We start from the raw sequence: 114,353 nt of genomic DNA on the forward strand, positions 1-114,353 counted from the left end.
TACCCGGTGGAGCGGATGATGCGCGACGCGAAGATCACGCAGATCTACGAGGGCACCAACCAGGTCCAGCGCATCGTCATGGCCCGCAACCTGCCGTGACGGCGGGTTGCGCCCCTCCTGTGGTGCTCATGGGGCGGCGGGCTCTGGAATCGCCGAGGCAGGTGTGCGCAACAGCCTGGACACACTCGTGCCCTACCTGCTCGCCGCCGTCCGTATGGTCGAGTCCGGAACGGCACGCGCGGAGGACATCGACCGCGGCATGGAGCTCGGCTGCGCCCACCCGATGGGACCGCTGCGACTGCTCGACCTCATCGGCCTGGACACCGCCCAGGCCGTCGCCGAGTCGATGTACGAGGAGTTCAAGGAGCCGCTGTACGCCGCTCCGCCACTGCTGCAGCGCATGGTCGCCGCCGGCCATCTGGGCCGCAAGAGCGGTCGTGGCTTTTACTCCTACAGCACCTGAATTCCTGTCGGTCATGGCGTCGAGCATGGGCGGCGCCGACCGCCCGCATCCCGTACAGGACTGCGACGGCTTCGTGCGCCGTGAGGCGCTGTTTGATCGTGAGGAGGTGGGAGGTCTTCTCCTCCGCTCTGTCGCAGCAGGGTGGTGAAGCTGAGGACAGCCTGATCAGGGAGTCGCTGGCGAAGGCGGACAGCGGTCCTGACAACGCCGGGACGTCCCCGCACCGTCAGATGGGGCGGGTCCGGTAAGCAGGACGGAAAGGTGTACGCACAGGGACCGGCCTTACTACGTCTCTCAAGCCTGCACTGGCGCAAACCTGATGGACACGGGCCGGGGGCGGCGGGCCCTGGCCCTGGGCTGCAGGGAGGACGGGAACTTTCGGGCTGGTTGAAGGAGCTGGTCCGGGAGGCCGTGGTGAAGTGCTGCGGGGTGACCACGGAGAGCCGCTGGGACAGGGCCGGGCACCTCCTTCGTCAAACGACCAACAGTGAACACGGGAACCGTTCGGGTCCTGCCTTGGGGTGCGGCATCCAGTCGTGAGCCGGGGCTGAGTCCGTCGTCGGCCGATCGGTCCGGGACGGGGCGGAGCTGCCGTAGTGATCCGAGGCCGGGAAAGCCGGTCAGCCTGAGCGTGTACCTTCCCGTACAGCCCGAGGGCAGAGGCTGGGGAGCTGGTCAGCCGGTGAAGTCCTGGGCGCTCAAGGCTTCCTCTATGCGGGCGCGGTGGTTTGCCTCCCAGGTGTCGAGGGAATCCTCGGCCTCCTTGGCGAGCCTGGACCGGGCGGCCGTGAGGATCTCCTCCTCGCGTGCGGTGGGGACGACGACGATGCCCTCCTCGTCGGCGACCACGATGTCCCCGGGGTGCACCAGGACACCGCCTACCCGGGCCGGCTCACCGAGCGCGCCGATCTTCTCCTTGGTGCCGGGGATCGGGATGACGCCGCGTGAGAAGACCGGGAAGCCGGCCTCGCGCACCTCGCCGAGGTCGCGGATGACGCCGTCGACCACGAAGGCCGCGACGCCCCGGCGTTGGGCGACGGCACAGACGTTGCCGCCGGCGAGGGCGTGGTCCACGTCGCCCGACTCCACCACGATGACCGAGCCCGGCTCGGCGCGGTAGATCGCGGCGTGCAGCATCAGGTTGTCGCCGGGCTCGCACCGCACCGTGTACGCGGGGCCCGCGACGCGCGGTGCGTTCCACAGCGGGCGGATGCCGATGTCCATGACCTGCGCGCGGCCCAGCAGGTCGGCGAGGGTGGTGGAGGGGACGTGTGTGAATGCCTGGTTCATCGCTTCCTCTGTTTCAAGGACGTGTTTCGAAGACGCCGCGGGCGGGGGTTGGAGCGTACGGGAACCGGCTACGGCGTCAGGAGAGGATGACGAGTTGCCGGGTCGCCCTGGTCATCGCGACGTAGCGGTCGACGGCTCCCTCGATGCCCTCGCCGAACGAGTCCGGGTCGACGAGGACCACCAGGTCGAACTCCAGGCCCTTGGACAGTTCCGGGGGCAGTGACCGGACGCGGGGCGTGGACCGGAACGTGGGGTGGCCGATGACGCAGGCGGTTCCGTCGTCGTGGGCGGCGAGCCAGGTGTCGAGGATCGAGTCCAGGTCGCAGAGCGGTCCGTGGACGACGGGGATGCCGTTGCTGCGGATGGAGGTCGGGACGTTGGCGTCCGGGAGGGCGGCGCGGATGACCGGCTCGGCCTCCGTCATGACCTCTTCCGGCGTGCGGTAGTTGATGCTCAGGGTGGCCACGTCGACGCGGTCGAGGCCGACTCGGCGGAGTCGTTCCTGCCAGGACTCCGTGAAGCCGTGCCTGGCCTGGGCGCGGTCGCCGACGACGGTGAAGCTGCGGGACGGGCAGCGCAGGAGCAGCATCTGCCATTGGGCGTCGGTCAGTTCCTGGGCCTCGTCGACGACGACGTGCGCGAACGGGCCGGCGAGCGCGTCCGGTTCGGGGGCGGGCAGGGCGGTCCCGTCGATCAGGGTGTCCTGGAGGTCCCGTCCGTGCAGCATGGTCACCGCGCCCTCGCCGTCGTCGTCGGAGGCGATGACGTTGTCGATGACGGCGGCCATCCGCTCGCGTTGGGCGGCGACCGAGGCGTCGTGGCGGCGCTTGCGCAGGGACGCCTTCGGGTCGCCGAGCCGTTGCCGGGCCGCGTCCAGGAGCGGCAGGTCGGACACCGTCCAGGCCTGGGCGTCCTCGCGTTGGAGGGCACGCACCTCGTCGGGGGCGAGCCAGGGGGCGCACAGGCGCAGGTAGGCGGGGACCGACCAGAGGTCGGAGACGAGGTCGGTGGGTTCGAGGAGCGGCCAGGCGTTGTTGAGGGCGGTGAGCAGCTCCTTGTTCTGGGACAGGGCCTTGCGGAACAGGACGGGGGAGACGTCGTCGCCGCTCTGCCTGTCCAGCAGCATCGTGACCAGCTCGTCCCAGATCTGGTCGCGTGCCTCGTTGTGCGGGGTGCCCGGTTCCGCCGCCTCGAAGGCCTCGGCCCAGTCGTCGGCGGTCAGGCGGACGTCCGACCAGGGGGTGATGACCGTCATGGCCCGGGTGGGCGGCTCCTCGTAGAAGCGGACGGCGGTCTCGATCGCCTTCACCATGTCCGCGGACGACTTCAGGCGGGCCACCTCGGGGTCGGTCTCGGCCGTTGCCGCGGCTCCCTCGGGGACGAGGTCCCGCAGGGTGCAGGTCCGCACGCCCTCCTCGCCGAGGCTGGGGAGGACGTCGGCGACGTAGGCCAGGTAGGGCTGGTGCGGACCGACGAACAGCACGCCGCCCCTGCGGTGGCCGAGGCGCGGGTCGGAGTGGAGGAGGTACGCGGAGCGGTGCAGGGCGACGACGGTCTTGCCCGTACCCGGGCCGCCGTCGACGACGAGCGCGCCGCGCGAGCCCGCGCGGATGACGGCGTCCTGGTCGGCCTGGATGGTGCCGAGCACGTCCCGCATCCGAGCCGACCGGTTGCCGCCCAGGCTGGCGATGAAGGCGGAGTGGTCGTCGAGTGCGGCGTGCCCTTCCAGCCCGTCGGCGGTGAACACCTCGTCCCAGTAGTCGCTGATGCGGCCACCGGTCCAGCGGTACCTGCGGCGGCTCGCGAGCCCCATCGGGTGGGCGTGGGTCGCCGCGAAGAACGGCTCGGCGGCGGGGGAACGCCAGTCGAGCAGCAGGCGACGGCCCGTGCTGTCGGTGAGGCCGAGCCGTCCGATGTACACGGGCTCGCCGTCGTCCGCGCCGACGATGTGCCCGAGGCACAGGTCCAGGCCGAAGCGGCGCAGAGCGCGCAGGCGGGCGGTCAGCCGGTGCACCTCGATGTCCCGGTCCATCGCCTCCCGGCCGGCCCCGCCGGGTGCCCTGAGCGTGGCGTCGCGGCGGTCGGACAGCTCGGCGATCGTCTGCTCGAGGCTCTCCGCGAGGGCCGCGAAGTGCTGTTCGTCCCTGGCGATCAGGTGCGGGTCGGCCTTGGCGGAGAGGCGTTCGGGGAGGGCGAACACGCTGGTCATCGGTTGGTTTGTCGGAGTCACGGTCAGCGATTCTGCGCCCTGGAGGGGGCCTTGCCGCAAGCCCCCCGGCGCGCTATACGTTGAGAGTGGCGAGGAGTGGGTTCGCCCCCTCGCCTTCTTGCAGCCCTCGCGTGGTGCTCCCCCGCCGGCCCTCGTCGCCGCCTCGATCGTCACCGCGAGTGGGCAAGCCCCCCTCTTCAGCATGACGCGGTGCCTCGGACGAGCCTCCCGTGCTCACGTCCTTCACCCCCTGCGCCCTGTCGGTCCCGTTACCCACTTTCGGGCGAAGGGCGGGGTGGCGCGTGTGGTGGTGTGCCGGGGCGCGACCCTGGCTGAACGGTGACGGACCCGGACGGGCCACGGGTCGATGTGCGATGCATCGATTCGGGCCCCGTATTCGAACGGTATCCGTGCATCCGGCAACCGACTGTTGCGGACATATCCGTATTACGTCATCCGTAGGCGGACTTCCCGCGAAAGGGCCCGTCACGGCGGCAGGGTGGGAGACCTCGGCAGCCAGCCGGGACGTACCACTCGGAGAGCGCCGCCCGTCCCTGTGCGGGGCGGGCCGGCGCACGAACGCGAAGGGGACCACGTGTCTGCTTCTTCCGCCGCTCGCCGTCTGACCGTTGTCGCCCTGGTGACCGGTTCCGTCGTGGCGGCCGCCGCCCTGCCGGCGTCCGCCGTCCAGGACAGGGGTCCCGACCGCCGGCAGGTCGTCATCAGCGACGTCCAGTACAACGCTCCCGGCCCGGACACCCGCAGCAACCGTTCGCTGAACGGGGAGTGGGTGAACATCACCAACCGGTCCCGCCACAGCGTCGACCTGAAGGGCTGGACCCTGCGCAACAGCAAGGGCGACAAGTACACCTTCCGCCACCTGCGGTTGAACGGCCGCTCGACGGTCACGGTGCACACGGGATCCGGTCGTGACACCCGCCGTGACGTCTACCAGGACCGCAGCAGGCACATCTGGGACAACCACTCCGACCGGGCCACCCTGTCGGACCGCCGTGGTTCGGTCGTCGACACCGAGAGCTGGGGTCGTGGTCGCGACCACGACCGTGACCGGGGCCACGACCGTGACCGTGGCCGTGACCACGACCGGGGTCATGGCCGCGACCGCGACCGCGACCACGGTCGTGACCGTGACCGCGGCCACGACCGCAGCGACAACCGGGCCGACGAGCGTGGTGGCGACCACGGGCGCCACCAGCGTTGACCCACCGTCCCGAGGGCGTGTCACGGCCGACTGCCGTGACACGCCCTCGGGCGTTTCCCGGGCCCACGGCCGGCAGTGTGGCTAGGCCACCGTGCGGATCAGCTTCTTGTTGACGAACTCCTCGGTGCCCGGGCGGCCGAGTTCGCGGCCGAAGCCGGAGCGCTTGATGCCGCCGAAGGGGAGCTCCGCGCCCTCGGCGCCGACGCCGTTGACGAAGACCATGCCGGCCTCGATGCGGTCGGCGACGCGTTCGGCCTGGGCGGGGTCGGTGGTGAAGACGTAGGAGCCGAGGCCGTAGGGGGTGTCGTTGGCGATGCGCACGGCGTCGTCCTCGTCGGTGGCCGGGAAGACCATGGCGACCGGGCCGAAGAGTTCCTGGCGGGCGGCGGTGTGGTCGGTGGTGAGGCCCGTGAGGACTCCGGCGGGGAAGTACGCGCCGTGCCGCTCGCCCTCGGTGTGCAGGGTGGCGCCCTGGGCGACGGCCTCGTCGACCTGGCGGCCCAGGTTCTCGGCGGCGGCGGCCGACGACAGGGGAGCGCCCGTCGCGCCGGCGAGCAGGCGGGCGGTGAACTTCTCGACGAACGCGTCGTAGAGGTCCTGGACGACGACGAACCGCTTGGCGGCGTTGCAGGCCTGGCCGGTGTTGTCCAGGCGGGCGGCGACGGCGGCGTCGACGACCGCGTCGAGGTCGTCGGTGGACAGCACGACGAACGGGTCCGAGCCGCCCAGCTCCAGCACGACCTTCTTCAGGTGGCGCCCGGCGATCTCGGCGACGGCGGAACCGGCCCGCTCCGAGCCGGTGAGCGAGACGCCCTGGACGCGCGGGTCGGCGATCACCTCGGCGATCTGCTCGTTGGTGGCGTAGACGTTGACGTAGGCGCCGGAGGGGAAGCCCGCCTTGGTGAACAGCCGCTCCAGCAGCGCCGCGGTGGCCGGGCACTGCGGGGCGTGCTTGAGGACGATGGTGTTGCCGAGGGCGAGGTTCGGGGCGGCGAAGCGGGCCACCTGGTAGGCCGGGAAGTTCCACGGCATGATCCCGAGCAGGACGCCCAGCGGGCTGCGCCGGATGACGGCGCTGCCCGGGCCGGAGGTGACGTCGAGCGGTTCGTCGGCGAGGAACTCCCCGGCGTGGTCGGCGTAGTAGCGGTAGATGTCGACGCAGAAGTCGACCTCGCCCTCGGCCTCCGCGAGCGGCTTGCCCATCTCGCGCACGATGCTCGCCGCCAGCTCGGCCCGGTGCTCCGCGTGGAGGTCGCCGAGCCGGCGCAGCAGGGTGGAGCGTTCGGCGGCGGTGCTCGTGCGGCCCCACGCGGTGGCGGCGTGGGCGGCGGTGACGGCCGCCTCGACCTCGGCGTCACTGGCGGTCGGGTAGAGCTCGGCGACTTCGCCGGTGGTGGGGTCGGTGACGGCGTACATCAGTGCTCCAGTGCTCCGGGGGAGGGTGGGTGTGGGTGGGCTCCGGGGCGGCTGAGGCAGCGCACGATGGTCGCACACAGCGGGTGTGTACCCCAGTGCCACATTGCCCGATTGTCTTATTGGTCGCTCACTCAATAACATCCCCGGCATGACGTCAAGGGGTCCGGAAAAGCGTGTCCGCAAGGCGCCGGCCGAGCGCCGCAGCGAGATGGTCACCGCCGCCGCGCGGATCGGGCTCACCGAAGGGCTGGAGTGCGTCACCCTGCGCCGGGTCGCCGACGAGCTCGGCGTCCGGCCCGGACTCGTCGGCCACTACTTCCCCGCGGCCGACAGACTCGTCGCCGAGGCCTTCACCAGCGCCACCATGGCGGAGCTCGACAGCCTGCTGCCGGAGCTGCCGGAGCTGCCGGAGCTGCCCGCCGACCCCGGCCCCGGCGGTGCGGTGCGTGCGCTGCGGCGGCTCTTCTCGCTCACCTCGAGCGCCGACTTCGACGACGTCAGCAGGCTCTGGCTCAACGCCCGGCATCTGGCGCGCTACCGGCCCGTGCTCCGCGAGCACGTCGTCGAGCAGGACCTGCTCTGGTGCCGGCGTATCGAGCGGGTCGTCGCCGCCGGGGTGGCGGCGGGGGACTTCCGCTGCGCCGACCCCTGGGCGGCAGCCGTCCGCATCCACGTCGCGATCGACGGGACCAGCGCCTACGTCAACACCGGCGTGGGACACCGTGCCGCCCCGATCGCCGACATGGCCCGCACCTTCGCGGAAGCCGAGCTGGGGCTGGCGTCCGGAGCCCTCGCACCGCGCTGACGGCGAGCCGGCCCGACTCGGCGTCGGTAAAGGCACGGGGCGGGCGGGCGTAGCGTGGGAGGTATGACGACGTACGGATCTTTTCCCGGCACCCGGCCCCGGCGTCTGCGGACCACCCCCGCCATGCGTCGGATGGTCGCCGAGACGCGGTTGCACCCCGCCGACCTCATCCTCCCGGCCTTCGTCCGCGAGGGGGTCGGCGAGCCGGTGCCGATCGAGGCGATGCCGGGCGTGGTGCAGCACACGCGCGACACCCTGAAGAAGGCGGCGGCCGAGGCCGTGGCGGCCGGAGTCTCCGGGATCATGCTGTTCGGGGTCCCGGAGGAGTCGAAGAAGGACGCCCTGGGCACGGCGGGCACCGACCCGGACGGGATTCTCCAGGTCGCCCTGCGGGACGTGCGGGCCGAGGTGGGCGACGACCTGCTCGTCATGTCCGACCTGTGCCTCGACGAGACGACGGACCACGGGCACTGCGGGGTACTGGACGAGCAGGGGCGGGTCGACAACGACGCGACCCTTGAGCGGTACGCCGAGATGGCGCAGGTGCAGGCCGACGCGGGCGCCCATGTCGTGGGGCCCAGCGGGATGATGGACGGGCAGATCGGCGTCATCCGTGACGCCCTCGACCAGATCGGCCGCGAGGACGTCGCGATCCTCGCCTACACCGCCAAGTACGCCTCCGCCTTCTACGGGCCGTTCCGCGAGGCCGTCGGCTCGTCGCTCCGGGGCGACCGCAAGACGTACCAGCAGGACCCGGCCAACGTCCGTGAATCGATGCGGGAGTTGGCGCTGGACCTGGCGGAGGGCGCCGACCTGGTGATGGTCAAGCCGGCGGGTCCGTATCTGGACATCCTCGCCCGGGTCGCCGACGCCGTGGACGTGCCGGTGGCCGCGTACCAGATCTCCGGGGAGTACTCGATGATCGAGGCCGCCGCGGAGAAGGGCTGGATCGACCGCGACCGGGCGATCCTGGAGACCCTGACCGGCATCAAGCGGGCCGGCGCGCAGAACATCCTCACCTACTGGGCCACCGAAGTCGCCCGGAAGCTGGGGGAGTAGCCCAGCCCACGGTGGCCTCGAGGCAGGACCGGCTCCGCCGCGTCCGGCCGGACGCGGCGGAGCCGGTCGATCGCGTGAACGGCCGCGGCCCGTCCTCTCCTCCCGAGGAGAGGACGGGCCGCGTGCGTCGTGCCTTCCGGGCGCTCAGAGCCGCTCGGGCGTCCGGATGCCCAGCAGGGCCATGCCCCGGTGCAGGGTGCGGGCCGTGATGTCGCACAGGAACAGGCGGTTGGCCACCTGCTCGGGCGACTCGGCCTTCAGCACCGGGCACTTGTCGTAGAACGACGTGTACAGGGACGCCAGTTGGTACAGGTAGGCGGCCAGCTTGTGCGGGGCGTACTCCCGCGCCGCGTCCGCCACCGTCTCCGCGAACGCGTCCAGGTGCAGGCCCAGTGCCCGCTCGGCCTCGTGCAGGGCCAGCTCCGGGTGCGCCGAGGGGCGTACGCCGTCGGGGGCCTTGCGCAGGATCGACTGGATACGGGCGTAGGCGTACTGGAGGTAGACCGACGTGTCGCCGTTCAGGGAGACCATCTGGTCGAGGTCGAACTTGTAGTCCCGGTTCGGCGACGTCGACAGGTCCGCGTACTTCACGGCTCCGATGCCGACCTGCGCGGCCCGCTCCCGGATCTCGTCCTCGGTGAGGTCCTGCGCCTTCTCCCGCACGACCTCCGCGGCCCGCTGCACCGCCTCGTCCAGCAGGTCCTCCAGCCGCACGGTCTCGCCCTCACGCGTCTTGAACGGCTTGCCGTCCGCGCCGAGCACCGTGCCGTAGCCCATGTTGTGCGCGGTGACGTCGTCGTTCAGCCAGCCGGCCCGGCGGGCCGTCTCGAAGACCATCCTGAAGTGCAGCGACTGGCGCACGTCGACGACGTACAGCAGCGTGGTCGCGTGCAGGTCGACGACGCGGTTGCGGATCGCCGTCAGGTCCGAGGCCGCGTAGCCGAAACCGCCGTCGGCCTTCTGCACGATCAGCGGGACCGGCTGGTCGTCCTTGCCGCGGATCTCGTCGAAGAACACCACGAGCGCGCCCTCGGAGCGCACCGCGACGCCCATCTCCTCCAGGAGCCGGGCGGTCTCGGGCATGCCCTCGTTGTACGCGGACTCCCCGACGATCTCCTCGTCGCGGATCTCCATGTCGAGCTTCTCGAAGACGGAGTAGAAGTAGACCTTCGACTCGTCCACGAACTGCTGCCACAGCTCGAGCGTCTCCTTGTCGCCGGACTGGAGGGCGACGACCCGCTTGCGGGCCCGCTCCTTGAACTCCTCGTCCGAGTCGAAGAGCGCGCGCGACGCCTTGTACACGCGGTTCAGGTTGCTCATGGCCTGCTCGCCGTCGACCTCGCCCGGGGGGGCCAGCTCGCCCGGGTGCTCGAACAGGTACTGGATGAGCATGCCGAACTGGGTGCCCCAGTCGCCGATGTGGTGTCGGCCGATCGTCTTCTCGCCGGTGAAGTCGAGCAGGGCGCGCAGGGCGTCGCCGATGACCGCCGACCGCAGGTGACCGACGTGCATCTCCTTCGCCACGTTCGGCTGGGCGTAGTCGACGACCGTGACGCCCGCGTTCTCGTTCAGCGGCACGCCGAGGCGCTCGCCGTCCGCGTGCCGCGCGGCGAGGTTCCCGGTGATCGCCCGGTCGGCGACGGTGATGTTGAGGAAGCCGGGTCCGGAGACCTCGACGTCCTTGATCAGCTCGTCGCCGGTGACGACCTGCGCGACGACCTCGGCGGCCAGCTCCCGCGGGTTCGCCTTCGCCTTCTTGGCCAGCGCCAGGATGCCGTTGGCCTGGTAGTCCGCCCGGTCGCTTCGTCGCAGCAGCGGGTCCGCGGACGCCTCCGGCCGGACGGCGGAGAGGGCGGACGCGAGCTGCTGGTTGACGAGATCGGTGAGCGATGTGACCGAGGCCATAGGAGTGGGTGCCGTTCTCCTCGTGGGTTCAGATAGACCTGGTCAGTATCCCACGGGTGGCACAGCGTTTTCCTGGTCGCGGGCCGGCGGGGGCTCGTCGCGCCCGTGCGGCGGAGCCGCAAGTCGACACGGCCCGCGCCCCGGGGCGCGGGTGAAAAGCGGTTTTCGCGGATGCGGTCCGGGCTGGGAGAATGGAGGGGTCAGCCGTGCGACCGTACCGGCTGCCCGAGCAGAAAGAAGGACGTGCCGATCGTGGCTCAGAGCACCGAGACCACCGACTGGGTCTCCCGTTTCGCGGATGACGTCATCGAGGAGTCGGAGCGTCGGGCCCCGGGCAAACCGGTCGTCGTCGCGTCCGGGCTGTCGCCGTCCGGCCCCATCCACCTGGGCAACCTCCGCGAGGTCATGACCCCGCACCTGGTCGCCGACGAGATCCGCCGCCGCGGCCACCAGGTGCGGCACCTGATCTCCTGGGACGACTACGACCGGTACCGCAAGGTCCCCAAGGGCATCGACGGCGTCGACGAGGAGGAGTGGGCCGGGCACATCGGCAAGCCGCTCACCTCGGTCCCGGCCCCCAAGGGCTCGGCGTACCCGAACTGGGCGGAGCACTTCAAGGCCGCCATGATCGAGTCGCTCGCCGAACTGGGCGTGGAGTTCGACGGGATCAGCCAGACGGAGCAGTACACCTCCGGTGCCTACCGCGAGCAGATCCTGCACGCCATGAAGCACCGCGGCGACATCGACGCGATCCTCGCCCAGTACCGCACCAAGAAGGCCCCGGCGAAGAAGCAGCAGCAGAAGCCGGTCGACGAGGCCGAGCTGGAGGCCGCCGAGGGCTCCGGCGCCGCCGCCGAGGACGACGGCAGCCTCGGCTCCGCCGGCTACTTCCCGTACAAGCCGTTCTGCGGCAACTGCGAGAAGGACCTCACCACCGTCACCGCCTACGACGACGACTCCACCGAGCTGACCTACGCCTGCACCGCGTGCGGCTTCTCGGAGACGGTCCGGCTGAGCGAGTTCAACCGCGGCAAGCTGGTCTGGAAGGTCGACTGGCCGATGCGCTGGGCGTACGAGGGCGTGGTCTTCGAGCCGTCCGGCGTCGACCACTCGTCCCCGGGTTCGTCGTTCCAGGTCGGCGGGCAGATCGTCGGGATCTTCGGCGGCAAGCAGCCGATCGGCCCGATGTACGCATTCGTCGGGATCAGCGGCATGGCGAAGATGTCGTCCTCGCGCGGTGGCGTGCCGACCCCCGCCGACGCGCTGAAGATCATGGAGCCGCAGCTGCTGCGCTGGCTGTACGCCCGGCGCCGGCCCAACCAGTCCTTCAAGATCGCCTTCGACCAGGAGATCCAGCGCCTCTACGACGAGTGGGACCGGCTCGACGCCAAGGTCGCCGAGGGCACCGGGCTGCCCGCCGACGTCGCCGCGCACTCCCGCGCGGTGGGCACGGCGAGCGGCGCGCTGCCGAGGACGCCCCGGCCGCTGCCGTACCGCACCCTTGCCTCCGTCGCCGACATCACCGGCGGGCACCCGGACCAGGCGCTGCGCATCCTCAGCGACTTCGACCCCGCGAACCCGCTGGGTTCCCTGGACGAGGCGCGGCCGCGTTACGACAAGGCCGAGGCGTGGATCAACACCCACGTTCCCGCCGACCAGCGCACCATCGTCCGTACGGAGCCCGACGAGGAGCTGCTGAAGTCGCTCGACGAGCAGGGGCGCGAGTCCCTGCGGCTGCTGGTCGACGGGCTCGCCGACCACTGGTCGCTGGACGGGCTCACGCACCACGTCTACGGCGTTCCCAAGGTGCAGGCCGGCTTCCCCGCCGACGCCACGCCGAAGGAGCTGCCGCCGGAGATCAAGACCGCGCAGCGGTCGTTCTTCGCGCTGCTGTACCACCTGCTCGTCGGCCGTGACACCGGTCCGCGTCTGCCCACCCTGCTGCTCGCGGTGGGCCAGGAGCGGGTGCGGAGGCTGCTCGGGCACTGACCGGCACATCGACGCACACGACGGCGGGGGCGCCCGGTGTTTCACCGGGCGCCCCCGCCGTCGTACACGTCGATGTGCCGCGTGCGGATCACGCGATGTGGTCTTCCTCCAGCTCGACGGAGTGGCGGTTCTGGAACTCCAGGACCATGCGCTTGGCGTCGGCGTCCGGCAGGGAGCGGCTGTACGTCGCCTCGACGTATTCGCCGAACTCTCGCGGAGTCGGGTAGCCGCTGTCGCCTATCGACTGCTTGAACAGCCGGTAGTACTCCTCCTCGTCCGGGGCCGGGGGCTCCGGAGGGCCGCCGCCCTCGCCCAGTTCACGGGTGCGGCCCGGGCCGACCGGGATGGGGAAGGTGCCGGTGTCCTCCGGGGACGGCTCCTGCAGCGGGGGCGCCTCCTCGAACTGCCGGCGGTACTGCTCGGCCTGCTCCTGCTCCGCGATCCACTGGGCGTACTGCGGGTCGTACGTGGGGTCGTAGCCGCCGTGGTACTCGACGGTCTGCGGGTCCCGGGCGTGCAGCCACAGGTTCTGGTCCGGGGCGGGCTGCTGGTCGTACGGGGGCTGCGCCGTGGGTTCCTCCGCGTCCGGGGACTCGCGGGGGCCCCGGGGGTCCTGGGAGCCCTGGGAATTCCGGGGGTCCGCGGTGCCGGGGTCGCCCGTCAGCTCGGGGCGCCGCTCCGCGGAAGGGGCCGCCTGCCGCAGGGCGGGCGCCGACGACGCCATGGCCGGGCCGTCCACGGCCGTCCGCTGCTCGGGGGCCGGCGGGAGCACAGCCGGTTCGATGCCGGCCGCCGCCAGGCCCGCCGGGGCCGTCTCGGCGAGGGGGACGCCGTACTTGGCCAGGCGCAGCGGCATCAGGGACTCCACCGGGGCCTTGCGCCGCCAGCTCCGGCCGAAGCGGGAGCGCATCCGGGCCTGGTAGACGAGACGTTCCTGCTCCAGCTTGATGACCTGCTCGTAGGAGCGCAGCTCCCACAGCTTCATCCGCCGCCACAGCAGGAACGTGGGGATCGGCGACAACACCCACCGGGTGAGGCGGACGCCCTCCATGTGCTTGTCCGCGGTGATGTCGGCGATCCGGCCGACCGCGTGCCGGGCGGCCTCCACCGCCACCACGAACAGGACGGGGATCACGCTGTGCATCCCCACACCGAGCGGATCCGGCCAGGCCGCCGCGCCGTTGAAGGCGATCGTGGCCGCCGTCAGCAGCCACGCCGTCTGACGCAGCAGCGGGAAGGGGATGCGGATCCAGGTCAGCAGCAGATCCAGGGCCAGCAGGACGCAGATGCCGGCGTCGATGCCGATCGGGAACACGTAACTGAAGTTCCCGAAGCCCTTCTGCAGGGCCAGTTCACGGACGGCCGCGTACGAACCCGCGAAGCCGATTCCGGCGATGATCACGGCTCCGGCGACGACCACGCCGATGAGAACCCGGTGTGTCCGTGTCAGCTGAATGGGCGCGGCCACCCGTACTCCCCTCCTCTTGCGTGTTGTTGCGCGCAACAGAGTGGCACATGTGTGCGGAGGGCGGGTGGCCGGTTCCGTGCCAGAGCCTCACCGCACGTCTCCGGGTACGCCTTCGGGTGCGTCTCCGTGCACGCTTCTGCGCCTGTTCGTCAGCCCTTCGACTCCAACGGCGCGCCGCTCCCGGGGGCCCCGCCGTCGCCCTTGTCGTCCTTGTCGTCCTTGCTGCTCTTGCCGTCCTTGGTCCCGGTCACGGACGCCACCGCTTCCTCGGCCGCCTTCTTCGCGTCCTTCATCAGCTCGTCGGCGCTCGGCGTCTTGTCCCCGGCGAGGCCCGCCCCGTTGTAGTCGAGGGTGACGACCACGTTCTCGACGCGCGCCACCACCGTCTGCTGCTTGAAGGCGCCTTCCTTCTTCTTCAGGTCGTAGCGCACGGCCGTCGCCTCGTCGCCGGTGCCGGAGATCGGCTCCGCCTCGGTGCCCTTGGCGCCGTCGGTGGCCTGGGCGTCCTTGACCTGCTTGTCGTAGTACTCCTTGGCCAGTTCGTCGCCCGCGCCGCGTGCGACGTCCGAGTCGAAGCGCAGCATCGACACGTTCAGCCAGCGGAACTGAGAGCCGTCCACGCCGTTGTTGGCGAGACTGCTCCAGGAGCAGCTGGCACGCTTGGCGATGTCGTCGGACTGGCCCTCCTTGCCCGACTTCGCCTTGGGCACGAGGTCGCCCAGGGTCTTCTCCGACAGGACGTCGCAGGCTTCCGGGAGGTCCGTGTACACCGCCGCCCGCACCGTCGGGGACGGGCTCGGGGACGCCGATGCGGAGGTGTCGGCCGCCTTGTCCTCGCCGCCGTCGGAGCCGGAGTCCGAGGAGCAGCCGGCGGCGATCAGCATCGCGGGGACGGCCGCCGCACAGACAAGAACGCGGTTGAGGCGCTTCGCTCTCCCCCACTGCCCGGACGGCGTGGGCGGTACCCCCATGTCACACTCTGCTCGTCGCTGCATGGTTCCTTCACTCATGACGCTCGTGTTCCCTGCGGTCGAACCCGTGGTCGAACCTGCGGTCGAAAAGGGGTCCGAGGGGTCACCGTACGCGGTGTGCCGTTCGTGTGGTCGTCCTTCGGGTGCTTCGCGCAGGGCGGTGGAGGGAGTGTGAGCGAGGCTCAGCCACTCAGCGAATCGGCCAGCAGGGACGCCAGTTTCCTTGCCCTGTCCTGCATTTCCCCGCTGTCCGGGACGGCGCCGACGGTCGCCGGCTGTTCCGTGTACTCGATCGTCACGATCACGTTGGACGTGCGGAACGCCACAGTCACCGTGCGCTGCTCCGCGGTCGAACCGGAGCTGCTCAGCTCGTCGTCGATGAAGGCCTCGTCGCCGAACTCCTCCAGGACGCGGGGCTGGAGGCCGGAGGGCGAAGGGGAGGGCGACACGGGGAAGGTGCCGCCGGTGGACGGTGAGCCGGAAGCCGAGGACGCGGCGTCGGACGGTGCGGAGGGATCGGAGGAACCAGAAGAACCGGAAGGGTTGGGGGAGTCGGGTGAATCGGAGGAAGTGGGCGAGGGCGATGTGCCCGGGGCGGTGGAACCGGACTCCGTGGCCGTCGGCTTCGGAAGGCCGGCCGCCTCCTGCTTCGTCGCGAAGAGTTGCTGGGCCTGGTTGTCGTCGCTGACGGCGTTGTCGTAGGAGACGACCCGCTCGAGGTCGATCACCAGGCGATCGGTGGCCTGGGACGACTCCACCTTCCAACGGCAGCCCACCTTGCGGTCGGTGTCGTACGTGAGGGCCGCCTCGCCCGCGTACGCCTTCTCGCGCTGCGCATGGTCGGCCATCTCCCTGATGCCGGGCAGGAGTTCGTCGAGCGTCTTGGCGCCGACCGTGCCGCAGGGCTCGGGAAGCGTGGCGTACCTGCCCGGCTGGGCCGCCGGGGAGGCCGTGCCGGCACCGCCCGGGTTGGAGTTGCCCGACTGGCTTCCGCTGCCCGAACTGCCGGTGCATCCGGCCAGCAGGGCCGCGAGGAGCGCGGCGACGCCGGGTACGTATGCCCTTCGCTGCACGGCCGGGCTCCTCTCGACGGGCGGGTGCGGGCCACAGCCCGCCGGGTCTCTCAGTGTCCCCGCTGGTTAATCGCTTGCCGCACGGGGGCGCCCCCGGCAGACAATGTGTATCGCACGCACTGCCGTGAACGCCGGTCCGAAGTCCTTTTCGTCGACCTGAGCGACGGTTTTTGCTCTTTCATGCTTATGTTGCCGTTCGGGGGAATGAGGAAGACATGTCGTACGTGGAAATGCCGGGTGCGAGGGTGCCGATCCGTATGTGGACGGATCCGGCGACGGTGGAGGAGGGGGCCCTCCAGCAGCTGCGGAACGTGGCGACCCTGCCCTGGATCGAGGGCCTGGCCGTGATGCCGGACGTGCACTACGGGAAGGGCGCGACGGTCGGCTCGGTCATCGCGATGCGGGGCGCGGTGTGTCCGGCGGCGGTGGGGGTCGACATCGGCTGCGGGATGTCGGCGGTGAGGACGTCCCTGAGGGCCGACGACCTGCCGGGCGACCTGTCCCGGCTGCGCTCGAAGATCGAGCAGGCGATCCCGGTCGGGCGCGGGATGCACGACTCCCCCGTGGACCCGACCCGGCTGCACGGCTTCGCGACCGGCGGTTGGGACGACTTCTGGGGACGCTTCGACGGCGTGGCGGAAGCGGTCAGGTTCCGTCAGGAGCGTGCCACGAAGCAGATGGGAACGCTCGGGTCGGGCAACCACTTCGTCGAGGTCTGCACGGACACGACCGGTGCGGTCTGGCTGATGCTGCACTCCGGTTCCCGGAACATCGGCAAGGAACTGGCCGAGCACCACATCGGGGTGGCGCAGGAACTCCCGCACAACCAGGGCCTGGTCGACCGTGACCTCGCCGTCTTCGTCGCGGACACCCCGCAGATGGCGGCGTACCGGAACGACCTGTTCTGGGCGCAGGAGTACGCGAGGCGAAACCGTTCGATCATGATGGCGCTGCTGAAGGACGTGATCCGCAAGGAGTTCAAGAAGGCGAGGCCGGCCTTCGAGGCGGAGATCAGCGCGCACCACAACTACGTGGCCGAGGAGCGCTACGGCGGCATGGACCTGCTCGTCACCCGCAAGGGGGCGATCCGCGCGGGCTCCGGCGAGTTCGGGATCATCCCGGGCTCCATGGGCACGGGCTCGTACATCGTCAAGGGCCTCGGGAACGCCGATTCGTTCAACTCGGCGTCGCACGGCGCCGGCCGGCGCATGAGCCGCAACGCGGCGAAGCGGCGCTTCTCGACGAAGGACCTGGAGGAGCAGACGCGCGGCGTGGAGTGCCGTAAGGACTCCGGTGTCGTGGACGAGATCCCGGGCGCGTACAAGCCGATCGAGCAGGTCATCGACCAGCAGCGGGACCTCGTGGAGGTCGTGGCGAAGCTGAAGCAGGTCGTCTGTGTGAAGGGCTGACCGGAAAGACCGACCTGAAGGGCCGCCGCGTCGCGTGCGGCGCGGCCGTCACGGCTCCCGGTGGACCTTCGTGTTCGACGCCTGGGCCCGGGGGCGTACGACCAGCAGGTCGATGTTGACATGGCTCGGCCGGGTCACCGCCCAGGTGATGGTGTCGGCGACGTCGTCCGCGGTGAGCGGCTCGGCGACGCCCTCGTACACCTCGGCGGCCTTCGCCGCGTCGCCGCCGAAGCGGGTGAGGGCGAACTCCTCGGTCTTCACCATGCCCGGCGCGATCTCGATGACGCGCACGGGCCGGCCGACGATCTCCAGGCGGAGGGTCTCGGCGAGGACGTGCTCGGCGTGCTTGGCGGCGACGTAGCCCGCGCCGCCCTCGTAGGTGGCGTGGCCGGCCGTCGAGGAGACGATGACGACCGTGCCGTCGCCGCTCGCCTCCAGCCGGGGCAGCAGGGCCTGGGTGAGGTGGAGGGTGCCGATGACGTTCGTCTCGTACATCCGGCGCCAGTCGTCCGGGTCGCCGGTCGCGACCGGGTCGGCGCCCAGCGCGCCGCCCGCGTTGTTGACCAGGACGCCGATGGTCCTGAACGCGGTGGCGAACTCGTCGACGGCCGCGCGGTCGGTGACGTCGAGCGGGTACGCGGTCGCCGCGTGGCCGGCCGCGTTGATCTCCTCGGCGAGCGCCTCGATACGGTCCTTGCGGCGGGCGGTGAGGACGACGCGGTAACCGGCCTCGGCGAGCCCGCGGGCCGTGGCGGCGCCGATGCCGCTGCTCGCGCCGGTGACGACGGCGATACGAGACGCTGCGGACGGTGCGGCGGTGGCCATGGGCTGCTCCTCCGGGTGGATCCATGGGGGCGGTGCCGTGCCAGCATATGCGGGCCACCAGGGCATGCCCGGGCCCGCCCGGGCGCGCGGTCAGCCGTTGCGCGGCGCCCACATGATCACGGCCATTCCGGCCAGGCAGATCAGGGCGCCGGTGATGTCCCAGCGGTCCGGGCGGTAGCCGTCCGCGAGCGCGCCCCACAGGATCGACCCGGCGACGAAGATGCCCCCGTACGCGGCGAGCACGCGGCCGAAGTGCGCGTCGGGCTGGAAGGTGGCGACGAACCCGTACGCGCCGAGGGCGAGGACGCCGCCGGTCGCCCACATCCAGCCGCGTTGTTCCCGCACGCCCTGCCAGACCAGCCAGGCGCCCCCGATCTCCAGGATCGCGGCGAGGACGAACAGGGCGGCGGAACGGGCGATCAGCATGCGGGCAGCTTCGCAGACCGGATGCGGGATACCGGAATAAGGGGGGAGGGGGAGCGGTTGAGCCGGTTATAGTTGAACCGTCAACCAATTTGGAGGGTGAACGGCCATGCAGTTCGGGATCTTCAGCGTCGGCGACGTCACGCCCGACCCCACGACGGGGCGTACCCCCACCGAGCGCGAGCGGATCAAGGCCATGGTCGCCATCGCGCTGAAGGCCGAGGAGGTCGGCCTGGACGTGTTCGCCACCGGCGAGCACCACAACCCGCCGTTCGTGCCGTCCTCGCCCACGACCATGCTCGGCTACATCGCCGCGCGCACGGAGCGGCTGATCCTCTCCACCTCCACCACCCTCATCACCACCAACGACCCGGTGAAGATCGCCGAGGACTTCGCCATGCTCCAGCACCTGGCCGACGGCCGGATGGACGTGATGATGGGGCGCGGCAACACCGGACCGGTCTACCCCTGGTTCGGCCAGGACATCCGCCAGGGCATCAACCTCGCCATCGAGAACTACGCCCTGCTGCACCGGCTGTGGCGCGAGGACGTCGTCAACTGGGAGGGCAAGTTCCGCACCCCGCTGCAGGGCTTCACCTCCACGCCCCGCCCGCTGGACAACGTACCGCCGTTCGTCTGGCACGGGTCGATCCGCTCGCCCGAGATCGCCGAGCAGGCCGCCTACTACGGTGACGGTTTCTTCCACAACAACATCTTCTGGCCGGCCGACCACACCAAGCGGATGATCGAGCTCTACCGCACCCGGTACGCGCACTACGGGCACGGCACGGCCGAGCAGGCGATCGTCGGCCTCGGAGGGCAGGTGTTCATGCGGAAGAACTCGCAGGACGCCGTGCGCGAGTTCCGTCCGTACTTCGACGTCGCCCCCGTCTACGGGCACGGGCCCTCGCTGGAGGAGTTCACCCGGCAGACCCCGCTGACCGTGGGGTCCCCGCAGCAGGTCATCGAGAAGACGCTGTCCTTCCGTGACTACGCGGGCGACTACCAGCGCCAGCTGTTCCTCATGGACCACGCGGGGCTGCCGCTGAAGACGGTGCTCGAGCAGCTCGACCTGCTCGGCGAGGAAGTGGTGCCGGTGCTGCGCAAGGAGTTCGCCAAGGACCGCCCGGCCGACGTGCCGGCCGCGCCGACGCACTCCTCGCGGCTGGCCGGCCGGGAAGTGAGCAAGGCGTGAGCGCCATGAACGGCAGGAAAGGTATGAACGCCATGAACATCGTCGTCGTGTCGGCCGGGCTGAGCGTGCCGTCGTCCACCCGCCTGCTCGGGGAGCGGCTGGCCGCCGCGGCCACCGGGCAGGCCCCGTCCGACGTGCCGGTGATCGAACTGCGGGACCTCGCGGTGGACATCGCGCACAACTTCACCAGCGGTTTCCCGGCTCCGGCGCTCGCCGAGGCGATGGACGCGGTGACCGGGGCGGACGGGGTGATCGTGGTCACGCCGGTGTTCTCGGCGTCGTACAGCGGGCTGTTCAAGTCGTTCTTCGACGTGCTCGGCGCACGGGACCGGGAGGCCCTGGCCGGCAAGCCGGTGCTGATCGCCGCGACCGGGGGCACGCCCCGGCACTCGCTGGTGCTGGAGCACTCCCTGCGGCCCCTCTTCGCCCACCTGCGCGCGGTCGTCGTCCCCACGGGGGTCTACGCCGCGTCCCAGGACTGGGGCGACAAGGGCCTGGACGCCCGGATCGACCGGGCGGCGGCCGAGCTGGCCGCCCTGGCGGGCGCCCTGCCGGCCACCGGCAACGGGACGGTCGACGGCAACGGCAGCGAGGCGGGCGGCGACACGATCCGTGTCACACGCGGGGGCGCCGTCGACGACAAGTTCGACGCGCGCAACGTGGTGCCGTTCGAGGAGCAGCTGGCCGCCCTGCGGTCGGCCGGCTGAGGGCGCCCCACAGCCCCACGACTCCCGGCGGTCTTCCAGGGACAGCGGCCGCCGGGTGAGACGACCGTCCGGGACGGCCGGTCGTTCGCGAGGATCCGGTCGCGGGAAGGGACGCCCGCGACCGGACCGCGGCGAGGTGAGAGCGAGGTAAGAAGGAGCCCCTTCGGTCACTGCTCCGTCCGCCGGATGGCGGTGCTTGGCACACTGGCACCGTGTCCCCTACCGCGCCCCGCACCCACACCGTGCTGCTCGCCGAAGACGACCGCGCCATCCGCAACGCCCTGGAGCGCGCCCTGACCCTGGAGGGCTACCGGGTAACGGCGGTCGCCGACGGCGTCGAGGCGCTGGCACAGGCCCACCGCAGCCGGCCCGACGTCCTCCTGCTGGACGTGATGATGCCCGGCATCGACGGGCTCCAGGTGTGCCGGGCGCTGCGCGCCGAGGGCGACCGCACCCCCGTGCTGATGCTGACGGCGCTGGTCGAGACCGCCGACCGGATCGCCGGACTGGACGCGGGCGCCGACGACTACGTCGTCAAGCCGTTCGACGTGGAGGAGGTCTTCGCCCGGCTGCGAGCCCTGCTCCGCCGGGCAGCACCCGTGCCCGCGCCGGCCTCCGCGCCCGACGGGACGCCGACGTCGCAGGAGCGGCCGAACACACGGAGAACACAGAAAACGCGGGAGGCGGGGGGCTCGGAGGAGTCGCGGGAGCCGGCGGAGACCCCGCACGCCGCTCCGGGGCGGCACATCGCCGCGGCCGGGGTGCGCATGGACCCGCAGGCGCGCCGGGCCTGGCGCGGGCAGCGGGAGCTGGAGCTGACCCGCACCGAGTTTGAACTGCTGGAGCTGCTGATCCGCAACGCGGGCATCGTCCTCGAGCACTCCACCATCTACGACCGTATCTGGGGCTACGACTTCGGCCCCGGTTCCAAGAACCTCGCCGTGTACGTCGGTTACCTGCGCCGCAAACTCGACGGGCCCGGCGCGCCGCAGCTGATCCACACGGTGCGCGGGGTGGGTTACGTGCTGCGGGAGGACTGAGTGGCATCGGGCACTTCGGATACCTCGAGCACCTCTGACACCTCGGACTCCTTTGACGCCTCGGGTACTTCGGGCGTGCGGAACGCCTCACGCGTCCCGGACCGTGCGTACCGGCCCTCACCGCGGGCCCGGCGGTTCCGGCTGTCGCTGCTGTCGTTGGGCACCAGGTTCGCGGTGGCGTTCGCCGCCGTGACGGCCACGATCACCGTCCTGGTCGGCATCCTGTCGTACAGCGCCGCCGCGAGACTCGTACGGGTGGACCAGCAGAGCGTGTTCGACGAGGTCGTGGAGGACCTGCGCGGCGAGGTCAGGTCGAACCGGATGACACCGCTCGACTTCTCCTCCGCCGCCCCCGGTCACGATCTGGTGCGGCCCGCCCGGACGGACGTCCAGGTGCTCGGGCCGGACGGCCGGATCGTCGACCCGGGCGACCCGGGGCTGCCGGTGGTCGACGCCGACCGCGTGGTCGCGGGGGCCGCCACGGCCGGACGGGTGGTCGAGCACGCGGACGTCGACGTCGGCGACGACATCTACCGCGTCGCGACCGTCGCGCTGGGCGACGGCCGGGGCGCGGTCCAGATCGCGCAGGAGTTCAGCGACACCGAGGACCTGCTGCGGGCCCTCCAGCGGCGCACCCTCGTCCTGATGGCGGCGGTGGTGGTCGGGGCCGGTCTCTTCGGCTGGTGGCTGGCCCGGCGCATCACCCGCCGCCTGGTCGTCCTCACCGACGCCGCCGAGGACGTCGCCCGCACCCGCAGGCTCGGCATCCAGGTGCCCGTCGCCGGCCGGGACGAGGTGGGGCGGCTCGGCCGCGCCTTCGACCGGATGCTGGGCCGGCTCGCCCAGTCCGAGGACGACCAGCGCCGGCTCGTCCAGGACGCGGGGCACGAACTGCGCACCCCGCTCACCTCGTTGCGGACCAACATCTCCCTGCTGCGCCGCATCGACGAACTCCCGCCGGACACCCGTGAGGAACTCGTCGCCGACCTCTCCCAGGAGGCCCGTGAGCTGACCGACCTGGTCAACGAGCTCGTCGAACTGGCGGCCGGTCAGTCCGACACCGAGCCGCCGCGGCGCGTCGACCTCGCCGACATCGCCGAGGACGTGGCGGGGCTGGCCCGGCGCCGCAACGGACGGAAGATCATCGTCCGTGCGAGCGGCGACACCACGACCGACGGACGGCCCGGGATGCTCACCCGGGCGGTGTCCAACCTGGTCGAGAACGCGGTCAAGTTCGACCGGGACGGCACGGCGCCCATCGACATCACCGTCGCGGGACCCGCGCGACCGGGCACGGTGCGGGTGGAGGTCCGCGACCGGGGACCCGGTATCGCGGCCGCCGACCTGATCCACGTCTTCGACCGCTTCTACCGCGCCGCCGACGCCCGCTCCCTGCCCGGTTCGGGCCTCGGCCTGTCCATCGTCCGCGAGGTGGCCCTGGCCCACGGGGGCGCACCGTACGCGGTACGCCGGGCTGGCGGCGGCACGGTGATCGGCTTCACGGTGGGCGGCGTCCCCCTGGCGCACCATGACGCGGAACCGGGCTCCTGACGGGAGACGGGGCAAGGGGTGACGGGTGACGGGTGACGGGTGATCGAGATCGCCCCTCGCCGCCGCGTACCGAAGGCCGGGGACGAGCATGTATGCGGTCGGGGGCGCGCCGCACGCGCTCCCGGGAGGGGAGGAGCGGCAACGTGCTGACCGACGAGGAGGCCGCCGCGCTGGCGGCGATCGACGAGGCGGCCCTGGGGCGGACCCTGATGGAGCTGATCGCGGTGCCGAGCGTGACCGGGAGCGCCGCCGAGTCCGAACTCCAGCACCAGCTGGCCGGCCGGCTGGAATGGCTGGGACTGGAGGTCGACCTGTGGTCCATGGACCTGCCCGCGCTGCGGGCCCACCCCGGTTTCCCGGGCATGGAGGTGCCCCGTGAGGAGGCGTGGGGACTGGTCGGGACCACGCAGGACGGCGGCGACGGGCCCACCCTGATCCTCCAGGGCCACGTCGACGTCGTACCGCCCGGCGACCCCGAGGCGTGGGGGGACGGCGACCCGTTCGTACCGCGGGTGACCGGGGACGTGGTGCACGGGCGCGGCGCCTGCGACATGAAGGCGGGGCTCGCCGCGCACCTCGCCGCGCTCACCGCGATACGGACGGCCGGGATACGGCTGCGCGGCCGGGTCGCGGCCCACTTCGTGGTCGGTGAGGAGGACGGCGGCATCGGCGCGTTCGGCACCCTGGAGCGCGGACACCGGGGCGACGCCTGCGTCATCGCCGAGCCCACCGGGTCCACCCTGATCACCGCGAACGCGGGCGCGCTGACGTTCCGTCTCGCCGTGCCCGGCAGGGCGGCGCACGGCAGCGCGCGGGAGCAGGGAGTCAGCGCCGTCGACGCCTACCTGCCCCTGCACCGGGCGCTGGCCGCCCTGGAGACCGAGCGGAACCGGAACCCGTCCCCGCTGCTCGCCGAGTACCCGATCCCGTACGCCCTGTCGGTGGGCACCGTGCGCGCCGGGGACTGGGCGAGCAGCGTGCCGGACCTGCTGGTCGCCGAGGGCCGGCTCGGCGTACGCCTGGACGAGGACCCGGCCGAGGCACGGGCCGACCTGGAACGGTGCGTGGCCGAGGCCTGCGCCGCCGACCCGTGGCTGCGCGACCACCCGGCGACGGTGACCTGGCCGGGCGGCCGGTTCGCGAGCGGCCGCCTGCCGGAGGGCCACCCCCTGCCGGACGTCGTCGGCGCCGCCCACACCGACGCGACGGGCGCCCCGCCGCCCCGACGGCGGGGCGCGACCTACGGCAGCGACCTGCGCCACTACACCGGCGCGGGCATTCCGACGCTGCAATTCGGGCCGGGGGACATCGAGGTGGCCCACAGCCCCCGCGAACAGGTCTCCCTGCGGGAGACGGTGGCGGTGGCCCGGACCATGGTCCTCACGGTGCTGCGCACGGTGGGCACGAAGTGAGGCGGCGTCACGTGACGTGAATCACCGGGACAGTGCTGAGTGCCGGGCCGGGGAAGTTTCCGTACCGTTCCTGGTCAGTGAGCAGGAGTGAGTCTTGGACCCCTATCTGGTCACCGCGGACACCCCGAACGGTGGTGGATGTCCTGGTCGCCCGCGTACTCGCCGCGTCCGGCGGCACGGATCGGGTCCGTGGTCCGGGAATGCGGGGGCGGGGTCCCTCACCCCCAGGGACACGCCGGTCGGCCTGGACGGTCCGATGCCCGTGCACATCGCTCCGGTGTGCACGGGGCGGTGTCGTCCTCCCCCAGTGCCTTGAGGGCCTGGGAGGTGCCCCCAGCCGGATCGGGTGCCCCTGGGCGCGTCGTCCGATCGCGATGCTCGCCGCATCGTGCCGGGTGGTCTTACGGGCGGGGCCGGCCAGCGGCTTCTGCCAGTGCTGGGCGCCCCACCTGCTGGTGTGGGCCGGGTCCACGGCGATGACCGCGATACCTGTGGCGTCGGCCATGGAGGCCGGCCGGGCGCGGAGCCTGCCGGTCGGCATGCCGGAGATCAGCTGCCGGAATCGGCGCCTGCACCCGTGCTTCTCTCTGGTTTTCTCGGCCTGGAAGTCGAGGTCCTCGACTGCGACGGCCTGGACGCCGCAGCTCTTGGCCCAGTGCAGCAGCCGCGTGAGGGCGTGCCGTACCTGGGCGTCGCGGTGCCGGGCGTTGCCGGACAGGTCGTAGAAGAACCGGCGTGGCCGGCCGGTCGGGTTGCCGTGGGTGTCCAGGCGCCAGGCGGCGAGGCGGTCGGCGTTGGTGTCCACGCCGATCACGCCGCCGGCGAGGGCGGCCTTGAGGGCGATGCTCTTGGCGGGTGGGATCTGCCAGGAGGCGTCCGTGTACCAGCGTCCGCGCCCCGTGTCGTAGTGGATGCGGCAGGCCACCGCCCGGTCGGCCTCCACCCGGTCGGCCCACTCCTGCCCCCGGTGCGCAAACCCCACTCGCGCAGCCAGTACGTACCGGCCGTGCCCGGCGTTCGCCAGGCCGGCGAGCGGGGCCGGGAGCTTGATCGACACTTCTCCCTCGGACGTGATGCGGATCGTCTCGCTGCCGAACCTCTTGCTCGACTCGCCGTCCGCCTGGAGGAACCAGCGCCCGGCTTCCCACCGCGCACGCCACTGCTCACCCATACACGCCAGAACGCACTCACACTCAGCCGAACCCCAGCAGTTCCCGACCCCCGTCGGAGGCAGAGTCCAGGTTCGCCTCGAGGATGAACTGCTCTCCCCTTCCTGGCGGCTGACTGCCGAGCGGGGGGGCGGACCGGGCTCACGGGCTCAGGGTGATTAGGTTCGGCCTTCGGCCATGGCACGCGAGAGCCGAGGAACAAGACCTCGGTCCAAGGGGGCAGTTGTGAACGTCGGTGTGCAACGCGGAGCGATCGCTGCCGTGCAAGTGCTCGGTCTCGCCGTGTGGTTCTCCATGTCGGCGGTGGTGCCCAGCCTGCGGAACGACTGGGGACTCACCCCCGGCGGCGCGGTGTGGCTGACGGCCTCCGTGCAGTTCGGCTTCGTCGCCGGGGCCGTGGCCTCGACCGCCCTGAACCTGGCGGACCGCGTTCCGCCCCAGCGCCTGCTCGCCGTCAGTGCCGCGGCGGCCGCCGCCTGCACCGTGGTGCTGGCCCTCTTCGCCGACCGGCCGGCCGTCGCCGTCCCGCTGCGACTCATGACCGGGATGTTCCTGGCCGGGGTCTACCCCACCGGCATGAAGCTCATGGCCTCCTGGTCCGGCAGCGCCGGACGGGGCAGGACCATGGGCGTCCTCATCGCCGCCCTCACCCTCGGCTCCACCCTTCCCCATCTCATAGCCGGCGTGGGCTCACTGCCCTGGCGCGGTGTTCTGCTCGCCGCAGCGGCAGCCGGGCTCCTGGGCTCCGTCATCTCACTGGCCCTCATCCGGCTCGGCCCCCACGCGGCACCGACCGCACCCGCCCGCAACCCCCGGTACGCGCTGACCATGTTCACCGAACGCGGGCCGCGCCTGGCCAATCTCGGCTACTTCGGACACATGTGGGAGCTCTACGCCCTGTGGACCTGGATCCCGTCCTTCCTGCTGGCGGCCTCCGCCGCGAGAGGACTCCCGGGCTCGGTGGGGATCACGGTGTTCCTCACCATGGGAATCGGCGGGGCAGCCGGTTGCCTGCTCGGCGGCTGGGGCGCGGACCGCTTCGGCCGCTCTCCCGCCGCCCTGGCAGCGCTTCTCCTCAGCGGCCTGTGCTGCCTGGTCTCCCCGCTCTTCCTCCACGCTCCGCCGCTGCTTCTGTTCGCCTTCTGCGCGCTGTGGGGTGCTGCCGTGATCGCGGACTCGGGGGTGTTCTCGACATCGCTGAGCGAGGTCGCCGACCACCGCTACATCGGGACGGCGCTCACCGGCCAGACCGCGATCGGCTTCGCCCTCACCGTCGTCAGCATCCAGCTCACCCCCCTCCTGGCCGAGGCCGTCGGCTGGGAGTACGCCTTCCTCCTTCTCGCGCCCGGGCCCCTCGCCGGCGCCCTCGCCATGCGTGCCTTCGGCAAGGCCACCGCCTCCGCCCCCTCCCCGCAGGGCACCTGACGACCTGACGACCTGACGGCCTTTTCCCGGCACTGGAGAGGGCAGGGCCCGAAAGCCCCGCCCGACCCCTGCGGGATGCCAGGTTCACGTGCCCCGGATGTGCCTCCCGGACACGTGCCCGGGAGGCAGGACAGCCGACCGGAGCCAGGTCCGACGAGCGGGCGGGGACGGCTTCACGCTGGAGGGCTTTCGGAGGGGGCGGCGCCGGCGACGATCGCCCGCAGTGCCGCGATGTGACCGTCGAAGGCACCCCGGCCGGCGCTGGTGAGCCGGGCGCGTACCTTCCGGCGGTTGCCGCTGAGGCGGCGTTCCGTGGCGACGTACCCGGCTTCTTCGAGCGTCGTGAGCTGCTTGGACAGCGCCGAGTCGGACAGTCCCAACCGGTCCTTGAGGAAGGCGAACTCGGCCCAGTCGGCCGCTGCCAGTGTCGCCACCAGGGACAGGCGGGTGCTGGGATGGATCAGCTCGTCGAAACGCGCTTTCGTCATGCCCGCACCCAACGACGCAGAACGCGCAGGATCTCCGGCCCACCGAACCCGACAACGACCGCGACCAGCACCGCAGCCCAGACGCCGGCGTGGTCGGCGCCGTCGGCGTCGAGCGCGAGCGCCGCAAGGACGGTGACCCCGATGAGCCCGAGCAGCATGCCGACCACGACCAGTGGGGTGCGGCGGCCGGCGACCGCCGCGCTCACCCGCAGCCGATCCGTGCGCCGGCGTCCGTCGAGCAGACGTGACGCGAGCACCGCGTGGCCCATGCCGAAGCCCACGGTCGCGGTCCCGGCCAGCCACGGTGGTGCCACGCTGCTGAGCACGCCCAACAGGAGCCAGCCGACCGCCATCGCCCACCAGTAACCGCGGGGCAGGCCGACTTCCTCGGCCACCTGGCGTCGAGCACGGTCAGCCGCGTCGAGGGCGGTGCGAGCCTGCTCCGGAGCGATGTCGTCCACAGCGACACCTCGCTTTCCTGGTGGGAAAGTGAGAGTCCCACTTTCCTGTCAGGAAAGTCAAGAGTCGAGGGGGCGACGGAATTTCTCGGGTTCTGCTCACCTTCTGTGGCGCTGTCATGCCGGGTGATCCGGATGGTTTCCCTCCGGGTGGTGCAAGGGATCTGAAGGCGGTGTCGCGGGCCGGGGCCGGTCGCGCTGCCCGGCGGGGCGTGAGATCGGGTGACGGCGCATCGGGTTCTGTCGGGGCGGTCAGCCGCTCGTGCGGGCGGTGTTCCGCGACCGCCCGGTGGGGCGCGGCGGTCTCGACATGGGCGATGTCCGGACACTCGCCCCCGCCCCGGGGAGGACACACCGCCCCAAAACCGTGAGCACTTCGGCTGCCACTGTCCTGATGTCGCTCGTTTGAGCGCTTGAGTGACACATGCCCGCCGACTGCTCACGGTTTTCCGCAAGGCGTCCGCCTCCGGCCCGGCAGCCCCGGGATCGCGGGGGATCCCCCACCCCATGGCGGAATATGACCCATTGGTGCCCCTGGACGGTTGGGAAAACCGACGTGACAGGCGGTGCCCGCTGAGGAGGACTCGCGTCGTGCGCGAGCGTGCGGACGCCCCCTCCGGCCTGGTGCTGCGGATACGGAGCCCGTGCCGTGGTGAGGCCGGTTCGGGGTGAGTCGGCGTTCTCCTCGCCGTTCGGGCGACGCATCGTGCAGGTCAGCGCCGCATCAGGCAGCGTTCGCCCCGTGAGGCGTGTGGCGGCTCCGACGGGGGTGCCGTTCCGTCGCCGGAGCCGTCCGTGGAACCGCGGGAACCGCGCGGGTTCGCGGGAGACTGGCCGCATGGAGTCGATCGATCAGGAAACGGCCCGTGCCTGGCTCGCCACCGCCCTCACGGAGGCCCGCGCGGGGCTCGCCGAGGGTGGTGTCCCCGTCGGCGCCGCGCTGTACGGCGCCGACGGGGCCCTGCTCGGCCGGGGCCGCAACCGCCGTGTGCAGGACGGTGACCCGTCCGCGCACGCGGAGACGGACGCCTTCCGGGCGGCGGGACGGCAGCGCTCGTACCGCGGTACGACGATGGTGACGACCCTGTCGCCCTGCTGGTACTGCTCCGGGCTGGTCCGGCAGTTCGGCATCTCCCGGGTGGTGATCGGCGAGGCGGTCACCTTCCACGGCGGTCACGACTGGCTGGCCGAGCACGGCGTGGAGATCGTGCTGCTGGACGATCCGGAGTGCGCCGCGATGACGCGGGACTTCGTCGAACGGCATCCGCGGCTTTGGCACGAGGACATCGGAGACGGCGGAGACATCGGAGACGTCGGGAAGTGACGACGGCCGGTCGCCGTGGCCCGGGGACCGGGGCACGGCGACCGGCCGTCGCGGGCGGTGCGTCGGGGGCGCTCAGAAACCGACGGAGGCCAGGACACCCAGGCCGACGTCGGCGTAGGAGTGCTTGCCGGAGACGAAGATGTTCACGCCGTAGTAGTTGAACAGCCAGCAGGCGAAGGCGGCCAGCGCCAGGTAGGCCGCCTTGCGGCCCTTCCAGCCGGCGGTGGCGCGGGCGTGCAGGTAGCCGGCGTAGGCGACCCAGGTGATGAAGGACCAGGTCTCCTTGGGGTCCCAGCCCCAGTAGCGGCCCCAGGCGTCGCCGGCCCAGATGGCGCCCGCGATGATCGTGAACGTCCACAGCGGGAAGACGGCCGCGTTGACGCGGTAGGCGAACTTGTCGAGCGAGGCGGAGGCGGGCAGCCGCTCCATGACGGAGGTGGCGAAGGCGCCGGGCTTGCCGCCGCGCGCGAGCTTGCCCTCGTAGGAGTCCTTGAACAGGTACAGGATCGTGCCGACCGCGCCGACGTAGAAGACCGCGCCGCACAGGATCGCGGTGGAGACGTGGATGTACATCCAGTACGAGTCGAGCGCGGGAACCAACTGGTCGCTCTCGGTGTACAGGACGGTGACGGCGAGACCGAGGTCGAGGAGCACGGTCGTGGTCAGGAACAGCCCGAGCCAGCGCACGTTCTTCTTCAACGCCAGCAGCAGGAGGTACACGCCGACGGCGGTGGTGGTGAAGGTGATGTTGAACTCGTACATGTTGCCCCAGGGCGCCCGCTGCACGGACAGCGCCCGGGTGAGCACACCACCGAACTCGATCACGAAGGCGAGCACCGTGAAGGAGACGGCGATCCGCCCGAAGAGGTCGCCCTGCTCGTCCCCGCCGTGCGCCCCGGGCCCGTCGGGGACGTCACGGGTGCCGGCCCCGGCCCGTACGACGACCTTCGGCCGCTCCAGTACGGCGGTGCCGCCCGCCTTGTCGACGGTGACGGCCGGGGCCTTCCCGGCCGCCTTCCCGACCGCCCCCGCCCGGGGGGTGAGCGCGGCGGCGGTGCGGGCGACCTTGCTGCGGCTGCCGAAGATCCATTCGGCGATGTACGCCAGGAAGGCCAGGGTGTAGACCGCCATCGCGGAGTAGATCAGCACGTTGCTGATCTCCGCGAGGTTCTCGTTGTTCGCGGCGGCCAGGCTCGTGGCGGTGGCCAGATCGGTTGCGGCGGCGAGAGTCAAGGCTTCTCAGCCCCTTCGGCAGACGTGGCTTGGGGGTCGGGGGAATCGGCGGATGCCGCGGGGGCGGCGTCGTCGGCGGAGGCGTCATCGGCATCGGGGGCCCCGGGAGCCCGGTCGTAGAGGATTCCGGCCAGGTCGCCGAGTTCCTCGGGCACCTTGGCGGACTCGCTGCGGCCGAGCCCGGCCATCTCGACGACGGTGACGCCGTCGGGGCCCTCGACCGCGCGCACCCACACGCGGCGCCGCTGGACGAACAGGGAGCAGGCGAGGCCGCCGATCGCGAAGAGGGAACCGGCGAGGGCCCAGCCGCCGCCCGGCTCCTGGACGACCTGGAAGCCGGCCCACTCCCTGATCTCCTTCTCGAAGGTGACCGAGCCGGCACCGTCCGGGAGGGTCATGGTCTCGCCGGGCATCAGCAGCTTCTTGAACAGCTCGCCCTCGGAGTCCTTGAACTCCTTCATCTTGGTCTTGTCCATCTGGTAGACGCTCTGCGGAATGCCGGCGTCGGCCTTCAGGTCGCCGTGGTAGGCGGAGAGGGCGAGCACCGGGTAGTTCAGCGCCGGGAACTGGGAGAGCATCGTGCCGGTGGCCGAGCCGCCGAAGGTGGGCACGAAGAAGGCGTTGAAGCCGAGCTGTTCCTTCTCGCCCGCGGGGTTGCGGTAGCCGTCGAGGACCTTGACCACGCCGGAGGAGGTGACGTTGGCGTCGAGCGGCAGCAGCGGCACGGCGTCCTTGAAGACGACCTCGCCCTCGCCGTCGCGGACGGTGACGACGGGCGCGTAGCCGTGGCTGACGAGGTAGACCTTGGCGTCGCCGACCTTCAGCGGCTTGTTCACCTCGACCTTGGTCGTCTTCTCCTCGCCGTAGGCGCCCTCGCTGTAGATCAGCTCGGTCTCGTACGTGCGCGGGGTGCCCTTGTTGGGGCCGGCGGGCTCGTACGTGCCGGTGAAGGACTTCACGGTGAAGCTGAACGGCTCCAGGTCGGCGACGTCGAAGAGGTTTCCGGACTTGAAGTCGTCGTACTGCGTGAGCGTGTTGGCGAAGCCCTGCCCCTCGACGATCAGCTTGTTGCCCTCGTACTTGAACAGCTGGCCCCAGGCGAAGGCGATCAGCATCACGATCAGGGCGATGTGGAAGGTGAGGTTGCCGACTTCCCGCAGATAGCCCTTCTCGGCGGCGACGGCGTCACCGGCGAGGTGGGCGCGGAAGCGGCGCTTCTTCAACAGGGCGAGGGCCGCCTCACGCACCTGCTCGGGCTCGGCCTCGGTGCGCCAGGTGGTGTAGGCGGGCAGCCGGGTCAGCCGCCGGGGGGCGCCCGGCGGACGGCCGCGCAGCTGGCCGACGAACTGCCAGGTGCGGGGGACGATGCAGCCGATGAGGGAGACGAACAGCAGGATGTAGATCGCCGAGAACCACACCGAGCTGTAGACGTTGAACAGGCCGAGCTGGTCGTAGATCGGTGCGAGGACGTCGTGCTGCTCGCGGAAGTCGTCGACCCGGGTCTTGTCGATGCCGGTCTGCGGGATGAGCGAGCCGGGGATCGCGGCGAGCGACAGCAGGAGCAGCAGCAGCAGCGCGACCCGCATGGACGTGAGCTGCCGCCAGAACCAGCGGGCCCAGCCGATGACGCCCAGGGCGGGCAGGTTCGGCGGCTCCTCCGTGGGCGCGGTGGACAGCTGGGAACCGGCGGCGCCCAGCTCCTGGTCGCCGGTGCCGGCCGCGGCCTCTTCGGGGCCCGCCGGGGTTTCTTCGGACCCGGTTGTGGAAGTCGTGCTCATCGCCGTCAGATCCCTACAGTGAAGCCGTTGGACCAGGTCTGCATCTGCGTCACGAGGTCGTCCCACACGCCGGTGAGCAGCAGCACTCCGGTCACGATCATCATCGTGCCGCCGATCCGCATGACCCAGACGTAGTGCCGCTTGACCCAGCCGAAGGCGCCGAGCGCCTTGCGGAAGGCGACGGCCGCGAGGACGAAGGGCAGACCCAGCCCCAGACAGTACGCGACGGTCAGGACGGCCCCGCGTCCGGCGCTCTCCTGTTGCGCGGAGAGCGTCAGTACGGAGGCGAGGGTGGGGCCGATGCAGGGGGTCCAGCCGATGCCGAACAGGGCGCCGAGGACGGGTGCGCCGGCCAGGCCGGCCGCCGGCCGCTTGTGGAAGCGGAACTCGCGCTGGGTGAGCCAGGGCATCATCCCCATGAAGAAGACGCCCATGAGGATCATGAAGACGCCGAGCACCTTGGTCAGGATGCCGGACTGTTCCTGCAGCGTCTGGCCGAAGTAACCGAAGAAGGCGCCGCCGGAGACGAAGACGACGGTGAAGCCGAGGACGAACAGCGAGGCGCCGGTGACCATCCGGCCGCGCCGGGCCTCGGCCAGATCGGTGCCGGACACGCCGGTGACGTAGGAGAGGTAACCGGGGACCAGCGGCAGCACGCAGGGCGAGAAGAAGGAGACGAGCCCGCCGAGCAGGGCGATGGGCAGCGCCACCAGCAGGGCGCCGTCGAGCACCGTGCCGTTGTAGGCCGGGTCGGCGGCGAGGGGGGCGGTGCCGGCGGCGAGCGTGGTGAGGGTGGTCACGTCACTTCTCCGCGAGGACCGGCTTGAGCATCTTCAGCAGCCGTTCCTCGCTGAGCGCGGTCAGCGAGCGGGACGCGATCTTCCCGTCACGGTCCAGGATCAGGGTGGAGGGGATCGCCTGCGGGTTGAGGGTGCCCTTCTCGAAGCGGAGCATCAGCTTGCCCGTGGGGTCGTACAGGCTCGGGTAGGTGATGCCGAAGTCCTTCTCGAAGGCGAGCGCCGCCCCGGCGCTGCCGTCGCGGGTGTTGATGCCGACGAACTGCACGCCCTGGTCGGCGTAGTCCTCGGACACCTTGGCGAAGTGCTTGGCCTCCGCGCGGCACGGGTTGCACCAGGAGCCCCAGACGTTGAGGACGACGACCTTGCCCTGGAAGTCGGCGACGTCCAGGGGCTCGCCCTCGAGCGTCTCGCCGGACAGGTCGGGCGCGGCGGTGCGCTCGCCCTTGGCGACGGTGGAGATGCCGTCGGTGCCGGTGACGAAGTTGGTGTTGCCGCCCCCGCCGGAGGTTCCGCCGGAACCGCACGCGGAGACCAGCAGGGCGGCCACGGCGGTGCCGACGGTCAGGACGGCACGGCGGCGGACGCGGGCGGCGCGATTCGAGCGCTGGGGGGCACGGCTGGCGGCACTCATGTGAAAAGTTTCGCATGCCCGTTCTGAGGATCTTGCCCGCCCCCCTCGCGGACGGAAACCCGCATATCGGCGCGGCTCGGATGCCCCGTCAGGCGCCGCTCGGCTCTCCGGTCCCGGCGCCGGTCGGCTCTCCGGTCCCGGCGGTGCTGCCGGCGTCCTTCAGGAAGCCCTGCCAGCCGCCGGCCGGTTCCTGCCCGACGTCCAGGGTGCGCAGCCGCTCCAGCACCTCGGGCCGCTGGGCGTCCAGCCAGTCGGTGAACTGCCGGAAGGAGACGATGCGCACGTCGCCGCCCTTCTCCTTCGCCCGCGCGATGTGCTTGAGGGCCTCCTCCACCGCGTCCATGTAGATGCCGCCGTTCCACTGCTCGAAGTGGTTGCCGACGAAGAAGGGCGCCCGGTTCGTCCCGTATGCCCGCTCGAAGCCGGATATGTACGCCTGGGTCGCCTGCTTGCGCCAGCCCGGGTGGTGGTGGGCGGGTGCGTTGGTGGAGTTGACGGACTGGTTGGCGAGGATGTTGTAGTCCATCGACAGGACCTCGAAGGAGCGTCCGGGAAAAGGTATCTGCTGCAGCGGGAGGTCCCACATGCCGTCCCGCTTCGACGGCCAGACCTGACGGCCGCCGGGCGAGGAGGCGTCGTAGCGCCAGCCGAGCTCGCGGGCGGTGGTCAGCAGGTTGTCCTGGCCGAGCAGACAGGGCGTACGGCCGCCGACGAGTTCCTTGTCGTAGTCGAACGGCAGCGACGGCAGGTCGGTCCAGCCGGAGTTGGTCCGCCACTCCTTCACGAACGACTTCGCCTGGTCTATCTCGCTGCGCCACTGCTGCGGCGTCCAGTTGCCGACGCTGCCGGAGCCGGCGCAGAAGTGGCCGTTGAAGTGGGTGCCGATCTCATGGCCCTCGAGCCAGGCGCGGCGGACGTTCTTCAGCGTGTCCTTGATGTGGTCGTCGGTGAGGTAGCCGATGTCGGAGGCGCCGCGCGGGTTGTTCGGCGGGTCGTACAGCCGCTTCTTCGACTCGGGCAGCAGATACAGCCCGGAGAGGAAGAACGTCATGTGCGCCTCGTGCTCCTTGGCGAGGTCCAGGAAGCGCGGGAAGAGCCCGTTGCCGACCTCGCCGGCCCCGTCCCAGGAGAAGACGACGAACTGCGGCGGGGTCTGACCCGGCTCCAGCGGCACCGGCCTCGCGGGCTGGTGGGGCTGCTTGCCGGTGAAGGCGGTGGAGCCGTCGCCGATCGGCCGGGCGGTCTTCGTCGGCTTCGGCGTGCCCGTACGGCCGCCGTCGCCGGAACCGCCGCTCCCCTCGGAACCGCCTGAACCGTCGGCACGGCTCGTACCGCTCGGGCCGGTGGCGCCGCCGCAGCCGGCCAGCGACACCGCTGCGGCGGCCCCCGCGCCGAGCCCGAGCATTCCCCTGCGGGTGAGAGTGCGCATGGCATCCCCGTTCGTCACGTCCTCTGGTGGTCACTCCTTCAGAGGACGTGACGCGAACGGGGGTTCCCGCGTGGTGCGGAGGTTTGGCAACGATCGTCACGGGGGTGCCATGCGGCCGCCGGGCGCCCGCCTGCTGGGGCCTGTCCGGCGGATCCTGCCGCAGACGCGGGACCGGCACGCCCTCCCCCAAGCTCTTCGAGCAGGGGGGACCCCCAGCGGCGTTGTCGTCGGTCGCCATGGCTCCGCCATGGCTCCCTCCTCCGCCTTGCAGCTGCACGCACCAGACCCCGCTCACCCGCGCTGACAAGGCACCGCCGATTTCCTGCGACCCGATCCGCCGGACAGGCCCTAGGCCCCGAAGGCCTTCCCCTTCCCCTTCACCGGCTTGGCGCCGGCGAGGAGATGGGCGGGGACGAGATCGCGGGCCGGCTCGCTGTAGCCGACGGAGACGATCCTGTCCCCCCGGTAGGTGAAGGTGGTCAGCGAGGCGAGCGTGCACTCCCGCTTGCGCGGGTCGTGCCACAGCCGCCGCTTCTCGACGTAGGACCGCACGATCCAGATCGGCAGCTGATGGCTGACCAGCACCGCCTCGTGACCGCGCGCCGCGTCCTTGGCCGCGTCCAGCGCGCCCATCATGCGGACGACCTGCTCGATGTACGGCTCGCCCCAGGACGGCTTGAACGGGTTGACGAGGTGCTTCCAGTTCTCGGGCCGGCGCAGCGCGCCGTCGCCGACGCCGAAGGTCTTGCCCTGGAAGACGTTCTCGGCCTCGATCAGCCGCTCGTCGGTGGCGATGTCCAGGCCGTGCGCCTTGGCGATCGGCTGGGCCGTCTCCTGCGCCCGCTCCAGCGGGGAGGCGCCGACATGGACGACGTCCCGGGAGGCGAGGTGCTCGCCGACCCGCTCGGCCATCCGCCGGCCCAGCTCGGAGAGCTGGTAGCCGGGAAGCCGGCCGTAGAGGACGCCGTCCGGGTTGGCGACCTCGCCGTGCCGCATCAGGTGGACGACGGTGAGGTCGTTCTTGCCCCCGGTGCTCACGCCGTCGCCTCCGCCGCCGCTCGGGCCGCCGCCGGGAGGGCGTCGGCGATCCGCTGGACGGCCCGGTCGTCGTGCGCGGTGGACACGAACCAGGCCTCGAAGGACGAGGGCGGCAGGTGGACGCCGTTCGCGAGGAGGGAGTGGAAGAAGGCGGTGTAGCGGAAGGACTCCTGCGCCTTGGCGTCCTCGTAGGTGCGCACCGGCCGGTCGGTGAAGAACACGGAGAACATGTTGGAGGCGTTCTGCAGCGTGTGCGCCACGCCCTCCTTGGTCAGCGCCTCGGTGACGAGGGACTGGATCCGCGCGGAGACGGCGTCGACCTTGGCGTAGGCGGCGTCGTCGAGCAGCCGGAGCTGGGCGAGCCCGGCGGCGGTGGCGACGGGGTTGCCGGAGAGGGTGCCGGCCTGGTAGACGGGCCCGGCGGGGGCGAGGTGCGCCATGACGTCGGCCCGCCCGCCGAAGGCCGCGGCCGGGAAGCCGCCGCCCATCACCTTGCCGAAGGTCATCAGGTCGGGCCGCACACCGTCGACGCCGTACCACCCGGCGCGGCTGGTGCGGAACCCGGTCATCACCTCGTCGGAGATGTACAGCGCGCCGTTCGCGGCGCAGGCGTCCTTGAGCCCCTGGTTGAATCCGGGCAGCGGCGGTACGACGCCCATGTTGCCCGGGGACGCCTCGGTGATCACACAGGCGATCTCGCCGGGGTGCGCGGCGAAGGCGGCGTGCACGGCGTCGAGGTCGTTGTACGGCAGGACGATCGTGTCGCCGGCCTGGGCCCCCGTGACACCGGGGGTGTCCGGCAGCGCGAACGTGGCCAGACCCGACCCCGCCGCGGCCAGCAGCGCGTCGACGTGGCCGTGGTAGCACCCGGCGAACTTGATCACCTTGGCGCGCTGCGTGAAGCCGCGGGCGAGCCGGATCGCCGACATGGTGGCCTCGGTGCCGCTGGACACCAGCCGGACCTGCTCCAGCGGCTCGACCCGGGCGACCATCTCCTCGGCGAGCGCGACCTCGCCCTCACCGGGTGTGCCGAAGGAGGTCCCGCGCGTGACGGCCTCCTGCACGGCGGCGACCACCTCGGGGTGCGCGTGCCCGAGGATCATCGGCCCCCAGGAGCAGACCAGGTCGACGTACTCCCGTCCGTCGGCGTCGGTCAGGTACGGGCCGGTGCCGGACACCATGAACCGGGGCGTGCCGCCGACGGCACGGAAGGCACGCACCGGCGAATTCACGCCACCGGGGGTGACGGCCGCGGCACGGTCGAACAGCGCCTGCGAGGCTTGGGCTTCGTATGGGTATGGCAGTTCGCTCATGACCTGCGACTTCTCCGACCTCTCCGACATCTCGGACTCGGGGTGCGAGTGACCTGTTCAGGGTAGGCCAGGCGGGGACGGGGGGCCGGAGGCCGGGGCATGGAGCGGGTCCGGGCGGGTCCGGGCGGGTCCGGGAAGGTCGGGGCTACCACCGGCCGAGTGGCCGGCCGGGCCGTCGGCGGACCCGTCGGCTGAGTCATCCGCCTCGCCCGTTCGTACAACCATTTCGTACGCCTGTTTCATACGGTCGCTCCACACGGCCGGTCACGGGCTCGGGTATCCAGCCACCTGCGGGGACATCCGGTCCCGGATCGCCCGTGATCTGCGAAACTGGCGTCCGAGTAGACACAGCTCACCCGGCCCGGAGCGGCCGGACGCTGGGAGGGTCCCGCGGGCAGATGCAACACCGCACGTTTCGGCGGGCGGCCGTGGGGGAGGTCACTGACACGATGATCGGGTTGCGCGGCGGCGCCACGCGGCCTAGAAAAGCAGTCGGGTGGAGATATGCATCGCGGTGGCGGACTGGGCGAGGGGACTGACGACCTCGGTCCTCGACGTTCCCGGCGGGGAAGGCACCGGCGCGAGGCGGAAGAGGTGGACAAGGCCCGTCGGGCACACGGTGCTCCGGGCGAGGCCGAGTCGATCGACCCGTCGAGCGCGGGGAGCAGGAATGGTGGGCGAGTGGGGGTGACCTACAAGTATTTCGGCGCGCCGGACGGTGCCACCGCCGCCCGCGTCCCGATCTCGATGCGCCCCGAGGAACTCGGCGGCGACGAGCTCGGCATGGGTGGCATGTTCACCAAGATCAAGCCGGAGACGATGGCCGCCATGGTCCTCACCGGCATCGAAGGCGTCCCCCTGCACAGGGTGCCGCCCCTGGAACTGGTCGTCCTGCACCCCGACTACGCGGTCGTGAAACTCCCCATGACGGTCGTCGACCCGCTCCGCGGCATAGGCGAGGAGGCGGTGGGCGCGGCCGCCTTCATCTGGTCCACGGTCCCCGACCGCGGCGGCCCCAACGACGCCTTCAACGTCTACCGGCTGCTGCACGAGTGGCAGGACTTCAGCCACCGGCTGCACGAGGCGGGGCACCAGGCGTACTGCCTGGTGTGGCCCTGACCTGGGGTTTCACTGGTAGTGGGCGAGGTCTTCGGGCCTCGCCCTTTTCAGCGCCGGAGAGGGGCCGTCAGGCGGCCAGGGCACATTGAGGGCACATTGGTTTCGCTGGTGGTGCTGGTGTGCCCTGGACGGCGGGCGGAGCGCCGTCGTCCTCGGCTTCTTCGGCTTCGGTGAAGGCGTCGTCGATCGCCTTGCGGGTGCGGGTCTCGCTGGACGGCAGAAGGTGCGTGTACGTCCGGAGCGTGAAGCCGGGATCCGAGTGGCCGAGGTACTCGGAGAGCGCCTTGATGCTCTCCCCCGCGTCCAGGAGGACAGAGGCGTACGCGTGCCGGAGGGCATGCATGCCGTCGTCCGGGGCCGCCTGGAGGTACCTCGCCCCGCGCTCACGGGGAGGAATCACGCCGGCGGCGGCCAGGGCGAGCTTCCAGGCGCCCATGTTGAAGACGCTGCGGTTGTAGGCCCGGTCCTTCTCGTCGACGAAGAGGAGGCGTACGGTCGTCGACTCGCCGTCCGGTTTGGCCCAGGGCAGGGTGACCTCGACCGGTGGGAATTCCTTCATGTGGGCCTTGAGGGCAGCCGCCAGCTGAGCCGGCAGCGGCACTGACCGGATCTTGTTGCCCTTGGGCAGGGCGAAGACGGGCTTCGTGCCGACGAGCCGCACTTGCCGGTTGACGTGGATCCATCCGCCCTTGAAGTCGATGTCCTCGACGGCGAAGCCGAAGACCTCGCCCTGGCGCAGACCGCAGCCGAAGGCGAGCCGGCCGCCGGCCTGGAAGCGTTTGGGCAGTCCGGCGATGACGGCGCGTACGCGCTCCAGGGACCAGGGGACGATCTTCTTCTTGGTCGCGGTCGGCAGCTTGACCGACTTCGACTTGCACGGGTTCTTCGGCAGCAGCCCGTCCTCCACGGCCATGCCGAGGATGCTGGAGAGGATGTCGAAGATGCCCTCGATCGTCGACACCTCGAAGCCACCGTCCTGAAGCATGCGGATCCAGCCCTGAATGGTCGAGGGCTTGTTCAAGGACCGCAGCTCGCGCCGGCCGAGGTGGGCGACGATGTGGTTGCGGACGGTGGCCTCGTAGCGAAGGGCCGTGGTCGGGCCCACCGAGTTCGAGTCGAGCCACTTCCGGGCGTAGGCGTCGAGCGTCTGCTTCGTCTCGGCGGGGACGACGTAACTGCCGCTCCGGATCTCGACGTCGACCTCGGCCGCCCGCTTGTCGGCTTCGGCCCTCGTGTGGAAGTTCTCCTTGCGCTGGTGGCCGTCCAGGTCGCGATACCGGACCTGCCAGCGCTTGCCGATCCCATGATCCGATGTCGGCACCATTCGCCGGGTGCGGCTCTTGTGCTCGCCGCACTGGGTCTCGTCCGGCTTGGGGTGGGACTTGTGCCAGCGGTCGTACACGTCAGCCAAGAAGGGCCTCCTGAGCTCGGCCGCGGGCATCTGCGCCGACGTGGCGAGGATGGGCGTCGGTGCGGGCCCCAAGTGGCAACAGAGCCGTCGGAGGAACACCGAGGGCTGCGGCGATCACGACGAGGTCGTCGATGTCGCAGCGACGATGGGCGCGTTCGGTACGGCTGAGTGCGGTGTTGGTCCTTGGGCGTCCCATCGCGGTGCAACGGGCGGCCAGTTGATGCTGGGTGAGGCCGAGCGCCAGTCGTATGTGTTCGATGGCGCGGGAGGCGTGGAGGCCGGCTGGGCCTATTTCAAGAGGTCGAGTTGCCATGACAGGTAGCTGTAGCTCGAAATCGACTGCCATGGCAAGAGTTGGTTCACGAACTCTATAGAAGTCTCCGCCCGCCGGGTCGCGAATTGGTCCGGAGGTTACCCGACGCAAGACGCCCGAAAGCCTCACTGCGTTTTTGGCGCGATGCGGAAAGCGAGCGCAGTGTAGCTTGCAGCAGCATCCGATGAGGGGCCACCACCTGCGATTACGAGCCGCCCATCACACCGGCACTAACTTTTTGGTTGACCGGCGATTCACCCTTACGGTTATGGCTCCCCGGCCACCCAATGGGAACTGCTGGAGAGTTCTAGAACCAACTCTGGACTTCTTCTCCCGGGGTGTGGCTGTGTCGTCCACGCTGTTTTCCGAAACCGAAAATGGAGCCCTATGCCGAGCCTTTCCCCCCGTCCTGCCCACACCGCCGCCGACGCCTCCCGACGCGGCCCCCTGGCCACCCCGGCGGAAGTCGCCGAGTACCTCGGGGTACCGGTGAAGACGCTCTACCAGTGGAAGTACCGGGGCATCGGCCCCAACGTGCACAAGGTCGGCCGCCACCTGCGCTACCGCTGGCACGAGGTCGACGCCTGGCTCGACCGGCAGACCTCGTACGACCTCACGGCATGACTCACGGGGGGACAGAGCGACCCCCGGCGCGCCAACGCCGAGGGCCGGAGATTCCCCTACGCATCGCCCATACCTGAACGAACGAACCGGTGAGGGGCGGGACCTTGCCCGTCCTGTCCCTCACCAGAGAGGAACGTCTATGGAGGACCCTACGTCCTCGGACGCCGCGAGTGCGTCCGCCGGCGCGGAGGCCGGGCCCAAGGTCGTCTGGCCGCCCGTAGCAGTCCCCGGGCAGGGGACGGCCCCGCGCAACGGGGACCGTCGCAATGGGGACCGGGCCGAGTCACGGTCCCCACGTCAGGGGACCGGGGACGGCCCCCGCGTCGAATCCGAAGACGGTCCCCACAGTGGGGCCCGTCCCTTGGGACCGACCCCCGGGGACCGGTCCTCTCATACGGGGACCGGGGACCGACCGCACCATGATGTTGCTCCGTGGCCGCCGGAGGGCGCGGTCCCGTCCCACGACCGGGCACGGGCCGGAGACCGGATATCCGTCGGTGTAGGAGAGATGCAGGCCGGCGGCGTGGGGACCGGACCGCAGGCTGGGGATCGTGCCGGTCCGGGCAGACCGGTCCCGTCCCCGGAGCGGGACCAAGAGCCCGGTCCCGGCCACCTGGTCCCCGACGTGGGGGCCGGTTCCCAGGATGCGGGCATCGCCCGGGGGGACCGTACGGCAGGGGACCGTGGCCCCCGAGGGACCGCGGGGACCGGGACCGGGCAGGCGGAGGACGGGACCGTGGTCCCGGACGACGGTTCGAGGGCCGGGGACCATGGAAGCGCCGGCAGCGGGGCGGCGGAGGACGGAGCCGTGTTGCTGGACGAGGTGCGGGCGACGATCGGCCGGTACGTGGTGCTGCCGAGCGAGGAGGCGCTGACCGCGGTCACGCTGTGGGTGGCGGCCTCCCACATCCAGCCCGCCCTGCAGCACGCGCCGCGTCTGGCGGTGGTCGGTCCGACGAAGGGGTGCGGCAAGTCCCGCGTCCTGGACGTGCTCCATGAGACGGTGCACCAGCCGATGATGACGGTGAACACCTCCCCCGCGGTGGTCTTCCGCGTCATCGGCAAGAACCCGCCGACGCTGCTGGTCGACGAGGCCGACACCATCTTCGGCCCCAAGGCGGGCGAGAAGGAAGACCTGCGCGGCCTGCTGAACGCCGGGCACCAGCGCAACCGGCCCGCCTGGCGGATCTCCGGGCCGGAGCACAAGCCGACCGCGTTTCCCACCTTCGCCATGGCCGCGCTGGCCGGGATCGGTGACCTGCCCGACACGATCATGGACCGGGCGGTCGTGCTCCGCATGCAGAAGCGCAAGCCCGGCGAGCGGATCACCCCGTTCCGCTCGCGGTACTCCGTGCCCGAACTGAACGCACTGCGCGACCGGCTGGCCGCATGGCTGACCCCGCTGCGTGGCACGGCTGCCGCTCTGGTGCCGGCGATGCCGGTCGAGGACCGGGCCGCGGACACCTGGGAGCCGCTGGTCATCGTCGCCGACCTGGCCGGCGGCCACTGGCCCACCAGCGCCCGTACCGCCTGCCTGGCGATGACCCGGCACGAAGCCGTCCAGGACGAGCAGACGACCCTGAAGACGCGACTGCTGCGCGACATCCGCCGCATCTTCGAACAGGAGGGCAACAAGGAGGCCCTGCGCTCGCAGGACCTGCTCGCCGCGCTGCTGACGGACGCCGAGTCCCCATGGCCGGACTACGGCGCCAAGGGGCTGAACGCCTACCACTTGTCGGCACTGCTCAGGGACTTCGGTATCCGTCCGGCCAACTACCGCTTCGAACAGGGCCGTCAGGCCAAGGCGTACGCCCGCAACCAGTTCCTCGACGCCTGGGCCCGCTACTGCCCCGACCCCACCACCACTCCCGCGCAGCCGGCCCACGCAGGTGGGCACGAGTTCATGCCCGCACGTCCGGCCCGGGGCAAACCGCCCACTCCTCCGGCCGGGGTGCTGCCCATCGGCCTACCCGGTGCCACCGGCCCCAAGCACGCCCGCTGACCCGCCTCCCTCTGGGACCGTCTCAGTCCGTCCCATCCGTCCCCGCGCAGGTCAGCGCGGGGACGGACTTCCGCGCCGCAACGGATCGATCCGTACCTGCGTGCCGGTCCGTACCTGTCCTGACCAGCCACGGGACGGATGCGACGGACGTGACGAAGCCCTGCCCACACACCACTGGAGCACGACTATGCACGATGACCCCGCAGACGACGCCCCCTTCCGCCCCCGCGGGGAGTTCCTCGGGCCCGCCCACCGAGCAGCAGCAAGGTATGCCGTTGGACCGTCCAAGGGTCGGTCCAACGGGGACTCCGCCCCGGGGGTGGCGGAGATCCTCGGGCGCCAGGGGGCGCCCGAGGATGAACAGCTCGCCGAGGCCGCGACCGTCGTCCTGCCGCGCGCCGCCGAAGCCGCCGCCCTGCACCGCATCGCCCGTCGCCGCAAGCGCAAAAACACCCAGCGCAAGGAACGCGTCGACGTGCGCTACAGCGTCGAAGAGAAGACCGCCATCCTCGCCAGGGCCCGGTCACTCAACATCGCCGGCGCCCACTACGTGGGCGCCGTCGTCATGGCCCACATCCACGGCGACCTCGCCCTGCCAGGCCAGCGCACCCCGCTGGACGACTACATCGACGAGCTGACCGCCCTGCGTGAGCAGGTCGCCAAGATCGGCAACAACGCCAATCAGATCGCCCGGAAGCTCAACTCCGGCGGCCATCCACATCCTGGGGACACCGCCACCCTGGACCAGACCGAACGCACCCTGGGCGCGGTCCGCGCTGCCATCAGCGCGATTGCGGCAGCCGCGAACCAGACCGTCACCAAGAAGGCAGCCTTGTGATCGCCAAGATCAGCAGCGGCAAGGACACTGCGGGCCTGATCCGCTACCTGTTCGACACCACGAAGGCCAAAGACCACACCGACCCCCACCTCGTCGCCTCCTGGGACGGCTTCGCCCCCGACCCCGGCCGCACCGACGACTTCACCGCCACAAAGAGGCTCCTGGTGGCCGACCTCGACCTCCGTGTCAAGCAAGCCCGCCGACTCGGCCGAGCGCCCGAGCGGCACGTGTGGCACTGCTCCCTCCGCGCCGCCACAACCGACCGCCACCTCAGTGATGAGGAGTGGGCCGACATAGCCCGCCGCGTTGTGGCCGCCACCGGCATCGCGCCACAGGATGACCCCGACGGCTGCCGCTGGGTCGCCGTCCGCCACGCGCCCGACCACATCCACATCGCCGCCACCAAGGTCCGCGGTGACCTGCGCACCGCTCGCCACTGGAACGACTACCTCACCGCCGACCGCGAACTCGCCACCATCGAGAAGGAATACGGCCTCTTCCAGGTCGTCCGCGGAGACCGCACCGCCGCCAAGCGCCCCACCCGCGCCGAACAGGAGAAGGCCCGCCGCCAAGGCCAGGACAAGCCGGCGCGTGAACGCCTGCGCGCCATCGTCCGCACCGCAGTGGCCGCCGCCTCCAACATGGAGGAGTTCGTCCGCCTGCTCAGCCACCTCGACGGCGTGCTGGTCGAAGTCGTGCACTTTCCCTCCGGCGACGTGCGCGGCTACAAGGTCGCCAGCGAAGACACCACCACCGCCGGCAAGGAACCCGTCTGGTTCTCCGGCTCCGAACTCGCGCCGGACCTGTCCTTCCCCAAGATCCGAGCACGCCTGGAGGCCGTCGGCCCGCAGCCGACCAGCCAGCCGGGCAGGCGCAGGCCCAACCCTTGGCACCAGGCCACCGCCGCCGCCGAACGCATCCCCCAGCACCTCATCGGAAGCGACGACCGAGCCTCCCAGGCCCACCTTGCCGCCTTCGGTGAAGCCCTCGACGCCCTGCCCCTCCTCGCCGCCGCAGCCATCCGCGCCCAGCTCCGCGAGGCGGCCTCCGCGTTCGAGCGTGCCACCCGCTCCCGTATCCGGGCCGAACACCACCACGCCCACGCCCTGCGCGGCGCCGTACGGGCGATGCTCCGCGAGCCCGCGCCCAGGGACGGAACGGCTCTGGCGATGTTCCTCGATGCCGCGATCCTCGTCGTCATCGCCGCCGCCCGCTGGCACCAGCTCCGCCACCACGACCAGCAGGTCGCCGCCGCCCACCGGACTCTGTTCCACCTACAGGCCGCCTACGACCAAGCTGCAGCTGTTCCCCTGGCGGTCCTCGCCCAGCGCCGACCGCCCCAGCAGGCCGTGGACCGGCACGTCCGCTACGTGCGTCAGGCCGTACCGGACCAGGCCCAGCAGATCACCGAAGACCCGGACTTCGACGCGCTCATCACCGTCCTCGCTGAGGCCGAAGCAGCAGGCCACGACCCGGAACAGCTCCTCCGGCAGGCCGCCGACCAGCGTGCCCTGGATGACGCCCGCTCCCCGGCAAGGACCTTGGCCTGGCGTATGCGGCGCCTCAGCGCAAGGCCGGTGCCCAGTGCACGAGCCCGCGCAGCACAGGTCCGCAGCGCAGCACGGCCTGACGGGGCACCACAGCGCCCCAGCGCTCCGGCCCACGCGGCAGCCACCGTCTCGCCCCCGTCACCGCCGCAAGCACGGCGGCGCTGATCACGACCGCGCGGACAGCCTGGGGGCAAGCAGCTCCAGCACTTCCTCCCAGCGGTAGCGGTCGGCCCCGCCGCCGGCCTTCGGCCGGTGAGGCTCGTACGAGCCGATCAGGACGCCCATCTCGCGCAACCGGTCCAGGCTCTGGCGGTACGCGGGGTGCGCGGCCTGGGCGGAGTTCAGGTACGGCAGCACGGCGACCGGGACGCCCATAGCGGGCGCTTCGCACAGGATGCCCAGCGCGAGGTTGTCGGAGATCCCGGCGGCCCACTTGTTGACCGTGTTGAAGGTGGCCGGGGCGACCGCGATCGCATCCGCGGGTCGAGTCGAGCGGGGTTCGCCCGGTGATCGCCAGGCCGAGCGGATGGGGCGGCCGGTCTGGGCCTCGACCGCCTCCGCGTCCAGGAAGTCGAGTCCTTGGGGGGTGGCGATGACGCCGACGTCCCAGTGCCGCTCCTGTGCCGCGGTGATCAGTCGACCGACGTCGGCGGCGACACCGGCCGCGCAGACCACGATCTGGAGGAACGGCTTGTCGTGCTGATCACTCACGCGGGCACTCCCAGTTGGCGGCTGAAGTGGTGCAGTTCGGGCAGTGCCCGGCGGCGGTCGCGGGCTGCCATGTCGGCGACCAGTTCGCGTACGGCCGGGCGGCGAACGTCCTGTGCCGCGCAGCTCTCGGCGATGCGCAGGGCCTGGTAGCCATCGGCGAGTCTGCCCTGCTGACTGTAGGCGCGGGCAGCCTCCACCCACAGCGCGGCCCGGCGCTCGGGGACGGGAATGTGCCGCCGCATGAGCGGGCGCGCGGTGTGCAGGGCGATGCCGGCGTCGCCGAAGGAGACGGCCGCGCTGACCTCGTGCAGGGCGACGTTGGTGGGGCTGAAGTTCGCCCAGGCGTCCGGCCGGTCGAAGGCGACGTAGCGGGCTACTTCCTTGGCCTCGGTGAGGAAGTCCTGGGTGGTGTCGCGGTCGCCGTTTCGGCTGGCGGCGGTCGCCCCGCGGAGCAACAGCAGACCGACCGCTGCCAGGTACCGGGGCGAGCGCTGGTCGTAGGAGCCGGTGAGCTGGTCGGCCGTGTGGCGCACCATGTTCACGGCCTGGGCGGTGTGCTTCTCCCGCACGAGCACATGGGCGTGAACGCGAACGCTGGCGGCGAGAACGACAGGGTCCCCGGACCGCTCCGCCTCGGCCATGGCCCGACCGGCCGCGAGCCAGGCATTGCCCTGGTCGGCTCGCTTCAGCAACAGGCTCACCGATGTCTGGTAGGCGGTCGCGAGCAACCCGGACGCCTCCGCCGAGCCGGATGAGCCGCCAGCGGCCTGGCGCAGGTCGGTGATCAAGTCCGGCAGGGTCTGCTCCAGCTCCGCGTAGTCGCACGTGCAGAACATCCGGCGTACGGATCGTGTCCGCTCCCGCAGCTCGTCGATGCCCAGGGCTTGACCGGTAGCGGCGGGGCTCGTGCCCGGCAGCAGGACCTGGATCAGGTTGTGGTGCGCTGCGGCCGGCGTCGGTGGAGCCGCGAGCGCGGCGACGCTCGCGGCAAGGAAGGTACGGCGGTGCATGTCCTCGGTTCCAAGGTCGGCGGGGCTGGCGTCGGGGGCGGCGGCGAGGCCGAGACGTTGCGGCGGAATCTCCAGTACCTGCGCGATCTCGCGCAGCACGCGCACGTCCTCCGTGCCTCTGCCGCTCTCCAGGCGGCTCACCTTCGACTGGTGGTAACCCAGTGCGGCGGCAACGTCCTTCTGCGAGCGCCGCTGTAACACGCGGGCCTGACGGATCACTTCGCCGATCCGTCTCGCTTCACTCTGTACCTCGGCCATCTGTGCCACGGCCCCTTCTGCCGTCGCCGATCCTGCCTGCCCAACCGAGCGTAGCCGAGCGGCGATTGACCGTGATGCAGCTCTTGCATAAGCGATGCAGCCCCGGCACACGGCGTAGTCCCGACTGCCTCCGGAGCGGTTGCGTAGAGCAGCCACACCGATCCAGGAGGCAGCTCGTGACAGCGCACCGGTTCACTCTCTCCGTACCCGCCACGCCGACCGCGGTCACCGCCGCCCGGCATCAGGCCGTGGACGCGATAGGGGGCTGGGACGCGGGACTCAGCACCGGTGTGGTGCACACCGCCGAGCTCGTGATCAGCGAGTTCGTCACCAATGCGGTCCGGCACGCCGCCGCCGACCCGGTCTCCCTGTGTGTCCGCCTCGACGAGGACGCATTGCGGATCGAGGTCTGCGACGCCTGCCCGGAGATGCCCCAGCCAGGTCTCCCGGATCCGTACAGCGAGAGCGGCCGGGGCCTGTTCCTCGTCGCCGTCCTCACAGACCGGTACGGCGCCGAACCGACGGCGATCGGCAAGCGCTGCTGGGCCGAGATCGACCTGCCCACCAGCCCGGACCAGCAGATCGCCTTCTCCCTTCTTTCCCAGAGGAGTTGCTGATGACGACCACTCGCGCCCCCGGCGTGGCCGCCGAGGTGATCGCCGTACGCCCCGGCGCACCGCTCACCGGCAGCGTGACCGTCGACGGCTCCAAGAACGCCGCCCTCCCGCTGCTGGCTGCCGCGGCCACCCTCGGTTGTCCGGTGAGGCTGAGCAACATCCCGGCCAACACGGACGTCCAGACCATGCTCGCGCTGCTGCAGCAGTCGGGCTGGCACGTCGCACAGCCCGTCGGGAAGCCGGCCACTGCGGTGATCCTGCCGACCGAGAGCCGGCACACGCACCCCGACCTGCCGCAGGCCGCCCGTATCCGCGCCTCGTACTACCTGGTGCCCGCCCTGCTCGCCCGGTACGGCGAAGCCCGGCTGCCGTGGCCGGGAGGCTGCCGGATCGGCGCGCGCGGGATGGATCTGCACTTCAGGGTGTACGAGGCGTTCGGCGACCGGAGCGTCGTGGACGACACCGGATACCGCGTCGAGGCCACCGCGTCCCGCACCGGCACCGCCTCCCTGGCCCTGCCGTTCCGCTCGCGCGGGGCGACTCTGGCCGCCATGCTCCGGGCCGTCACCACCGGGCGGTCTCTTCGGCTGGGCGAGCCCAATCTCTCACCGGAAGTGCTGTGCGTGCTGGACGCCCTCCATACGGCGGGCTGGGAGACCTGGGTCGGCGAACGCCTGCTCACCCTCTCGCCGCCATCCTCGGCACCGAGCGACGCCGCATGGGCGGTGCCGGGAGACAAGGTGGAGGCAGGGACGCTGGCCTGCGCGGTCGCCGTCAGTGGCGGAAGTGCGCGCATCGAAGGCGCGCGTGCCGACGGCCTCGGCCCCCTCGTGGCCGCCCTGCGTCAACTGGGAATCTCCGTCGGCAGCGAAGCGAACACTCTCACCGTGAACGCCCAGGACGGCCCCGTGGCCAGCCGCCCCCTACGGGCCATCGCCTCGCTCAGCCCCGGCGGCCTGGACGCCGACTTCGAACCGCCGCTCATGGCACTGGCCCTCGGCCTGCCCGGCACCCACCTGTTCGCCGACGCCATCAACCCCGGCCGCCACGGCAATCTGCTGTCCCAGCTGGCCCGCCTTGGCGCGGTCATCGAGGAGATCTCCCCCACAGAGTGCCGCCTGACCGGCCCCCAGCAACTGACCGGGACGGGTGTGGAGGCCACCGACATCCGCACCGGATCCGCTCTCATGGTCGCCGGCCTCACCGCCCAGGGCGTGACCACCCTTGGCGGCCTCGACCAGCTCCGCCGCGGACACGCAGACCTGCCCGGCAAGCTCCACGCCCTGGGCGCCGACGTCTGCGAGGTCACCCCATGACCGGCATCCGCGCCCTGCGCCAGATCGTGGCCACCACCGACGTCCACTCCACCCTGGACAACGCCGCGCCCTTCCTGACCCACCTCCACGGCCTCCGCCCCACCTCTCTCGTCGTGGACTGCGGCGACTTCTTCGAAGGCTCCGGCTACTACCGCCTCGCCTACGGCGCGATCGAACGCGAGATCCTGCTCAAGCTGTACGACGTGCTGGCCCCCGGCAACCACGGCTGGCCCCACCACTTCGAACCCGAGCTCCACCGGGTCACCGTCTGTGCCAACGCAGTCGACGCCGAGACCGGCGACGCTCTCTTCCGCCGCCTGCACATCGCCGAAATCGGTGACCGGCGCATCGGTGTAACGGCCGTGATCGGACAGCAGGCTTTCCACTCGATCCCCGCGATGCAGCGAGTCGGCCACCGCGTCACCGATCCCGTTCAATCCCTGCGCGAGCTGATGCTCGCCCACCACCACGAGGTGGACGGCTGGGTGCTGCTCAGCCATTCCGGATTCGAGGAGGACCTCGAACTGGCGGCGGCCTGCCTGTTCCTCGACGTGATCTTCGCCGGGCACTGCCACAGCAACCGATACGGCCCCCTCCGCGTGGGGGACACCCTTGTCGTCAAGGGCCGCGAACTCGCCGACGGCTACGCGATCGCCACGCCTGTCGGCGCAGGCTGGGGCGCCAGCACCACCCGCTTCCCGGACCGCACCCCAGGCTCCGTACCCACCGAACTCGCAGACGTGACAACCCGTATCGGCGAAGTCAGGAAGCAACTGCACGAGGTGCTCGGACAGGTCCGAACGACCTACCACCACCAGCCCCTCGACCGGCGCGGCCTGCTCCTCGACCTCACCGCCCGCTTGCGCACAGCACTCGGCGTAGACGCGGTCATCCTCAACGAGACCGCACTGCGCACCGTCCCACTCGGCGACACCCTCACCCTGGGCGACCTGCTCTCCATCGAGCCGTTCGCCAACCAGCTGGTCCACGCCCACCTTCCGGAACCGGATCGCCGCGACCTTCGTGGTCTGCTCGCCCGTCTGACCGCCCAGGACGGCCCCCTCGTCACTTCCCCCGATCCCCTGCCGGACGCCGTCACCACCGTTCTGACCACCGGCTACCTCGCCGACAACCACTTCGGCGGACGCACCTACGAAGCCGGCCTGCGCCTGGACCAGGTCCTCCAGCACGTCCTCACCGCTCCCGTCACCGCGGATGGAGACAAGCAGTGATCCTCACCGGCCCCGAGATCGAGGCAGCCGCCCACGACGGCCGCCTCCGCATCGCCCCCTTCACCGCCGACCAGGTAAACCCCAACAGCTACAACATCCGCCTCGGCCCCACCCTGATCACCTACACGAGCGAGGTCCTGGACGCCCACCGCCCCAACCCCACCCGCGAAACCACCATCGGTCCAGACGGACATGTCCTCCAGCCCGACGAGCTCTACCTCGGCCACACCCTCGAGGAGGTCGGCTCCGACATCTTCGTCCCGCTGCTCTTCGGCCGCTCCTCCGTCGGGCGACTCGGCCTGTTCGTCGAGATCACCGCCCCCATCGGCGACATCGGCTTCCACGGCCAGTGGACCCTCATGCTCACCCCGACCCGCCCGCTGCGGGTGTACGCGGGCATGAAGATCGGGCAGATCATGTTCTTCGTCTCCACCGGCGCCATCGACCTCTACCGCGGCAAATACCAGGCTGCCACGGGCCCGCAGCCATCGGCCTACTGGCGCGACGTCGCCGGACTTCGGGCGGTGGCTTCGTGATCCTCACGGGACCCGGCATCGCCGCCGCCGTCCAGGCCGGCGAGATCACCATCGATCCGTACGATCCCGCCCGCCTCTCCCCGAACGCCTACGACTGGCGCCTCGGCGACACGATCCGCATCTGCGACGGCGACCTCGACGCCGCCACCCCCACCGCCTTCACCGAGCAGTCCATTCCCACCACCGGCCTGCTGTTGCAACCCGGGATGCTCTACCTCGGCGTCACATTGGAGAGGACCGGCTCGGAGACGTATGCCCAGATGCTCAACGGCGACCGCACCATCGGCGCCCTCGGCATCTGGGTCCACGTCTCGGCCCCGCTCGGCCACCAGGGCCACGCCATCCGCTGGACCCTGGAAATCCGCGCCGCCCGACCCGTGCACGTCTACCCGGGGATGACCTTCGGCAAGCTCGTGTTCCTCACCGCCGTCGGCGCTCCGGCCAGCTACCAGCAGCAGCCCGCCAAGTACGCGGCCACGGACGGCATCGGCATCTCCCGCCTCTACGAAGAGATCCATGGAGGAGTCCTGTGAGCCCCCGTTCGGCCGGCGGGCCGCTTGCAGCCACCTTCCTCGACCTGCCCGTTGGAAGCCCCGGCGGCAGCGTCGAACTCTTCCTCGACCTCTACACCGGCGACCGCCCGCTCATCCCTGCCCGCGCGTTCATGCTGGGTCGGTCCAGCCCCACGCACCGCGTCCCCGCCGGACTCGACCTGCTGCCCGTTGCCGGAAAATGCCTGGAGGGCCCGGCTTTCGGCCGCTACGTCGCAGCGTTGCGAAGGGCTCTCGCCGCAGCGATCGACCCAGCCCAGATCGGGGTCCTGCATCTCCAGCACCTCGCTTTCGGCGCCACCCCCGCCCTGATCCGGGCCCTGCCCCTGCACCCCCGCATCGCCCTGGTCCACGGCACGGACCTGATCTTCGCCGAGGCCCACCGCGACCAGCTCCAGGTCCTGCGCGAGACCGCGGGGGCGGCCGATGCGATCGTCGTGCCCACAGGAGCGATGGCCGACCACCTCCTCAAGCTCGCCCCTCAGATCGACCGGCGCAAGATCACTCACATCCCCTGGGGGATCCCCGATCACCTGCTCAGTGCCCCGCCGACCCGGCCCACCTGCACCTCCAGCAGCCACCTACGTCTGCTGTACGCGGGACGCCTGACTGCCGAGAAGGGCGTCGGGTTTTTGATCAAAAATCTGGCCCCTGTACCAGGTGTCGAGCTGAGCGTCGCCGCGCCCAGAGCCCAGTTCCACTCCATGGCCCCGCTCCTGCAACGGGCCGGCGTGAGGGCCCGCTATCTCGGCTGGCTCCGCCGCCCGCAACTGTGGAAGGCATTCGCCGAACACGACGTACTGGTCATGCCGTCCACCACGCTGGAGGCCATGGGTCTGGTCGCCTTGGAGGCTCAAGCCTGTGGACTGCCGGTCCTTTACCAACCCGTATCCGGGCTCAGCGAGGCCCTCGCCGCCTCCGGCGTCGCCACCGACTTCACCCACTCTTCCGCCCTGGCCCGTGACCTCGACCGACTGTGCACCGTCCCCGGCCTGTTGTCCTCCCTACGACAGGCGGGCTACGCGAACGCGGCACGCTATCCACTCTCGGCGACCGCACGGTCTCTGACCGACCTGGGCCGCCAACTCACCTGAACTGCCTTCCTGGCAGCCCGCCACGTCGCTGCCCGGCCCGCCCCGTGAACGTCACTACGCTGACCGGCGGGATGCCCCGGCGAAGAGGGAGACCATGACGTACGACAGCGACCGCATCGAAGCCCTGTTGAGCGAGGGCGTCCGCGACAAGGTGTACCCCGGAGCCGTATGGGCCGTCGGTGACGCCACCGGCATCCGTGTCCGAGGCGCCACCGGCGTCCTTGACCCCGATGAGCCAGATGTGCCGATGCGCTCCGACACCGTTTTCGACGCCGCCAGCCTTACCAAGATCCTGGCCGTGTGGTCGTCCATCGGCGCTCTGTGGGAAGACGGCGCCCTCGACCTCGACCAGCCACTCGGCGACTTCTGGCCCGAGGTCACCGGCCATCCGCTCGGCGCCGTGACCGCCCGGCAGCTGCTGACGCACACAGCCGGCCTTCCCCTGCGCGCCCAGCTGAAGAACCTCTACGGCACCGACCAGGACGACATCCGCCGAGGCGTCCTGCACGAGCAACTCCACCGGCCACCAGGCGAGGCCGTCGAGTACACCGACCGGGCCGCCCTCATCCTCGGCTACCTTGCCGAACACCTGTCCGGCCGACCTCTCGACCAGCTCTGCGAGACGAGGACCTGGCACCCGCTGGGCATGGACTCCACCCGCTTCGGTCCACTGCCCGCCGACATTGCGCCCCGATGCGCCCCCACCGAACTGGACCAGGACACCGGCACCCACCTCAAGGGCACCGCCCACGACTTCTCCGCCCGGCTCCTCGGCGGAGTCTGCGGCATCGCCGGCACCTTCACCGTCCTCAACGACCTGACCGCCTTCCTGCGCTACATGCTTGACCACACCACAGCCCCCGGCGAGGCCGGCTTCGGCGCCGAGTGGTGCACCTACTCCCTCACCGTGCAGACCGGTGGGCTCCAGCCCGAGCGCGGCCTGTTCTGGCACCCGGCCCCCGGCACCACCGACGAGGAGGACGTCTGGGTCCACTACGGCTTCACCGGCACCGGCATGTGGGTCTCCCCCACCCAGGACCGGTGGGCAGTGCTGCTAACCAACAAGCTCTACTACACCCGCGACCGCCAGCCGCTGACCGACATCCGCAACGCCTTCCGCCAGGAGGCGTTCGCCTGACCTATCCATGCGGCCCAGAGCAGAACGCCAATGCCACTGACCACGAACGGCTTCAAGGACGAGGACCCGTGGCTCTGCTCGACACGCCTGGCGCAAAGAAAGCGTCGACGACTCCTGCCGAATATCAAGGCGTTGAGGCCCTGTTCCCACATGCTTCGCCCACGCCTATTCTCGCGATCAAGCGGCGAGGAGGAGGGCGCGTGGCAGGCGAAGCGACAAGCTGGCAGAAGGAACAGATCAGTCGCGCGTACGTACACGCTCTCGCTTCCCAAGGCGGTTACACCGTGGGCGAGTGGAACGTCGACAAGGACGGTGTGGACGTCACGCTCCGGGATCGCGGTTTGATGGTCGACTTTCAGCTCAAGTGCACCCAGAGCCCTCGCGTCATCCGAGGCGGGTACAGCTTCGACCTGGATATCGAGACCTACGACAAGCTGCGCAGCACGGAACGCTCAGCGCCTGGGCACTTGGTGCTCTTGGTGGTCCCGCCCAACCTCGAACTCTGGGTCACCCAGCACTCCGCTTCCGTCGTGCTCGCCTGCCACGGATACTGGGCCTGCTTGCACGGCCGCGACTCGGTGGCCAGCCGTGCCACGACCGCGATCAGTCTCCCGGAGGAGCGACAACTCTCCGTGAAATCCATGCGCGGCATGTTCGACATGGCACGCAGCATTCTCCTGTCCGGCAGCGCGGGGGTGCACTGACATGGCTACCGACACGCTTCCCTTCGGACCCGACGAGATCCGGAGCTATCTCAAGGTCACAGGCTGGTCCACAGTGTCCGGCAGCGACGTGGCCGAGCTCTGGCGTCTGCCGGGACCGACCGAGGAAGTCGTGCTCGTCCCCATGAAGCAAGGAGCACCGGACTTCGGCAAGCGCGCACGCATGCTCGTCGAAGATTTGGCGCGTGTCAGCGCGGAGGACACACGGACCGTGCAGGCCGCCATCGCGTCCGTGTTCCACGACGTCACGGACCTCAGGGCCTCCCACCCCACCATCCGCGACGGATCGATTCCCCTGGACGCCGGATTCGAGCTGTTCCAGTCCGCCAAGCGCCTCCGCGTGGCATCGGCCGCGGCCACCATCCGCCGCCAGGGACACTTTCGAAATTTCCCCACCCGCGCTCGGGAGCAGGCCCGCGATGTCCGCCTCGGGCAGACCCGCAAGGGCTCCTACATCGTGCCCATCATCAGCCAGGCTCGGTCGCCACTGGACGTGTACGAGCGGGGACAGGAGCAGATCGACATCGAGGTCGAGGAGACCCTCTTCGATCGACGCGTCACCGCGACCATGTCACGTGCCCTGGGCGTTCTGGAGGAAATGGCCGGTGCCGAGCGGGTGCCTACTCCCAGCGAGATCTCGGACTCCATCGGAGAAGGCGTCTCGTACGAGCTGTGCCAAGCCCTGTCCAAGGTCGTGAACAGCGACGCGGTAGACACCCTAGACGTCACCTTCAACTGGTCCCGCGTGGCTGCAGCTCCCCCCGGCACACCACGCGAGGTGGAGTTCAACCACGATGCCATCGCCATCGTGGAGCGAGTGTCAAACCAGCTGAAAACGAGTGTATACAGCCGCGAAAACGTGATCTTCGGCCTGGTCACTCACCTGAACCGGCATCCAGACGACGAGACAGGCAGGGTGGGCGTCCAAGCCCTCATCCAGCGACGCAGCCGCACGGTGTGGATGGACCTACCCGACGCCGGCTACCACGAAGCAGTCCGCTGCCATGACTCCGGCATCCCCGTGCGCGTCCGCGGGGTACTCAACAGCCCGCCCGGAGGATCAGCCACCATGCAGGTCGCCGACTTCGGACCGGATCCGTCCCTGGGGCGGTAGCTACTCGCCCCCGCTGACGCGAGACGTGCCCGATCAGTGCCCTCCCGGGCGAGCCGTCATGTCGACGGTCAGGCCCAGGATCTGGCCTGGCGCCGATATCGAGACAAGTAGGCTGCTTGCCGGACCTCACGGGAAGAGGACAATGCAGTACTGCGAACGCCACGAAATGCACAATTGTGCGGACTGCGCTCCGCGCACACCCCGCAGCGGCGCGCCCGGCAGCGAATGGGGCGAGTGGCCGACGGCTGCGATCATCATCCACGCCAGCGGCAAGGCCCACCTCCCCGGCTGCGGGCACATCGATCCGGCCGACATTCGACCACCCCTCTACGGATGGGTGCTCACCCCCTCACCGGGGGCATGGCGCCGTCTCGCACCTTCCCACCCGCTACATGCCACGCAGGGCAACACCGAGCGAGCGGCCGTGAGCCGCTGCATGACCTGCGACGCAACGCAGTAGGGAAAACCGAGAGCACTGTACGCATGACCTACCAGCCGGACCGACCTGCGGACGCCTACCCGTTCCGGCAACCTCTTCCGCATCTCCCTGGAGTAGTTGTGCCCGACAGCCGGTAGCCATCCGCTGGCAGTGCCCCTCTCGTCGGGGCCGTCGGTATTGTCGACCCCCTGTACAAGAAATGCTGCGGGAAAGGGAGGAGCTGCCCAAGGCGGTAGCGATGCCCTAGGCGTTTCTCGGGTGGACGTGCAGAACGACTTCTGCGAGGGCGGCAGTGTCGCTGTGGCAGGTGGAGCCGAAATCGCCGTAAAGGTGCGCGACCTGGTCGGACGCGCCGCGGAGGCCGGGTACCAGCACGTCGTCGTGGCCACCCGCGACCACCACATCGACCCCGGGGACCCTTTCTCCGAGACTCCCGACCGCAAGACCTCCTGGCCAAAGCACTGCGTGGCCGGCGCGCGGCTCCGACTTCCACCCAGAGTTCCTCCCCGCCGTCACCATCGGCGCCGTCCTCGCCCAGGAGCCGCCGCTGAACTGGTACGTCCAGAAAGAGGAACAGCCGGTTCCGACGCCTTGACGGAGACCGTCATATACGTCCGTAGGCCCTCGTTCTGACGGGCTGTGGACGGATTCCGGGGGAAGTTCGGTGCGGCCGCGCCGCTCGGGCACAATGTGGCGCATGCCCGACCACATCGAAGTCGAACTCGCCGGTGCCGCGATCCGCGTGGAACTCGCCGGCGTCGGAGAACCGGTCTCCGCACTCGCGCCCGCCGCCCCCTCCGCAGACGCCGCCGACCTACCGGAAGGCTTCGGCGCCGTCATCCCGGTCGCCCGCGGTCGAGGGGCCGCCGTGCTCGCCCAGGACGTGCTCCAGTCCGCTCTGCGGCCGCTCGGCCCGCTGCTCGAAGAGGTCCACACCGCGGTCACCGCCACCGCGCACCCGCCCCAGGAGCTGACGGTCGAGTTCGGTATCCAGATCGGCCAAGACCTCAAGCTCGGGATCGTCGGCGCCAACGGCCAGGCGACCATGACCGTCAGCGCCACCTGGCAGAACCAGGGCACCGGCGACGCCTCCCCGGCGTAGCCGATGGGCTGGTTCAGGCGGCCGGCAGCGCCGGTCTCCTACGCCGCGCTGCTGCGCGAGGGCGACAAAAAGGCGGCCGGAGCAGCCGCGCTGCTCTCGCCGAACCACCTGCTGACCTGCGCACACGTCGTCAACGACGCGGTGGGGCGGGATCTGCTCTGCGCCGAACGCCCCACCGGCGAGAAGTTTTTGAGAATTGCCTTCCACGGCTCCGGCAGGACCTCTCGGTACGGCTGGGCCCGGCTGTCGGTCTGGGTGGCGCCCGAGCCACGGTCGGGCGACGTCGTGTGGGACGGCGATCTGGCGGTGCTCGAGCTGAAGGAGACGGCCCCCGAGTGGGCCACCCCCGTGGTCTGGCGGGACATGACCGAGGGGCTGGAACTCCGCGCCTGGCACGGCGGCGGTGTCGGCATCACCTACGCCGACGCCGTGGCCGGCTTCCGGGACGGCCCCGGCTGCTACCTCGACGGCTCCCTGGCTGGCGCCGCCATCGGACCCGGCTACAGCGGCGGCCCCCTGCGGGTGAAGTCCGACCGCACCGTCGCCGGACTCGTCATCGCCCAGGTGATGTCCGGCCAGGATCCCTTGCGGGCGCAGGAGACCGTCCGGCGTAGCTGGGCCGTGCCCTGGCAGACGGTACGGGAGCGCCTGACCCGCGCGGGCGCACACGACATCCTCGCCGGATGCCAGGTTGTCGCACCGGATCACCTCGCCTGTATGGGACCGGCCGAGGACTCCGTACGCCAGATGGTCCCGCTGCTGCGGGCCCTGCTGGACGACACGGCGCGCCGTGCCGACCACTGCAGGCACCTCGCCGCCGGCCTCGGCCTGGAGGCACCCTTGGCTGACGAGCAGTCGGCGCCCACCCTGGACGAGCTGGCCACGCTGCTGCTCACCGAGGAACGGGCACTGGCCACCCTGACGGAGTCGCTGGCTCCCGTGGTCGGCGGCCACGGCGGCGACCGCACAACGCTGAACGGCCTGCTGGCGCTCGGCCGCGTCGAGCCCGCCGCCAGGCTGCTCTCCGTCACCGAACACGAGCAGCTGCACACCGCCCTGCTCAGGGTCGCCGTGGACGAGCCGGAGCTGATCCCGCGCGCGGCACAGGAGGCCCTGCGGCTCCTGGAGCTCCCGGAAGCGCTGAAGCGCTCTTCCCGCCTGGCGGTGGAGGACCTCGACGCCGTCGTACGGGCGCTGGAGGAGTACCCGGACGGGCGCGGCGCCACGACCGGCTCCCTGCCCGTCCCCGCGCTGCTCCGGCTCGCGGAGTTCGTGGCTGCCGCCGTCGCCGACCCGGACCGACGGTGGTGGTTACGCGCCTGGTGCGAACGTGTCGCCGGACGCCTGGGCATCAGCGTCGCCGCGCTCGCGGAACGCCGCGCGGACGCCGAGGCCTGGGCCGCCCGCGTCCCCGCGCCCGTCACGCAGATCATCGTGCGGCTCGACCGGGCGGGAGCAGCCGATCCGGACCGCTTCCTGTGCGAGATCTGGCTCGGCCACAAGGACGGCGGGCGCACGGCGGTGGCCACCCCGGAAGACTCCCTGGAGCCGGGGGAGATCGGGCGGCTGATACGTCAGACGGCGGACGGCAGCGAGGCAGCGAGCGGCCACGCTCCGACGCGCGTCGACGTAGTGGTGAAGGCCGACGGACTGGACATCCCCGTCGACGAGTGGGACGTGGGCAGCGTACTGGGGGACCTCTTCCCCGACCTCGCCGAACTGAGCACGCCGCTGGGAGGTCGCTACCAGGTCACGCTGCGCTGCCCCGACTTGACCGGCAGCGTCCCCACGGCGGCGAGCGAGATGCGCAGACGCTGGGCGGTCGGGGGCGACGGGACACTCGTTGTCGACGAGTCGTGCCACGACATCATGAGCCTGCACAAACTCCTGGACGAGCCCCACCGCGACACCGCGCGGGTCGTCCTCCACGGGCCGCCGGAGCGACGGCAGCAGCTCCTCCACGTGTGCCTGGCCATGGGAGTGCCCGTCGTGCTGTGGGACCGAGACGCCGGGTCGCACGAGGACGCGCCCCGGATGGACGCCCTCGACCCCACTGGCCCCCTCGACAAGCTCCCTCGACGACTTCAGGAGTTCCGAATGTCGCAGGACGCCGCCTCGGACGGGGCGGCGCGACCGGCTCTCATCTGGGAGGAAGGCGAACTGGCGCTGCCAGGACCGCTGCGGCTGGCCGACCCGTCATGACGCACCACACCCACCGAACCCCCGCACCATGGAGAAGGACGGACACCCGATGACGGCCCACGAACCCCACGGGCAGCAGGACACGGTCGACGACGGGCAGGACGCCGACTGGCGGCTGTTCAAGGGCGACGGCCGCGCCAAGACCATCACCTTCCCCGAGGCCCCGCCCTGGCGGCGGTTCGGCGGCGACGCGGACGGGGAGACGAACACCTCCCACCGCAACCGGCCCTATCTGATCGGCCCTCAGGAAGCGGACGTCGTCAACGCCGCACTGCTGCTCCGCCGGCCGCTCCTCGTCACCGGACACCCCGGGACGGGCAAGTCGTCCCTGGCGTACGCCGTGGCCCACGAGCTGTCCCTCGGTCCCGTCCTGCACTGGCCGGTCAACAGCCGCACCACACTCCAGGACGCGCTGTACCGCTACGACGCCATCGGCAGGCTCCGCGAGACCAACATGAGCCGTGAACCCCACGGCGGTGACGTCTCCACGCTGCAGGACCCGGGCATCGGCTCGTACTTGCGGCTCGGCCCGCTCGGCACCGCCCTGGTGACATCGGAGTCGCCGCGCGTCCTCCTCGTTGACGAACTCGACAAGGGCGACGTCGACCTGCCGAACGACCTCCTGAACGTCTTCGAGGAAGGCGAGTTCGAGATCCCCGAGCTCGCCCGGCTCCCTGAGGAACAGTCCTCGGTACGCGTGATGACCGCCGACTCCGGCGAGTGGACCGAGGTCGTCCGTGGCCGCGTCCGCTGCTCAGAGTTCCCCGTCGTCATCATCACCAGCAACGGCGAACGGGACTTCCCGCCGGCCTTCCTGCGCCGCTGCGTCCGCCTCGACCTCCCGGAACCGGACGAAAACCGACTGCGCGCCATCATCTCCGCCCACCTCGACCCGAAAGACGGCTCCGAAGCCCACGGCACGCCCGAGATCGACGACCTGATGCGTGCCTTCCTCGCCCGCAGGGCGCGCGGTGAGCTCGCGACGGACCAGCTCCTCAACGCCGTGTTCCTCCGGCGTGGCGGCGTCGAACTCGACGCGGACGGACTGCTGGACGCCGTCCTGCACCGGCTCGCGCGCACCCTGTGACCGGGCTCATGCTGCACCGGGTGCGCGACGCCCTGTCCGGCGACGGCGAGCTCCTCGACGCCGAGGAGCTCCGCGACGTGCTGTGGCTCGCGGCACGGTTGCCCCCGGCGGCGGCCACGGCGCTGGCACGGCTGGCCCGGGCCGCGGAGCCCGCCGCCGAGGCAGCGTCTCCGGCCCCGGCCGAGCCCGCCGCCGCGCCGCCCTTCGAGGGCGGGGACGAGCATCGGGATGGGACGGCCCTCGGAGCCACGGCGACCAGCGGAGCGCGTACCTCGCAGGAGGACGGGCTGCACGCAGCCCCCGTGCCGCCGAGTCAGGCCGTCTCCTCCGACCGGTCCGCGATGGCCGTACGCGCCCCGGGAATGAAGGCGCTCGACGGTACGGAGCTCCGGATCGGGCGCGCCCTGCGTCCCCTGCGGCAGCTCCGTCCCGACGCGCTGCGCACCGAACTCGACGTCGACGCGACAGTCTCCGCCATGGCCGAGACCGGCCTCCCCGACGCCGTGCTCCGTCCCACACGGACCCGCTGGCTCGACCTGGCGGTCCTCGTCGACGACGGCGTCTCGATGCTCCTGTGGCAGCGGCTCGCGGGCGAGGTCCGTGCCCTGATGGAGCGGTGCGGCGCCTTCCGGGACGTACGCCTCCACGGCCTCGACAGCCGCACGCCCGGCGGTCCCCGGCTGACCGGCCGCCCGTACGGCGGGCGCGACCGGGCGCGACCGATGTCCACGGTCCTCGACCCCTCCGGCAACACCCTGCTTCTCGTCGTGAGCGACGGCGTCGGACGGGCCTGGCGGGACGGGACGATGCATCGAGAGCTCGACCGCGCCGCGTCGACGGGGCCCGTGGCCGTCCTCCACGCGCTCCCGCCGCGGCTCTGGGCGGGCTCGGGCATCGACGCGCGGCCCTGGCGCGTGACGACCCGCCGCAGGGGAGCGGCCAACCGGTCCTGGCACGTCGAGGACCCCGTCCTGCCGCCGGAACTGGCCCCCTACGACGGCGTCCCGGTCCCGGTGCTCTCCGCGGAGCGAAGCGACATCGGCACCTGGGCCCAGCTCATCGGCTCCCCCGGAGAGACCGTGGTGCTCCCGCTCCTGACCGGTCCGGACACGCCTGTCCTCGCCGTCGGCGCACGGGCGTTCACCCGGCCCGCCGGGTCCGTCGCGGCGGAGGAGACCGTGCTGCGGTTCAAGACCTCGGCGTCCTCGGAGGCGTACCGCCTCGCGGCACACCTGGCGGCCGTGGCACCACTCCCCGTCCCGGCGATGCGGCTCGTCCAGCACGCCCTGCAGCCGTCCGTCGACACGGCCCACCTGGCGGAGGTCTTCCTCGGCGGCCTCATGCACGGCGTCGACGGCTCCGCCGACCTCCCGCACCAGAGGACCTTCGACTTCACCGAGGACATCCGCACGGTTCTGCTGGGCACGGTGCCGCCCTCCGAACTGGTCAGGACGGCACGGGAGGTCACGGCCCATCTCAGCGGACTCCCGAACGCGTCGACGGGATTCCCGGCCTGGCTTCCCCACTCCGAGGGACCGGAGCAGGTCAGATCGGGCAGCCGCAGGCCCTTCGGCTGGGTCGACGAGACCCTCCGGCGCAGGCTCGGCATCGCCCCGCCCGCCCCGCCGGAACCGGAATCCGCACCCGAACCGCTCAGCCCGCACGTCGAGCTGCGGGAGCTCCCGGACGGTTTCGTCCTCGACGAGGAGCTGACGGGATGGTGCCGGCTGTCCGTCGCCGACCGCCGCTTCGAAGGCCCGGACGGCCTGCCGTACGAGGTGTTCGCCGAGCACGAGGGGGGCTGGGCGGACATCGGACTGCTCCTGGCTCACGACGGCGAGGGCCGCGTGCTCGTCATCCGCACACCCGAGGTGCACAACCCCCGGCACGCCGCCGACCTCGTGACGACCGAGGTGACGGCGCTGAAGCGGCTGGACGGCTTCTTCGCGCCGCGACTCCTGGCCTGGGACGCCCACCGCCTCCGGCCTTGGCTCGCCGTCGAATGCGCGCTGGACAGCGCCTCGGAACCGGCACCGAACCTGCATGATTTCGTAGGGCAGGAGGGCACCCTGCACCGGGCGGGCCTGCTGGAGGTCGCCCGCCAGCTCGCGGCGAGCCTCGCCAACGCCCACGAGAACGGCCTGGTCCATGGCTCGCTCACCCCCCGTCGCGTGCTGGTGGCGGGGCGGAAGATGCAGATCACCGGGTGGATGACCGCTTCCGTGGACGGCAGGACCAGTCCGCATTTGGGCGCGTACGCGCCACACCCCCGGTACCGTGCCCCGGAGCAGGAAGTGCCCGGCGGCGAACCGACCTGCGAGTCCGACGTGTACGCGCTCGGTGCCATCCTCATGGACGCGGCGACGGGCGAGGGACAGGGGGAGTATCTCTCCGAAGCCCCATTGGCACTGCCCGCTGGCCTGCTCTCCCCCGACTGGACGGCGATTCTGGAGGCATGCACCCGGAGGGACCCCGCCCACCGGCCGTCTGCGGCCAGGCTGCGGCGTGCCCTCGACTCCCTCGCGCTCCAGAGGCCCGGGGGCAACCAGCCCATGCGGGTCTCCCTCGGGCTTGATCCCGGCCTGGATCCGGTGGGACTGGACCTGGAGAGCGAACACCGTGGCGGCCAAGGCCCCCACCTCCTGCTCCGCGGGCTTCCGGCCGCAATCCGCAGGAGCGTCCTGCTCCGCGTGCTGGACCAGCTGACGCGGCAGAACCCGACAGGTCTCGAACTGGTCCGCGCTGACTACAGCGGACGCAGCGGGCTCACCCGCTTCGAGGACGTCGTGCGCGGTGCCTCGTTCCTCCACCTGAGAGACCACCAGGCGCACGTCCTCTCGTTCTGCGAGAAGCTCCGACAGGAAGTCACAAAGCGCGGGAACATGCTGGGGAGCAGCATCGACGACTCAGACTTTGGGGCGCTCGCATACGACGCGGCCGAGTACGGCATCCCACACATTCTGCGGCGCCTCGTCGTCGTTGTGGACGACTTCCAGAAGGTGCTGCTGCTGGCGCCGGAAGTGTTCACGGTGCTGAGACAGGTTGCGGTGGAAGGGCCACGGCTCGGCATACATCTCATCGCCAGCACCGACGACACGAACGAAGCCACAATCGCGCGGGTATTCGGGGGACGGAAGCCGGCGCGCATCGATCTGCGGGGCCAGGGATGGCGGGACGACGACCTGACCGCACCCCTGACGGCGGAGGCGACCCTGCAGGTTCCGTCGACGGACGGTCTGGTGTCCTTCCCCGCGGGAGTGGAAGACACCTTCAAACCGCTGCCAGGGAACTGATGCCGAACACAAGCTGATCGATCAACGCGATACTCCGAAGGTTCCTCATGCGGCAGCCAGTCGCCATCGTCACGGGCGGCAGCAGGGGCATCGGTACTGCGGTCTACGCACGTCTCGCGGCCGACGGCCATGACATCGTCGTGGGGTACCGCTCGCATGACGAGGTCGCCGAGAAGGTCGCCACCGCTGTCCTCGCCGCCGGGCGCAGATGCCTGACCGTCCGTGTCGACACCGTGGACGAGAACGATGTCGACCAGCTGTTCGACGTGGCCGGGCAGGAGCTCGGTTTCGTTACGGGCCTGGCCAACAACGCCGGGCAGCGCCCCCAACGAGCTGCTGGTCGACGCAGACGCCGAATGGACGATGCCGAGGCTCTGTGCGAAACCCTCGTCAACGTGCTGCGGTAGGCGCCCTAGAGGGCACATCCAGGGCACATGAGCCCGGAAAACAGCGGCGACCAGTGAGAACTACCGAGAGTAGTTCCCGCAGGTCAACGCGCGTGCGGCAGAGAACTCCCAGGTCAGGGCTCCGCCTCACCCAATCGCTGCACGAGTGGCAGGACTTCTCGCACCGGCTGCACGAGGCGGGGCATCAGGCTTACTGCCTTGTGTGGCCCTGAGCCGGGGCTCCTCGGTCTTCGGGCGGGGTCTTCGGACCCCGCCCTCCGCATGTCCCGGAGGGACCCGTCGGGCGACCGGGGCGCAGCGAGGGCACGACTGAGGGCGCGTGGGCCCGGCGGGGGTGCCGATATGCCCCGGCTTGTGAGGCCGGGGCACGCCGGACGGGCGCCTTGAGGCTCCCTCCCGCGTCCAGGAGAGCACGGAGGCGTAGCCTGCTGGCTCGATCATCGCCGCGTGAGCGGCAGTCGGGCCCGGGTGGGAGGAACGTCATGGGTGCTGCTCCGGCGTTGGAGGAGCTGCGGGAGGTCTGCCAGCCGCAGGCCAAGCTGGCGAGCCGCAACGGCGAACACTGGGCGGGCCGCCTCTACATGCGCAAGATATCCCTGCGCGCGACCCGCCAACTGGTGCGCACCCCGGTCACCCCGGACCAGCTGACCTGGACCATGGTCGTGTGCGGGGTCGCCGCCGGCGCCGCGCTGATGATCCCCGGCCTGACCGGTGCGGTCCTCGCCGTGGTCCTCATGCAGCTGTTCCTGCTCTTCGACTGCGTGGACGGCGAGGTCGCCCGCTGGAAGGGCCAGAACAGCGCGACCGGCATCTACGTCGACCGGCTCGGCGCGTACCTCGCCGACGCGGCACTGCTGGCGGGCGCGGGCTACCGGGCCGCCGAGTCCGGCTTCGGCGGCTGGCTGTCGGTGGGCATCGCCACCGCCCTCGGAGTCGTCCTGCTCAAGGCCTCCACCGACCTGGTGGACGTCGCCCGCGCCCGGCGCGGACTGGCCGTCGCCGACGACGAGTCGACCCGCCCGCGCTCGCAGGGCGTGGCCACCGTGCGCCGCGTCGCCGCCGCCTTCAAGATCCACCGGGTGACCAACGGCATCGAGGCCTCCCTGGTCCTGCTGGTCGCGGCGGTGGCCGACGCGGTGACCGGCGGCATCGAGCCGACCCGCTGGGCGCTGGGCGCGCTGGCCGTGATCACCTGGCTGATGGTCCCGGCCCACCTGCTGTCGATCCTGTCCTCGTCGCGCCTGCGCTGAGCCGACGCACTCCGACTCGTCGAGATCCGGGAGGCCCGGGCCGTCCGTGCCCTAGCCCTTGCCGCCGCCCTTGTCGCCCTGGCTGTCGTCCGGGTCCCGGTCCTTCTCCTCGTTCAGCGACTTGAGGAACTCGGGGTTGTCGTCCGGGGCGACCCACTGCTGCCGGCCGCCGCCCCGGCTCCAGGCGGAACCGACCTGACCGCCCGCGCCCATCGGATGCCGCTTCTTGCCGGCGATGATCCAGGAGATGGAGCCGACGAGCGGGAACAGCAGCACGAGGATCGCCCACAGCGGTTTGGGCATGTGACGAATGTCCTCGTCCTTCGTGCTGATGCAGTCGATGAACGCGTAGACGCTCAGCGCGAGGGGGACGAGGAACATCAGCACCCGGAGCATGGGCCTCTCCAGAGAAGGGGTCGTCGGGGACGTCGGCACAGCCCCCAGGTACAGGCCCAGGGTAACCGTTCGGGGATACTTGGCCCCATGGCTTACGACGATCTTCGCTCCCTGCTCAGGGCCCTGGAGCGCGAGGGCGACCTCAAGCGCGTCAAGGCAGAGGTCGACCCGCATCTCGAGGTCGGTGAGATCGTCGACCGGGTGCAGAAGGCCGGCGGTCCCGCACTGCTCTTCGAGAACGTGCGCGGCTCGAGCATGCCCCTCGCCATGAACGTGTACGGCACCGACCGCCGGCTGCTGAAGGCGCTCGGACTGAAGTCGTACGGCGAGATCAGCGAGAAGATCGGCGGTCTGCTCAAGCCCGAGCTGCCCCAGGGCTTCATCGGTGTGCGGGAGGCGTTCGGCAAGCTCGGCGCGATGACCCACGTACCGCCGAAGAAGGTGAAGGACGCCCCGGTGCACGAGGTCGTCCTGCACGGCGACGACGTGGACCTCGACCGGCTTCCCGCGCTGTTCACCTGGCCCAAGGACGGCGGCTCCTTCTTCAACCTGGGCCTCACCCACACCAAGGACCCCGAGACGGGCGTCCGCAACCTCGGCCTGTACCGGCTCCAGCGCCACGACAAGCGCACCATCGGCATGCACTGGCAGATCCACAAGGACAGCCGCAACCACTACCAGGTGGCGGCCCGGCGCGGTGAGCGGCTCCCGGTCGCCATCGCCTTCGGCTGCCCGCCCGCCGTGACGTACGCCTCCACGGCGCCGCTCCCCGGCGACATCGACGAGTACCTGTTCGCCGGGTTCGTGCAGGGCAAGCGGATCGAGATGGTCGACTGCAAGACGGTCCCGCTCCAGGTCCCGGCACAGGCCGAGGTCGTCATCGAGGGTTGGCTGGAGCCGGGGGAGATGCTCCCCGAGGGCCCGTTCGGCGACCACACCGGCTTCTACACGCCGCAGGAACCGTTCCCCGCCCTGAAGATCGACTGCGTCACGATGCGCAAGCGCCCGCTGCTCCAGTCGATCGTGGTCGGCCGGCCGCCGACGGAGGACGGCCCGCTGGGCCGCGCCACCGAGCGCTTCTTCCTCCCCCTCCTCAAGATCATCATCCCGGACATCGTGGACTACCACCTCCCCGAGGCCGGCGGCTTCCACAACTGCGCGATCATCTCGATCGACAAGAAGTACCCCAAGCACGCCCAGAAGGTGATGCACGCGGTCTGGGGCGCCCACATGATGTCGCTGACCAAGCTGATCGTGGTCGTCGACTCCGACTGCGACGTGCACGACCTGCACGAGGTCGCCTGGCGCGCGCTCGGCAACACCGACTACGCCCGCGACCTCAGCGTGGTCGAGGGCCCCGTGGACCATCTCGACCACGCCTCCTACCAGCAGTTCTGGGGCGGCAAGGCGGGCATCGACGCGACGAAGAAGTGGCCCGAGGAGGGGTACACGCGCGACGGCGGCTGGCCCGACATGGTCGAGTCCGACCCGGCCACGGCGGCGCTGGTCGACCGCCGCTGGAAGGAGTACGGACTGTGACGTCGGCCTCCGCCGCACTCCCGCGACAGCCGGGGCGCACCAGGGCGTTCCTGCGCCTGGTGATGATCGAGCACTCGGTCTTCGCCCTCCCCTTCGCCTACATCGCGGCCCTCACCGCGATGTACGAGTGGGACGGGAACATCCACTGGGGCCGGCTGTTCCTGGTCACGATCGCCATGGTCGGCCTGCGCACCTTCGCGATGGCCGCCAACCGGATCATCGACCGCGAGATCGACGCCCGTAACCCGCGCACCGCGCACCGCGAGCTGGTCACCGGCGCGGTGTCGGTGAGGCACGCGTGGACCGGCGCGCTGATCGCCCTCGTGGTGTTCCTGGTCGCGGCGGCCCTGCTCAACCCGCTCTGCCTGGCCCTCGCGCCGATCGCGGTGATCCCGATGGTGGTCTATCCGTACGGCAAGCGGTTCACCAACTTCCCGCAGGCCATACTGGGCCTCGCCCAGGCCATGGGGCCGGTCGGCGGCTGGCTGGCGATCACCGGCGCCTGGTCCTGGGAAGCGGTCGTCCTCGGCCTCGCGGTCGGCATCTGGATCGGCGGCTTCGACCTGATCTACGCCTGCCAGGACGTCGACACCGACCGCGAGGTCGGCGTGAAGTCGGTCCCGGCCCGCTTCGGCATCCCGGCCGCCGTCTGGGGCGCCCGCGCCTGCCACGCCGTGACGACGGCCCTGTTCGTCTGGTACGCGGTCCTCACCGACGCCGGAGCCTTCTTCTGGCTCGGCCTCCTGATCGTCGCGGGCGCCTTCGTCTACGAACACACCATCGTCCGCCCGACCGACCTGACCCGCCTGAACCGGGCGTTCTTCAGCGTCAACGGCTTCATCGGCATCGCGTTGTTCGTCTGCGCGCTGCTGGACCTGCTGGTGCGGGGGCTCACCTTGTAGCCCTTCCAGGCGGTCTGCTTGATCTTCGGCTGCGGGAGAGCGAGCGGGCCGTGGGCCCCCCTCGTGCTCCCCGCGCATGCGGGGACGACCGTTCGGAGCCGCCGGCCCGGGCAGGGCGCACACCGGGCCCCGGCCTCACACGGTGAGTGCGTCCCGGCGTTCGGGTCTGCGGCGGAACAGGAAGGCCGCGGCCACGCCGGCCAGCAGGCCGATGAGGTGGCCCTGCCAGCTGACGCCGGTCTGGCCGGGGGCGATGCCCGCGAGGATCGAGCCGCCCCAGACCGCGCCGACCAGCACCCCGACGACGACGCCCATCGGCCGGCGCTCCACGAAGCCACTGCACAGCAGGAAGCCGAAGAGGCCGAAGATCAGGCCGGAGGCGCCCGCCGTGTTGGTGTGCGCCGGGGCTATGAGCCACACACCCAGCCCGTCGGCGACGATGACCAGCGCGCACACGGCGGCGAACCGGCGCAGGCCGCCGAGGGCGGCGAGGAAGCCGAGCACCAGCAGCGGCACGCTGTTCGCCGCGACATGGGCGAAGCCGAAGTGGACGAAGGCGGAGGGGACGACGTCGGCCAGCTCCGAGGTCGTGCGCGGTACGACGCCGAAGTCGTCCAGGGCGTGGCCGGAGACCGTGTCGGCCACTTCCAGCAGCCACAGCAGCGCCACCCAGGCCACCATCACCACGGCCGCCGTCTTCGCCCGCTCGCGTCCCGACCACGGTGAACCGGTATTGGACACGGCACCCCCTCCGTCTGGATCGTCCGCCTGGGGAACGGACCGGCCCCCTTGCCCGGTTCCCACTCCACCATGCCGGATAGGCTCGGTGCCGTGAACCATCTCAAGCCAGGAGAGACGACCCGGACGCCTTGGATCCTGGGGGTGTCCGGCGCTTCCGGCACGCCGTATGCGGCTGCCGTGCTCCGTGCGCTCCTCCAGGCGGGAGAGAGCGTCGACCTCGTCGTCAGCCGTGCCTCGCGGCTCACCCTGCTGGACGAGACCGGCCTCTCCTTCAGGGACGCCCACTGGCGCGACGACCTGCGGGAATGGCTGTCCCGGGGGGCGGACGGCAAGCCCGGCACCTTCACCGTGGACCTCGACGGCGTACGGCACTGGGCCGCCGGCGACCTCGCGGCGGGCCCCTCCTCCGGCTCGTACCCGAGCAAGGGCATGCTGATCGTGCCCGCCTCCACGGCCTGTGTGGCCGGGGTGGCGCTCGGGCTGTCCAAGGACCTGTTGCAGCGGGCGGCGAGCGTGACCCTGAAGGAGGGGCGCAAGCTGGTCGTGGCCGTCCGGGAGACCCCGCTGAACGGCCAGACCCTGCGGCACCTGGTGACCCTCGACGACGCGGGCGCGGCCGTGGTGCCCGCCTCGCCGGGCTTCTACGCGGGCGCGACGCACATCCAGGACCTGGTGGACTTCGTCGCCGGACGCGTGCTCGACGCGGCGGGCGTCGAGCACCGGCTCTACCGCCGGTGGAAGGGCGAACTCGGCGGCGGGTCCACCCGCACCGAGTGAGCCCGAGGAGGCCGGGGCCCCAGAGCCCTCCGAGTCCGTGGAGCCCGTCGCGGCACCAGCACCCGCAGCAACACCAAGAGCACCAGCAGTAGCACCACCACCCGAACCACCTCTCAGCAAACTCCAGACTCTTCAGCGGAAGGCTTCGATCGCATGGACGCGGTGGACAGGCAGCTCATCCAGGCCCTGAGGGAGAACGGCCGGGCCTCCTACGCCGAGCTGGGGCGCCTCGTCGGACTGTCGGGCCCCAGCGTCACCGACCGCATCAACCGGCTGGAGGCGGCCGGCGTCATCACCGGCTACCGCGCCACCGTGGACGCCGCCTCGCTCGGCCTCGGGGTGACGGCCCTGATCGGCATCTCGCTCTCCGACGCCGCCGACCACGAGGACGTGGCGCAGCGGCTGAAGGACCTGAGGGAGATCGAGGACTGCTGGTTCATCGCCGGCGAGGACTCCTACATGCTCAAGGTGCGTGCGGCCGACGTGGACGGGCTGGAGCGGACCATCCGCCGGCTGTCCGGCACCAAGGGCGTCTCCCGGACCCGTACCACCATCGTGCTCTCCACGAAGTGGGAGAACCGCGTCGGTGAGCTGCCCGAAGAGGTCCGGTAGCCGGGGCGTTACGGTGGGCGGAGTCTGTCTCAGGGTCCGTCTCAGGGTCTCGCAGGAAAACTCGGAAAAGGGGTATCGGCATGGACGTCGGGCTCAAGCGCGAGCTGGAGGAGAAGGTCCGCTCCGGCGAGCGGCTGTCCCGCGAGGACGGCATCGCGCTGTACGAGTCGGACGACCTGGCCTGGCTGGGCGGGCTGGCGCACGAGGTGCGGACGCGGAAGAACGGCGACGTCGTCCACTTCAACGTCAACCGCCACCTCAACATGACCAACGTGTGCACCGCCTCCTGCGCGTACTGCTCCTTCCAGCGCAAGCCGGGGGAGAAGGACGCGTACACGATGCGCATCGAGGAGGCGGTGAAGCTCGCGAAGGAGATGGAGGCGGAGAACCTCACCGAGCTGCACATCGTCAACGGGCTCCACCCGAACCTGCCGTGGCGCTACTACCCGCGTTCCCTGCGCGAGTTGAAGGCCGCCCTGCCGGACGTGTCCCTGAAGGCGTTCACCGCCACCGAGATCCACCACTTCGAGACCATCTCCGGGCTGTCCGCCTCCGAGATCCTCGACGAACTGATCGACGCCGGGCTCGAGTCCCTCACCGGCGGCGGCGCGGAGATCTTCGACTGGGAGGTCCGCCAGCACATCGTCGACCACCGCACCCACTGGGAGGACTGGTCGCGGATCCACCGGCTGGCGCACGAGAAGGGGCTGAAGACGCCCTGCACCATGCTCTACGGCCACATCGAGGAGCCCCGCCACCGCGTCGACCACGTGCTGCGGCTGCGTGAACTCCAGGACGAGACCGGCGGTTTCCAGGTCTTCATCCCGCTGCGCTACCAGCACGACTTCGTGGACATGAAGGACGGCAAGATCCGCAACCGCCTCCAGGCCGGGACGCAGATGGCGACCGGCGCCGAGGCGCTGAAGACGTTCGCCGTCTCCCGCCTCCTCTTCGACAACGTCCCGCACGTCAAGGTCTTCTGGGTGATGCACGGCGTCAACACCGCCCAACTCGCCCTCCAGTACGGCGCGGACGACATGGACGGCTCCGTCGTCGAGTACAAGATCACCCATGACGCGGACGACTTCGGCACGCCGGACAAGCTCACCCGCGAGGACCTGCTGGACCTGATCCGGGACGCCGGCTTCCGTCCGGTGGAGCGCAACACGCGGTACGAGATCATCCGCGAGTACGACGCCGCCGACCCCGCCCGCCGCGATTCGCCGCAGCCGATGCGGGTCTGAGGGAGAATCCCCACCGTGCCTCTCGTCTTCACCCTGGATCCGCCCGTCACGCCGGAACTCCGGGACGGCATCCTGGAGTTGTGGGTCGACGTCACCGACGCGGGCGGTGCCGTCGGCTTCGTGCCGCCGGTGACGCGGGACGACGTCCGCCCGGAGCTGGTGCGGCAGTTCGTGGCGATGGCCGAGGAGCGGTCCCGGCTGCTCGTCGGGTACGACGAGGAGGGGCGGGTGGCCGCGACGGCGTTCCTCACCCTCAACACCCACCGGCTGATGACCCACTGGCTCTGGCTGTACACGGTGATGGTCCACCCCCGCCACCAGGGCAAGGGGTACGGCCGTGACCTGCTCGCCGCCGCGGAACGGGCCGCCCGCACCCTCCCCGGCATCGAGGGGATACGGCTCACCTGCCGCGGCGGGCTCGGCCTGGAGCGCTTCTACGGCTCCTGCGGCTACAAGGAGGTCGGCCGGATCCCCGGCGCGATCCGGGTGGCCCCGGGCGACGAGCGGGACGACGTCGTCATGCTGCTGCCGCTGGCCTGACCCCCGCCCGGGGGTTCCGGGAGCGGACGTGCTTCACTGGAGGATGTCCCATTGGGATACGTTCTGACCCTTCGTCCGGGAGAGTGGATGAGATGCTCCGCTACACGTTGATGCGCTTCGGGATCTTCGTGGGCTGCCTCCTGGTCGTCTGGGGCCTCGTCTACACCGGCCTCGCCCCGCGCGGCCTCGGCGACTCCAACGGTCTGTGGATCATCCTGCTCGCCCTGGTGTTCTCGGCCCCGATCAGCCTCGTCGTGCTGCGCAAGGAACGGGACCGGGCCTCGGAGCGGATCGTGCGGCGGGTCGACCGGGTGAAGGCCAACCTGGAGGCCAACCGCAACCAGGAGGACGTGGCCGACGACGCCGCCCGGACGCAGACCCAGGCCCAGGCCCAGCAGGGGCAGGCGCAGACCTCGTAGGCGGTGTGAGTTCCCCCACCCGTGCGCCGCTCCATCCCTCGTCGTCCGACACCCCGGTTTCCGTAAAACCCATGGAAACCGGGGTGCTTTGTGTTGTGCGGGTGCTTTTCGATCTCCGCCTCTCAAAGTAAGGCTATGAGAGCCTCAAAGGGCAGGTGTTAAGGTCGTGGGGTGAAGTCAGCAGCCGTGTTCCCCGCACCCCGGAGGGCCCCCCTCGTGGCACGCCTGCACGTGGACCTCTGCCGGGTCACCACCGCGAACTGTCGCCCCTGACGTTCCCGACGCCCTGACGTCCTGACGCCCGCGGAGGCCCGGCCCTCCCGCGTGCGGCGCTTCCCACGTCCTCGGCGTCCCGCTCTGCCCTGGCGCCACGTCCCGTCCTCACGCACTCCCCCCTCCCCACAACGGAGCATGTCCGTGTCCACGAACACGAAGTCCTTCAAGCTGCCCATGAGGGCCCCCTTCTGGGCCCAGATACTCGCCGGCCTCGTCCTGGGCGTCCTGCTCGGCTGGCTCGGCCGCAGCCAGGACGTCACCTGGCTGGTCACGGCCCTGGAGAAGACCGGCGGCATCTTCATCGGTCTGCTCAAGCTGGCCGTGGCGCCGCTCGTCTTCTTCGCGATCCTGGTCTCCATCACCAACCTGCGGAAGGTCAACAACGCGGCCCGGCTGGCCTCGCGCACCCTCCTCTGGTTCCTGGTCACCTCGCTGATCGCGGTGACCATCGGCCTCGTGATCGGCCTGGTCACCAACCCCGGCGCGGGCACCGGACTCACCCCCGCGGACGGCGGGGAGCCCGAGAAGACCGGCTCCTGGCTCGACTTCCTGACCGGCATCGTGCCGACCGACGTGATCACACCGTTCACCGAGCTGAACGTCCTGCAGATCGTCTTCCTGGCCGCCGTCGCCGGTGTCGCCGCCCTCCAGCTCGGCGAGAAGGCCCAGCCGGTCCTCACCCTGAGCGAGTCCGTCCTCGAACTCCTCCAGAAGGCCCTGTGGTGGGTCATCCGCCTCGCCCCGCTCGGCACCCTCGGCCTCATCGGAAACGCCATCGCGACCTACGGCTGGGACCTGATCGGCCAGTACGCGACCTTCACCGCCGACGTCTACATCGGCTGCCTGATCGTCCTGTTCGGCGTCTACCCGGCGCTGCTCGCGGGCGTCGCCAGGGTCAACCCGGTCCAGTTCTTCAAGGGCGCCTGGCCCGCGATCCAGCTGGCCTTCGTCTCCCGCTCCTCCGTCGGCACCATGCCGCTCACCCAGAAGGTCACCGAGCGTCTCGGCGTGCCCAAGGAGTACGCGTCGTTCGCCGTCCCGTTCGGGGCGACCACGAAGATGGACGGCTGCGCCGCGGTCTACCCCGCTCTCGCCGCGATCTTCGTCGCCCAGATCTTCGACGTCCCGCTGGGCGTCGGCGACTACCTGTTGATCGCCTTCGTCTCGGTGGTCGGCTCCGCCGCCACGGCCGGCCTCACCGGCGCGACGGTGATGCTGACCCTCACCCTCTCCACGCTCGGCCTGCCCCTGGAGGGCGTCGGCCTGCTCCTCGCCATCGACCCCGTCCTGGACATGATCCGCACCGCGACGAATGTCGCCGGGCAGGCTCTGGTGCCGGTCGTCGTCTCCGCGCGCGAGGGCCTGCTCGACCGCGACGCCTACGACTCGGTGCACTCCTCGCCCGTCGACACCACCCCGGTCGAGGATTCCCGGCGGGTGCCGGTCGCCGCGGGCTGACCGGCACCCGGACGCCCCGTACGGCGGGCGCGTCGCGATGCGCCCGGGGCGTCCGTCACACCTCCGTGGCGTCCTCCCGGCGGGACCGGGAAGGACGCCACGGGCCCGTAGGCTGGCCCGTATGGGTGCCGTGAAGAGCAAGCGGATGCCGCGGGCGGTCCGCGAACAGCAGATGCTGGACGCCGCCGTGCGGACCTTCGGCCGACGCGGGTACACGGCCGCGTCGATGGACGAGATCGCCGAACTGGCGGGTGTGTCCAAGCCGTTGGTCTACCTGTATCTGAACTCCAAGGAAGAGCTGTTCACCGCGTGCATCCGCCGTGAGGCGACGGCGCTCGTCGAGGCGGTGCGCGCGGGCGCGGGTCCCGGGCTGCCCGCGGACCGCCAACTCTGGTCGGGCCTGACGGCGTTCTTCACCCACACCGCGCGGCACCCGGACGCCTGGGCCGTGCTGCACCTCCAGGCCCGCACGCACGGCGAGGTCTTCGCCGCCGAGGTCGCCACGATGCGCGCGGAGGTCGTGGCCTTCGTGACCGAACTGATCCTCGCCGCCGCCCGCGAGGCGCTCCCCCAAGCTCCCGGCTCCTCCACCGAGTTCTCGACTTCTCCCCCGAGTTCTCGACTTCGCTCGAACAGGGGGGACCCCCGTGAACAGGGGGGACCCCCACGAGCAGGGGGGACCCCCATGGACCCCGACCTCCCCGCGGGCGAGGTCTCCGGGCTCGCGGAGGCACTGGTCGGCGCCGCCGAGGCGCTCGCCGACTGGGCCAATGCCACCCCCGGCGTCACGGCCCGGCAGGCGGCGGCCACCCTGATGAACTTCTCCTGGGAAGGGCTGGGCGACCTGATGGCGGGCCGCCGCTGGTCACCGCCCGACGACGCGGACGGCGCGGAGGGCGCGGAGGGCAGTGCCGCCGACGCCGGCCCGGTCGCTCACGCCGGGCGGACCTCCCCGGTCAGGTGAAGGCGGTCCCCGGGACCGCGTAGCTCGAAGCGCCCGTCCTGAGCCCCGTACGTCACCGTGCCCGGCAGCGGGACCGGCGCCTTGAACTCGGCGTGCACCACCACCGCCTCCGGGAGGCCGTGCGCGGCGAGGCAGCGGGCGACCGTCCACATGCCGTGCGCGATCGCGCGGGGGAAGCCGAAGAGGCGTGCGGTGAGCGGGTGCAGATGGATCGGGTTGCGGTCGCCGGACGCGGCACCGTAGCGCCGTCCCGCGTCCCCGGGCAGGCGCCACGCCTCGACGACGGGCAGCGGCCGCCGCGCACCCGGTTCCTCCTCCCGGCGCGGGGCGGGCCGCCCCGACGTCCGGTGCCGGGCCAGATACGTGCTCCGCGACTCCCATACGAGGGCGCCGCCCGAGGTCCGTACCTCGGTGACCAGCGCGGCCTCCGTGCCGCGCCGGTGCGGTGCCAACCCCTCGACGCGCACGCTCAGTTCGTGTGTCCCGGTGGCGGGCACGGCCCGGTGCCGGGTGATCCGTACCGAGGTGTGGACGAGTCCCGGCAGCGGCAGCGGGAAGTCCCGGCCGCTCATCAGCCGTACGGCCGCCGGAAATCCCAGCACATGCGGATACGTCAGCGGCAGCGCGTCCTCCCCGGTCGGGAAGCCGCAGATCCGCTCGTACACCGCCAACCGCGCCAGATCCACCCGCAGTTCGAGCAGCACCAGCCGGGTGCGGGGGAACGCGGCGTCGGGGCGGGGCCGCTTGAAGAGCGACAGCACGGCGCCGCGCGCCAGAAGCGGCGCGAGGGCGGGGGAGCGGGTGAGGCTCGGGCGGCGGTCGGCCATGTGCGACTCCCGGCGGGGTGTGAGGGCTCACTCGCTACGGACACTTCGCTTACTCTGAAGTAAGGTTACCGGAGGTAAGGGTGTGCCACGGGGAGGGGACGGCGGTGCTTCCGGAGCGAACGCGGGTTTCCGTCGGGTGACCCCCGACGTCGCACATCCCCGGTCCCGGATCGCCCCCGAACCCGCACGAACCCGCCACAGGCGGGCCGTACGATCCCTTGTCCGACCCGGTGGTGACTCCCGTTCCCGGAAAGCGCGTCGGCGGTGCCGGTGAGCGCCGGAGTGCCGGTGAGCGCCTCGGTGTGCGAGGCACGTACGTCATCGCAGCAAGCAGTTCCGCTGCACGCCCGAGGAGTCGCCCGTGTCCGCTGTTCCTTCCTCCGCCGTTCACCTCTCCTCTGCCGCATCCTCCACAGCCACCGGTGCCACCCACGGCGCCCCCGTCCTGGTCGAGCCGGAGACGCGGCGGCTGGACGGGGTCGTACGGGAGGCGGCGGTACCGCCGTTCGCGAAACCGGTACGGCACGGATCGCTCGCCGACCTGCCCTTCGACAACGCGCACGCGGTCCCGGACGCGGTGGTCCTGAGCCGCCGCACCGGACGGACCAAGGGCGCGGGGGAGGGCAGTTGGACGGACGTGACGGCCGCCGAGTTCGCCGGCCAGGTCATGGCCGTGGCCAAGGGCCTCATCGCCGAGGGCCTGACCCCGGGCGACCGGATCGCCGTCATGGCCCGCACGATCTACGAGTGGACGGTCCTCGACTTCGCCGCATGGGCGGCCGGACTGGTCACCGTTCCCGTCTACCCCACGTCCTCCGTCTTCCAGACCCGTTGGATCCTGCACGACTCGGGCGCCGTCGCCCTGATCACGGAAACGACCGCCCAGGCCGCCGCCATCGGCCCCGAACTGGAGCACCTCCCCGACCTTCGGCATCTGTGGGTCGTGGAGAAGGGCCACGTCGAACGGCTCGCGGAGGCCGGTCCGCACCTTTCGGACCAGGAGGTGGAGGTACGCCGGGGAGTCCTCGGCCCGGACAGCCTCGCCACCCTGATCTACACCTCCGGCACCACCGGCCGGCCCAAGGGCTGCGCCCTCACCCACGGCAACTTCTTCGCCGAGGTGGACAACGCCATCGAGCTGCTCTACCCGGTCTTCAAGGCCCGGACCAGTGAAGAGGTCTCCGTCCTCCTCTTCCTCCCCATGTCCCACGTCTTCGGCCGCATGGTCGCCGTCGCCTGCGTCCGGGCCCGGGTGCGGCTGGGCCACGCGCCGAGCCTGAAGACCGAGGAACTGCTCGAGGACCTGGCGAGCTTCCGGCCCACCTGCCTGCCGGCCATCCCGTACATGCTGGAGAAGATCTTCAACGCCGCCCGCGCCAGGGCGGAGGCGGGCAGGCGGGCCCCCGCCTTCGACCGCGCGGCCTCGGTGGCACGCCGCTACGGAGAGGCGGTCGATGCCCACCACACCGGTGCGGGCCAGGGCCCGAGCGGCTCACTGAAGATCGCCCGCGCCTTCTACGACCCCCTGGTCTACCGCCGTATCCGCAACGCCATGGGCGGCAGGGTCCGCTACGCCATCTGCGGCGGCTCCCCGCTCGGCCGCCGCCTGGCCGCGTTCTACGCCGGCGCCGGCATCGAGATCTTCGAGGGCTACGGGCTCACCGAGACCACGGGCGCGTCCACGATCACGCCGCCGCTCCAGCCCCGCCTCGGCACGGTGGGCTGGCCGCTGCCCGGCACCCGGGTCCGTGTCGCGGCGGACGGCGAGATCCTCGTCGCGGGCGAGCACGTACTGTGCGGCTACTGGGACCCCCGGGCCGGCGGAGTCGTCCCCGCGGCCCCCGAGGGCTGGCTCGCGACGGGCGACCTCGGCCGGCTGGACGACGAGGGCTACCTGATCATCACCGGCCGCAAGAAGGAGATGCTGATCACGGCAGGCGGCAAGAGCGTCGCCCCGGCACCGCTGGAGAACTGGCTCCGCTCCCACCCCCTGATCTCCCAGTGCCTGGTCCTGGGCGACGGCCGCCCCTACGTCTCCGCGCTGATCACTCTGGACCTCGACGGCATCACCCACTGGTGCCGGATGAACGGCAGGCACCCGGTCCCGGCCGAGCTCCTGGTGGACGACGAGGAACTGCGCGCGGTCCTGCAACGCGCGATCGACGAGGCCAACAGGACGCTCTCCCGCCCCGAATCCATCCGCCGCTTCGCCGTCCTCCCCCACGACTTCACGGAGGAGACGGGCCATCTGACCCCGTCCGTGAAACTGCGGCGCGACGCGATCCTCCGCGACTTCGCGGAGGAGGTGGAGGGGCTGTACAGGGGATAGCGGGAAGGGAGGGAGAAAGGGGGAGGCGGCTCACGAGCCGTCGGCGGGCGGTGTACGGGCGATCAGGAAGGCCTGGGGGCGACTCGCCCTTGGCCTCGTCCGCCGCGCGTTCGGAACGCAGGACGAGGGTGAACCCGGCCGCTTCCAGGAGGTCCGCCATCCGGTCCGGGCGGCGGCGCAGGAAGTCCAGGGTGACCGGGTGGCCGAACGGACGCTCGAGGCGTCGGGCTTTCTCGCCGGACTGGAAGGCGAGCAGCAGATGTCCCCCGGGTGCCAGGATCCGGCGGAACCCGGCGAACAGGGCCGGCAGGTCGTCCTGCGGGATGTGGATGCTGGAGTACCAGGAGACGACGCTGGCCAGGCTGCCCTCGGGGAGGCCCGGCTCCAGCATCGAGCCCTGTTCGAAACGCAGGCCCGGGTTCTCGCGGCGGGCGATCTCGATCATCGATTCCGACAGGTCGAAGCCGAGGACGTCCAGACCGCAGGAGGCCAGGTGGGCCGTCACCCATCCGGGGCCGCCCCCAGGTCGGCGACCTCACCGCCAGCTCCGACGAGCCCGGCGAACCCGGTCAGCAGCGCCAGTTCCAGCGGCTGTGCGGCGAAAACGTCACGGAAGTGGTCGGCGTGGTCCTCGGCGACGGCGTCGTAGAAGGCGCGGGTGGCATCGGTCACGGGGAGGGAGCCCGGCCGCCGCCACTGACAGGGGGCGTGCGCGTGGTTCTGACGCGTGGGGAGCCGGGGAAAAGGCAGGAGCCCCTTTCGCCTGACGGCGCGGGGCTCCTTGGGTACTGCTAGTCGTTCCCGGATCGGCGAGGATCAGACCGGGGTGACGTTCTCCGCCTGCGGGCCCTTGGGGCCCTGCGTGACGTCGAAGGACACCTGCTGGTTTTCCTCGAGGGAGCGGAAGCCGCTCGCGTTGATCGCGGAGTAGTGGACGAAGACGTCGGGGCCGCCGCCTTCCTGGGCGATGAAACCAAAGCCCTTTTCGGCGTTGAACCACTTCACGGTTCCGGTAGCCATAAGCCCTCCTTGGGCCCAAAGGGTTGCCCTGCTCCAGAACCCAGCAAGTGTGAAGACCAATTCCGCACAATCGCATCCGTCTGAGAACGACGAGAGCCCGCGGTCACATGCTCCGCAGGCTCTGTACTGCAAGGGAAACCAAACTGCAACTTGCGGACGAGCCTAGCACGCGACCGCCCGCGCGCAATAGAGGTCAAGATCACGTCACCCGAATGTTTCAACGTCACTGCCGTCCCGTGCGTGGGGGGCGGATGCCGGACGGTTGTCGGGTAGTTGTCGAACGGTTGTCGGGCGGATGTCGAGGTGACGGCGGATCGATGGCAGGTATATGCCGGACCGGTACCGGCATATGCCCGACGGATGCGGAGCCGATGTCGGGGGGCCCGGAGCGTCCACTCCACGGCGTGAGGGCTAGCCTCGCGATGTGGACAATCCTCGCACCCGGCCGCGCGTCGGACACATTCAGTTCCTGAACTGCATGCCCCTCTACTGGGGGCTCGCGAGAACGGGCACTCTCCTCGACTTCGAGCTGTCGAAGGACACCCCCGAGAAGCTCAGCGAGAAGCTCGTACAGGGAGATCTCGACATCGGGCCGATCACCCTGGTCGAGTTCCTCAAGCACGCCGACCAGCTGGTCGCCTTTCCCGACATCGCCGTCGGCTGCGACGGCCCGGTGATGTCGTGCGTGATCGTCTCGCAGGTCCCGCTGGAGCGGCTGGACGGCGCCCGGGTCGCTCTCGGCTCGACCTCGCGCACCTCCGTGCGCCTCGCCCAGCTCCTGCTCGCCGAGCGGTACGGCGTGAAGCCCGACTACTACACGTGCCCGCCCGACCTCAGTCTGATGATGCAGGAGGCCGACGCGGCCGTCCTCATCGGCGACGCGGCACTGCGCGCGAACATGGTCGAGGGGCCCCGTTACGGGCTCGACGTGCACGACCTGGGCGCGCTGTGGAAGGAGTGGACGGGGCTGCCGTTCGTGTTCGCCGTCTGGGCGGCGCGCCGCGACTACCTGGAGCGCGAGCCGGTCATCACCCGTCAGGTGCACGAGGCCTTCCTGGCCTCGCGCAACCTCTCGCTGGAGGAGGTCGGCAAGGTCGCCGAGCAGGCGGCCCGCTGGGAGGCCTTCGACGAGAAGACCCTGGCCCAGTACTTCACCACCCTCGACTTCAGCTTCGGGTCCCCGCAGCTGGCGGCGGTCACCGAGTTCGCCCGCCGGGTGGGGCCGACGACGGGCTTCGCGGCGGACGTGAAGGTCGACCTGCTGCAGCCGTGAGAGCGCGGCGACGGCCCGTCACCCTGCTGACAGACGCCTGAGTACGGGCGGCACGGGGGAGGGGGACGGGGTGGACTCCATGCGGCCGCTCGATGTCGACGAGCCCGCGGCCGTGGGGCCGTACCGACTGCTCGGCAGGCTCGGCGCGGGCGGCATGGGCCGGGTCTATCTCTCATCTTGGCCTTGCCCCGGAGGCGCGGAGCGCCGGAGTGCTCTGCTTCACCGGGGTGAGGTTCAGGCGGGACGCTGCTGGTTTTCGATGTGCTGCTTGACGGGGATCAGGGGGTGCCCTGTCGCAGCTTCCGGCTTCGCGTTGAACTGTTTCGGTTCGGCCTCAAAGCCCGCGCGGATCTCCTGCATGGTTTTCTCGGTGTGGGTCGGCCTGGTGTCGGTGAACGCCTTCCGCCGGTGCTTGGTGGTGAAAACCAAGTGAACGTGCAGGTTGTGGACAACATGGCGACCCGTTCTGACATCGGGGTCAGAGTCCCAGCGTGGTGACACCAACCACCGTTATGGTCTCGACCGTGAGTCAGGACACCCTGGTCAAGCGGCAGTCCGGGCACCGCGCCCGGCTTGCGCTGTCGCCTGCCGGGGTTCACGCGGCGGATGATCAAGCGCACGCGGCCCGCACCTTGTGGAACCTGCTGCACGCCTGGTGGCAGATGATGCCGAAGGAGAAGCGGACTCTCACGAACGCGGACGCCGCCATCCGTCAGGCCCGCCAGGACATCGGCTTCCTGGCCGTCCTGCCCGCGCAGGCCGCGCAAGCCGTCCTCAAGACGTACTTCCGGGCGTGGAAGAACTGCTGGGAGGGCCGCGCCGACGCCCCGAACTTCAAGTCCCGCCTCCGCACGGTGATGTCCGTGGACGTCCCGCAGGGCCGGGACCTGAACATCACCCGCGTGCACCGCCGGTGGGGCATGGTCAACCTTCCCAAGGTGGGCCGGGTCCGCTTTCGGTGGACCAAGGACCTGCCCGTGGGCAAGCGTGCCGATACGGAGAACCGGATCACCGGGGCACGACTGATCAAGGACGCTTCCCCAAGCTCTCGGCTTCGCTCGAGCAGGGGAGGCCCCATTGGCTGGCACATCGCCTTCCGCATCCAGACCCTTCAGGGCAAGCCCGACCCTCACCAGGGTCCGGACATCGGCATCGATGTGGGCGTCACCGTGCCCATCGCCCTCTCCGACGGCGAAACGTACCAGCACGGCGCATGGCTGACCGGCAAGGAGAAGGCCAGGCTCCTGCACTGGGAGCAGCGTGCCGCGCAGCGTAAGCGCCACCGCAGGCCCGGCGAGCGCACCAGCCGCCGGCTGCACCGCACCTATGACCTGATCGCAGGACTGCGCGCGAAAGCCAAGCGCCGGGCCCTGGACTGGCAGCACAAGACCACCACCGCCATCGCCAGGCGGTACGGCACCGTCGTGGTCGAAGCACTCACCATCCCGAACATGGTCAAGTCCGCCAGGGGGACCCTCGAAGAGCCGGGCAGGAACGTCGCCCAGAAGGCCGGGCTGAACCGCTCCATCAGCGGGGAGGCGTGGGGCCGCACGGTCACCATGCTGGGGTACAAGAGCGCCCGGTACGGCGGCACCCTGCACAAGGTTTCCGCCCCCGGCACCTCCCTGCGCTGCTCGGCGTGCGGCGTCATCACACCGGGCAGCCGGGAGTCCCAGGCGGTGTTCGTGTGCAAGAACCCGGACTGCGGCTGGTCGGGCAACGCCGACCACAACGCGGCCCGGAACGTCTTGCATCTGTACCGGATGGGCCACGCGCTCGTCCCGGCTGCCGGGAGGGCAGTCGTCAGGCGCGCGAAGCGCGTCAAGCCCGCCACCGCAAGGTAGGCAGGAATCTCCCGGCTTCAGCCGGGAGAGCACTTCGAGAATCCGACAGCAAGGACTCGGGCAGCCCGGAGGCACGGCTCTCGAGGGTCGAGTAGCAGTCGGCCCGTGTGTGGGGGCCTGCCGGACCGGCCGGGCCTGTCCGGCCCGCTCAGGGGCTCACCCCGGTACCACCACGGTTCGCAGCTCCCCGTCTCCGAGGTGCAGCATGCCCTTGCCAGGGGCGACCTGGCCGCCGACCATGCTGCGGGACAGGCGAAGGCCGATGAGGTCGCCGCTGGACGATTCCTGCGGGGAGAGCAGGATGCCGCGGCGGGCCTTCTTGGCGTCGACCTGCCACCCGGAGAAGCCGCTGCAGACGTCCTCCTCGTCACCGGCGATGACGAGGGCGAGGCCGCGTTCGCCGCCGCGTGAGAGGAGCTTCTTCAACTGGCTCGCGGCGTCGCAGTCCTCGAGGATCTCTCCGTCGTCGATGAGGACGGCGATCGGTTCGTCGGTCGTCGCCTCGTCGATGAGTTCCTCGAAGTCGTCCTCGTCGATGTCGTCGCCGGTGAAGACCTTCAGTACACCGTCAGCACCGTCGAGTTGACGCATGGGTGACTGACGAGGGGCGGCTACGACCAGACGGGTACCGTGCGCCAGAAGAGACTGCGCCATGTTCATCAGCACCGTCGAGCGACCCGACTTGGCCGGGCCGGCGATGACGAACGCCGGTACGCCCTCCGCGAGATCGGGGCCGAAGCCGACGATCTCGTCACCGCCGATACCCGCCAGGGCCCACAGCTTGGAACGCGATGCCTCCGGGTCCCGCAGCTCCCACGCCTCAGGGAAGGAGATCCGGCTGGGCAGGCTGTCGACCCTGAACGGGCGTCGGGTGCGCGGGACTTCCGCGTCGCGGGCGGTCGCCGCCTCGCCGATGGCCGTCAGTGCCGCAGCCTGGCCCTGACCGGTGGTGTCCTCGGCAAGCAGCGCGAACTGGGTCTCCGTACCGGCCTCGTTGCGGAAGGCACGGCCGGGCGGGATCTCCTCGGGTACTTTGCGGGTCGGGATGCCGAGTGAGGAGAAGTCGCTGCGATCGGCGAGCCGCAGACCGTACTTGTCCTCGGTGAGCGTCGCGATCCGGCCGACGAGCAGGGTGCGGTCACCGGTGAGCACGAGGTGGATGCCCACGCTCGCGCCCTCCCGCATGATCGTCTGCAACTCGTCCGTGAGTGAGCCGTGGTCGATCTCGCCGAGTGTGGGCACCCAGCCCTCCCAGCGGTCGAGGAGCACCACGATGTGCGGCAGCCGCTCCTCCTCGGCCGACGCGGCCCGCTGCTCGCCGATGTCGGCGTACCCCTTGTCGGACAAGAGGTCCTGGCGGCGGGAGAGTTCACCCTTGAGGCGGTTGACGAGCCGGACCACCCGCTCGGTCTGGTTGCGACCGACGACCGCACCGCAGTGCGGCAGCCGGGTCAGCGCGTTGAGGGCGCCGTTGCCGCAGTCGATGCCGTAGAGATGGACGTCGGCGACGGAGTGGGTACGGGCGAGGGAGCCGGCGATGGTGCGCAGCACCTGGGAGCGGCCGCTGCGCGGGGCGCCGCCGATCATCAGATGCCCGAAGGACGAGAAGTCGACGGCGACAGGTCGGCGAGCCTGGTCGCCCGGCAGGTCCTCCACGCCGTACGGGGCGGGCGCCAGCCTGCCCGGCGTGAGTGCGACGGCCGGGACCTCGATGTCGTCGAGCAGCAGCGTCTCGTCGAGCGCCGGCAGCCACGGGCTGTGCTGGGCGAGGATGCCGAGCGCGTCGTTGGCGTCGCGGACCGCGTCGACGAGCACCTTGAGGTCGGTGATCTCATCGTCCTCGCGAGCCTCGGACTTCGGTTTGGCCAGCGCGGCCCGGCCGAGATCCTCCCAGCTCAGCGGGCCCACCCAGGGCGCGAGCGCGGCCGGGTCCGCCGCTCCGGGCCGCCGCCCGCCGACCCGCCCCGACTGGAACGGCACCAGCGAGGCGTGACCGAGCCGGGCGTAGGCGCGACCCGGAGTGCTCTTGGAGATCTGCCCGGCCTCGGGCGAGTCGATGACGTCGCTGGACTCGCCGCCGTCCGTCACCCGCAGCGCGATACGCAGGTTGGTGTTGGCGCGGATCTCGGGAGAGACGACACCGCTCGGCCGCTGCGTCGCGAGCAGCAGGTGGATGCCGAGGGAACGCCCTCGCTGCGCGATGTTCACGAGTCCGGTGACGAAGTCGGGCAGATCGCGCACCATCGAGGCGAACTCGTCGATGACGATGAGGAGTCGGGGTACGGGAGCGTGCGAGGGGTCGCGGCGCACCAGGTCCTGGTAGTCCTCGATGTCCTTGGCGTCGGCGTCGGCCAGGATGTGCTCGCGCCGCTTCAGCTCCGCGCCCAGCGACTCCAGGGCCCGCTCGACGAGATGGGCGTCGAGGTCGGTCACCATGCCGACGGTGTGCGGGAGTTTGACGCAGTCCTTGAACGCGGAGCCGCCCTTGTAGTCGACGAGGACGAAGGTCATGTTCTCCGGCGTGTTCGCCACGGCCAGTGCCGCCACGATGGTCTGCAGCAGCTCCGACTTGCCGGAACCGGTCGTACCGGCGATGAGACCGTGCGGCCCGTCCTTGCGCATGTCGATGCCGAACGGCCCGTCGTACGACTCACCGATGACGGCGAGCGTCGACTGTCCGCCCATCCGCCAGCGAGCGGTGATCGCGTCGGCCGTCGGCGGCTCCAGTTGCAGCACGTCGAGCAGCCGGCTGGAACCGGGGAGCGCCGAGTCCTCGGACTCCCCGCTGATGTCACGCAGTGGGGACAGGGAGCGGGCCAGCCGCAGACACCAGGCCGCGGGGACGAAGTCGGGCCGTACGTCCTTGATGCGCTCCGCGCCCGCCTCCTCGACGCGCAGCCGCAGCTTGTCGGGCTGGGCGGCGCGGCCGGGTTCAGGCGTGGCCGTGTGCCAGGCATGGAAGGAGGGGAAGCCGCCGGCCTGCTCAGGCTGGGTGCGCTGCCGGTCCTGGGCGCCCCGGCCATGCTCCTTGGGGCGGGGCTCGGCGACGACGAACGCCTGGCACTCGCCGGGCAGGAACCGCTCCTCCGTGTCGAGACAGATCGCGTACATGGACACGGCCGGTCCCTCGCGCAGCAGCCGCACCACACCCGGCAGCGACCGCAGCCGCCGCGACCCGTCCCATACGACGACGATGTCAGGGTCGCTGAACGTGGTCCCCTGGGACCGGTTCTGCTCGGCGGCCTTCCTACGGGCGTCGAGGATCTGTGTCAACTCGCCGACACGGGCGCCCACGGTCTCGGCGTCGGTGCCGATGAGGATGTTGGCGTCCTGCCCGCTCGAGGGGCGTGCGTGCGGCAGCCACCGCACCCAGTCCCACGACGGCTGCGCCGAGTTCTCGCTCAGCACGTAGAACTGCACGTCCATCGGGCTGTGCAGCGCGGCGGTCTGCGCGACCGCCCAACGTCCGAGAGCCCGCGCGGAATCCCCGGGCCCAGCCATGCCGACGACTCCGAGGGCCCGCAGATCGAGCGCGACCGGCGCGTCCTCGATCTTCCACGTCACCTGGCGCCGATGGTCGTCCTGTTCGGGGTCGTCGAGCACGACCTCGGAGGGCAACTGCCCTGTCCCGACCCGGATCAGCAGGTGATCCCGGTCGGTGCGCCGCCGCTCCCAGAGCCGGGTGCGCGGCCCGGTGCCGAGGGACAGCACGGCCGCGGGATCGGGAATGGCGTGCCGCCGGTCGTCGCGCTCCTGGACCAACGCGTCCTGGGCGTCCTTTTCGATCCGCTTCTTCTGCTCCTCGTACTCCTTGACCTGCTTGGCATGGGACTTGCGCCCGTGCTTCTTGTCGTTGAAGTAGTTGGCGAAGAGCAGGATGGGGCTGAGCCCCGCCATGATCAGGTAGTACCAGCGCTGGAAGATCAGTACAGCGACGACGGAGCCGACCAGTGGTGTCAGCGCCATCAGCCAGGGCAGCGGACGGGCCTCGTAGTCGCGGGGCCGTGACGGCAGTCGAAAGGTCGTCTGCCGGTCCGGTGGCCGCAGTCGGGGCGGTCGGTTGTAGTCGAGCCCGACTCCGTCGTCGGACCACTTGAGGGCGGCATTGGGCGGCGTGTACCGACCGAGCTCGAACAGTGTGTTCCCGACGCCGACCTGAGCCCCGAGGGGCCAGTCGTAGGTACCGGCGCCGGACGTCTTCCGGCCGCTGCTCTCCTTGCCGCCCTTGCTCCTGCTCTTCCCCTTGCCCTTGCCCTTCTTCTCCGCCTTGCCGTTCTCCTTCTCGCCGTCGCTCTCGGAATCCTGAATGGGCACCCCGTCAAGGGTGACGTGCTCCTGACCCTGACCCTGACCTTGGTCTCGGTCCTGGTTCTGGCCCTGCTCCTGATGCTCACCGTCGCGATGAACGGTGACGCGACAGGTGCCGTCGGTGGCGACGGAGAGGGTGAGGGCGCGGGCAGCGACCTCGGGATCGTCGACGCGGACGGCCGAGGCGGCTCCGCTGCCGATGTCGTACCGCCCGACCCCGAGCCGGTGCACGAATCCGGCGGCGGGCCCGCCGACGACACGCAGCTCGACCAGTCCGGTGGGTTCACCGGGCAGACACCCGGAGGGATCCTGGAGCGAGACGACGGCCCCCTCGCGCAGCGGGGACCCGATGACGGTCGCCGCCGGATCGACGGCATAGCCGTCCACGTACACGAGAGGCGCGCTGCCGGCCGGCCCCTGCCTTTGCTGCCCGATGGGAATCACCCGGGCGCCGCCGTGCCCGACCTGGGCGGCCAGCTCCGCTGCGATGTCCCCCACGGTGGACTCGGGATCGGCATCGAGTACGACGTCGGCGGAGTCCCCGCCGAACGGGTCGACGACGGTCAGAGTCAGGCGCACGCTTGTCCTCCCCAGGCGGCCCTGTGTCCGCTTCCACCCCGCGAGCCACAGTCCCTGTGACGATATCCGCTGGGAGCGTGGCCGGGGCAGTGGGAAGGAGCGCCGGTGTTCCCGATGGCAATGTCGTACACGACTTGATGACAGCGCCTCCACAAAGCGGTGATGTGCCACCGAAGTTGAGCCCCGTAAGCTGCTGCCTCAAGAGCGGAGGATCACACCGGGCGCCACAGGCGATTCCTGTGCCACAGGGGACGTGGCGGCAGTCCGGTAGTTCCGCAAACAAGGGAGCCACGGGGGTTGGCCCTGCGGCGTTGCGAGAGGAAGCGGCTTCATGGCCAAGGACCTTGACATCACATACCAGGACATGCGGGAGGCGGCCAGGTATGTCGTGAAGGAGAAGGAGAAGCTCCAGGAGAAGCTGGACGGCCTCCGCAAGTACATCAACAACCTGGTCAACTCCGGCTACGTCACGAAGAGCTCCTCCAAGGCCTTCGACGAGAACTTCGACGAGTTCACCCGCGGGGCCAAGGACACCCTCGACGGCCTGGACGGCATGGGCGACTACCTGACCATGGCCGCCGACAAGTTCGAGCAGATCGACGACGAACTGGCGAAGGCCGCCCGGAGCAAGTGAGGACGCGGTGACTGCCCGGTGCGGCGGCGAACGCCGGACGCACCGGGCAAGCACCCGGTCGACCGGGACCTGTCAGACGTCGGGGAGGGCCTGCCGGAGCACGTACATGTGGAGGTCGCTGCGGAGCTCTTCCGTATCGACTCGCAACCAGGATCCGTCCTGGAAACGGATCAGCAGCATCCTCGTCTCGAACTCACCGGAGAAGGGGTTGACGAGGGTCGCCTCGTCGGCGGGAAGACGGGCGACGATCCGCATGTGCTTCTCCCGTCCCACGCTGACGCGCTGCGGTGGGGCCGCCAGGACGATCCCCTCCTGGGTCACGAGCAGGAGTCGCTGGTGGTGGGTCGAGTGGCTGTACCACCGGAGGAGGAACTGCCCTGCGTTGCCGTGCCAGTTACCGTCGAAGACCTTGTCGAGACCTTGTTGGGTGATGACATCGTCCCGGCGTTGCTTCTCGTCTTCTCTCTTGGCCCGCAAGCGCTCCTTTTCGTCCCTCGTGTCAAGGGATCGCATGACTGCTTCTTCCATTTTGGCCAGAAGCTCAAAAAACATGATGATGGGTATGAAAGGTGCACCGAGCACTGCACCGACCATGCCCAGTGGGCGCATCCTGGCAGGGCGCAGCCGAGGGCTGTCCGCAGCCTGGAACACGTCCGCGGGAGGTTGCGGAATCTTGTTGATCGTGCACCAGTCGCCCGCCTCGGCGTGGACGCCAAGGCGGGCCGTTGCCACGCGCTGCTTGGCCTTACGTGTCACGTCAAGACTCTCCTTGCCGACGCGGAACAGGATCGGTGTGTCGAGAGCGTATCTCGCACGTGGCGTCATGAGGAGTGAGATGGTCAGCAGCCGTGCCCGCGCTCGTCGGATTCACCGAGAACAGCCGTAGAGCTCTAGAGGGGAATTGAATATGGGGGACCATGTAAAGGCAGATCTCGCCGCCATCAAACAGTGCTCACGCGATCTGACAAAGATCCATGGCGAGTTCGAGCGAAACGGAAATCCTGCGGACGAGTATGGTCAAGCGGTAGGTCACGGCGGCCTCAAGGACGCTTTCTCGGACTTTGCGGAAACCTGGAAGAAGACCCGGAAAAATCTGATGAAGGAGCTTGAGCAGCTGGCCGAGTTCACCCGGACCGCCGCCAAGGCGTACGACGAGGTCGACCAGGAGCTGGCCAAAGCCATCCGGGATGCCAAGGCGCAGAGCAAGGGGAAGAAATGAGCAGGACGGACGCCGACTGGCCGCCTCTGTGGCACGACGACCCGACACCGGGCGATCCTGAGGAAGTGGCCGAGCTGGGACGCAAGTTGCGCAAGATGGCCGACATGATCGACGAGCAGTCCCGGGTCATCGAGGCGCTCGCTTCGGTAGAGGGCTGGGACAGCGAGGCAGGAAAAGGATTCCATGAGATCGCCGATGGCGCGGCGGGCAAGCTGAAGAAATCCTTTGAGCGCTACGACGAAGCGGCCAAGGCCATTGGAGAGGAGGTGAACGAAGGGAGTTCCGGTCAGTTCGCCAGCGAAATGCGCCGCGCGCAGAGGAAGGCGGACAGGGCGCTTGCAAATTATCGTGAAGCCAAGGCCGACCATGACCTTGCGGATGGTGAAGTGAAGAAGTTTACCGACAAGTATCCCGCGCAAAATATTCCTGCCGCAGAGAAGGAAGAGTATGAGCGTTGGGTCAAGAAGCGTGCCGAGGCGCTGCACCGTATTGGTGACGCGCGCAAGTTGGTGAAGGATGCCAGGGACGTCTATGACGACGCGGGCGATAAGGCTGCCCGTCATATCAAGAACGTCGTACACCATGATGCGGTCCGGGACCCGGGCGGTTTCATGAACTTTCTTGCTGATTGGGCGGATGTGTTGTCCAACATCTCGGCCGTCCTGTCTGTTATTGCGGTAATCTGCGCGTTTGTTCCGCCACTTCAGTTCTTGGTTCCATTTATCGCAGCTCTTGCCGTGCTGACCAGTGCGGCCGCGCTCGCCGGGCATGCATACGACATGACGGCGCGGGGAGGGAAAGTCGACTGGCTGAAACTGGGTGCTGATGCGTTGGGAGTTTTGCCCGGGCTTGGCGCGCTAAAAGGGCTCCGGGCCCTCAAAGGCCTTAAAGGGCTTTCGAAGGTGAAGGAATTCGGAAAGCTGAGGATCTATACGGCCGCGCTCGACGGTGTCGGCCACAACTTCCTGAATGGGGTCAGCGTCAAGCTGGTCAACAAGGTTCTGGGAAGAACCGCGCGTAAGGATCTCATCGACGGTAAGAAGATCACGGGTGTGATCAAGGGGGTGGGCCTTGCGAGTGCCCTGAACAGGATGCTCAGTGGTGAGAACGGCGAGAGGACCGGTTACCAGGAGCCCGCCAAGGCTGGCATCACGCCCACGCCCACGCCGTCGCCCTCACCCCGCCCCAGCCCCCGCCCCGCTCCGAACGTCTCACCGAAGGCGTTCAACGCGGCTCTGGCGGCGTAGGCCTTGACGGTCTGTTCAAGGAGGGTAAATATCATGAGCGACGACAATCACGATCTCGGGCCCTGGGAATTCGTCGGCCGCCGAGGCGGTGACGCTGTCACCTTGGTCGGCGGCTCAGTGATCGCCGCCGTACCCGAGGCGAAGCGGGCCGCAGAGGAGGCTCGACGCGAGCTACGGTTCGACTTCCTGGACGACCGGGCAGTGCTCGATCTGCTGCGTCGGCGTCATACCGACGAAGAGGACATGTTCAGCGCGGGCTTCAGGCACGGAGTGCCGCTTGCGCTCGTTGGCTTCGGCGCTGCGATCTACTGGGGTGGCGTGGTTCAGTACTGGGAAACCGCTGCCTCCCGTAACGTCTATCTGACGGTCGCAGTGGCCCTCGTGGTGACTCAGGTCTTCTTCTTCGCACGCAGTGCGATGTCGCACTGGGGTGATCAGGTCCAGCAGAACCTGAGGGCCCGGGCGGGAAAGTACCGTGAGATCGCCCACATTGCTCGACGAGGAGGAGCTGATATTCCCCCTCGCTATCCGCACTACGGGCCTTACCCGTTCGCTGCGAGATTCCGTCCTGAAGTGGATGATCGCGAACAGTCCGAAAGTAGGGGTGCGGATGACCACGGACACCGTTGATGAAGCTCAGCGCAGCCTCACGGGAAGCAGCGGTATAGAGGTTCGCTGGATCATGCCGGAGGGCTTCCTTGAGCTGCCCTTCGAGGCTGATGACTTGGACGAACTGGCCGAGCAATTGATCCAGTTAGCCGAAAAGGCGCTGCCCGGTGCTGATGAGGAAGTGCAGCTGCAGTACGCCGCGATGTGTGCAGCGAACTACGACGAGTTCATCGAGGCAGGTGTGCAGTACGCCGGCTACGTCACCACGGAGGTCGACGGTGTCCGCTGCACGGCCACGGTGAACGTCAGTCTCATGGACCTCGATGACCGAGCCGGCAACAATCCGGCGGGTTTTATCGCGACCACGATGCGGCATCTGGGGCTCGGACAGATCGGCGAAGTGCAGCTGCCCTGCGGCCCGGCGGTGACATGCGTCGGTAATCGGCCTTCCAGTATCGATGGCAGCCTGACGCAGTCGGGGCAGGACGAGTCGATATGGACGTCGTTCATACAAATCCAGATTCCACTGATCAACGGGACCGTGCTGCTGCTGGAGATGGGCACGCCGACGGTTGAAGGGTGGGAGGTCTTTTCCGCCATGTTTGCCGGTATCGTGAAGAGCGTCCGTCTCTTTGACGACCATGGATCTCTCCTGGTGATGCCGGGGTGAAGGAACGGTCAGGAGTCGATGCTCTGTCACCAAAGGCTGTCCCAACGGACTACAGACTGCTGGTTCCGCGGGAGTGGTTCCGCATCGACCTCATGCAGGACCGTTGGCGTGGCCAACTCAAGACCTTTGTGGAACAGCAGGCAGTGGGCCGACGCGTTCCTGCGGAGTTCACACAGAACGTATGGGCCACACTGCGCAACACTGCAGAAGCGGGCCGTACACGGGGCGCCATGGAGTTTTTCCTGCTGACGACCTCGAGGGACGGAGGCCTTCCCGCATCGCTCCTCGTATCCCTGGTGCCACTGGGCGAAACACCCGCTGATCCAGAAAAGTTCGCGGCGTGGCTTGAGGTGCGAGAGCTTGAAGGCCCTTCACCACAGAAAGTGTCGGTTGTGGATCTCCCGGCAGGTACTGCCGTGCGCCTCGTCGGTCCCACGACGTTGAGCGTCCATGTCCTTGTGCCCGGCGGGGCGGGCTACTTGACGCTATCCTTCTCGGCACCTCTCACCGGAATGTCTGGCCCGATGGAGCGGTTGTGCGATGCCATCGCGTGCTCGCTGCGGTGGGTGATGTGACAAGTTTCCCTCCTCACTCCACCTGGACATGCCGGCTCGCCGAGGGGCGCATCGTCTTGCCGGCGCGCCCCCACGTCAGCCGGACCTTGTGGCGGCCGTGGTGACCCGTGTCGGGTGTGTCAATTTAACGACTTTTCCTCTGCGTGATGGCGTAGTTGGTGGCGTCGATGTGCTGGGCGCTACGCAACCGTCCTGGTCGCCCCAAGGGATGGCGAACTGGTAGGCGAAGAAGGGGAGAAACAGTCATGAGTGAGAGCGCGGAGGACGAGGGGCGGATCAGGCGAGCTCGGTGTCCCGTCGCCCTGGCGGCAGGCATCGGGTGTTACGTGCTCGCTGTGATCGCGGGAATGTTCGTCTTGGTCGAGAACTTCGGACCTGGCCTGCTCGCTCCCCTGTGGATCGCCCACGGAGTGCTGCTCATCGTGCTGATCCGGGAGCTGGGAGCCAGGGAGTCCAGCACCTACGCGACGCTGTTCATCGCGGCCACATCCCTGATGTCCGTGTATGTCGCAGACATGGCGCGCGAGGACCTCACCCTCCAGCAGCGAGGTGAGGAGGTCGCAGCCACCGTCGTCAGGGAATGGCGTGACGCTGCCGAGGGGCGCAAGGGGCGCAAGGGGCGTGACTACAACTACGCGTTGGAACGGCAGGACGGCACCGCAGTTCCGGGTCCCGCGATGAAAGCGACATCTGATCGATATGACGTCGGCCAGGTGGTCACGGTGATCGAGGATCCCAAGGGGGAGATCCGCCCCCGGGCACCCGGCCAGGCGGACGCCACTGGTGAGGCGCTCGGCTCAGCGGCGTTCGCCCTCACGGCACTCGGCTCCGTCGGTTGGATGACCTGGCGGGGCTCGGACACCGCAAGGAGCCGGGATACCCGGAAACGGGGCCCGGGTCGGTTGAAGAAGGGGTACAAGACCGTCACCCGTAACCACTCCACGCAGGTGGAGCAGGAGGAGAAGCTGCGAGAGGCGCTGCGAACCCACCCCGTGGACCGGCGTGGCTGTATCAAGGTGGAGCCCGAGGCGTATCCCGACCTGTCACAGGGTCGCGCAGCCCGGATCGCCTGGGAGGCGGGCCTACGGGCAGAGGCGGTGGGAAACCGGGGCTCGTGGCGTTTCAAGGAGACAATGACTGAGGAGGTCCCGCACGACTGAGCCGGCCCCGACTGACCACTGGCCGAACCAGGAGTCGACCGCTCTTGAGTAATGAGTTGGGCTCGGCGGCCCGTTGTTCATCGGATTCCACGGTTCGGTTTTGCTCGGCCATACGGGTCATTTCCTCACGACTGAGACGCCCTGGACGTCGGCTTATTCGGTCGGAGTCGGGGTCCGGCTCCGACCAGACCTGCTGGCGACGACTCGGGCGGTGGCACGAGGCCGGCGTCTTCGAGGAGCTGCACCGCCTCCTGCTCGCCGCACTGCACGCGGCCGGCGAACTGGATTGGACCCGGACCTGTGTGGATGCCTCCCACACCTGCGCGAAAAGGGGGCGAGGCCACCGGCCCGTCACCGGTCGACCGCGGGAAGACCGGCAGACCGCGGCGCCGACCCGACGCCCTGCTCGGTGACAAGGGATACGACAGCAACCGCAACCGCCGCGAGCTGCGCCGACGTCGCAGCCTGCCGGTGATTTCCCGAAAGAGCGCCCCGAACACCAGGGGTTCGGGCAAGCTCCGCTATGTCGTCGAGCAGAGCTTCTCGCTCCTGCATCACTTCAAACGCCTGGCCGTCCGTGGGAAAGGACGCCTCGACCTGCACGACGCTCTCGTCTCTCTGTCCTGCGGCCTCATCTACCGGAGACCCCTCAAGAAGACCTGAATCTGATCGCGTGTGAACTATTTCGGAAGACGGCTGGTGAAGGCCGACGACGGCATGGCCGCCCGCTGTGCTCCGGTAGGTTGCAGTGAGACACACAATTTTGAAGGAAACATGATGTGAGCACATTAGAAGCGGTCGAGATCCCTCAGTCCTTGGCGATCTCGTACACCAGAGGCTTCGGCGAGAAGGGGAGGGACTGGATCGCCGGACTGCCGACGCTCGCTGCGGAACGCCTGGACCGCTGGGAGCTGAAACGGGACGGCGCGGTCCGGGCGGGGGAAGCCTCACTGGTGCTGCCGGTGCTGCGTAAGCACGGCACGCGCGCGGTCCTCAAACTGCAGATGCCCAGAGAAGAGACCACCGCCGCACTCATCGGGCTGCGCACTTGGAACGGCGAGGGGACGGTGCGGCTGCTCGACCACGATCCCGAGAGCAGCACCATGCTCCTGGAGCGGCTGGACGCCGCCCGCACTCTGGCCTCGGTCGAGGACGACGACGTTGCGATGGGCATCCTCGCCGAGCTTCAGGCCCGACTGGTCTGCGTTCCTGCGCCGCAGGGACTGCGCAGCCTCGGCGATATGGCCGCTGAGATGCTGGAGCGGGTTCCCGAGGCGGTCGCGGCTCTGACTGACCCGGCAGACCGGCGACTCCTGCGCGGCTGGGCGTCAGAGGTAGACGAACTGGTCGGCGAGCCCGGAGACCGGATCCTGCATTGGGATCTGCACTACGACAACGTTCTTGCCGCGCAGCGTGAGCCGTGGCTCGCCATCGATCCCGAGCCGCTCGCCGGGGACCCGGGCTTCGACCTCTGGCCCGCCCTGGACAGCAGGTGGGATGACGTCGTTACGAAGGGCGATGCATTGCGCGTAGTGCGGCGCCGCTTCGACCTGCTCACCGAGGTCCTCGGCCTGGACCGCGCACGCGCGACCGGCTGGACGCTCGGGCGGCTGCTGCAGAACTCGCTGTGGGACATCGACGACGGCGAGACCACGCTCGCGCCGTCCTCCGTCGCGATCGCGGAAGCACTGCTCAACCGGTGATCCTGTCCCCTCAGGGTCCTGAGGACATGTCTGGCTTTCCTGGTGTTCTGGCTGCCGTCACAGTCGCTCGTGAACGACTTGCGCTCCCAAAAGGTGTCCGTTGCACAGGAACCGGCCCTGGTGCTGACAACGGAGTGGATTGAGAACCCGCCCGTCACCACGCTGTCCATGCTCATCACGTTGGTGTTCACGCCCCTGCTGCCGGGTAGCGCGGTTCTCCTTGTGGTGCGGCGCCGTGACGTACTGAAGGCAGGGGAACAGATCGCAGCAGCCTGACTCGCACAGGGGCTGATGGCGTTTTGCCGGGTGGTGTGGGGGGGCCTTCCCGGTCCCGACTCTGCGGGGCCGGGACGGGTGCCTTGCCGAAAACCGTGAGCAGTCGGCGGGAAAGTGTCACCAGAGCGCTCAAACGAGCGACATCAGGACAGTGGCGGGCCAAAGTGCTCGCGCTCCCGGGGCGGTGTGTCACGCCGAGGGCGCGGGCGCATGTCCCGGCACCGCCCACGTACGAGACCGCAGCGTCCGACCCGCGCGGCCACGGAAAAGCCTCCGCTCGATCACAGGCTGGCACGGCGCCACTTGATCTCACGCCCGGAGAGCCCTGACGTCGACGGTGACCTGCGGATTCGCGCCTTGATCCCCTCATCACTCGACGGGACGCCATTGCTCTTCCTCCCGGTCACCGGCCTCCGGCTGCAATGCCGGGAAACAGAAGGGCTGCGGAACCCCGCGCGGGTCGCCTGCGTAGAGAAATACCTGGTGGGCTGGAATACCCGGGTGCGGATGGGTTTCGATATGAGAGCCGGGCCGCCTGCCGTGACCTTTCTGGGTCTCCTGTGATGGGTTCTGTTCCGGTGGTCGGCTCTAAGCAGGTCTAACGGTTGATGGCCTGAATCTCTTGGACAGTCACTGCCTGGTCGGCGCCGAAGGTGCCGTCGGGTAGGTCGCCGCCGGCGCCGCCGGTGCCGGTCCAAGCGATTTCCCAGGTGATGGTGGCCTGGAGAGTGTAGGTCCCGTCGCCGGAGGAGCGGAGGTAGGTGATGCCGCAGGGCGGGGTCTGGTCGGCCTTGCCCTTGGCGTAGGGCTCACCGATGGAGTCGTCGGCGTTGATGGTGCACTCGCCGGAGGCGGGGTAGGTCTCGGCGTCCTCGGTGCCCGGCTTCAGTGTGAGGGACACCGGCTTGGCGGTCGTCGTGGCCTGGAGGGCGAAGCCGGGGACGTTGAGGGCCGCCGTGGCCTGGACCTCGTCGAAGACGGTTCTGTCGAGCCAGGCCCAGGTCGGCAGATTCACCTTGGTGGTCTCCTCGGGGGCGAGGCTCACCTCGGTGTCGGGGAGCTGCATGTGCTGGTAGGCGAGGGCGGCGAGTATCTCCGGGGTGATGGCCTCCTCGTACTGGGGCGGAGGGGCCTCGCCGTTGTCGACCCAGAAGGGGAGGTCGTTGCAGGAGCTCCGCTTGAGCAGGTCTGGTTCGTTGGGATTCTCGACGGCGGCCCAGAACATCCCCTCGCCGTCCTTCTCGACGTTGTAGTCCTTGTAGCCGGGGGTGTCGGTCCAGCCGTACTCGTCCTCGTAGTGGCGCTGCAACTCGCCGAGCGCCGCGCCTGCGTGGCCGCCCATGCCGGGCGCGTTCATCTGGCTCTCGATGTCCTTGGACATCTTCTTCTTGAAGTCCTCGGCGCCGAGGTAGGGGGCGTACCAGCAGGGTGGTGGCGTCCAGTTGACGTCGGAGGACGTCACGTTGCCGGTGCTGCCGTTCTTGGCGACGGAGCCGGAGTACGTGATCCGGGCGGCGGCGTAGATGCCGGTGTCGTCACTGCCACCCGACTGTTCTGTGTTGGAGCCCTGGGTGTTACTCGGCTGCTCTCCCGCGTAGGCCGGTTCCGCGAGGGCGATGCCCAGGGCCAGCGTGAGGGCGGCCGCGCCGGTGCTGAGGGCCGTACGTCGTGACCTGGTCATTGGCACTTCGCCGCCTTCGCCTCGACGTACACCTTGGACGCCTGCCACAGACCTTCTCCGGTGGGGAGCTTGACCATGATGATCTTGAAGTAGTCGAAGTCCGTGATGCTGGGTGTGCCCTTCAGGACCTTTCCGGTCTTGACCTCTTTGGAGTAGAACTTGCTTGAGTCCACGCAGAACGCGACCTCCACCGAGTTGCCGTTCGACGCGGATCGGGTGGTGGCCTGGTAGTGGCGCCGGGTGCCGGTTGCCGTCCAGTCGCCTTCGAGCCTGGCGCCGATCTGCGTCTTCGCGTACTTCAGGCCATCGCCTGTCGAGTAGGCGATCAAAGCTGCGTCCTCGGTCGTGCGCTTGTCGACACCCCGGTAGATGGCACGAAGGTAGTTCGCGGCGTCGTCCATGGCGGCCGCCTCGTTCTCGTTCTTCGGCTTCTCCCAGTCGAAGACCAGGTTCATGTCCTTGGGAAGCGACACGTCCACGCCGTCCGGCCTGTCCTCTGCCGGGGCTCCCGAGGGCTCCGCCGACTTGGTCGGCTTCTCTGTGCCCTGGTCGGCCCCGGCGATCTTGTCAGCGGTCTTGCCGTTGTCGTCCCCGCTCCCGCATGCGGTCAGCAGTAGGGCTGCGGTTGCGGTGAACGCGGCAGCGGCGGACAGTGTGCGGCGCTTCACAGTGGCTCCCCCGTGGGACAGATGTGTGGTCACGGGCAACGACGCTATCGGTGAGCTTCCCGGTTTCGCCACAGCGAACTTCACGGAATTCCTGGCCAATTGAGGACCTGGTGGACCCGTGTGACGTGCTGTGTCTCCATTGTGGGAGGTAGCGGGAGCTTGCGCGGAGGGTTGGTTGCCCGCAGACGGTCTCGGCTCAGTTCAGCTTCGCGTTCTGGGCCTTCACCACTGCTGGTTCCAGCTGTGCGTCACTCGGACGGCTGTTGGCGATGGCGAGGCCGTTGACGGAGAAGAAGACGGCGAGGACGTCGCCGTTGCGTACGGCCTGGGTGTGCAGGGTGTGGGTCGCGCCGCGGAAGGTCATCTTCGACGCGAAGGCCAGGGTCTCGTCGCCCGTCTCCTCCGTCGGCTCCTCGGCCGTGACCGAGTCGTACGCGCTCGTGCCGTCCGCCTTCGCGGTGAAACCGGAGCCGCAGGCGTCCACCGCCTTCCCCAGGCCGGCCAACGCCGTCTTCGCGCCGCCGGACGCGTAGGTGGTGAGCGTGATGTAGGTGTGCGTGCCGTTGGACCCGCTCCCCGTGTTCGACAGTACCCGTGTCAGGTCGGCTTTCGGTTCTCCCAAGGGGAGTTGGTTCAACGCGTACGCCAGTGGGGCGCAGGCCGGCTTGTCCACGGTGACGTCGTCCTGGGACTTGGCGAAGACGAAGTCGTCGGAGGGCGGCTCCACGTTGTACCCGGAGACGTCCGCCTCGGCGACCATGAGCTTGGCGAGCTGCTGGTCGGGTGTGAGTTCCTTCGCCCGGGATGCGGACGGTGAACTCTCCGGTTCGGCAACCGTGGCGTCGGGTTCGGGGCTGGAGCAGGCCGTCAGTACGGAGGTCAGTACCAGGGCGGCTGCGGAGGCGGCGGCCAGGGGCGCTGTGCGCTTCATGCGCTTCATCGGAGGGCTCCTTGGGCTTGCGCAGTTCGTGGGGGCGGGCGGCGCGCCGGTCGCCGAGTTGATCGATCGGACCGGAGATCATGGCACGGTCGGTACGGGGCCTCGTGAGTGAATCGTGTGGGCCTCATGGGCGGGGCGTGTGGGATCGGGTTGCTGCGGTGGGTACTTGGGCGCCTCGTCGGTTCGCTCTCGCACATGTGGTGGCCTGTTCGTTCGCGCATCTTTCAACAGGGGTGCTCCGGTTTGCAATTGACGCTGCGGTTGCAGACGGACAGCGGCGTTCCCTGTGGTGTTCGTGACGTTGGGTGTGCCTTGAGGGGGTCATGTGTGGCTGGTACGGTGCCATGGCTTGACACTCGCCTCTGTGCTGGTTATTGGCCCGGGTCGGGCCGGTAAGCCCGGCGCGTCCCGCATGTCTGCGGTCGAGTGGGCGTGGGTGAAGTGTCCGAGTTCTCGGGGTACTTGGCGATCATCATCTTGGGTGTACGGGGAGCGGTTGCGTGAAGATCCAGGAGCGTACGGGGGCGGGCGCGGGGCGTTCCGCGGTTCCGGCTCAGCCGTCGGTCGGCGACCGGCTTCCCACGGCGCCTCGCGAGCGCAAGCCGGCGTTGGCCGCGCTCGCGGTGCTGCTGATCCTGGTGGGCGCACTCGGTGCCACGATGCTGGTGCTCCAGGTCGGGGACCGGATCGAGGTCGTCAAGGTGACCGGCGAGATCCAGGCCGGAGAGTCCGTCACTGACAGCAACGTGACCTCCGTGATGGTCGCCGAGGACGCGGGCATCAACTACATCCGGTGGGAGCAGCTGGACACGCTCAAGACCCTGAAGGCCAAGGCCACGATCTACAAGGACACGGTCGTGCAGGGGCAGATGTTCGCCGCGAAGAGCAGCCTGCCCGCCGGCAAGGCCTCCGTCGGGCTCGCCCTCAAGGAGGGCCAGTACCCGGGAGACATCAAGCCCGGTGACGTCGTGGCGGCCTACCGGGTCGGCGGCACCAGGACCGGCTCGAGGGACACGGATGACGCCGAGTCCGGCACGGCCGGTTCGTCCTCCGGCGGCCTCGTCGAGAACGCACGGGTGAACACCGTCGCCAACGACAGCGACGCCACCCTGAGCACCGGCAGTACAACGCTCACGCTCCTCGTCGACCAGGCCGACGCGGCCGCGCTCGCCTCGGCGGCGGCCGCCGGTGAGGTCGCAATCGTGCACGTCCCCGGCAACTGAGAAGGCGACACCCACTCATGGCCCTGATCGCCCTCGCCGCCGACAAGGGTTCTCCCGGCGTCACCACCGCGGCCGTCGCTCTCGCGGCGGTCTGGCCGCGGCGTGTGCTGCTCGCCGAGACCGACCCGGCGGGCGGTGACCTCGTCTACCGCAGTGCCGCCGCGCACGGCGGACCGCTCAACCCCAACACCGGCATGCTGTCCATCGCGGCCACCGCGCGGCGCGGGCTGGTGCCCGACCAACTGTGGGACCACGTCCAGCCGTTGAGCGGCGGACTCGAAGTACTCGTCGGGCTCGGCAACTCGGAGCAGGCCGCCGGCCTCGCCGGGCTGTGGCCGACCCTCGGGCACGCCTTCGCCTCCCTCGCCGACTCCCCGCACGCCGCCGCCGACGTCATCGCCGACTGCGGGCGGATCAGCGGCGACACACCGGCGGTCGAGTTGTTCCCGCACGCCTCCCTCGTCCTGCTCGTCTCGCGCACCGAACCGGAGGCGCTCGCCCGGGTCCGGGACCGTGCCGCGGCCCTGGCCGGCAAGCTGCACGGCGGCTCGCGGGTCGCCGGGCCGGGCGGCCCGATGGTCGGGGTCGTCCTGATCGCCGACACCGGCGACGCCGCCAAGCTCGCGTCCCAGGTCAACGACATGCTCGTGCACGCCCAGACCGGCGCCCGCGTGGTCGGCACCCTCGCCGACGACGCGTCCGGCGCCGAGCAGCTGGCGGGCCGCAGGCGGGGCCGGCTCGACAAGTCGCTGCTGATCCGCACCGCCCGCAAGGTGACCGCCGACCTGTACCAGCAGTACGGGGCAGCCTGGACCGCGTCCGCCCACGCCGCACAGCCCCAGCAGCATCAGCAACCCCAGCAGCAACACCAGCCCCAGCAGCAGGGGCAGTACGCACCGTCGGCCCAGCAGCACCAGCCCGGTCAGCAGGGCAGCCCGCAGGGCGACGGCCGGGCCGGAGCCGGGCGATGACCGCTGTCGACCATCAACTGGTCAAGCGGTTCCGTCAGGACGCCGGTGACCGCATCGCCGAACAGCGGCGCCTGGACCAGGTCAACGGCGTCACGCCGATGTCCACCGAGGACGAGCGGCAGTTCGCGCGGGCCGTCATAGCGCAGATACTGGAGGAGCACGCCCGCTCCGAGATCAACGCGGGCCGTACTCCGCTGGACGCCGAGACCGAGGAGCAGTACGCGGCCGCCGTGCACGCCGCACTGTTCGGCGTCGGACGACTCCAGCCGCTGCTCGACGACCCCGAGGTCGAGAACATCGACATCAACGGCTACGACCAGGTGTTCGTGGGCTACGCGGACGGGCGCGAGGTGCGGGGCGAGCCCGTCGCCGAGACCGACGAGGAGCTCATCGAGCTCATCCAGGTGCTCGGTGCGTACTCGGGTCTCTCCTCCCGGCCCTTCGACTCCGCGAACCCGCAGCTCGACCTGCGACTGCCGGACGGTTCACGGTTGTCCGCCGTCATGGATGTGACCAGGCGGCCCGCGCTGTCCATCCGCCGGGCCCGCATGGGCAAGGTGTTCATCTCCGACATGGTCGGAAACGCGACGCTCACACCGGAGTTGGGGCACTTCCTGGCCTGTGCGGTGCGCGCCCGCAAGAACGTCATGATCGCGGGGGCCACGAACGCCGGCAAGACGACGCTGCTGCGCGCCCTCGCCAACGAGATCCCGCCGCACGAACGGCTCATCACCGTCGAGCGTGCCCTGGAGCTCGGCCTCGACTCCTTCCCCGAACTGCACCCCAACGTCGTGGCGTTCGAGGAGAGGCTGCCCAACTCCGAGGGGCAGGGCGCCATTTCCATGGCGGAACTGGTACGACGCTCGTTGCGTATGAACCCCTCGCGGGTCATCGTCGGTGAGGTGCTCGGCGACGAGATCGTGACCATGCTGAACGCGATGTCGCAGGGCAACGACGGTTCGTTGTCCACGATCCACGCCAACAGCTCCAGCGAGGTCTTCAACCGCATCTCCACCTACGCCCTGCAGGCGTCGGAACGACTGCCCATCGAGGCCAGCCAGATGCTGATCGCGGGCGCCGTGAACTTCGTCGTCTTCATCGAACGGCGCAACGATTTCCAGAACGGCGGCCGGCTCCAGCGCATGGTCACCTCCGTCCGCGAGGTCAACGGCGTCGACGGACGCGTCCTGTCCAGCGAGGTGTTCGCCCGGACGCCCGACGGCCGGGTCGCGGCCCACGCCCCCATCGCCTGCCTGGAGGAACTGATGGCCCACGGCTACCGGCCCAGCGGAACGTGGGGGTGACCCGGTGACCCGTACGACCACCGATCTCGTCAACACCGTCGACCCCCTCGACCCCGTCGCGCTCGGTTCGCTCGGCTCGATGGGCGGGCTGTTCTCCACCACGGTCCTGTACGCGCTCGCGTGCGGTGTCGCCGTCGGCGGTGGACTCGCCCTCCTCGTCGTCGCCGTGCGCGGACTGCCCGCCAAGCCCGAGCACGAGAAGCAGAAGACGAGTGAGCGCGCCGCCGAGCTGATCCGGTTCGCCGGTCAGCGCGGATCGCTCGCCGCGATCGTCGGACTCGCCGTGCTGCTGCTGACCCGTTGGGCCGTCGCCGGCGCCGCCGCAGCCGTCCTCGTCTTCTTCTGGGACCGGCTCTTCGGCGGGGCCGCGGAGGAACGGGCCGCCATGCGGCGGGTGGAGGCCCTGGCTTCCTGGACGGAGTCGCTGCGCGACACCATCGCCGGCGCGGTGGGCCTGGAGCAGGCCATCCCGGCGTCGGCGCGGGCCGCCGCTCCCGTCCTGCGCCCCCATCTCGACGCGCTCGTCGACCGGCTGCGCTCCCGTACCCCGTTGCCCGAGGCGCTTCAGCATCTCGCCGACGAGATCGACGACGCCTCCGCCGACATCATCGTCGCCGCGCTCATCCTCAACGCCCGGCTGCGCGGCCCGGGTCTGCGCCAGGTGCTGGGCGCGCTGGCCAAGTCGGCGCGCGAGGAGGTCGACATGCGGCAGCGGGTGATGGCCCAACGGGCCTCCACCCGGCGGTCGGTGCAGATCGTGGTCGCGGTGACGATCGCGTTCGTCCTCGGACTGGCCATCTTCAACCGCGAGTTCGTCGAGCCGTACGGCACGGCGGTCGGACAGCTCGTACTCGCCTGTGTCTGCGGGCTGTTCGCGCTCGGCTTCTGGTGGCTGCGCAAGCTGTCCACCATCGAGACACCCGAACGGTTCCTGGTGCGCGACGAGGCGTCGGTCCAGTTCGTCCGTCCCCGGACGCCCGGCACCGGCCCGTCGCAGCAGCACGGGTCGTACCAGCAGGAAGAGGGGGTACGACGGTGAACGACGAACTGACGATGCCGGTGGCCGTCGGCGCGGTCCTCGGACTGGGCGTCTACGTCCTGGTCCGGGCCCTGATGCCCACCAAGCGCAGCGCGGTCGCCCAGGTCGCCCGGATCGACGCGATGCGGGCGCGGGGGGCGGCGTACGAGTCGGCGCGTACGGCGAAGGACACCGGCCGCTTCGGATCGCTGCGCGCCGAAGTGGGCTCGCGCATCGCCGAGTTCTACCTCCAGCAGGGCTGGGAGCAGCGTTCGCTGCGGGCCGACCTGGCGGTGCTGGAACGCAGCTGGGAGAAGTTCCTGGCGACGAAGGTGCTGTTGGCGGCGGGGGGACTGTTCTTCGGCCCGTTCCTCTTCGCGGTCGTCTGGACCCTCGGCTTCAGCCGCAGCCCGATCGTCCCGGTCTGGCTGGCCCTGCTCTGCGCGGTCGTCTTCTTCTTCCTGCCCGACCTCGAGGTACGCCGGGACGCCGCCGAGAAGCGGCGCGACCTGCGCCGGGTCATCGGCGCCTATCTGGACCTGGTCTCGATGAGCCTGGCCGGCGGGCGCGGCCTCCCCGAGGCACTGATGGCGGCGGCCGAGGTGTCCGACGGCTGGGCGACGCAGCGCATCCGCAACGCGCTCGCCGACGCCCGTATCACCGGTCTCAGCCAGTGGCAGGCGCTGGGGCAGCTCGGTGAGGAGCTGGGCGTGGAGGAGCTGAAGGACCTGTCGGCGTCGCTGGCCCTGGTCGCGGACGACGGCGCCAAGGTACGCGAGTCCCTCGCCTCCCGCGCCGAGACCATGCGGCACCGCGAACTCGCCGAGATCGAGGGCAGCGCGGGCGAGAAGTCCCAGTCGATGCTCGTGGCACAACTGCTGCTGTGCGCGGGGTTCCTCGTGTTCCTGATCTTCCCGGCGGCGATGCGGGTGTTCCAGGTGTGAGGGCCGTGAACCGTGAATCGCGCGACGCGAGAGGCGTGAGGAGCACGAGGAGCGAAGTGCGCACTGCGAGACCGCGAACCGAAATCCGTGAACCGTACGTCAGAGCATCCGTGAACCGAACTCGAGAGGACAACGCGTCATGAACCGACGTACCTTCCACACCGGCATCCCCGCCGTCGACTTCCTGGTCACCTTCATGCGGGCCCGCGTGGAGCGCGCCCGCTCCGGCGAACTGGACCGCGGCGCCTCCGCCGTGGAGTGGGTCATCATCTCGGCGGTCGTCGTGGCGATCGTCGGAGTGGTGGCCGCCATCATCAACGCCGCGCTGAGCGAGGGCGCCAACAAGGTCGGCGACTGCATCAAGGGCGCGGACGCGGGCAGCACCTGCTGAGCGTACGGACGCCGAGGTCGGGGACAGGGCTGGAATAGGACGGGAACGGGGAATGCCGGTGCGCGTACGTCGCTGGGTACGCCGACGGGTGGAGGCCGCCTCCGCCCGCGGCGATTCCGGCATGACCGCGATCGAGTTCGTCCTGCTCACGCCCGTCCTGTTCTTCATGATCTTCGCGACGGTGCAGTTCGCGCTGTACTTCTTCGCCGACCACGTCGCCCAGGCGGCGGCCCAGGCCGGTGCGCGCAAGGCGCGGGCGACGGCGCACGACCAGCCGGGCGGCTGGCGGGGTGAGGCCCGGGACGTGGTGGACAGCTACATCCGGCAACTGGGCCCGCAGTTGGTGCTCTCGCCGGACGTGAGGATGCTCCAGCCGGAGCAGGACACGGTGGGCGTGGAGATCACGGCGCGCATCCCGACGGTGTTCCCGGGGCTGGACCTGACGGTGCACGCCCGGTCGGCGGGGCCGGTGGAACGTTTCGTGGAAGAAGGGGAGAACTAGATGGGCTCCCCCCTTCGGTCGAAGCGCCGGGAGTCCGTGGACGACCGGGGCCTGTCCACCGTCGAGGTGGTGATCCTCGCCCCGGTGATGATCCTGTTCATCCTGGTGCTGGTGGCGTTCGGCCAACTGGTGAGCGGGCGCGGCGCGTTGGACGGCGCGGCCCGGGACGCGGCGCGCGCGGGCTCCATCCAGAAGGACCATGTGCGGGCGATGTCCGAGGCGCGCAAGGCTGCCGAGGCGAACCTCGCGGACATCTGCTCGGGCCCGGTGACCGTCGCCCAGACCAGTCAGGGCTTCGAACCGGACACCCTCTTCACGGTCGAGGTGAGCTGCGAGGTGCGCGGCCTGGCCATGCTGGGCCTGAACATCCCGACGACCCTGTCCGCGAGCTTCAGTTCACCGCTGGACCCGTACCGGAGGACGGCGTGAGGGCACACGTACGCACGTGGCTGACGGATCGCGGGGCGCGGTTCGACGACCGCGGCTCCGGCGCCGGCGCGGTCATCGTCTTCGCGCTGGTCTTCCTCTCCCTCTCGGCCTTCGTCATCGACGGCGGCCTGTCCATCTCCAAGCGCGAGCGCGCGGCCGACATAGCGGAACAGGCCGCCCGTTACGCCGCCCAGGACATCGACCGCGAGGCCCTCTACGACAACGAGGGCGGGCCCGCGCCCATCAACTACGAGAACTGCGACGCCCGGGTGAAGGCCTTCGCCCGCGAGATGGACATGTCCGGCGCGGACATCGCGGGGACCCACTGCGTGGCGGCGAACGCCGACGCGGTGGAGGTCGAGGTCCAGCTCACCTACTCCCCGGTGTTCACGGGGATGTTCTACGGCGGCGACGTGGTGGTCCGCGGCCAGGCGGTGGCGGAGAACGCGGTCGGCTGAGGCGACGGCCGGGGGGCCGGGGGCCGGGGACTGAAGGACTTGAGGGGTCGAAGGCCGAAGGAGGAGCACCGTGGGAGATCAGGAAGCGGACATAGAGCGGATCAAGGAGAGTGCCCGCGCTTTGAAGCGCATCCGCGACACCTTCGCGGAACGCGCGAACCCGGCCGACGGATACGCCGTCGACGACCTGGGCTCGCAGAAGATCCTGGACGCCTTCGACAAGTTCGGCAGCAACTGGAAGATCCGTCGCAGGCAGCTCACCGAGGAGTTGGAGAGGCTGCACGGGATCACCAAGGGCGCCGCGGAGTCGTACGAGGCGCTCGACCACGAACTCGCCGAGGCCCTCAGACGCACCGATGAGCGGCAGCCGAAGGAGGCAGGGAAGTGACGACCCGCCCCGCAGGCCACCGCTGGGCCGTGCTCGACGAGGCCTCCGACCCGGTCCCCGGGGACCCGGACACGATCGCGCGTCTCGGACGGCAGCTGCGCAAGACCGCCGAGGCCATCGACAAGGAGGCCCGCGAGATCAGGGCGCTGGCGTCCGTGGAGAACTGGAAGGGCAAGGCGGCCACCGAGTTCCGCGGCGCGGCCGAGGGCGCCGGTGACAAGCTCCGCAAGGCCTTCAAACGCTACGACGAGGCCGCCGACGCGCTCGGCACCCAGGTGCGGGACGGGGTGTGCAGCAACGAGTTCGCCTCGGAACTGCATCGCGCCCAGCAGATGGCCGACAAGGCGCTGCGGGACGCCGAGACGGCCGACGAGGACCTGGGGTCCGCGAAGCGGTCGCTGGACGGACTGCCCGACGACGCCCCGAAGGACGATCCGGACCGGAAGAAGCACACCCGGCAGCAGGAGGCGGCGTCCTCGGCCCTGTCGGCGGCGAAGGAGGCGCTGGAGACCGCCAAGGGCATCCGTGACCGTGCCGCCCAGCGGGCCGCCGACGCGATCCACCACGTCATCGAGAACGACGGGCTGAAGGACGGCTGGAAGGACAAGTTCAAGAACTGGGTCCACGAGAACGCCGACTGGCTCAAGGAGATCTCCAAATGGGCGGGACGGATCGCTTTGTGGGCGGGGGTGGCCGCCCTGGCCCTGGGATGGATCCCGGTCATCGGACAGGTCATCGCCGTGGTGGCCAACGCCGTCGCCCTGGTGGCCAGTGTCGTCGCCCTGGCCACCGACCTCGTGCTGGCGCTGGGCGGTGAGGGAAGCTGGAAGTCGGTGTTCCTGGACGCCGTGGGCGTCGCCACCTTCGGGCTCGGACGGGCAGCGGTGGCGGGTGCGAAGGGAGTGGCCGCCGGAAGCAAGGCGCTCGCCCGGAGCAACCTCTACAAGAACGCCGTGGCGTCCGGCACGAAGACCAACAAGGCCTGGAAGCTCGCCAACCGCGGGGCTCCGGGGAGCCCTCGGGGCAAGGACGCGGCCCGGGCGATGGCGGACATGCCCAAGGGGAAGCTGCCCAACTGGGTCAACCTCAAGGAGGGCTTCAGCCCGTCCGCGATCTACCGGGATACGGTCGACGGCGTGAAGTCGCTCGGAAACGCGTTCTCCAAGCAGGGTTGGCGCGACGGGATCAAGAACATGGCCGCACCCCGCTCGGCGGGCACGCTGGACCCCGATCTCGCCAGGACGGCCGCCGGTCTCGACGGCCTCTCGTCGGCCGCGCGGGAAGTCCCCGTGGTCAGCAGCGCGCTGAACAACTTCACCGGCCAGACCAACGTCTGGGCGGGCGCCACCTTCACCGGCGTCACCGCCGGCGCGGAGGGCGCCTACGGCACCGTCACCTCCCTCTACGACGGGGCCACCCGGTGATTCCCGAACCCGCCCTCAGACCGGCCGCCTCGCGCGGCCCCGGCCTGGAACGGTGCCACGTCTCCCGGCTGTTCGCGCAGGACGGCGCTCTCGTCCTGCGCACCCGCGGCCGTACCCGCCGCTTTCCGGTCGGCGGGAGCGCCGGAATCGCCCGCGCTGTGTTCATCGACGCAGCGGGCATCGACGCGGCGGGTGGGGGCAGGAAGCGCGTGGGACCCGACCTCCCCGGCTCCTGGGGAGAGGTGCAACTGCAGGACGGGAACGGGGCGCTGATCGGCCGCTTCGACATCGAGGACTGGCTGCCCGAGGCGCCCGTACTGCCCCGACGGTCGGTGCAGGGCGAGCAGTTGCCGGCCCGGACGGGGGTGGCCGGGCTGCTGCGGGCCGCGGGGGTGCCGCTGCACGTGGTACGGGACAGGAACGATCCCCTGGTGGCCTCGAAGGGCGCGGGCGCCTCCCTCGGTCCGGGCCGCCCCTTCCCGTCCTGGTACTGGGGCGTGCGAGCCGTCGCCGGGAGCGTCTGGTTCGCCGTGTTCACGGTGGTCGTCTTCTCGGACACCACGGTTCCCTGGGTCGTCCTGCTGCTCGCCGCGACCGCCTTCGCCGCGCCCGTGGCACGGCTGGCGCTGCGGGCCTGGACCCGGCTGCGGACGGGGCGTCACGTCCCCGTCGTCCGTGAACGCGTCCGGCCCGGCCCCGCGCGGGGGACCGGGGCAACGGTCAGGTTCCGCCGGGACACCGAGGTCCGGGTACAGGACCGGGACCTCGTCCTGCGCGACCTGGGCGGCCAGGAGTACTGGTTCGCGCTGTCCGGCCCGCACGCGGTGACGTCACTGGTCCGGGTCGTGGACCGCGCGGGGAAACCGGTCGGTGTGGAGCTCCGGGGCCCCGGGGAGCAGGTGCGGGCGGTGTTCCCGTGGGACCTGTGGTTCGGCGGCGAGGGCGGTGCCGACGGGTGGTCGCGGCTGCGCCGGGCCGCCGGACTGTCGGTCTCCGAACGCCGCCTGAGCGGTAAGGGAGCCTGGCCCAAGGGCCCGGTGCTGGGCACGGGGCTGCTGCCCGGGTCCGGCAGGGCGGCCCGTCGCATGGCGCGGTTCCCCGGGACCGTCGCCGGGGTGTCGTCCACCGCCGTCATGGCCTTCGGCTCCTTCTTCTCCGTGGTCCAGGGCCTGCGGATCGCGGACCCCGCCCCCAGATCGGCGGCCGCCGCGGTGCTCATGGGGGCGCTCGGCCTCGCCCTGCAGGCCGTGCCGTACGCGATCCACCAGCTGCGCGGCCGGCTCCTGCTCGACCGGCCGGCCCCGGAACAGACCTCCAGAGAAGGCACAGGCACCCGATGACAGCCACCGAGGGGACCGCCCCCGCTGAGGGGACCGCCCCCGCTGAGGGGACCGCCCCGCCCGCCGACTACCACCTGATGCTGCCGGAGGGCTGGTTCCGGATCCTGCTGGACCCGGAGCAGCGGGACGGGGCGATCGACGCGCTGGTGGAGCGGCAGTTCCACGGCATCGACAACGCGCCGCACCTCAAGGAGGAGCTGCGCGCCGACATGCGCCGCCGTGCCGCCAAGGCGCACCGCGGCGGCGGCATCGAGCTGTACCTCAGCCTCCAGGAGGTGGGGCCCTTCACCATCCCCGCCTCGTTGCTGGTGAGCCTTGCACCGCTCCGCCACGCCGAGCCGCTGCCGCCCCAGGCGCTGGCGCGGGCGTTCGCCGAGGACGCCGACCCGGCCACGGCGACGGAGGTCAGCGTCGAGGAACTGGCGGCGGGCACTGCCGTACGGGTCCGCAGAACGACGCGTTCGGCGGAGGGGAAGGGGAAGGACGGGGACGGGGGCCGTGCTTCCGTCTCGGTGGAGTACCACGTGTCCGTCCCCGGCACGACGGAGTTCCTGCTGCTCACCTTCTCCACGCCCCTGGAGCCGATCGCCGACGCGATGGCCGGCCTCTTCGACGCGATCGCCGGCTCGCTGACCTGGACGGAGTGACCACGGAGATGACCGACGACCTGTCGACCCTCGGCCTGGAGTGCTCGGAGGACTGGGTCCCGTTCCCCCTGTCCGGCACGCTGGACCTGGACTACTGGGCCAAGTACCAGGCGAAGGACCTCGTCGAACGGTACGAGCGCGACGGGGAGAGGGGCAACGCCCGTCTGCTGGCCCGCGACCTCAAACGCACGGCGGCCGACTGCCGTACCCGCGATCCCCTCGGCGCCTTCGGCTGGTACGTCAGCGGGCACCCTTCGGTGGCGGCCGTCCTGGAGCTCGACGCCGTCCGTCCGGACGACACCCACCCCGAGGTGACCCTCTCCCTGCTCATCGAGTCCATGTCGGCGCGGGACTTCGGGGAACCGGACGTCCGCGAGATGCGGCTGCCCCTCGGCGACGCCGTGCGCATCCGCCAGAACATGGTCGACGACAGGAAACGCCTCCTCGGCCCGCGCCCCGTGGTCCGCACCCTCTTCTACGGCATCCGACCGGAGACGACGGACGCGGCCGTCACCCTCCTGGTCTCCTGGACGGAGCCGGTCCTGGACGAGCCCCTGGAGGCCATCGTGGACGGCATCGCGCGGACGCTGTCGCTCTGACGCCGCTCCGGGACGGCCCGGTTCTGGAACATCCCGAGGATCTGCACACCGTTCACCGTGGAGTCGTACGGCGGGCACGGATGCCGGGAAAGTCGCCTCGCATTCCCTTCGGGGGTCGCCGACGGGCCGCTTACGGACGAGTACGAGTGGAGGAAGTGAGAGGTTCGGCCGACTGCTTCGCCACACTCGTGAATTCCATGACGATCGGCTGGGGAATGCGGTCCGTGTGCCGCTGGTCACTTCATTCCTCGCGTGTTTTGATCAGGTCGTGCGGTTCGCCGGCAGGTGATCCCGAATTCGGGAATCCGGCGAAATCCGCCGCCGCTCATTGTTGATACGAAGGGAAACGCGCGCTATGAACCTCGTCCCCCGGGTCGCGACCGCCGAAATCTCCGACGCCGATCTGGACTCCGTCTCCGGCGGCCAGGCGGGCGTCGGCCCCGCGGCCAACCCCGGTCTCGGTGTCCACGCCGGGGCGGGCGGTCTCGGTGTCCACGCCGAGGCCGGCACCATCGGCGTCACCGCGGGCCTGGGCGCCTCCGTCTCCCCCGAGGGCCTCTCGGCGGTCGGCGGCCTGGCCGTCACCCAGTACTGACGTGACACCCCCCGTGGGCCCCGGCTCCATCCTGGAGCCGGGGCCCACGGCGCATCCGCGGGGCGGTGCGCCGAAGGCGGTGAAGGGTGCTATTCATCTCCCTTTCCACCCCGCTCGTCCTTGACTTTCATTTTTTCCTTGACCTGCTTGGCGAGTTCGTCGTCGAGTTTCTTGAACTCACGGACGACGGCGTCGGACATACTGGCGAGCGCGTCGAGCTGCTGGGTGATGTCCTCTCGGCCGTCCTCCCAGTTCGACTCGAAATCGGAGAGGGCGTCATTGACGCTGCCGTCGCCGATGTCGTCCTTGTAGGAGTCGAAGAGCTTCTTGGTGTGGTTCAGCCGCGTCTTGAGCGACCGCAGCCGCCGCCCGTAGTCCTCCATCTCGCTCAGCGGGAGCGCGAGGTCGCTCTTGCCCATGGCCCGGAGTCCTCTCTTCGGATCGGCTCAGACGAAGCGGAAGGTACTGGTCACGGCGTCGAAGATGTCGTGGAACGCCTCGGCGAGGTCCAGCACCGGGCTGGCCCCGGAGACGAGCACGACCTGCTCGGTGGTTCCCGGCACGGGAATGTACGTCTGGGTCAGCACCATCCGCAGGGTACGGCTGTCGCCCCGCGCAACGGGCACGTCCTCCACCCCGTACGTCCGCGCGGCCGTGCCCACGTCGGGGATGTCGACGGTCGTGACCTTGCGCCAGGCGTCGCCCTCGCGGCGAGCGGTGATCGTGCCCAGGCTCTCGGCGATGGCCCGGGGATCGGTGGACAGGGCCACGCCCTGTTCGTTCTTGGCACCGAGGACGGACACGGTGACGGTGGCGGAGAGCGGGACGCCGTCGAAGTTCTCGGCCATGCACCCCAGGTAGACCGCACCGGAGTCGTGTGCGTCCTTCGCCATCTTGCGGAGCATGGCGGTCAGGTCGGTGCGGTAAGGGACCAACTCCGGGAACTCCCGGATCCGTTCATCGACCAGTGCGCGCGTCGTCGACTCCCGCCCCTCTGGGCGGATGTCGAACTCCCACCAGGAATCCGGGACAGCTAATGAGAAACTTGACATCAGTGCCAAATTCTTTTCCTTCTCTGTGGTTTTTAATCGAGGTCCATGCCGAGATCCTCGACCGCGATCTCGGTGAGCCTGCTTTCTGTCACCTTCGGGGGTGAGTAATTCGCTTCTCTGATGTGAGCGACAAATTCGGCAGGCAGGGAGACGTGATGGGTGGCAACGTAGTATGAAAGATCTCCGCGCCAAATCCATTCTCCATCAGTGTAGAGAGAGCCGATGCCGGGCAGGAGTGGCCCTTCGGGGTCCAGCACATCGGGGCCGGCGCTCATCTCACTCCAGATTCCTGTGCCATTCATGAGATAAGAAACAAGGCTTTCTTCGTCCGGCTCACCGGACGGTCGCACTGCGTCTTTGATCGAGCCGTTGTCGGGAAGTCCCCAGCCGGGTGAGAGTTCTGAGAAGAAACCTACGGGTCGAATCATTGGGGCTCCACGTGTTCGCTGGTGTTTCAGACCATGGGTAGAAAGGTGAGCCAAACCCCATCGTCTTTGATTGTAGGAGTGAAGGGCCCCTCCCCGAACGTGGGTACACCAACGGCATTGGTCGGGGCCTTGACGGGCACCCCCAGGGAGTTGGCCATGTTCTGAATCACTTCGGGTTGTGCGGATCCTGAATGGCAGGTGAGCATCCGAACGGGTTGGCCGTTGTAGCCAGGTATTCGATTTATCGTATCAAGGACATGGTTGGGGTGAACGTCATGTCCTCCCGCTCTCTGTCCTGCGCGGTTTACCTGGCCTGCGACCATCCGACCATCGGTCGTGCCGTGAATGATGACGTCCTGGTATCCAGGAAGTCGCTTTGCGACATCGAAGTTCCGGAGGGTCGCCGGATCGTACCCGATGGCGGTCGCTCCCGGTTTGTGGTAAATGGGAATATCGGAAGGGAGGGCGTCATCGGCTTTTCGGCTGGCAGGAGCGACACGGGGGGAGTCCGTTTTCCACTTGATCATGTCGATCAGGAAGGAAAGCTGATGGTCGACTCGTCGCAGACGGGGCCTGATGCGGAGGGCGTCCCGCCGGGTGGTGCGGGGGATCTCCGCGATCCCTGCGCTGCGGGGCCGGAGGTGGGTGCCGTGCGGAAAACCGTGAGCAGTCGGCGGGTATGTGTCACGTGAGCGCTCAAACGAGCGGTATCAGGACAGTGGTGGCCGTAGTGCTCACGGTTTTGAAGTGGTGTGTCCTCCCTGGGACGTAAACGCGTGTCCCGGCATCGCGCACGTCGAGGCCGCCGTCCCGCGGCGTGGGATCGATGTGCCGGACACCGCCCGTAAAAGGGTGCGGGCCGGCAGGGATCTCGGCGAACTCGAATGCCGGCATGTCCGGGCCTACGAGGTGCGGGGCCCGGAGGGGCTGTTCTGCTCGGACGACTGATGCCGCACGGCGGTGGTCAGCGGTTGATGGACTGGATCTCCTGGACGTTCATGTCCTGGGTCGTTTCGAAGGTGCCGTCGGGGAGGTCGCCGTTCGCGCCGCCCGTGCCCTCCCAGGAGATCTGCCAGGTGATGCCGGCCGTCAGCCGGTACGGGGCGCCGCTGGTGGCGCGGAGGTAGCGGATGCCGCACGGCGGGGTCCTGTCGGCGTTGCCCTTCGTGTACGGGGTGCCGATGGAGTCGTCGTCGTTGATCTCGCAGTCGCCGGAGGCGGGGTAGGTCTCGGCGTCGGCTGTGCCGGGGTCCAGGTGCAGGGCGACCGGCTTGGCCGTCGTCTCCGCCCACAGGCCCGTGTTGGGCAGTTCGGCGCGGACCGTGACCTCCTTGAAGGTGCCCTCGTCCAGCCAGACCCAGGTGGGCAGGTTCACCGTGGACTTCGCCTCGGGCTTCAGCTCGATCTCGGTCTCGGGGACCTTGACCTCGTTGTAGGCGTACTCGGCGAGCATCTCCGGAGTGGGGGCGTGCGGGTCGTCAGGGATGTCTCCCGCATCGACCCAGAACATGATGCGACCGCAGTCCCACGATTCCGGGTCGGAGGGGTCCGGGGCGACTCCGCGCCAGAAGTAGCCGTCCTTGCCGAGGTTGTAGTCCTCATAGCCCTCAGCCGTGCTGTTGGTGGGGGCGTGGAGGTCGAAGTTGTCGGCCGGTTTGCCGTCCCGGTAATGATCGGTCCACAACCGCTTGCCGTACCAGGACTCATGGATGCCGACGTCGCCGCCGCCGTCCGTGTCCACGAACTCCTCGAGCTG

Annotated in this window: 105 protein-coding genes and 5 pseudogenes (1 of these 110 running past the window's edge); 73 read left to right on the top strand and 37 right to left on the bottom strand. The window is 70.0% G+C overall.

Annotated elements, in window-relative coordinates:
- Both AB0I73_RS04710 and AB0I73_RS04715 read left to right on the top strand, forming a co-directional pair.
- A partial coding sequence (locus tag AB0I73_RS04710) for an acyl-CoA dehydrogenase family protein (RefSeq protein ID WP_155525297.1) occupies positions 1–99 on the top strand: 99 nt, incomplete at its 5' end.
- 70 nt (positions 100–169) lie between these two features.
- Positions 170–463, top strand: a pseudogene (locus tag AB0I73_RS04715) (3-hydroxyacyl-CoA dehydrogenase family protein); the annotation flags it as partial.
- Positions 464–1,138: 675 nt separating this feature from the next.
- Here AB0I73_RS04715 and AB0I73_RS04720 read toward each other — a convergent pair.
- Both AB0I73_RS04720 and helR read right to left on the bottom strand, forming a co-directional pair.
- Entirely contained in the window at positions 1,139–1,753 is a 615-nt protein-coding gene (locus AB0I73_RS04720) for an RraA family protein (protein ID WP_363033759.1), read from the bottom strand.
- A 76-nt stretch (positions 1,754–1,829) separates the two neighbouring features.
- Positions 1,830–3,962: an RNA polymerase recycling motor ATPase HelR gene (helR, locus tag AB0I73_RS04725; protein ID WP_363033761.1), complete on the bottom strand. Its 2,133-nt coding sequence runs from the start codon at positions 3,960–3,962 to the stop codon at positions 1,830–1,832.
- Positions 3,963–4,557: 595 nt separating this feature from the next.
- Here helR and AB0I73_RS04730 point away from each other — a divergent pair.
- Positions 4,558–5,184, top strand: a complete 627-nt coding sequence (locus tag AB0I73_RS04730) for a lamin tail domain-containing protein (RefSeq protein WP_363033763.1) — start codon at positions 4,558–4,560, stop codon at positions 5,182–5,184.
- Positions 5,185–5,265: 81 nt separating this feature from the next.
- Here AB0I73_RS04730 and AB0I73_RS04735 read toward each other — a convergent pair whose 3' ends face one another.
- On the bottom strand, positions 5,266–6,600 hold the full coding sequence (locus tag AB0I73_RS04735) for an NAD-dependent succinate-semialdehyde dehydrogenase (RefSeq protein ID WP_363033765.1): 1,335 nt from the start codon (positions 6,598–6,600) through the stop codon (positions 5,266–5,268).
- 148 nt (positions 6,601–6,748) lie between these two features.
- Here AB0I73_RS04735 and AB0I73_RS04740 point away from each other — a divergent pair, with 148 nt between their 5' ends.
- Together AB0I73_RS04740 and hemB are read left to right on the top strand one after the other, a co-directional pair.
- On the top strand, positions 6,749–7,405 hold the full coding sequence (locus tag AB0I73_RS04740; RefSeq protein WP_363033767.1) for a TetR family transcriptional regulator C-terminal domain-containing protein: 657 nt from the start codon (positions 6,749–6,751) through the stop codon (positions 7,403–7,405).
- Between the two features lie 63 nt (positions 7,406–7,468).
- Positions 7,469–8,464: a porphobilinogen synthase gene (hemB, locus tag AB0I73_RS04745; RefSeq protein ID WP_363033769.1), complete on the top strand. Its 996-nt coding sequence runs from the start codon at positions 7,469–7,471 to the stop codon at positions 8,462–8,464.
- A gap of 144 nt (positions 8,465–8,608) precedes the next feature.
- On the opposite strand, the gene argS is transcribed toward hemB, so the two are convergent.
- Positions 8,609–10,369: an arginine--tRNA ligase gene (gene argS, locus AB0I73_RS04750; protein WP_363033771.1), complete on the bottom strand. Its 1,761-nt coding sequence runs from the start codon at positions 10,367–10,369 to the stop codon at positions 8,609–8,611.
- Between the two features lie 243 nt (positions 10,370–10,612).
- On the opposite strand from argS, the gene lysS reads away from it, so the two are divergent.
- Entirely contained in the window at positions 10,613–12,358 is a 1,746-nt protein-coding gene (gene lysS / locus AB0I73_RS04755; protein ID WP_363033773.1) for a lysine--tRNA ligase, read from the top strand.
- An 88-nt stretch (positions 12,359–12,446) separates the two neighbouring features.
- Here the strand turns inward: lysS and AB0I73_RS04760 are convergent, their stop codons facing one another.
- From AB0I73_RS04760 to AB0I73_RS04770, 3 genes are all read right to left on the bottom strand, one after another.
- On the bottom strand, positions 12,447–13,826 hold the full coding sequence (locus tag AB0I73_RS04760; protein ID WP_363033775.1) for a DUF2637 domain-containing protein: 1,380 nt from the start codon (positions 13,824–13,826) through the stop codon (positions 12,447–12,449).
- 149 nt (positions 13,827–13,975) lie between these two features.
- Positions 13,976–14,797: a DUF3558 family protein gene (locus AB0I73_RS04765; RefSeq protein WP_363033777.1), complete on the bottom strand. Its 822-nt coding sequence runs from the start codon at positions 14,795–14,797 to the stop codon at positions 13,976–13,978.
- 182 nt (positions 14,798–14,979) lie between these two features.
- A complete protein-coding gene (locus tag AB0I73_RS04770) occupies positions 14,980–15,870 on the bottom strand; it encodes a DUF3558 domain-containing protein (RefSeq protein ID WP_363033779.1) in 891 nt (296 codons plus the stop codon).
- 215 nt (positions 15,871–16,085) lie between these two features.
- Here AB0I73_RS04770 and AB0I73_RS04775 point away from each other — a divergent pair, with 215 nt between their 5' ends.
- Positions 16,086–17,279, top strand: a complete 1,194-nt coding sequence (locus tag AB0I73_RS04775) for an RtcB family protein (protein ID WP_363033781.1) — start codon at positions 16,086–16,088, stop codon at positions 17,277–17,279.
- A 48-nt stretch (positions 17,280–17,327) separates the two neighbouring features.
- On the opposite strand, the gene AB0I73_RS04780 is transcribed toward AB0I73_RS04775, so the two are convergent.
- The gene (locus tag AB0I73_RS04780) at positions 17,328–18,104 is read right to left on the bottom strand and encodes an SDR family NAD(P)-dependent oxidoreductase (RefSeq protein ID WP_363033783.1); all 777 of its coding nucleotides are present in this window, start codon (positions 18,102–18,104) and stop codon (positions 17,328–17,330) included.
- A gap of 90 nt (positions 18,105–18,194) precedes the next feature.
- The gene (locus AB0I73_RS04785; RefSeq protein WP_109377578.1) at positions 18,195–18,530 is read right to left on the bottom strand and encodes a YnfA family protein; all 336 of its coding nucleotides are present in this window, start codon (positions 18,528–18,530) and stop codon (positions 18,195–18,197) included.
- Positions 18,531–18,636: 106 nt separating this feature from the next.
- Here AB0I73_RS04785 and AB0I73_RS04790 point away from each other — a divergent pair, with 106 nt between their 5' ends.
- From AB0I73_RS04790 to AB0I73_RS04810, 5 genes are all read left to right on the top strand, one after another.
- Positions 18,637–19,722, top strand: coding sequence for an LLM class flavin-dependent oxidoreductase (locus tag AB0I73_RS04790; RefSeq protein ID WP_363033785.1), 1,086 nt, complete (start codon positions 18,637–18,639; stop codon positions 19,720–19,722).
- Between the two features lie 32 nt (positions 19,723–19,754).
- Positions 19,755–20,429, top strand: coding sequence for a CE1759 family FMN reductase (locus AB0I73_RS04795; protein ID WP_363034009.1), 675 nt, complete (start codon positions 19,755–19,757; stop codon positions 20,427–20,429).
- A gap of 212 nt (positions 20,430–20,641) precedes the next feature.
- A complete protein-coding gene (locus AB0I73_RS04800; RefSeq protein ID WP_363033787.1) occupies positions 20,642–21,469 on the top strand; it encodes a response regulator transcription factor in 828 nt (275 codons plus the stop codon).
- 141 nt (positions 21,470–21,610) lie between these two features.
- Complete coding sequence (locus AB0I73_RS04805) at positions 21,611–23,020, top strand: HAMP domain-containing sensor histidine kinase (RefSeq protein WP_363034011.1); 1,410 nt, start codon at positions 21,611–21,613, stop codon at positions 23,018–23,020.
- A 143-nt stretch (positions 23,021–23,163) separates the two neighbouring features.
- The gene (locus AB0I73_RS04810) at positions 23,164–24,432 is read left to right on the top strand and encodes an ArgE/DapE family deacylase (protein WP_363033789.1); all 1,269 of its coding nucleotides are present in this window, start codon (positions 23,164–23,166) and stop codon (positions 24,430–24,432) included.
- A 73-nt stretch (positions 24,433–24,505) separates the two neighbouring features.
- Here the strand turns inward: AB0I73_RS04810 and AB0I73_RS04815 are convergent.
- Positions 24,506–25,594, bottom strand: a pseudogene (locus tag AB0I73_RS04815) (IS200/IS605 family accessory protein TnpB-related protein); the annotation flags it as partial.
- Between the two features lie 232 nt (positions 25,595–25,826).
- Here AB0I73_RS04815 and AB0I73_RS04820 point away from each other — a divergent pair.
- Complete coding sequence (locus tag AB0I73_RS04820; RefSeq protein ID WP_363033791.1) at positions 25,827–27,026, top strand: MFS transporter; 1,200 nt, start codon at positions 25,827–25,829, stop codon at positions 27,024–27,026.
- 173 nt (positions 27,027–27,199) lie between these two features.
- Here the strand turns inward: AB0I73_RS04820 and AB0I73_RS04825 are convergent, their stop codons facing one another.
- Both AB0I73_RS04825 and AB0I73_RS04830 read right to left on the bottom strand, forming a co-directional pair.
- Positions 27,200–27,514, bottom strand: coding sequence for a transcriptional regulator (locus AB0I73_RS04825; RefSeq protein WP_363033793.1), 315 nt, complete (start codon positions 27,512–27,514; stop codon positions 27,200–27,202).
- Positions 27,511–27,975 (bottom strand): hypothetical protein, encoded by a 465-nt coding sequence (locus AB0I73_RS04830; RefSeq protein ID WP_363033795.1) that lies wholly within the window; start codon positions 27,973–27,975, stop codon positions 27,511–27,513. Before AB0I73_RS04830 ends, AB0I73_RS04825 begins: the two co-directional genes overlap by 4 nt.
- A gap of 835 nt (positions 27,976–28,810) precedes the next feature.
- Here AB0I73_RS04830 and AB0I73_RS04835 point away from each other — a divergent pair.
- Positions 28,811–29,296 (top strand): nucleoside deaminase, encoded by a 486-nt coding sequence (locus AB0I73_RS04835; RefSeq protein WP_363033797.1) that lies wholly within the window; start codon positions 28,811–28,813, stop codon positions 29,294–29,296.
- 72 nt (positions 29,297–29,368) lie between these two features.
- Here the strand turns inward: AB0I73_RS04835 and ccsB are convergent, their stop codons facing one another.
- From ccsB to hemL, 7 genes are all read right to left on the bottom strand, one after another.
- Positions 29,369–30,529: a c-type cytochrome biogenesis protein CcsB gene (gene ccsB / locus AB0I73_RS04840; protein ID WP_363033799.1), complete on the bottom strand. Its 1,161-nt coding sequence runs from the start codon at positions 30,527–30,529 to the stop codon at positions 29,369–29,371.
- Positions 30,526–32,307 (bottom strand): cytochrome c biogenesis protein ResB, encoded by a 1,782-nt coding sequence (locus tag AB0I73_RS04845; RefSeq protein WP_363033801.1) that lies wholly within the window; start codon positions 32,305–32,307, stop codon positions 30,526–30,528. Before AB0I73_RS04845 ends, ccsB begins: the two co-directional genes overlap by 4 nt.
- Before the next feature lie 5 nt (positions 32,308–32,312).
- On the bottom strand, positions 32,313–33,038 hold the full coding sequence (locus AB0I73_RS04850; RefSeq protein ID WP_363034013.1) for a cytochrome c biogenesis protein CcdA: 726 nt from the start codon (positions 33,036–33,038) through the stop codon (positions 32,313–32,315).
- A 70-nt stretch (positions 33,039–33,108) separates the two neighbouring features.
- Positions 33,109–33,738, bottom strand: a complete 630-nt coding sequence (locus tag AB0I73_RS04855) for a TlpA disulfide reductase family protein (protein WP_109377566.1) — start codon at positions 33,736–33,738, stop codon at positions 33,109–33,111.
- Between the two features lie 88 nt (positions 33,739–33,826).
- Entirely contained in the window at positions 33,827–35,143 is a 1,317-nt protein-coding gene (locus AB0I73_RS04860; RefSeq protein WP_363034015.1) for a hypothetical protein, read from the bottom strand.
- Positions 35,144–35,515: 372 nt separating this feature from the next.
- Entirely contained in the window at positions 35,516–36,163 is a 648-nt protein-coding gene (locus tag AB0I73_RS04865) for a histidine phosphatase family protein (RefSeq protein WP_363034017.1), read from the bottom strand.
- Positions 36,164–36,201: 38 nt separating this feature from the next.
- Entirely contained in the window at positions 36,202–37,518 is a 1,317-nt protein-coding gene (hemL, locus tag AB0I73_RS04870; RefSeq protein ID WP_363033804.1) for a glutamate-1-semialdehyde 2,1-aminomutase, read from the bottom strand.
- Between the two features lie 504 nt (positions 37,519–38,022).
- On the opposite strand from hemL, the gene AB0I73_RS04875 reads away from it, so the two are divergent.
- Positions 38,023–38,637: a hypothetical protein gene (locus AB0I73_RS04875; protein ID WP_363033805.1), complete on the top strand. Its 615-nt coding sequence runs from the start codon at positions 38,023–38,025 to the stop codon at positions 38,635–38,637.
- A gap of 67 nt (positions 38,638–38,704) precedes the next feature.
- On the opposite strand, the gene AB0I73_RS04880 is transcribed toward AB0I73_RS04875, so the two are convergent.
- On the bottom strand, positions 38,705–40,039 hold the full coding sequence (locus AB0I73_RS04880) for a site-specific integrase (RefSeq protein WP_363034019.1): 1,335 nt from the start codon (positions 40,037–40,039) through the stop codon (positions 38,705–38,707).
- 709 nt (positions 40,040–40,748) lie between these two features.
- Here AB0I73_RS04880 and AB0I73_RS04885 point away from each other — a divergent pair.
- The 4 genes from AB0I73_RS04885 to AB0I73_RS04900 all read left to right on the top strand — a co-directional run bounded on the left by AB0I73_RS04885 (position 40,749) and on the right by AB0I73_RS04900 (position 45,540).
- Complete coding sequence (locus tag AB0I73_RS04885; RefSeq protein ID WP_363033807.1) at positions 40,749–40,985, top strand: helix-turn-helix domain-containing protein; 237 nt, start codon at positions 40,749–40,751, stop codon at positions 40,983–40,985.
- Between the two features lie 736 nt (positions 40,986–41,721).
- The gene (locus tag AB0I73_RS04890; RefSeq protein ID WP_363033809.1) at positions 41,722–42,987 is read left to right on the top strand and encodes a DUF3631 domain-containing protein; all 1,266 of its coding nucleotides are present in this window, start codon (positions 41,722–41,724) and stop codon (positions 42,985–42,987) included.
- A gap of 319 nt (positions 42,988–43,306) precedes the next feature.
- Entirely contained in the window at positions 43,307–43,825 is a 519-nt protein-coding gene (gene mobC, locus AB0I73_RS04895) for a plasmid mobilization relaxosome protein MobC (RefSeq protein WP_363033811.1), read from the top strand.
- A complete protein-coding gene (locus tag AB0I73_RS04900; RefSeq protein WP_363033813.1) occupies positions 43,822–45,540 on the top strand; it encodes a mobilization protein in 1,719 nt (572 codons plus the stop codon). The genes mobC and AB0I73_RS04900 overlap by 4 nt, the downstream gene beginning before the upstream one ends.
- Here AB0I73_RS04900 and AB0I73_RS04905 read toward each other — a convergent pair whose 3' ends face one another.
- Together AB0I73_RS04905 and AB0I73_RS04910 are read right to left on the bottom strand one after the other, a co-directional pair.
- Positions 45,541–46,086 (bottom strand): flavoprotein, encoded by a 546-nt coding sequence (locus AB0I73_RS04905; protein WP_363033815.1) that lies wholly within the window; start codon positions 46,084–46,086, stop codon positions 45,541–45,543.
- Positions 46,083–47,354 (bottom strand): helix-turn-helix transcriptional regulator, encoded by a 1,272-nt coding sequence (locus AB0I73_RS04910; protein ID WP_363033817.1) that lies wholly within the window; start codon positions 47,352–47,354, stop codon positions 46,083–46,085. The genes AB0I73_RS04905 and AB0I73_RS04910 overlap by 4 nt, the downstream gene beginning before the upstream one ends.
- Before the next feature lie 176 nt (positions 47,355–47,530).
- Here AB0I73_RS04910 and AB0I73_RS04915 point away from each other — a divergent pair, with 176 nt between their 5' ends.
- From AB0I73_RS04915 to AB0I73_RS04990, 16 genes and pseudogenes are all read left to right on the top strand, one after another.
- The gene (locus AB0I73_RS04915) at positions 47,531–47,971 is read left to right on the top strand and encodes an ATP-binding protein (RefSeq protein WP_363033819.1); all 441 of its coding nucleotides are present in this window, start codon (positions 47,531–47,533) and stop codon (positions 47,969–47,971) included.
- Positions 47,971–49,287, top strand: coding sequence for a UDP-N-acetylglucosamine 1-carboxyvinyltransferase (locus tag AB0I73_RS04920; RefSeq protein WP_363033821.1), 1,317 nt, complete (start codon positions 47,971–47,973; stop codon positions 49,285–49,287). The genes AB0I73_RS04915 and AB0I73_RS04920 overlap by 1 nt, the downstream gene beginning before the upstream one ends.
- Positions 49,284–50,519, top strand: a complete 1,236-nt coding sequence (locus AB0I73_RS04925) for a bifunctional metallophosphatase/5'-nucleotidase (protein WP_363033823.1) — start codon at positions 49,284–49,286, stop codon at positions 50,517–50,519. Before AB0I73_RS04920 ends, AB0I73_RS04925 begins: the two co-directional genes overlap by 4 nt.
- Positions 50,516–51,055 (top strand): dCTP deaminase, encoded by a 540-nt coding sequence (gene dcd, locus AB0I73_RS04930; RefSeq protein WP_363033825.1) that lies wholly within the window; start codon positions 50,516–50,518, stop codon positions 51,053–51,055. The genes AB0I73_RS04925 and dcd overlap by 4 nt, the downstream gene beginning before the upstream one ends.
- Positions 51,052–51,588 (top strand): deoxycytidine triphosphate deaminase, encoded by a 537-nt coding sequence (locus AB0I73_RS04935; RefSeq protein WP_363033827.1) that lies wholly within the window; start codon positions 51,052–51,054, stop codon positions 51,586–51,588. The genes dcd and AB0I73_RS04935 overlap by 4 nt, the downstream gene beginning before the upstream one ends.
- Complete coding sequence (locus AB0I73_RS04940; RefSeq protein WP_363033829.1) at positions 51,585–52,700, top strand: glycosyltransferase family 4 protein; 1,116 nt, start codon at positions 51,585–51,587, stop codon at positions 52,698–52,700. Before AB0I73_RS04935 ends, AB0I73_RS04940 begins: the two co-directional genes overlap by 4 nt.
- 94 nt (positions 52,701–52,794) lie before the next feature.
- Positions 52,795–53,838 carry a serine hydrolase domain-containing protein gene (locus tag AB0I73_RS04945; RefSeq protein ID WP_363033831.1) on the top strand — a complete coding sequence of 348 codons (1,044 nt, stop codon included), beginning with the start codon at positions 52,795–52,797 and terminating at the stop codon, positions 53,836–53,838.
- A 68-nt stretch (positions 53,839–53,906) separates the two neighbouring features.
- Positions 53,907–54,542 (top strand): DUF4365 domain-containing protein, encoded by a 636-nt coding sequence (locus tag AB0I73_RS04950; RefSeq protein ID WP_363033833.1) that lies wholly within the window; start codon positions 53,907–53,909, stop codon positions 54,540–54,542.
- Between the two features lies 1 nt (position 54,543).
- Complete coding sequence (locus tag AB0I73_RS04955; protein WP_363033835.1) at positions 54,544–55,674, top strand: hypothetical protein; 1,131 nt, start codon at positions 54,544–54,546, stop codon at positions 55,672–55,674.
- A gap of 697 nt (positions 55,675–56,371) precedes the next feature.
- A pseudogene (locus AB0I73_RS04960) lies at positions 56,372–56,642 on the top strand (isochorismatase family protein); the annotation flags it as partial.
- Positions 56,643–56,810: 168 nt separating this feature from the next.
- Positions 56,811–57,215, top strand: a complete 405-nt coding sequence (locus AB0I73_RS04965) for a CU044_2847 family protein (protein ID WP_363033837.1) — start codon at positions 56,811–56,813, stop codon at positions 57,213–57,215.
- Between the two features lie 3 nt (positions 57,216–57,218).
- Positions 57,219–59,417 (top strand): hypothetical protein, encoded by a 2,199-nt coding sequence (locus AB0I73_RS04970; RefSeq protein ID WP_363033839.1) that lies wholly within the window; start codon positions 57,219–57,221, stop codon positions 59,415–59,417.
- A gap of 49 nt (positions 59,418–59,466) precedes the next feature.
- A complete protein-coding gene (locus AB0I73_RS04975) occupies positions 59,467–60,504 on the top strand; it encodes an AAA family ATPase (protein ID WP_363034021.1) in 1,038 nt (345 codons plus the stop codon).
- A gap of 20 nt (positions 60,505–60,524) precedes the next feature.
- On the top strand, positions 60,525–63,797 hold the full coding sequence (locus tag AB0I73_RS04980) for an SAV_2336 N-terminal domain-related protein (RefSeq protein ID WP_363033841.1): 3,273 nt from the start codon (positions 60,525–60,527) through the stop codon (positions 63,795–63,797).
- A gap of 47 nt (positions 63,798–63,844) precedes the next feature.
- Positions 63,845–64,114 (top strand): annotated as a pseudogene (locus AB0I73_RS04985) (SDR family NAD(P)-dependent oxidoreductase); the annotation flags it as partial.
- Between the two features lie 572 nt (positions 64,115–64,686).
- Positions 64,687–65,454, top strand: a complete 768-nt coding sequence (locus tag AB0I73_RS04990; protein WP_363033843.1) for a CDP-alcohol phosphatidyltransferase family protein — start codon at positions 64,687–64,689, stop codon at positions 65,452–65,454.
- A gap of 51 nt (positions 65,455–65,505) precedes the next feature.
- On the opposite strand, the gene AB0I73_RS04995 is transcribed toward AB0I73_RS04990, so the two are convergent.
- Positions 65,506–65,850: a PLD nuclease N-terminal domain-containing protein gene (locus AB0I73_RS04995; RefSeq protein ID WP_363033845.1), complete on the bottom strand. Its 345-nt coding sequence runs from the start codon at positions 65,848–65,850 to the stop codon at positions 65,506–65,508.
- An 87-nt stretch (positions 65,851–65,937) separates the two neighbouring features.
- Here AB0I73_RS04995 and AB0I73_RS05000 point away from each other — a divergent pair, with 87 nt between their 5' ends.
- Both AB0I73_RS05000 and mqnP read left to right on the top strand, forming a co-directional pair.
- Positions 65,938–67,389 (top strand): menaquinone biosynthesis decarboxylase, encoded by a 1,452-nt coding sequence (locus tag AB0I73_RS05000; RefSeq protein WP_363033847.1) that lies wholly within the window; start codon positions 65,938–65,940, stop codon positions 67,387–67,389.
- Complete coding sequence (mqnP, locus tag AB0I73_RS05005; protein ID WP_363033849.1) at positions 67,386–68,291, top strand: menaquinone biosynthesis prenyltransferase MqnP; 906 nt, start codon at positions 67,386–67,388, stop codon at positions 68,289–68,291. Before AB0I73_RS05000 ends, mqnP begins: the two co-directional genes overlap by 4 nt.
- Positions 68,292–68,426: 135 nt before the next feature.
- Here mqnP and AB0I73_RS05010 read toward each other — a convergent pair whose 3' ends face one another.
- Positions 68,427–69,032, bottom strand: coding sequence for a rhomboid family intramembrane serine protease (locus tag AB0I73_RS05010; RefSeq protein WP_363033851.1), 606 nt, complete (start codon positions 69,030–69,032; stop codon positions 68,427–68,429).
- Between the two features lie 90 nt (positions 69,033–69,122).
- On the opposite strand from AB0I73_RS05010, the gene AB0I73_RS05015 reads away from it, so the two are divergent.
- The 8 genes from AB0I73_RS05015 (at position 69,123) to AB0I73_RS05050 (ending at position 75,322) form a co-directional block, all read left to right on the top strand.
- Positions 69,123–69,809 (top strand): UbiX family flavin prenyltransferase, encoded by a 687-nt coding sequence (locus AB0I73_RS05015; protein ID WP_363033853.1) that lies wholly within the window; start codon positions 69,123–69,125, stop codon positions 69,807–69,809.
- Positions 69,810–69,962: 153 nt separating this feature from the next.
- Positions 69,963–70,421, top strand: a complete 459-nt coding sequence (locus AB0I73_RS05020; protein WP_109377535.1) for an Lrp/AsnC family transcriptional regulator — start codon at positions 69,963–69,965, stop codon at positions 70,419–70,421.
- 80 nt (positions 70,422–70,501) lie between these two features.
- Complete coding sequence (gene mqnE / locus AB0I73_RS05025; RefSeq protein WP_363033855.1) at positions 70,502–71,665, top strand: aminofutalosine synthase MqnE; 1,164 nt, start codon at positions 70,502–70,504, stop codon at positions 71,663–71,665.
- Between the two features lie 15 nt (positions 71,666–71,680).
- Positions 71,681–72,205, top strand: a complete 525-nt coding sequence (locus tag AB0I73_RS05030; protein ID WP_109377533.1) for a GNAT family N-acetyltransferase — start codon at positions 71,681–71,683, stop codon at positions 72,203–72,205.
- Positions 72,206–72,297: 92 nt separating this feature from the next.
- Positions 72,298–72,624, top strand: a complete 327-nt coding sequence (locus tag AB0I73_RS05035; RefSeq protein WP_363033858.1) for a DUF4229 domain-containing protein — start codon at positions 72,298–72,300, stop codon at positions 72,622–72,624.
- Between the two features lie 186 nt (positions 72,625–72,810).
- Positions 72,811–72,897 carry a putative leader peptide gene (locus tag AB0I73_RS05040; protein WP_363034023.1) on the top strand — a complete coding sequence of 29 codons (87 nt, stop codon included), beginning with the start codon at positions 72,811–72,813 and terminating at the stop codon, positions 72,895–72,897.
- 138 nt (positions 72,898–73,035) lie between these two features.
- Positions 73,036–74,358, top strand: a complete 1,323-nt coding sequence (locus AB0I73_RS05045) for a dicarboxylate/amino acid:cation symporter (protein WP_363033860.1) — start codon at positions 73,036–73,038, stop codon at positions 74,356–74,358.
- A gap of 121 nt (positions 74,359–74,479) precedes the next feature.
- Complete coding sequence (locus AB0I73_RS05050; RefSeq protein ID WP_363033862.1) at positions 74,480–75,322, top strand: TetR/AcrR family transcriptional regulator; 843 nt, start codon at positions 74,480–74,482, stop codon at positions 75,320–75,322.
- On the opposite strand, the gene AB0I73_RS05055 is transcribed toward AB0I73_RS05050, so the two are convergent.
- A complete protein-coding gene (locus AB0I73_RS05055) occupies positions 75,292–76,149 on the bottom strand; it encodes a MaoC/PaaZ C-terminal domain-containing protein (RefSeq protein WP_363033864.1) in 858 nt (285 codons plus the stop codon). The genes AB0I73_RS05050 and AB0I73_RS05055 overlap by 31 nt on opposite strands.
- 361 nt (positions 76,150–76,510) lie before the next feature.
- Between AB0I73_RS05055 and AB0I73_RS05060 the strand changes: the two genes are divergently transcribed.
- The gene (locus AB0I73_RS05060; RefSeq protein WP_363033866.1) at positions 76,511–78,478 is read left to right on the top strand and encodes an AMP-binding protein; all 1,968 of its coding nucleotides are present in this window, start codon (positions 76,511–76,513) and stop codon (positions 78,476–78,478) included.
- A 30-nt stretch (positions 78,479–78,508) separates the two neighbouring features.
- Here the strand turns inward: AB0I73_RS05060 and AB0I73_RS05065 are convergent.
- Both AB0I73_RS05065 and AB0I73_RS05070 read right to left on the bottom strand, forming a co-directional pair.
- A pseudogene (locus AB0I73_RS05065) lies at positions 78,509–79,150 on the bottom strand (methyltransferase domain-containing protein).
- A 144-nt stretch (positions 79,151–79,294) separates the two neighbouring features.
- The gene (locus AB0I73_RS05070) at positions 79,295–79,498 is read right to left on the bottom strand and encodes a cold-shock protein (protein WP_003992177.1); all 204 of its coding nucleotides are present in this window, start codon (positions 79,496–79,498) and stop codon (positions 79,295–79,297) included.
- Positions 79,499–79,922: 424 nt separating this feature from the next.
- Between AB0I73_RS05070 and AB0I73_RS05075 the strand changes: the two genes are divergently transcribed.
- Positions 79,923–80,771 carry a menaquinone biosynthesis protein gene (locus tag AB0I73_RS05075; RefSeq protein ID WP_363033868.1) on the top strand — a complete coding sequence of 283 codons (849 nt, stop codon included), beginning with the start codon at positions 79,923–79,925 and terminating at the stop codon, positions 80,769–80,771.
- Positions 80,772–81,005: 234 nt separating this feature from the next.
- Here AB0I73_RS05075 and AB0I73_RS05080 read toward each other — a convergent pair whose 3' ends face one another.
- Positions 81,006–81,272: a transposase gene (locus tag AB0I73_RS05080; protein ID WP_363034025.1), complete on the bottom strand. Its 267-nt coding sequence runs from the start codon at positions 81,270–81,272 to the stop codon at positions 81,006–81,008.
- Between the two features lie 23 nt (positions 81,273–81,295).
- On the opposite strand from AB0I73_RS05080, the gene AB0I73_RS05085 reads away from it, so the two are divergent.
- On the top strand, positions 81,296–82,615 hold the full coding sequence (locus tag AB0I73_RS05085) for a transposase (protein ID WP_363033870.1): 1,320 nt from the start codon (positions 81,296–81,298) through the stop codon (positions 82,613–82,615).
- Between the two features lie 156 nt (positions 82,616–82,771).
- Here the strand turns inward: AB0I73_RS05085 and AB0I73_RS05090 are convergent, their stop codons facing one another.
- Entirely contained in the window at positions 82,772–87,502 is a 4,731-nt protein-coding gene (locus tag AB0I73_RS05090; RefSeq protein ID WP_363033872.1) for an FtsK/SpoIIIE domain-containing protein, read from the bottom strand.
- 331 nt (positions 87,503–87,833) lie between these two features.
- Here AB0I73_RS05090 and AB0I73_RS05095 point away from each other — a divergent pair, with 331 nt between their 5' ends.
- Complete coding sequence (locus AB0I73_RS05095; RefSeq protein ID WP_363033874.1) at positions 87,834–88,136, top strand: WXG100 family type VII secretion target; 303 nt, start codon at positions 87,834–87,836, stop codon at positions 88,134–88,136.
- Between the two features lie 72 nt (positions 88,137–88,208).
- Here AB0I73_RS05095 and AB0I73_RS05100 read toward each other — a convergent pair whose 3' ends face one another.
- Entirely contained in the window at positions 88,209–88,892 is a 684-nt protein-coding gene (locus tag AB0I73_RS05100; RefSeq protein ID WP_363033876.1) for a hypothetical protein, read from the bottom strand.
- A gap of 151 nt (positions 88,893–89,043) precedes the next feature.
- On the opposite strand from AB0I73_RS05100, the gene AB0I73_RS05105 reads away from it, so the two are divergent.
- The 8 genes from AB0I73_RS05105 (at position 89,044) to AB0I73_RS05140 (ending at position 95,595) form a co-directional block, all read left to right on the top strand.
- Entirely contained in the window at positions 89,044–89,355 is a 312-nt protein-coding gene (locus AB0I73_RS05105; RefSeq protein WP_363033878.1) for a type VII secretion target, read from the top strand.
- On the top strand, positions 89,352–90,602 hold the full coding sequence (locus tag AB0I73_RS05110; RefSeq protein ID WP_363033880.1) for a putative T7SS-secreted protein: 1,251 nt from the start codon (positions 89,352–89,354) through the stop codon (positions 90,600–90,602). Before AB0I73_RS05105 ends, AB0I73_RS05110 begins: the two co-directional genes overlap by 4 nt.
- A 33-nt stretch (positions 90,603–90,635) precedes the next feature.
- Positions 90,636–91,232 carry a hypothetical protein gene (locus AB0I73_RS05115; protein ID WP_363033882.1) on the top strand — a complete coding sequence of 199 codons (597 nt, stop codon included), beginning with the start codon at positions 90,636–90,638 and terminating at the stop codon, positions 91,230–91,232.
- The gene (locus tag AB0I73_RS05120) at positions 91,213–91,881 is read left to right on the top strand and encodes a hypothetical protein (protein WP_363033884.1); all 669 of its coding nucleotides are present in this window, start codon (positions 91,213–91,215) and stop codon (positions 91,879–91,881) included. The genes AB0I73_RS05115 and AB0I73_RS05120 overlap by 20 nt, the downstream gene beginning before the upstream one ends.
- Positions 91,882–92,701: 820 nt before the next feature.
- A complete protein-coding gene (locus AB0I73_RS05125; protein WP_363033886.1) occupies positions 92,702–93,616 on the top strand; it encodes a hypothetical protein in 915 nt (304 codons plus the stop codon).
- 306 nt (positions 93,617–93,922) lie between these two features.
- Entirely contained in the window at positions 93,923–94,279 is a 357-nt protein-coding gene (locus AB0I73_RS05130) for a hypothetical protein (protein WP_363033888.1), read from the top strand.
- A 116-nt stretch (positions 94,280–94,395) separates the two neighbouring features.
- The gene (locus AB0I73_RS05135; RefSeq protein WP_363033890.1) at positions 94,396–95,319 is read left to right on the top strand and encodes an aminoglycoside phosphotransferase family protein; all 924 of its coding nucleotides are present in this window, start codon (positions 94,396–94,398) and stop codon (positions 95,317–95,319) included.
- Between the two features lie 42 nt (positions 95,320–95,361).
- On the top strand, positions 95,362–95,595 hold the full coding sequence (locus tag AB0I73_RS05140) for a hypothetical protein (RefSeq protein ID WP_363033892.1): 234 nt from the start codon (positions 95,362–95,364) through the stop codon (positions 95,593–95,595).
- A gap of 598 nt (positions 95,596–96,193) precedes the next feature.
- Here AB0I73_RS05140 and AB0I73_RS05145 read toward each other — a convergent pair.
- The 3 genes from AB0I73_RS05145 to AB0I73_RS05155 all read right to left on the bottom strand — a co-directional run bounded on the left by AB0I73_RS05145 (position 96,194) and on the right by AB0I73_RS05155 (position 98,884).
- A complete protein-coding gene (locus AB0I73_RS05145; protein WP_363033894.1) occupies positions 96,194–97,276 on the bottom strand; it encodes a hypothetical protein in 1,083 nt (360 codons plus the stop codon).
- Positions 97,273–97,944, bottom strand: coding sequence for a hypothetical protein (locus tag AB0I73_RS05150; protein WP_363033896.1), 672 nt, complete (start codon positions 97,942–97,944; stop codon positions 97,273–97,275). The genes AB0I73_RS05145 and AB0I73_RS05150 overlap by 4 nt, the downstream gene beginning before the upstream one ends.
- Before the next feature lie 196 nt (positions 97,945–98,140).
- Positions 98,141–98,884, bottom strand: coding sequence for a hypothetical protein (locus AB0I73_RS05155; RefSeq protein WP_363033898.1), 744 nt, complete (start codon positions 98,882–98,884; stop codon positions 98,141–98,143).
- Positions 98,885–99,384: 500 nt separating this feature from the next.
- Here AB0I73_RS05155 and AB0I73_RS05160 point away from each other — a divergent pair, with 500 nt between their 5' ends.
- From AB0I73_RS05160 to AB0I73_RS05230, 15 genes are all read left to right on the top strand, one after another.
- On the top strand, positions 99,385–100,107 hold the full coding sequence (locus tag AB0I73_RS05160; protein ID WP_363033900.1) for a hypothetical protein: 723 nt from the start codon (positions 99,385–99,387) through the stop codon (positions 100,105–100,107).
- 17 nt (positions 100,108–100,124) lie between these two features.
- The gene (locus AB0I73_RS05165) at positions 100,125–101,078 is read left to right on the top strand and encodes a hypothetical protein (protein ID WP_363033902.1); all 954 of its coding nucleotides are present in this window, start codon (positions 100,125–100,127) and stop codon (positions 101,076–101,078) included.
- The gene (locus AB0I73_RS05170; RefSeq protein ID WP_109377513.1) at positions 101,075–102,382 is read left to right on the top strand and encodes an ATPase, T2SS/T4P/T4SS family; all 1,308 of its coding nucleotides are present in this window, start codon (positions 101,075–101,077) and stop codon (positions 102,380–102,382) included. The genes AB0I73_RS05165 and AB0I73_RS05170 overlap by 4 nt, the downstream gene beginning before the upstream one ends.
- Before the next feature lie 79 nt (positions 102,383–102,461).
- Complete coding sequence (locus tag AB0I73_RS05175; RefSeq protein ID WP_363034027.1) at positions 102,462–103,421, top strand: type II secretion system F family protein; 960 nt, start codon at positions 102,462–102,464, stop codon at positions 103,419–103,421.
- 14 nt (positions 103,422–103,435) lie between these two features.
- Positions 103,436–104,344 carry a type II secretion system F family protein gene (locus AB0I73_RS05180; RefSeq protein WP_363034029.1) on the top strand — a complete coding sequence of 303 codons (909 nt, stop codon included), beginning with the start codon at positions 103,436–103,438 and terminating at the stop codon, positions 104,342–104,344.
- A 139-nt stretch (positions 104,345–104,483) separates the two neighbouring features.
- Entirely contained in the window at positions 104,484–104,735 is a 252-nt protein-coding gene (locus tag AB0I73_RS05185; protein ID WP_363033905.1) for a hypothetical protein, read from the top strand.
- Between the two features lie 52 nt (positions 104,736–104,787).
- Positions 104,788–105,237 carry a TadE family protein gene (locus AB0I73_RS05190; RefSeq protein WP_363033907.1) on the top strand — a complete coding sequence of 150 codons (450 nt, stop codon included), beginning with the start codon at positions 104,788–104,790 and terminating at the stop codon, positions 105,235–105,237.
- Positions 105,238–105,666 (top strand): TadE/TadG family type IV pilus assembly protein, encoded by a 429-nt coding sequence (locus AB0I73_RS05195; RefSeq protein ID WP_363033909.1) that lies wholly within the window; start codon positions 105,238–105,240, stop codon positions 105,664–105,666.
- Entirely contained in the window at positions 105,663–106,124 is a 462-nt protein-coding gene (locus AB0I73_RS05200; protein ID WP_363033911.1) for a pilus assembly protein TadG-related protein, read from the top strand. The genes AB0I73_RS05195 and AB0I73_RS05200 overlap by 4 nt, the downstream gene beginning before the upstream one ends.
- Positions 106,125–106,194: 70 nt before the next feature.
- Complete coding sequence (locus AB0I73_RS05205) at positions 106,195–106,512, top strand: hypothetical protein (RefSeq protein WP_363033913.1); 318 nt, start codon at positions 106,195–106,197, stop codon at positions 106,510–106,512.
- Positions 106,509–107,936, top strand: a complete 1,428-nt coding sequence (locus AB0I73_RS05210) for a putative T7SS-secreted protein (protein WP_363033915.1) — start codon at positions 106,509–106,511, stop codon at positions 107,934–107,936. The genes AB0I73_RS05205 and AB0I73_RS05210 overlap by 4 nt, the downstream gene beginning before the upstream one ends.
- A complete protein-coding gene (locus AB0I73_RS05215; RefSeq protein WP_363033917.1) occupies positions 107,933–109,276 on the top strand; it encodes a hypothetical protein in 1,344 nt (447 codons plus the stop codon). Before AB0I73_RS05210 ends, AB0I73_RS05215 begins: the two co-directional genes overlap by 4 nt.
- Positions 109,273–109,923: a hypothetical protein gene (locus AB0I73_RS05220; RefSeq protein WP_363033919.1), complete on the top strand. Its 651-nt coding sequence runs from the start codon at positions 109,273–109,275 to the stop codon at positions 109,921–109,923. The genes AB0I73_RS05215 and AB0I73_RS05220 overlap by 4 nt, the downstream gene beginning before the upstream one ends.
- 8 nt (positions 109,924–109,931) lie before the next feature.
- The gene (locus AB0I73_RS05225) at positions 109,932–110,522 is read left to right on the top strand and encodes a hypothetical protein (RefSeq protein ID WP_363033921.1); all 591 of its coding nucleotides are present in this window, start codon (positions 109,932–109,934) and stop codon (positions 110,520–110,522) included.
- Positions 110,523–110,877: 355 nt separating this feature from the next.
- Entirely contained in the window at positions 110,878–111,117 is a 240-nt protein-coding gene (locus AB0I73_RS05230) for a hypothetical protein (protein WP_363033923.1), read from the top strand.
- Positions 111,118–111,206: 89 nt separating this feature from the next.
- Here the strand turns inward: AB0I73_RS05230 and AB0I73_RS05235 are convergent, their stop codons facing one another.
- Genes AB0I73_RS05235 through AB0I73_RS05245 form a run of 3 tightly spaced genes read right to left on the bottom strand, consistent with a single transcriptional unit; the run spans position 111,207 to position 112,597 of the window.
- Entirely contained in the window at positions 111,207–111,536 is a 330-nt protein-coding gene (locus tag AB0I73_RS05235) for a hypothetical protein (RefSeq protein ID WP_363033925.1), read from the bottom strand.
- Positions 111,537–111,563: 27 nt separating this feature from the next.
- Positions 111,564–112,169, bottom strand: coding sequence for a hypothetical protein (locus AB0I73_RS05240; RefSeq protein WP_363034031.1), 606 nt, complete (start codon positions 112,167–112,169; stop codon positions 111,564–111,566).
- Between the two features lie 32 nt (positions 112,170–112,201).
- Positions 112,202–112,597, bottom strand: coding sequence for a hypothetical protein (locus AB0I73_RS05245; protein ID WP_363033927.1), 396 nt, complete (start codon positions 112,595–112,597; stop codon positions 112,202–112,204).
- Between the two features lie 747 nt (positions 112,598–113,344).
- Here AB0I73_RS05245 and AB0I73_RS05250 point away from each other — a divergent pair.
- Positions 113,345–113,545, top strand: a complete 201-nt coding sequence (locus AB0I73_RS05250; protein ID WP_363033929.1) for a hypothetical protein — start codon at positions 113,345–113,347, stop codon at positions 113,543–113,545.
- Positions 113,546–113,561: 16 nt separating this feature from the next.
- Here the strand turns inward: AB0I73_RS05250 and AB0I73_RS05255 are convergent, their stop codons facing one another.
- Positions 113,562–114,353, bottom strand: partial view of a hypothetical protein gene (locus AB0I73_RS05255; protein WP_363033931.1) — the 3' portion only. It continues 240 nt past the right edge of the window; only the last 792 of its 1,032 coding nucleotides appear in the window; its start codon lies beyond the right edge, outside the window; its stop codon occupies positions 113,562–113,564.

Origin of the sequence: Streptomyces sp. NPDC050388 (genome assembly GCF_040655635.1) — a bacterium.
Lineage (GTDB): Bacteria > Actinomycetota > Actinomycetes > Streptomycetales > Streptomycetaceae > Streptomyces.

What these genes read in the sequence shown, in the direction of transcription:
- mqnE (WP_363033855.1), top strand. Translation starts at nt 70,502, where the DNA reads ATGGACGTCGGGCTCAAGCGCGAGCTGGAGGAGAAGGTCCGCTCCGGC.
- AB0I73_RS05130 (WP_363033888.1), top strand. Translation starts at nt 93,923, where the DNA reads ATGCCTCCCACACCTGCGCGAAAAGGGGGCGAGGCCACCGGCCCGTCA.
- AB0I73_RS05020 (WP_109377535.1), top strand. Translation starts at nt 69,963, where the DNA reads ATGGACGCGGTGGACAGGCAGCTCATCCAGGCCCTGAGGGAGAACGGC.
- AB0I73_RS04825 (WP_363033793.1), bottom strand. Translation starts at nt 27,514, where the DNA reads ATGACGAAAGCGCGTTTCGACGAGCTGATCCATCCCAGCACCCGCCTG.
- AB0I73_RS04990 (WP_363033843.1), top strand. Translation starts at nt 64,687, where the DNA reads ATGGGTGCTGCTCCGGCGTTGGAGGAGCTGCGGGAGGTCTGCCAGCCG.
- AB0I73_RS05035 (WP_363033858.1), top strand. Translation starts at nt 72,298, where the DNA reads ATGCTCCGCTACACGTTGATGCGCTTCGGGATCTTCGTGGGCTGCCTC.
- AB0I73_RS05120 (WP_363033884.1), top strand. Translation starts at nt 91,213, where the DNA reads ATGACCACGGACACCGTTGATGAAGCTCAGCGCAGCCTCACGGGAAGC.
- AB0I73_RS04735 (WP_363033765.1), bottom strand. Translation starts at nt 6,600, where the DNA reads ATGTACGCCGTCACCGACCCCACCACCGGCGAAGTCGCCGAGCTCTAC.
- AB0I73_RS05095 (WP_363033874.1), top strand. Translation starts at nt 87,834, where the DNA reads ATGGCCAAGGACCTTGACATCACATACCAGGACATGCGGGAGGCGGCC.
- AB0I73_RS04785 (WP_109377578.1), bottom strand. Translation starts at nt 18,530, where the DNA reads ATGCTGATCGCCCGTTCCGCCGCCCTGTTCGTCCTCGCCGCGATCCTG.
- AB0I73_RS05180 (WP_363034029.1), top strand. Translation starts at nt 103,436, where the DNA reads ATGCCGGTGGCCGTCGGCGCGGTCCTCGGACTGGGCGTCTACGTCCTG.
- AB0I73_RS04885 (WP_363033807.1), top strand. Translation starts at nt 40,749, where the DNA reads ATGCCGAGCCTTTCCCCCCGTCCTGCCCACACCGCCGCCGACGCCTCC.
- AB0I73_RS05045 (WP_363033860.1), top strand. Translation starts at nt 73,036, where the DNA reads ATGTCCGTGTCCACGAACACGAAGTCCTTCAAGCTGCCCATGAGGGCC.
- hemB (WP_363033769.1), top strand. Translation starts at nt 7,469, where the DNA reads ATGACGACGTACGGATCTTTTCCCGGCACCCGGCCCCGGCGTCTGCGG.
- AB0I73_RS05170 (WP_109377513.1), top strand. Translation starts at nt 101,075, where the DNA reads ATGACCGCTGTCGACCATCAACTGGTCAAGCGGTTCCGTCAGGACGCC.
- AB0I73_RS05220 (WP_363033919.1), top strand. Translation starts at nt 109,273, where the DNA reads ATGACAGCCACCGAGGGGACCGCCCCCGCTGAGGGGACCGCCCCCGCT.
- helR (WP_363033761.1), bottom strand. Translation starts at nt 3,962, where the DNA reads ATGACCAGCGTGTTCGCCCTCCCCGAACGCCTCTCCGCCAAGGCCGAC.
- AB0I73_RS05050 (WP_363033862.1), top strand. Translation starts at nt 74,480, where the DNA reads ATGGGTGCCGTGAAGAGCAAGCGGATGCCGCGGGCGGTCCGCGAACAG.
- AB0I73_RS05185 (WP_363033905.1), top strand. Translation starts at nt 104,484, where the DNA reads ATGAACCGACGTACCTTCCACACCGGCATCCCCGCCGTCGACTTCCTG.
- AB0I73_RS04780 (WP_363033783.1), bottom strand. Translation starts at nt 18,104, where the DNA reads ATGGCCACCGCCGCACCGTCCGCAGCGTCTCGTATCGCCGTCGTCACC.
- AB0I73_RS04910 (WP_363033817.1), bottom strand. Translation starts at nt 47,354, where the DNA reads ATGGCCGAGGTACAGAGTGAAGCGAGACGGATCGGCGAAGTGATCCGT.
- AB0I73_RS04975 (WP_363034021.1), top strand. Translation starts at nt 59,467, where the DNA reads ATGACGGCCCACGAACCCCACGGGCAGCAGGACACGGTCGACGACGGG.
- AB0I73_RS05115 (WP_363033882.1), top strand. Translation starts at nt 90,636, where the DNA reads ATGAGCGACGACAATCACGATCTCGGGCCCTGGGAATTCGTCGGCCGC.
- AB0I73_RS05105 (WP_363033878.1), top strand. Translation starts at nt 89,044, where the DNA reads ATGGGGGACCATGTAAAGGCAGATCTCGCCGCCATCAAACAGTGCTCA.
- AB0I73_RS05055 (WP_363033864.1), bottom strand. Translation starts at nt 76,149, where the DNA reads ATGGCCGACCGCCGCCCGAGCCTCACCCGCTCCCCCGCCCTCGCGCCG.
- AB0I73_RS05235 (WP_363033925.1), bottom strand. Translation starts at nt 111,536, where the DNA reads ATGGGCAAGAGCGACCTCGCGCTCCCGCTGAGCGAGATGGAGGACTAC.
- AB0I73_RS04765 (WP_363033777.1), bottom strand. Translation starts at nt 14,797, where the DNA reads ATGGGGGTACCGCCCACGCCGTCCGGGCAGTGGGGGAGAGCGAAGCGC.
- AB0I73_RS05175 (WP_363034027.1), top strand. Translation starts at nt 102,462, where the DNA reads ATGGGCGGGCTGTTCTCCACCACGGTCCTGTACGCGCTCGCGTGCGGT.
- AB0I73_RS04835 (WP_363033797.1), top strand. Translation starts at nt 28,811, where the DNA reads ATGGAGTCGATCGATCAGGAAACGGCCCGTGCCTGGCTCGCCACCGCC.
- AB0I73_RS04995 (WP_363033845.1), bottom strand. Translation starts at nt 65,850, where the DNA reads ATGCTCCGGGTGCTGATGTTCCTCGTCCCCCTCGCGCTGAGCGTCTAC.
- AB0I73_RS04790 (WP_363033785.1), top strand. Translation starts at nt 18,637, where the DNA reads ATGCAGTTCGGGATCTTCAGCGTCGGCGACGTCACGCCCGACCCCACG.
- AB0I73_RS04970 (WP_363033839.1), top strand. Translation starts at nt 57,219, where the DNA reads ATGGGCTGGTTCAGGCGGCCGGCAGCGCCGGTCTCCTACGCCGCGCTG.
- AB0I73_RS05110 (WP_363033880.1), top strand. Translation starts at nt 89,352, where the DNA reads ATGAGCAGGACGGACGCCGACTGGCCGCCTCTGTGGCACGACGACCCG.
- AB0I73_RS04920 (WP_363033821.1), top strand. Translation starts at nt 47,971, where the DNA reads ATGACGACCACTCGCGCCCCCGGCGTGGCCGCCGAGGTGATCGCCGTA.
- AB0I73_RS05230 (WP_363033923.1), top strand. Translation starts at nt 110,878, where the DNA reads ATGAACCTCGTCCCCCGGGTCGCGACCGCCGAAATCTCCGACGCCGAT.
- argS (WP_363033771.1), bottom strand. Translation starts at nt 10,369, where the DNA reads ATGGCCTCGGTCACATCGCTCACCGATCTCGTCAACCAGCAGCTCGCG.
- AB0I73_RS04925 (WP_363033823.1), top strand. Translation starts at nt 49,284, where the DNA reads ATGACCGGCATCCGCGCCCTGCGCCAGATCGTGGCCACCACCGACGTC.
- AB0I73_RS05125 (WP_363033886.1), top strand. Translation starts at nt 92,702, where the DNA reads ATGAGTGAGAGCGCGGAGGACGAGGGGCGGATCAGGCGAGCTCGGTGT.
- AB0I73_RS04965 (WP_363033837.1), top strand. Translation starts at nt 56,811, where the DNA reads ATGCCCGACCACATCGAAGTCGAACTCGCCGGTGCCGCGATCCGCGTG.
- AB0I73_RS04860 (WP_363034015.1), bottom strand. Translation starts at nt 35,143, where the DNA reads ATGCTCGGGCTCGGCGCGGGGGCCGCCGCAGCGGTGTCGCTGGCCGGC.
- AB0I73_RS04795 (WP_363034009.1), top strand. Translation starts at nt 19,755, where the DNA reads ATGAACATCGTCGTCGTGTCGGCCGGGCTGAGCGTGCCGTCGTCCACC.
- AB0I73_RS05145 (WP_363033894.1), bottom strand. Translation starts at nt 97,276, where the DNA reads ATGACCAGGTCACGACGTACGGCCCTCAGCACCGGCGCGGCCGCCCTC.
- AB0I73_RS04855 (WP_109377566.1), bottom strand. Translation starts at nt 33,738, where the DNA reads ATGAGTGCCGCCAGCCGTGCCCCCCAGCGCTCGAATCGCGCCGCCCGC.
- AB0I73_RS04775 (WP_363033781.1), top strand. Translation starts at nt 16,086, where the DNA reads ATGTCGTACGTGGAAATGCCGGGTGCGAGGGTGCCGATCCGTATGTGG.
- AB0I73_RS05195 (WP_363033909.1), top strand. Translation starts at nt 105,238, where the DNA reads ATGGGCTCCCCCCTTCGGTCGAAGCGCCGGGAGTCCGTGGACGACCGG.
- AB0I73_RS04845 (WP_363033801.1), bottom strand. Translation starts at nt 32,307, where the DNA reads ATGAGCACGACTTCCACAACCGGGTCCGAAGAAACCCCGGCGGGCCCC.
- AB0I73_RS04955 (WP_363033835.1), top strand. Translation starts at nt 54,544, where the DNA reads ATGGCTACCGACACGCTTCCCTTCGGACCCGACGAGATCCGGAGCTAT.
- AB0I73_RS04875 (WP_363033805.1), top strand. Translation starts at nt 38,023, where the DNA reads ATGCATCGCGGTGGCGGACTGGGCGAGGGGACTGACGACCTCGGTCCT.
- AB0I73_RS04720 (WP_363033759.1), bottom strand. Translation starts at nt 1,753, where the DNA reads ATGAACCAGGCATTCACACACGTCCCCTCCACCACCCTCGCCGACCTG.
- AB0I73_RS05245 (WP_363033927.1), bottom strand. Translation starts at nt 112,597, where the DNA reads ATGATTCGACCCGTAGGTTTCTTCTCAGAACTCTCACCCGGCTGGGGA.
- AB0I73_RS05190 (WP_363033907.1), top strand. Translation starts at nt 104,788, where the DNA reads ATGCCGGTGCGCGTACGTCGCTGGGTACGCCGACGGGTGGAGGCCGCC.
- AB0I73_RS05225 (WP_363033921.1), top strand. Translation starts at nt 109,932, where the DNA reads ATGACCGACGACCTGTCGACCCTCGGCCTGGAGTGCTCGGAGGACTGG.
- AB0I73_RS05240 (WP_363034031.1), bottom strand. Translation starts at nt 112,169, where the DNA reads ATGTCAAGTTTCTCATTAGCTGTCCCGGATTCCTGGTGGGAGTTCGAC.
- AB0I73_RS04865 (WP_363034017.1), bottom strand. Translation starts at nt 36,163, where the DNA reads ATGCGGCACGGCGAGGTCGCCAACCCGGACGGCGTCCTCTACGGCCGG.
- hemL (WP_363033804.1), bottom strand. Translation starts at nt 37,518, where the DNA reads ATGAGCGAACTGCCATACCCATACGAAGCCCAAGCCTCGCAGGCGCTG.
- AB0I73_RS05165 (WP_363033902.1), top strand. Translation starts at nt 100,125, where the DNA reads ATGGCCCTGATCGCCCTCGCCGCCGACAAGGGTTCTCCCGGCGTCACC.
- AB0I73_RS05000 (WP_363033847.1), top strand. Translation starts at nt 65,938, where the DNA reads ATGGCTTACGACGATCTTCGCTCCCTGCTCAGGGCCCTGGAGCGCGAG.
- AB0I73_RS04740 (WP_363033767.1), top strand. Translation starts at nt 6,749, where the DNA reads ATGACGTCAAGGGGTCCGGAAAAGCGTGTCCGCAAGGCGCCGGCCGAG.
- AB0I73_RS05155 (WP_363033898.1), bottom strand. Translation starts at nt 98,884, where the DNA reads ATGAAGCGCATGAAGCGCACAGCGCCCCTGGCCGCCGCCTCCGCAGCC.
- AB0I73_RS05070 (WP_003992177.1), bottom strand. Translation starts at nt 79,498, where the DNA reads ATGGCTACCGGAACCGTGAAGTGGTTCAACGCCGAAAAGGGCTTTGGT.
- AB0I73_RS04945 (WP_363033831.1), top strand. Translation starts at nt 52,795, where the DNA reads ATGACGTACGACAGCGACCGCATCGAAGCCCTGTTGAGCGAGGGCGTC.